At 62.0% G+C, this 110,849-nt stretch carries 111 protein-coding genes, 2 tRNA genes and 1 pseudogene (2 of these 114 running past the window's edge); 65 read left to right on the top strand and 49 right to left on the bottom strand.

Features of this window, described 5'->3' with window-relative positions:
• The 5 genes from SA496_RS20045 to map form a co-directional block, all read right to left on the bottom strand.
• Nucleotides 1-481: the 5' portion of a LysE family translocator gene (locus SA496_RS20045; protein WP_120654852.1), read on the bottom strand. It extends 143 nt beyond the left edge of the window; the window shows 481 of its 624 coding nt (coding positions 1-481); it begins with the start codon at nt 479-481; its stop codon lies off the left edge, out of view.
• A gap of 2 nt (nt 482-483) precedes the next feature.
• The gene (locus SA496_RS20040) at nt 484-831 is read right to left on the bottom strand and encodes an ArsC family reductase (protein ID WP_120654853.1); all 348 of its coding nucleotides are present in this window, start codon (nt 829-831) and stop codon (nt 484-486) included.
• 19 nt (nt 832-850) lie between these two features.
• The gene (gene dapC, locus SA496_RS20035; RefSeq protein ID WP_330114350.1) at nt 851-2,047 is read right to left on the bottom strand and encodes a succinyldiaminopimelate transaminase; all 1,197 of its coding nucleotides are present in this window, start codon (nt 2,045-2,047) and stop codon (nt 851-853) included.
• A 76-nt stretch (nt 2,048-2,123) separates the two neighbouring features.
• Complete coding sequence (locus SA496_RS20030; RefSeq protein ID WP_120654855.1) at nt 2,124-4,826, bottom strand: [protein-PII] uridylyltransferase; 2,703 nt, start codon at nt 4,824-4,826, stop codon at nt 2,124-2,126.
• Between the two features lie 29 nt (nt 4,827-4,855).
• Nucleotides 4,856-5,638, bottom strand: coding sequence for a type I methionyl aminopeptidase (map, locus tag SA496_RS20025; RefSeq protein ID WP_120654856.1), 783 nt, complete (start codon nt 5,636-5,638; stop codon nt 4,856-4,858).
• A 264-nt stretch (nt 5,639-5,902) separates the two neighbouring features.
• On the opposite strand from map, the gene rpsB reads away from it, so the two are divergent.
• From rpsB to ispD, 23 genes are all read left to right on the top strand, one after another.
• Nucleotides 5,903-6,643, top strand: coding sequence for a 30S ribosomal protein S2 (gene rpsB, locus SA496_RS20020; RefSeq protein WP_120654857.1), 741 nt, complete (start codon nt 5,903-5,905; stop codon nt 6,641-6,643).
• A 126-nt stretch (nt 6,644-6,769) separates the two neighbouring features.
• Nucleotides 6,770-7,639 carry a translation elongation factor Ts gene (gene tsf / locus SA496_RS20015; protein WP_120654858.1) on the top strand — a complete coding sequence of 290 codons (870 nt, stop codon included), beginning with the start codon at nt 6,770-6,772 and terminating at the stop codon, nt 7,637-7,639.
• Between the two features lie 198 nt (nt 7,640-7,837).
• Nucleotides 7,838-8,581, top strand: a complete 744-nt coding sequence (gene pyrH / locus SA496_RS20010) for a UMP kinase (RefSeq protein WP_077527672.1) — start codon at nt 7,838-7,840, stop codon at nt 8,579-8,581.
• On the top strand, nt 8,578-9,135 hold the full coding sequence (gene frr, locus SA496_RS20005) for a ribosome recycling factor (RefSeq protein WP_120654859.1): 558 nt from the start codon (nt 8,578-8,580) through the stop codon (nt 9,133-9,135). The genes pyrH and frr overlap by 4 nt, the downstream gene beginning before the upstream one ends.
• Nucleotides 9,136-9,149: 14 nt before the next feature.
• Nucleotides 9,150-9,911 carry a polyprenyl diphosphate synthase gene (uppS, locus tag SA496_RS20000; RefSeq protein ID WP_120654860.1) on the top strand — a complete coding sequence of 254 codons (762 nt, stop codon included), beginning with the start codon at nt 9,150-9,152 and terminating at the stop codon, nt 9,909-9,911.
• The gene (locus SA496_RS19995; RefSeq protein WP_330114349.1) at nt 9,905-10,720 is read left to right on the top strand and encodes a phosphatidate cytidylyltransferase; all 816 of its coding nucleotides are present in this window, start codon (nt 9,905-9,907) and stop codon (nt 10,718-10,720) included. The genes uppS and SA496_RS19995 overlap by 7 nt, the downstream gene beginning before the upstream one ends.
• On the top strand, nt 10,717-11,907 hold the full coding sequence (gene ispC / locus SA496_RS19990; protein ID WP_120654862.1) for a 1-deoxy-D-xylulose-5-phosphate reductoisomerase: 1,191 nt from the start codon (nt 10,717-10,719) through the stop codon (nt 11,905-11,907). The genes SA496_RS19995 and ispC overlap by 4 nt, the downstream gene beginning before the upstream one ends.
• Nucleotides 11,908-11,946: 39 nt before the next feature.
• Entirely contained in the window at nt 11,947-13,299 is a 1,353-nt protein-coding gene (gene rseP, locus SA496_RS19985; protein WP_330114348.1) for a sigma E protease regulator RseP, read from the top strand.
• 74 nt (nt 13,300-13,373) lie between these two features.
• Entirely contained in the window at nt 13,374-15,725 is a 2,352-nt protein-coding gene (gene bamA, locus SA496_RS19980) for an outer membrane protein assembly factor BamA (protein ID WP_120654864.1), read from the top strand.
• Nucleotides 15,726-15,767: 42 nt separating this feature from the next.
• Nucleotides 15,768-16,271, top strand: a complete 504-nt coding sequence (locus SA496_RS19975; protein ID WP_120654865.1) for an OmpH family outer membrane protein — start codon at nt 15,768-15,770, stop codon at nt 16,269-16,271.
• Entirely contained in the window at nt 16,271-17,332 is a 1,062-nt protein-coding gene (gene lpxD, locus SA496_RS19970; protein WP_120654866.1) for a UDP-3-O-(3-hydroxymyristoyl)glucosamine N-acyltransferase, read from the top strand. The genes SA496_RS19975 and lpxD overlap by 1 nt, the downstream gene beginning before the upstream one ends.
• A 48-nt stretch (nt 17,333-17,380) precedes the next feature.
• Nucleotides 17,381-17,821: a 3-hydroxyacyl-ACP dehydratase FabZ gene (gene fabZ / locus SA496_RS19965; RefSeq protein WP_077527680.1), complete on the top strand. Its 441-nt coding sequence runs from the start codon at nt 17,381-17,383 to the stop codon at nt 17,819-17,821.
• Nucleotides 17,818-18,594 (top strand): acyl-ACP--UDP-N-acetylglucosamine O-acyltransferase, encoded by a 777-nt coding sequence (gene lpxA / locus SA496_RS19960; RefSeq protein WP_120654867.1) that lies wholly within the window; start codon nt 17,818-17,820, stop codon nt 18,592-18,594. Before fabZ ends, lpxA begins: the two co-directional genes overlap by 4 nt.
• A 4-nt stretch (nt 18,595-18,598) precedes the next feature.
• On the top strand, nt 18,599-19,732 hold the full coding sequence (gene lpxB / locus SA496_RS19955) for a lipid-A-disaccharide synthase (RefSeq protein WP_120654868.1): 1,134 nt from the start codon (nt 18,599-18,601) through the stop codon (nt 19,730-19,732).
• Nucleotides 19,732-20,334, top strand: coding sequence for a ribonuclease HII (gene rnhB / locus SA496_RS19950; protein WP_120654869.1), 603 nt, complete (start codon nt 19,732-19,734; stop codon nt 20,332-20,334). Before lpxB ends, rnhB begins: the two co-directional genes overlap by 1 nt.
• A gap of 106 nt (nt 20,335-20,440) precedes the next feature.
• On the top strand, nt 20,441-23,965 hold the full coding sequence (dnaE, locus tag SA496_RS19945) for a DNA polymerase III subunit alpha (protein ID WP_120654870.1): 3,525 nt from the start codon (nt 20,441-20,443) through the stop codon (nt 23,963-23,965).
• A gap of 127 nt (nt 23,966-24,092) precedes the next feature.
• Nucleotides 24,093-25,043 carry an acetyl-CoA carboxylase carboxyl transferase subunit alpha gene (gene accA, locus SA496_RS19940; protein WP_120654871.1) on the top strand — a complete coding sequence of 317 codons (951 nt, stop codon included), beginning with the start codon at nt 24,093-24,095 and terminating at the stop codon, nt 25,041-25,043.
• 69 nt (nt 25,044-25,112) lie between these two features.
• Nucleotides 25,113-26,429: a tRNA lysidine(34) synthetase TilS gene (gene tilS / locus SA496_RS19935; RefSeq protein WP_330114347.1), complete on the top strand. Its 1,317-nt coding sequence runs from the start codon at nt 25,113-25,115 to the stop codon at nt 26,427-26,429.
• 173 nt (nt 26,430-26,602) lie between these two features.
• Entirely contained in the window at nt 26,603-28,234 is a 1,632-nt protein-coding gene (locus tag SA496_RS19930; RefSeq protein ID WP_120654873.1) for a CTP synthase, read from the top strand.
• A gap of 3 nt (nt 28,235-28,237) precedes the next feature.
• Nucleotides 28,238-29,083 carry a 3-deoxy-8-phosphooctulonate synthase gene (gene kdsA, locus SA496_RS19925; protein WP_120654874.1) on the top strand — a complete coding sequence of 282 codons (846 nt, stop codon included), beginning with the start codon at nt 28,238-28,240 and terminating at the stop codon, nt 29,081-29,083.
• 144 nt (nt 29,084-29,227) lie between these two features.
• Nucleotides 29,228-30,517, top strand: coding sequence for a phosphopyruvate hydratase (gene eno / locus SA496_RS19920; protein WP_120654875.1), 1,290 nt, complete (start codon nt 29,228-29,230; stop codon nt 30,515-30,517).
• Between the two features lie 163 nt (nt 30,518-30,680).
• The gene (gene ftsB / locus SA496_RS19915) at nt 30,681-30,965 is read left to right on the top strand and encodes a cell division protein FtsB (RefSeq protein WP_077527690.1); all 285 of its coding nucleotides are present in this window, start codon (nt 30,681-30,683) and stop codon (nt 30,963-30,965) included.
• On the top strand, nt 30,962-31,672 hold the full coding sequence (gene ispD, locus SA496_RS19910) for a 2-C-methyl-D-erythritol 4-phosphate cytidylyltransferase (protein WP_120654876.1): 711 nt from the start codon (nt 30,962-30,964) through the stop codon (nt 31,670-31,672). The genes ftsB and ispD overlap by 4 nt, the downstream gene beginning before the upstream one ends.
• Here ispD and SA496_RS19905 read toward each other — a convergent pair.
• Nucleotides 31,648-32,562: a LysR substrate-binding domain-containing protein gene (locus SA496_RS19905; protein WP_120654877.1), complete on the bottom strand. Its 915-nt coding sequence runs from the start codon at nt 32,560-32,562 to the stop codon at nt 31,648-31,650. The genes ispD and SA496_RS19905 overlap by 25 nt on opposite strands.
• A 102-nt stretch (nt 32,563-32,664) precedes the next feature.
• Here SA496_RS19905 and SA496_RS19900 point away from each other — a divergent pair, with 102 nt between their 5' ends.
• The 8 genes from SA496_RS19900 (at nt 32,665) to rpoS (ending at nt 39,834) form a co-directional block, all read left to right on the top strand.
• Nucleotides 32,665-33,777: an S-(hydroxymethyl)glutathione dehydrogenase/class III alcohol dehydrogenase gene (locus tag SA496_RS19900; RefSeq protein ID WP_120654878.1), complete on the top strand. Its 1,113-nt coding sequence runs from the start codon at nt 32,665-32,667 to the stop codon at nt 33,775-33,777.
• 68 nt (nt 33,778-33,845) lie between these two features.
• Nucleotides 33,846-34,691: an S-formylglutathione hydrolase gene (gene fghA / locus SA496_RS19895; protein WP_330114346.1), complete on the top strand. Its 846-nt coding sequence runs from the start codon at nt 33,846-33,848 to the stop codon at nt 34,689-34,691.
• Nucleotides 34,692-34,744: 53 nt separating this feature from the next.
• Complete coding sequence (gene ispF, locus SA496_RS19890; protein WP_120654880.1) at nt 34,745-35,218, top strand: 2-C-methyl-D-erythritol 2,4-cyclodiphosphate synthase; 474 nt, start codon at nt 34,745-34,747, stop codon at nt 35,216-35,218.
• Nucleotides 35,215-36,273, top strand: a complete 1,059-nt coding sequence (gene truD, locus SA496_RS19885) for a tRNA pseudouridine(13) synthase TruD (protein ID WP_153920837.1) — start codon at nt 35,215-35,217, stop codon at nt 36,271-36,273. The genes ispF and truD overlap by 4 nt, the downstream gene beginning before the upstream one ends.
• Complete coding sequence (gene surE / locus SA496_RS19880; RefSeq protein ID WP_120654882.1) at nt 36,261-37,010, top strand: 5'/3'-nucleotidase SurE; 750 nt, start codon at nt 36,261-36,263, stop codon at nt 37,008-37,010. Before truD ends, surE begins: the two co-directional genes overlap by 13 nt.
• Nucleotides 37,011-37,051: 41 nt before the next feature.
• A complete protein-coding gene (locus tag SA496_RS19875) occupies nt 37,052-37,687 on the top strand; it encodes a protein-L-isoaspartate(D-aspartate) O-methyltransferase (RefSeq protein WP_174235610.1) in 636 nt (211 codons plus the stop codon).
• A gap of 132 nt (nt 37,688-37,819) precedes the next feature.
• Entirely contained in the window at nt 37,820-38,722 is a 903-nt protein-coding gene (locus SA496_RS19870; protein ID WP_256661054.1) for a peptidoglycan DD-metalloendopeptidase family protein, read from the top strand.
• A 107-nt stretch (nt 38,723-38,829) separates the two neighbouring features.
• On the top strand, nt 38,830-39,834 hold the full coding sequence (rpoS, locus tag SA496_RS19865; RefSeq protein ID WP_120654884.1) for an RNA polymerase sigma factor RpoS: 1,005 nt from the start codon (nt 38,830-38,832) through the stop codon (nt 39,832-39,834).
• A 530-nt stretch (nt 39,835-40,364) separates the two neighbouring features.
• Here rpoS and fdxA read toward each other — a convergent pair.
• Nucleotides 40,365-40,688, bottom strand: coding sequence for a ferredoxin FdxA (gene fdxA / locus SA496_RS19860; protein WP_120654885.1), 324 nt, complete (start codon nt 40,686-40,688; stop codon nt 40,365-40,367).
• Between the two features lie 140 nt (nt 40,689-40,828).
• The gene (mutS, locus tag SA496_RS19855) at nt 40,829-43,402 is read right to left on the bottom strand and encodes a DNA mismatch repair protein MutS (protein WP_330114345.1); all 2,574 of its coding nucleotides are present in this window, start codon (nt 43,400-43,402) and stop codon (nt 40,829-40,831) included.
• A 70-nt stretch (nt 43,403-43,472) separates the two neighbouring features.
• Here mutS and SA496_RS19850 point away from each other — a divergent pair, with 70 nt between their 5' ends.
• The 3 genes from SA496_RS19850 to recX all read left to right on the top strand — a co-directional run bounded on the left by SA496_RS19850 (nt 43,473) and on the right by recX (nt 45,588).
• Nucleotides 43,473-43,985, top strand: coding sequence for a CinA family protein (locus SA496_RS19850; protein WP_120654887.1), 513 nt, complete (start codon nt 43,473-43,475; stop codon nt 43,983-43,985).
• An 87-nt stretch (nt 43,986-44,072) separates the two neighbouring features.
• Nucleotides 44,073-45,119, top strand: a complete 1,047-nt coding sequence (gene recA / locus SA496_RS19845; protein WP_120654888.1) for a recombinase RecA — start codon at nt 44,073-44,075, stop codon at nt 45,117-45,119.
• A 7-nt stretch (nt 45,120-45,126) separates the two neighbouring features.
• Nucleotides 45,127-45,588: a recombination regulator RecX gene (recX, locus tag SA496_RS19840; protein WP_120654889.1), complete on the top strand. Its 462-nt coding sequence runs from the start codon at nt 45,127-45,129 to the stop codon at nt 45,586-45,588.
• Between the two features lie 78 nt (nt 45,589-45,666).
• Here the strand turns inward: recX and SA496_RS19835 are convergent, their stop codons facing one another.
• Both SA496_RS19835 and SA496_RS19830 read right to left on the bottom strand, forming a co-directional pair.
• Complete coding sequence (locus SA496_RS19835; RefSeq protein WP_153920839.1) at nt 45,667-46,746, bottom strand: LOG family protein; 1,080 nt, start codon at nt 46,744-46,746, stop codon at nt 45,667-45,669.
• A 227-nt stretch (nt 46,747-46,973) separates the two neighbouring features.
• Nucleotides 46,974-47,387, bottom strand: a complete 414-nt coding sequence (locus SA496_RS19830; protein ID WP_120654891.1) for a quorum-sensing-regulated virulence factor family protein — start codon at nt 47,385-47,387, stop codon at nt 46,974-46,976.
• A gap of 210 nt (nt 47,388-47,597) precedes the next feature.
• On the opposite strand from SA496_RS19830, the gene SA496_RS19825 reads away from it, so the two are divergent.
• On the top strand, nt 47,598-48,308 hold the full coding sequence (locus tag SA496_RS19825) for a tRNA-uridine aminocarboxypropyltransferase (protein ID WP_120654892.1): 711 nt from the start codon (nt 47,598-47,600) through the stop codon (nt 48,306-48,308).
• Here SA496_RS19825 and SA496_RS19820 read toward each other — a convergent pair whose 3' ends face one another.
• A complete protein-coding gene (locus SA496_RS19820; protein WP_371924293.1) occupies nt 48,309-49,289 on the bottom strand; it encodes a DMT family transporter in 981 nt (326 codons plus the stop codon).
• 127 nt (nt 49,290-49,416) lie between these two features.
• Here SA496_RS19820 and erdR point away from each other — a divergent pair, with 127 nt between their 5' ends.
• Both erdR and SA496_RS19810 read left to right on the top strand, forming a co-directional pair.
• Entirely contained in the window at nt 49,417-50,067 is a 651-nt protein-coding gene (gene erdR, locus SA496_RS19815) for a response regulator transcription factor ErdR (RefSeq protein ID WP_330114344.1), read from the top strand.
• 71 nt (nt 50,068-50,138) lie between these two features.
• A complete protein-coding gene (locus tag SA496_RS19810) occupies nt 50,139-50,504 on the top strand; it encodes a diacylglycerol kinase (protein WP_077527711.1) in 366 nt (121 codons plus the stop codon).
• Nucleotides 50,505-50,507: 3 nt separating this feature from the next.
• Here the strand turns inward: SA496_RS19810 and SA496_RS19805 are convergent, their stop codons facing one another.
• Nucleotides 50,508-51,434, bottom strand: coding sequence for a LysR family transcriptional regulator (locus SA496_RS19805; RefSeq protein WP_120654895.1), 927 nt, complete (start codon nt 51,432-51,434; stop codon nt 50,508-50,510).
• A gap of 132 nt (nt 51,435-51,566) precedes the next feature.
• Here SA496_RS19805 and fpr point away from each other — a divergent pair, with 132 nt between their 5' ends.
• On the top strand, nt 51,567-52,346 hold the full coding sequence (fpr, locus tag SA496_RS19800; RefSeq protein ID WP_120654896.1) for a ferredoxin-NADP reductase: 780 nt from the start codon (nt 51,567-51,569) through the stop codon (nt 52,344-52,346).
• Nucleotides 52,347-52,404: 58 nt separating this feature from the next.
• Here fpr and SA496_RS19795 read toward each other — a convergent pair whose 3' ends face one another.
• Nucleotides 52,405-52,818, bottom strand: coding sequence for a VOC family protein (locus SA496_RS19795; RefSeq protein ID WP_120654897.1), 414 nt, complete (start codon nt 52,816-52,818; stop codon nt 52,405-52,407).
• Nucleotides 52,819-52,878: 60 nt separating this feature from the next.
• On the opposite strand from SA496_RS19795, the gene SA496_RS19790 reads away from it, so the two are divergent.
• Complete coding sequence (locus tag SA496_RS19790; RefSeq protein ID WP_120654898.1) at nt 52,879-53,181, top strand: putative quinol monooxygenase; 303 nt, start codon at nt 52,879-52,881, stop codon at nt 53,179-53,181.
• Between the two features lie 134 nt (nt 53,182-53,315).
• Here the strand turns inward: SA496_RS19790 and tsaA are convergent, their stop codons facing one another.
• From tsaA to rimO, 6 genes are all read right to left on the bottom strand, one after another.
• Nucleotides 53,316-54,008 (bottom strand): tRNA (N6-threonylcarbamoyladenosine(37)-N6)-methyltransferase TrmO, encoded by a 693-nt coding sequence (gene tsaA, locus SA496_RS19785; RefSeq protein ID WP_120654899.1) that lies wholly within the window; start codon nt 54,006-54,008, stop codon nt 53,316-53,318.
• A 1-nt stretch (nt 54,009) separates the two neighbouring features.
• Entirely contained in the window at nt 54,010-54,195 is a 186-nt protein-coding gene (locus SA496_RS19780) for a hypothetical protein (RefSeq protein ID WP_120654900.1), read from the bottom strand.
• Between the two features lie 64 nt (nt 54,196-54,259).
• Nucleotides 54,260-55,030 carry an SDR family oxidoreductase gene (locus SA496_RS19775; RefSeq protein WP_120654901.1) on the bottom strand — a complete coding sequence of 257 codons (771 nt, stop codon included), beginning with the start codon at nt 55,028-55,030 and terminating at the stop codon, nt 54,260-54,262.
• Between the two features lie 95 nt (nt 55,031-55,125).
• Nucleotides 55,126-55,767, bottom strand: coding sequence for a glutathione S-transferase family protein (locus SA496_RS19770; protein ID WP_120654902.1), 642 nt, complete (start codon nt 55,765-55,767; stop codon nt 55,126-55,128).
• A 49-nt stretch (nt 55,768-55,816) separates the two neighbouring features.
• Nucleotides 55,817-56,167, bottom strand: coding sequence for a thiol-disulfide oxidoreductase DCC family protein (locus SA496_RS19765; protein WP_120654903.1), 351 nt, complete (start codon nt 56,165-56,167; stop codon nt 55,817-55,819).
• 120 nt (nt 56,168-56,287) lie between these two features.
• Nucleotides 56,288-57,610, bottom strand: coding sequence for a 30S ribosomal protein S12 methylthiotransferase RimO (rimO, locus tag SA496_RS19760; protein WP_120654904.1), 1,323 nt, complete (start codon nt 57,608-57,610; stop codon nt 56,288-56,290).
• Nucleotides 57,611-57,818: 208 nt separating this feature from the next.
• Between rimO and SA496_RS19755 the strand changes: the two genes are divergently transcribed.
• Nucleotides 57,819-59,723 (top strand): potassium transporter Kup, encoded by a 1,905-nt coding sequence (locus tag SA496_RS19755; RefSeq protein ID WP_330114343.1) that lies wholly within the window; start codon nt 57,819-57,821, stop codon nt 59,721-59,723.
• Between the two features lie 86 nt (nt 59,724-59,809).
• Here SA496_RS19755 and SA496_RS19750 read toward each other — a convergent pair whose 3' ends face one another.
• From SA496_RS19750 to SA496_RS19725, 6 genes are all read right to left on the bottom strand, one after another.
• A complete protein-coding gene (locus SA496_RS19750; RefSeq protein ID WP_120654906.1) occupies nt 59,810-60,358 on the bottom strand; it encodes a cytochrome b in 549 nt (182 codons plus the stop codon).
• Nucleotides 60,359-60,433: 75 nt separating this feature from the next.
• Nucleotides 60,434-61,705 carry a virulence factor family protein gene (locus SA496_RS19745; RefSeq protein ID WP_330114342.1) on the bottom strand — a complete coding sequence of 424 codons (1,272 nt, stop codon included), beginning with the start codon at nt 61,703-61,705 and terminating at the stop codon, nt 60,434-60,436.
• A 7-nt stretch (nt 61,706-61,712) separates the two neighbouring features.
• Complete coding sequence (gene mprF, locus SA496_RS19740) at nt 61,713-64,358, bottom strand: bifunctional lysylphosphatidylglycerol flippase/synthetase MprF (RefSeq protein ID WP_153920849.1); 2,646 nt, start codon at nt 64,356-64,358, stop codon at nt 61,713-61,715.
• 219 nt (nt 64,359-64,577) lie between these two features.
• The gene (locus tag SA496_RS19735) at nt 64,578-66,983 is read right to left on the bottom strand and encodes a bifunctional diguanylate cyclase/phosphodiesterase (RefSeq protein WP_120654909.1); all 2,406 of its coding nucleotides are present in this window, start codon (nt 66,981-66,983) and stop codon (nt 64,578-64,580) included.
• A 144-nt stretch (nt 66,984-67,127) separates the two neighbouring features.
• Nucleotides 67,128-67,204 (bottom strand) — tRNA-Met (locus tag SA496_RS19730).
• 116 nt (nt 67,205-67,320) lie between these two features.
• A tRNA-Met gene (locus tag SA496_RS19725) sits at nt 67,321-67,397 on the bottom strand.
• A 186-nt stretch (nt 67,398-67,583) separates the two neighbouring features.
• On the opposite strand from SA496_RS19725, the gene dinB reads away from it, so the two are divergent.
• A complete protein-coding gene (dinB, locus tag SA496_RS19720; protein WP_120654910.1) occupies nt 67,584-68,639 on the top strand; it encodes a DNA polymerase IV in 1,056 nt (351 codons plus the stop codon).
• A 142-nt stretch (nt 68,640-68,781) separates the two neighbouring features.
• On the opposite strand, the gene SA496_RS19715 is transcribed toward dinB, so the two are convergent.
• From SA496_RS19715 to SA496_RS19700, 4 genes are read right to left on the bottom strand one after another with little or no spacing between them, the layout of a single operon-like run.
• Entirely contained in the window at nt 68,782-69,189 is a 408-nt protein-coding gene (locus tag SA496_RS19715; RefSeq protein ID WP_120654911.1) for an META domain-containing protein, read from the bottom strand.
• Nucleotides 69,186-69,626: a hypothetical protein gene (locus SA496_RS19710; RefSeq protein WP_120654912.1), complete on the bottom strand. Its 441-nt coding sequence runs from the start codon at nt 69,624-69,626 to the stop codon at nt 69,186-69,188. Before SA496_RS19710 ends, SA496_RS19715 begins: the two co-directional genes overlap by 4 nt.
• Before the next feature lie 35 nt (nt 69,627-69,661).
• Nucleotides 69,662-70,645 (bottom strand): 2-hydroxyacid dehydrogenase, encoded by a 984-nt coding sequence (locus tag SA496_RS19705; RefSeq protein WP_120655369.1) that lies wholly within the window; start codon nt 70,643-70,645, stop codon nt 69,662-69,664.
• A 60-nt stretch (nt 70,646-70,705) separates the two neighbouring features.
• Nucleotides 70,706-73,462 carry an ATP-binding protein gene (locus tag SA496_RS19700; protein WP_120655370.1) on the bottom strand — a complete coding sequence of 919 codons (2,757 nt, stop codon included), beginning with the start codon at nt 73,460-73,462 and terminating at the stop codon, nt 70,706-70,708.
• A gap of 120 nt (nt 73,463-73,582) precedes the next feature.
• Here SA496_RS19700 and SA496_RS19695 point away from each other — a divergent pair, with 120 nt between their 5' ends.
• A complete protein-coding gene (locus tag SA496_RS19695) occupies nt 73,583-73,744 on the top strand; it encodes a hypothetical protein (RefSeq protein ID WP_153920858.1) in 162 nt (53 codons plus the stop codon).
• A 127-nt stretch (nt 73,745-73,871) separates the two neighbouring features.
• Here SA496_RS19695 and SA496_RS19690 read toward each other — a convergent pair whose 3' ends face one another.
• The 3 genes from SA496_RS19690 to SA496_RS19680 all read right to left on the bottom strand — a co-directional run bounded on the left by SA496_RS19690 (nt 73,872) and on the right by SA496_RS19680 (nt 75,611).
• Nucleotides 73,872-74,051 carry a hypothetical protein gene (locus SA496_RS19690; protein WP_330114341.1) on the bottom strand — a complete coding sequence of 60 codons (180 nt, stop codon included), beginning with the start codon at nt 74,049-74,051 and terminating at the stop codon, nt 73,872-73,874.
• A gap of 76 nt (nt 74,052-74,127) precedes the next feature.
• Nucleotides 74,128-74,928, bottom strand: coding sequence for a tetratricopeptide repeat protein (locus tag SA496_RS19685; RefSeq protein WP_330114340.1), 801 nt, complete (start codon nt 74,926-74,928; stop codon nt 74,128-74,130).
• 2 nt (nt 74,929-74,930) lie between these two features.
• Nucleotides 74,931-75,611: a Fe2+-dependent dioxygenase gene (locus SA496_RS19680; protein ID WP_330114339.1), complete on the bottom strand. Its 681-nt coding sequence runs from the start codon at nt 75,609-75,611 to the stop codon at nt 74,931-74,933.
• 521 nt (nt 75,612-76,132) lie between these two features.
• Here SA496_RS19680 and cysM point away from each other — a divergent pair.
• The 5 genes from cysM to SA496_RS19655 all read left to right on the top strand — a co-directional run bounded on the left by cysM (nt 76,133) and on the right by SA496_RS19655 (nt 82,362).
• Nucleotides 76,133-77,041: a cysteine synthase CysM gene (gene cysM, locus SA496_RS19675; RefSeq protein ID WP_120654917.1), complete on the top strand. Its 909-nt coding sequence runs from the start codon at nt 76,133-76,135 to the stop codon at nt 77,039-77,041.
• Nucleotides 77,042-77,176: 135 nt separating this feature from the next.
• Entirely contained in the window at nt 77,177-78,529 is a 1,353-nt protein-coding gene (gene rlmD / locus SA496_RS19670; protein WP_330114338.1) for a 23S rRNA (uracil(1939)-C(5))-methyltransferase RlmD, read from the top strand.
• Between the two features lie 83 nt (nt 78,530-78,612).
• On the top strand, nt 78,613-80,859 hold the full coding sequence (gene relA, locus SA496_RS19665; RefSeq protein ID WP_120654919.1) for a GTP diphosphokinase: 2,247 nt from the start codon (nt 78,613-78,615) through the stop codon (nt 80,857-80,859).
• Nucleotides 80,860-80,970: 111 nt separating this feature from the next.
• On the top strand, nt 80,971-81,801 hold the full coding sequence (mazG, locus tag SA496_RS19660; protein WP_330114337.1) for a nucleoside triphosphate pyrophosphohydrolase: 831 nt from the start codon (nt 80,971-80,973) through the stop codon (nt 81,799-81,801).
• Between the two features lie 21 nt (nt 81,802-81,822).
• Nucleotides 81,823-82,362 (top strand): DUF2058 domain-containing protein, encoded by a 540-nt coding sequence (locus tag SA496_RS19655; protein WP_120654921.1) that lies wholly within the window; start codon nt 81,823-81,825, stop codon nt 82,360-82,362.
• A 123-nt stretch (nt 82,363-82,485) separates the two neighbouring features.
• On the opposite strand, the gene SA496_RS19650 is transcribed toward SA496_RS19655, so the two are convergent.
• The 4 genes from SA496_RS19650 to purM form a co-directional block, all read right to left on the bottom strand.
• The gene (locus SA496_RS19650; RefSeq protein WP_069086607.1) at nt 82,486-82,761 is read right to left on the bottom strand and encodes a Rho-binding antiterminator; all 276 of its coding nucleotides are present in this window, start codon (nt 82,759-82,761) and stop codon (nt 82,486-82,488) included.
• A 170-nt stretch (nt 82,762-82,931) separates the two neighbouring features.
• A complete protein-coding gene (locus SA496_RS19645) occupies nt 82,932-83,648 on the bottom strand; it encodes a DUF3108 domain-containing protein (protein WP_120654922.1) in 717 nt (238 codons plus the stop codon).
• An 11-nt stretch (nt 83,649-83,659) separates the two neighbouring features.
• Nucleotides 83,660-84,310, bottom strand: a complete 651-nt coding sequence (gene purN / locus SA496_RS19640) for a phosphoribosylglycinamide formyltransferase (RefSeq protein WP_120654923.1) — start codon at nt 84,308-84,310, stop codon at nt 83,660-83,662.
• Nucleotides 84,310-85,368 carry a phosphoribosylformylglycinamidine cyclo-ligase gene (purM, locus tag SA496_RS19635; RefSeq protein ID WP_120654924.1) on the bottom strand — a complete coding sequence of 353 codons (1,059 nt, stop codon included), beginning with the start codon at nt 85,366-85,368 and terminating at the stop codon, nt 84,310-84,312. The genes purN and purM overlap by 1 nt, the downstream gene beginning before the upstream one ends.
• Before the next feature lie 229 nt (nt 85,369-85,597).
• On the opposite strand from purM, the gene SA496_RS19630 reads away from it, so the two are divergent.
• The 4 genes from SA496_RS19630 to hda are packed head-to-tail and all read left to right on the top strand — an operon-like array spanning nt 85,598 to nt 89,022.
• Entirely contained in the window at nt 85,598-86,638 is a 1,041-nt protein-coding gene (locus tag SA496_RS19630) for a DUF2066 domain-containing protein (RefSeq protein ID WP_153920871.1), read from the top strand.
• A 38-nt stretch (nt 86,639-86,676) separates the two neighbouring features.
• Nucleotides 86,677-87,225, top strand: a complete 549-nt coding sequence (locus SA496_RS19625) for a CDP-alcohol phosphatidyltransferase family protein (RefSeq protein WP_153920873.1) — start codon at nt 86,677-86,679, stop codon at nt 87,223-87,225.
• Nucleotide 87,226: 1 nt separating this feature from the next.
• Entirely contained in the window at nt 87,227-88,321 is a 1,095-nt protein-coding gene (locus tag SA496_RS19620; RefSeq protein ID WP_153920875.1) for an AI-2E family transporter, read from the top strand.
• Entirely contained in the window at nt 88,318-89,022 is a 705-nt protein-coding gene (hda, locus tag SA496_RS19615; protein ID WP_044873840.1) for a DnaA regulatory inactivator Hda, read from the top strand. Before SA496_RS19620 ends, hda begins: the two co-directional genes overlap by 4 nt.
• A 71-nt stretch (nt 89,023-89,093) precedes the next feature.
• Here hda and SA496_RS19610 read toward each other — a convergent pair whose 3' ends face one another.
• The 3 genes from SA496_RS19610 to arsC are packed head-to-tail and all read right to left on the bottom strand — an operon-like array spanning nt 89,094 to nt 90,449.
• Nucleotides 89,094-89,501 carry a DUF2069 domain-containing protein gene (locus SA496_RS19610; RefSeq protein WP_120654927.1) on the bottom strand — a complete coding sequence of 136 codons (408 nt, stop codon included), beginning with the start codon at nt 89,499-89,501 and terminating at the stop codon, nt 89,094-89,096.
• Entirely contained in the window at nt 89,494-90,099 is a 606-nt protein-coding gene (gene wrbA, locus SA496_RS19605) for an NAD(P)H:quinone oxidoreductase (protein ID WP_120654928.1), read from the bottom strand. The genes SA496_RS19610 and wrbA overlap by 8 nt, the downstream gene beginning before the upstream one ends.
• Complete coding sequence (gene arsC / locus SA496_RS19600; protein ID WP_120654929.1) at nt 90,096-90,449, bottom strand: arsenate reductase (glutaredoxin); 354 nt, start codon at nt 90,447-90,449, stop codon at nt 90,096-90,098. The genes wrbA and arsC overlap by 4 nt, the downstream gene beginning before the upstream one ends.
• A gap of 124 nt (nt 90,450-90,573) precedes the next feature.
• On the opposite strand from arsC, the gene SA496_RS19595 reads away from it, so the two are divergent.
• Both SA496_RS19595 and SA496_RS19590 read left to right on the top strand, forming a co-directional pair.
• Nucleotides 90,574-91,794 carry a YihY family inner membrane protein gene (locus tag SA496_RS19595; protein ID WP_120654930.1) on the top strand — a complete coding sequence of 407 codons (1,221 nt, stop codon included), beginning with the start codon at nt 90,574-90,576 and terminating at the stop codon, nt 91,792-91,794.
• Between the two features lie 138 nt (nt 91,795-91,932).
• Nucleotides 91,933-92,124, top strand: coding sequence for a hypothetical protein (locus SA496_RS19590; protein ID WP_120655372.1), 192 nt, complete (start codon nt 91,933-91,935; stop codon nt 92,122-92,124).
• Nucleotides 92,125-92,132: 8 nt separating this feature from the next.
• Here the strand turns inward: SA496_RS19590 and SA496_RS19585 are convergent, their stop codons facing one another.
• Both SA496_RS19585 and SA496_RS19580 read right to left on the bottom strand, forming a co-directional pair.
• Entirely contained in the window at nt 92,133-92,522 is a 390-nt protein-coding gene (locus SA496_RS19585) for a hypothetical protein (RefSeq protein WP_120654931.1), read from the bottom strand.
• Between the two features lie 121 nt (nt 92,523-92,643).
• Complete coding sequence (locus SA496_RS19580; protein ID WP_330114336.1) at nt 92,644-94,050, bottom strand: PilZ domain-containing protein; 1,407 nt, start codon at nt 94,048-94,050, stop codon at nt 92,644-92,646.
• A 30-nt stretch (nt 94,051-94,080) separates the two neighbouring features.
• On the opposite strand from SA496_RS19580, the gene SA496_RS19575 reads away from it, so the two are divergent.
• Entirely contained in the window at nt 94,081-94,560 is a 480-nt protein-coding gene (locus SA496_RS19575) for a TlpA disulfide reductase family protein (RefSeq protein WP_120654933.1), read from the top strand.
• A 4-nt stretch (nt 94,561-94,564) separates the two neighbouring features.
• Nucleotides 94,565-94,840, top strand: a complete 276-nt coding sequence (locus SA496_RS19570; protein WP_120654934.1) for an acylphosphatase — start codon at nt 94,565-94,567, stop codon at nt 94,838-94,840.
• Between the two features lie 42 nt (nt 94,841-94,882).
• Here SA496_RS19570 and SA496_RS19565 read toward each other — a convergent pair whose 3' ends face one another.
• Both SA496_RS19565 and SA496_RS19560 read right to left on the bottom strand, forming a co-directional pair.
• Entirely contained in the window at nt 94,883-95,839 is a 957-nt protein-coding gene (locus tag SA496_RS19565; protein ID WP_153920885.1) for a hypothetical protein, read from the bottom strand.
• 8 nt (nt 95,840-95,847) lie between these two features.
• Nucleotides 95,848-97,563 carry a proline--tRNA ligase gene (locus tag SA496_RS19560; protein ID WP_120654936.1) on the bottom strand — a complete coding sequence of 572 codons (1,716 nt, stop codon included), beginning with the start codon at nt 97,561-97,563 and terminating at the stop codon, nt 95,848-95,850.
• Nucleotides 97,564-97,721: 158 nt separating this feature from the next.
• Here SA496_RS19560 and SA496_RS19555 point away from each other — a divergent pair, with 158 nt between their 5' ends.
• On the top strand, nt 97,722-98,096 hold the full coding sequence (locus tag SA496_RS19555) for a PaaI family thioesterase (protein WP_256673170.1): 375 nt from the start codon (nt 97,722-97,724) through the stop codon (nt 98,094-98,096).
• A 109-nt stretch (nt 98,097-98,205) separates the two neighbouring features.
• On the opposite strand, the gene SA496_RS19550 is transcribed toward SA496_RS19555, so the two are convergent.
• A complete protein-coding gene (locus SA496_RS19550; protein ID WP_330114335.1) occupies nt 98,206-99,561 on the bottom strand; it encodes an OprD family porin in 1,356 nt (451 codons plus the stop codon).
• A 707-nt stretch (nt 99,562-100,268) separates the two neighbouring features.
• On the opposite strand from SA496_RS19550, the gene SA496_RS19545 reads away from it, so the two are divergent.
• Complete coding sequence (locus SA496_RS19545; RefSeq protein WP_120654938.1) at nt 100,269-100,694, top strand: HIT family protein; 426 nt, start codon at nt 100,269-100,271, stop codon at nt 100,692-100,694.
• Nucleotides 100,695-100,697: 3 nt separating this feature from the next.
• On the top strand, nt 100,698-100,904 hold the full coding sequence (locus SA496_RS19540) for a SlyX family protein (RefSeq protein ID WP_120654939.1): 207 nt from the start codon (nt 100,698-100,700) through the stop codon (nt 100,902-100,904).
• 46 nt (nt 100,905-100,950) lie between these two features.
• On the opposite strand, the gene SA496_RS19535 is transcribed toward SA496_RS19540, so the two are convergent.
• From SA496_RS19535 to SA496_RS19515, 5 genes and pseudogenes are all read right to left on the bottom strand, one after another.
• Entirely contained in the window at nt 100,951-101,175 is a 225-nt protein-coding gene (locus SA496_RS19535; RefSeq protein WP_162945915.1) for a cold shock domain-containing protein, read from the bottom strand.
• Between the two features lie 57 nt (nt 101,176-101,232).
• A pseudogene (locus SA496_RS19530) lies at nt 101,233-101,568 on the bottom strand (cold shock domain-containing protein membrane protein); the annotation flags it as partial.
• Between the two features lie 136 nt (nt 101,569-101,704).
• On the bottom strand, nt 101,705-102,772 hold the full coding sequence (locus SA496_RS19525; RefSeq protein ID WP_120654940.1) for a GGDEF domain-containing protein: 1,068 nt from the start codon (nt 102,770-102,772) through the stop codon (nt 101,705-101,707).
• 105 nt (nt 102,773-102,877) lie between these two features.
• Nucleotides 102,878-103,348, bottom strand: a complete 471-nt coding sequence (locus tag SA496_RS19520) for a Dps family protein (RefSeq protein WP_077524023.1) — start codon at nt 103,346-103,348, stop codon at nt 102,878-102,880.
• Nucleotides 103,349-103,482: 134 nt separating this feature from the next.
• Nucleotides 103,483-104,301, bottom strand: a complete 819-nt coding sequence (locus tag SA496_RS19515) for an SDR family NAD(P)-dependent oxidoreductase (RefSeq protein ID WP_120654941.1) — start codon at nt 104,299-104,301, stop codon at nt 103,483-103,485.
• Between the two features lie 271 nt (nt 104,302-104,572).
• Here SA496_RS19515 and aspS point away from each other — a divergent pair, with 271 nt between their 5' ends.
• From aspS to tolQ, 7 genes are all read left to right on the top strand, one after another.
• On the top strand, nt 104,573-106,348 hold the full coding sequence (gene aspS / locus SA496_RS19510; RefSeq protein ID WP_330114334.1) for an aspartate--tRNA ligase: 1,776 nt from the start codon (nt 104,573-104,575) through the stop codon (nt 106,346-106,348).
• 61 nt (nt 106,349-106,409) lie between these two features.
• Nucleotides 106,410-107,159, top strand: a complete 750-nt coding sequence (locus tag SA496_RS19505) for a YebC/PmpR family DNA-binding transcriptional regulator (protein WP_120654943.1) — start codon at nt 106,410-106,412, stop codon at nt 107,157-107,159.
• A 275-nt stretch (nt 107,160-107,434) separates the two neighbouring features.
• Nucleotides 107,435-107,959, top strand: a complete 525-nt coding sequence (gene ruvC, locus SA496_RS19500; RefSeq protein ID WP_120654944.1) for a crossover junction endodeoxyribonuclease RuvC — start codon at nt 107,435-107,437, stop codon at nt 107,957-107,959.
• A 21-nt stretch (nt 107,960-107,980) separates the two neighbouring features.
• Nucleotides 107,981-108,586, top strand: coding sequence for a Holliday junction branch migration protein RuvA (ruvA, locus tag SA496_RS19495; protein ID WP_151136196.1), 606 nt, complete (start codon nt 107,981-107,983; stop codon nt 108,584-108,586).
• A 6-nt stretch (nt 108,587-108,592) separates the two neighbouring features.
• Nucleotides 108,593-109,645: a Holliday junction branch migration DNA helicase RuvB gene (gene ruvB, locus SA496_RS19490; RefSeq protein WP_330114333.1), complete on the top strand. Its 1,053-nt coding sequence runs from the start codon at nt 108,593-108,595 to the stop codon at nt 109,643-109,645.
• A gap of 90 nt (nt 109,646-109,735) precedes the next feature.
• Nucleotides 109,736-110,182 carry a tol-pal system-associated acyl-CoA thioesterase gene (gene ybgC / locus SA496_RS19485; RefSeq protein WP_120654947.1) on the top strand — a complete coding sequence of 149 codons (447 nt, stop codon included), beginning with the start codon at nt 109,736-109,738 and terminating at the stop codon, nt 110,180-110,182.
• Between the two features lie 2 nt (nt 110,183-110,184).
• Nucleotides 110,185-110,849 carry the 5' portion of a protein TolQ gene (tolQ, locus tag SA496_RS19480; RefSeq protein WP_120654948.1) on the top strand. It continues 31 nt past the right edge of the window, so 665 of the gene's 696 nt are visible here — the first part of the coding sequence; its start codon is at nt 110,185-110,187; the stop codon falls past the right edge of the window.

The following is a 110,849-nucleotide window of genomic DNA, read 5'->3' as shown; positions in this document are numbered from 1 at the left end:
CCAGCCATTCCAGGGCCAGGAAGGCCAGGCCTAGAGCCAGGAATTGCGGGCCGACCGCCTGCTGCGGATTGACGAACTGCGGCAGGAAGGCGGTGAAGATCAGGATCGCCTTGGGATTGCCCGCGGCTACCCAGAACTCTTGGCGCGACAGCTTCCACAGGGACAGGCGAACGACCTCGCCGGGTTCGGCGAAGTGGCCACCTGGTGCGCGCCAGAGCTGGTAGGCCAGCCAGAACAGGTAGCCGGCGCCCAGCAGCTTGATGGCCAGGAACAGCGTGGCCGAAGCCTGCAGGACCAGGGCCAGCCCTGAGGCGGCGAGGGCGATCATCCCGGCGAAGGCCAGCAATCGTCCGGCACCAGCGAGGCAGGCGGGGCGCAGACCCTGGCGCGCTGCGTTATGCAGCGACAGCAGGTTGTTCGGCCCCGGCGCCATGTTCAGCGCGAAGCAGGCCGGGATGAAGAGCGCCCAGGCGATTTCCATGGTTACTTGAAGGCGGCCGCGTAAAGGTCCGGCTTGAAGCCGACCAGGGTGCGATCACCCAGGTCCAGCACCGGACGCTTGATCATCGAGGGCTGGGCCAGCATCAGGGCGATTGCCTTTTCCTGGTCAAGGTCGGCCTTCTGCGCGTCGTCCAGTTTGCGGAATGTGGTTCCGGCGCGGTTCAGGACGGTTTCCCAGCCGTGTTCGGCGCACCATTTGTCGAGATTGGCGCGATCGATGGCCGATGCCTTGTAGTCATGGAAGCTGTAGGCGACGCCTTGCTCTTCGAGCCAGGTGCGGGCCTTCTTCATGGTGTCGCACGCTTTGATGCCGTAGAGGGTGATGCTCATCGTGTATTTCCTTTGAATCTCACAGGCCCCTGATGAAGTCGCGGATACGTTCACCGGCTTCGACACACTCGGCCAGCGGGGCCACCAGGGCCATGCGTACGCGGCCCGCACCGGGGTTGAAGCCATTCACAGCGCGCGACAGGTAGGAGCCGGGGACCACGGTGACGTGCTCGCGGGCGAACAGTTCGCGGGTGAAGGTCTCGTCGTCCACCGGCGTCTTCGGCCAGAGATAGAAGCCGCCGTCCGGGCGCTGCACATCGAGGACCGGACCAAGGATATCCAGCATTGCGTCGAATTTCTCTCGGTACAGGGCGCGGTTGGCGCGCACGTGCACTTCGTCATTCCAGGCTGCGACGCTGGCCAGCTGGGTCTGCACAGGCATCGCACAGCCGTGGTAGGTGCGGTACAGCAGGAAGGACTTGAGGATGCCTGCGTCGCCGGCGACGAAGCCCGAGCGCAGGCCAGGCAGGTTGGAGCGCTTGGACAGGCTGTGGAACACGACGCAGCGCTTGAAGTCGGAGCGGCCGAGTTCGGCGCAAGCGGTGAGCAGTCCAGCCGGCGGGTTCTGCTCGTCGAAGTAGAGCTCGCTGTAGCACTCGTCGGCCGCGATCACGAAGTCGTGCTCGTCGGCCAGGGCGATCAGCTTCTTCAGGGTATCTACCGGGATCAGCGCGCCGGTAGGGTTGCCCGGAGAGCAGAGGAAGAGGACCTGGCAACGCTGCCAGACGTCCGCTGGAACGGTGTCGAAGTCCGGGTTGAAGCCGTTCTCCGCCAGGCATGGCAGGTAATGGGGCTCGGCACCGGCCAGCAGGGCTGCACCTTCGTAGATCTGGTAGAAGGGGTTCGGGCTGACTACCAGTCCGTTATCTGCACGATTGACCACTGCCTGGGTGAAAGCGAACAGCGCCTCGCGGGTGCCATTCACCGGCAGTACGTGGCGGGCAGCATCGAGCCAGCCACCCGGTACCTTGAAGCGACGCTCGCACCATTGGGCAATGGCCTCGCGCAGCGCCGGAATGCCCAGGGTCGTGGGGTAGACCGCCAGTTGGTCGAGATTGGCCGACAGGGCTTCGGCGACGAAAGCCGGAGAGCGGTGCTTGGGTTCGCCGATGGACAGGGCGATGGCCTTCTTCTCCGCCGGTGACTGGGCGCCGGCCAGCAGGGCACGGAGTTTCTCGAAGGGGTAGGGCTGCAGATGATTCAGGGCGTCGTTCATGGTTGTAGGGCGTCAACAGGGAGGTCGTGGGTAAAACGGTGCAATCCGGCCTGCGGCCTTATTGCACCCTACGGGTTCAGATGCTTATTCGCGTGGGGTCCAGGCTCTGCCCATTGGCTTCGGACAACTGGGAGACGATCGCCTCCTGCAGCCGCAGGCAGAGCTCAGGGTCGGAGAGTGGCTGGTTGTCCGCATCGGTGACGAAGAAAACGTCTTCCACGCGCTCGCCCAGGGTGGCGATCTTGGCGTTCTGCAGCGACAGGTCGAACTCCAGGAAGATACGCCCGATGCGCGCCAGCAGGCCAGGGCGGTCGGGGGCGATCAGTTCGAGGATGGTCACCGGACGCTGCGCGTCATTGGAGATGGTCACTTGTGGCGGGAATGCAAAGTGCTTGAGCTGGCGCGGGACGCGGCGCTGGATGATGGCCGGGTACTCGTCCGGATTCTTCAGGGCGTCGATCAGGCCTTCACGGATTTCGCGGATACGCGCCGGGTTCTCGCCGATCCGCCCGCCGTCCGCGTCGAGCACGATGTAGGTGTCGAGGGTGAACTGGCTGGTGGACGTGATGATCCGTGCGTCATGAATGTTCAGATTCAACTGCGACATGGCCGCCACGGTCACGGCGAAGAAGTCGTGCTGGTCCGGCGCGTAGATGAATATCTGTGTAGCGCCTTCGAATTCGCGCTGGGCGGTTTCCTTGATCAGTACCAGCGGGTCGTTGCCGGCCGGATGCTGGAGTATCGCCTCGGTATGCCAAACCACGTCGCTGGCGGTATGGCGCAGGAAGTAGTCGTCGCCCAACTGGCTCCAGAGCTGTTCGGCCTCGTCCTGGTCGATGCCGTTGCGCACCAGGGTATCGATGGCGGCGGACTGGGTCTGGCGAATCTGCTCTTCGCGGTCCAGTGGATTTTCCAGGCCACGGCGCAATGCGCGCTTGGTCTCGGTGTAGAGCTGGCGCAGCAGGCTGGCGCGCCAGGAGTTCCAAAGGCTCGGGTTGGTGGCGTTGATATCGGCCACGGTGAGCACATAGAGGTAATCCAGACGGGTCTGGTCGCCTACCAGACGCGCGAAGTCGTAAATCACCTGCGGATCGGAAAGGTCCTTGCGCTGCGCTGTGGTGGACATCACCAGATGATGCTGCACCAGCCAGGCCACCAGTCGTGAGTCCCATACCGGCAACTGGTGTCGTGCGCAGAAGACCTCGGCATCCACGGCGCCCAGCTCGGAGTGGTCGCCGCCACGGCCCTTGCCGATGTCGTGGTAGAGCCCGGCGAGGTAGATCAGTTCGGGCTTGGGCAGCTTGTCCATCAGCTTGCTGGCCAGGGGGAATTTCTCCGCCAGCTCGGGCCACTTCAACTTGCGCAGGTGTTTGATCAGGTTGAGAGTGTGGGCATCCACCGTATAGATGTGGAACAGGTCGTGCTGCATCTGCCCGATGATCTGGCCGAACTCCGGTAGGTACAGGCCAAGGATGCCGTAGCGATTCATCCGGCGAAGATTGCGGTGGATGCCTTGGGCGGACTTGAACAGCTCGATGAACAGGCTGGTATTGCGGATGTCCTTGCGGAACTCGTCGTCGATCAGATGACGGCTTTCACGCAGCAGGCGAATGGTATCGGCGCGAACGCCCTTGATCTCTGGGTGCTGGGCCATCAGCACGAAGATTTCCAGCATTGCGAAGGGCGTGCGCTTGAAGACGTTCGGGTGGGTCACCTCGATGTAGCCGTCGCGCAGCTGGAAGCGGCTGTTGAGCGGCTGTGCCTGACCGGTTTCCCCTGCACGCAGGATGACTTCCTCGAAATGCTGGTTGATCAGGTCGCTGAGTTCGGAGACGCCCATCACCACCCGGTAGTACTTCTGCATGAAACGTTCGATGTTGAGCTTTCCGTCTCCGTCCCCGAAGCCGAGGAGGGCGGCGATCTTGCGTTGGTGGTCGAACAGCAGTCGGTCTTCGGCTCGACCGGCGAGCATGTGCAGCGCGTAGCGGACCTTCCAGAGAAACTCCTGGCTGGAGGCCAGCATGCTGCACTCGCTTTCTACAAGGAAGCCTTGCTGCACCAGGCCGTGCAGGTTGAGGCTGCCGAACTGCCGACGAGCGACCCAGAGAATGGTCTGGATGTCACGCAGGCCGCCGGGGGAACCCTTCACGTTGGGTTCCAGGTTGTATTCGGTGTCGTTGTATTTGGCGTGGCGTGCCTTCTGCTCGGTGCGCTTGGAGAGGAAGAAGTGCTTGCTCGGCCACATCTGCTCGGGGCTGGTGACGTCCAGCATGCGCTGACGCAGGTGCTCGGGACCAGCAATGGTACGGCTTTCCATCAGGTTGGTGATCACCGTCAGGTCGGCACGTGCTTCTTCGGCGCATTCGGCAACCGAGCGAACGCTCTGACCGACTTCCAGGCCGATGTCCCAGAGCAGGGTGAGGAAGCCTTCGATGGGCGCGCGGAAGACTTCGTGGTCGGCGCTGTCCAGCAGGATCAGCAGGTCGATGTCAGAGTAAGGATGCAGCTCGCCGCGACCATAGCCGCCCACTGCCAGCAGGGCGATGTCGGCATCTTCGCTCCAATCGAAGCGCTCCCAGGCCGCCCGCAGTATCTGGTCGACGAACCAGGCACGATCCTCCACCAGGCGACGGATGTCGCGACCGTTGGTGAAACGGTTGTCGAGCACGTCGCGGGCCTGGCGGATGGCTTTCTTGAAGGCAGCGATGGGGCTGGACTTCAAGGCCAGTTCCGCCTGGAACTGCCCGCGGTCGAACAACTCGGGATCCACCTGCGGCATGGGGCGGCATTCCTTATATAGGTTGTTGATCAGGACGAGGTGCGCGGCAGGGTATCGTCGCTGCGCAGGGTGAGGATCTCATAGCCGTCGGCGGTGACCAGTACGGTGTGCTCCCACTGTGCGGAGAGCTTGCGGTCCTTGGTGATGGCGGTCCAGCCGTCGCCGAGCAAGCGCGTTTCCGGGCGGCCCTGGTTGATCATCGGCTCGATGGTGAAGGTCATGCCTTCCTTGAGTTCCATGCCGGTGCCGGCGCGGCCGTAGTGCAGGACCTGGGGTTCTTCGTGGAACACGGCACCGATGCCGTGGCCGCAGTACTCACGGACCACGGAGTAGCCCTGCTTCTCGGCATACTTCTGGATCACCTCGCCGATGTCGCCCAGGCGAGCGCCAGGCTTGACCAGCTCGATGCCCTTGTACATGCATTCCTGGGTCACGCGGCAGAGCTTGTCCGCCCATTCCGGCGCCTTGCCCACCATGAACATCTTGCTGGTGTCGCCGTGGTAGCCGTCCTTGATGACGGTGACGTCGATATTAACGATGTCGCCATCCTTCAGCGGCTTCTCGTTGGGAATGCCGTGGCACACCACGTGGTTGATCGAGGTGCAGATCGACTTGGGGAAGCCCTTGTAATTGAGGGGCGCGGGGATGGCCTGCTGCACGTTGACGATGTAGTCATGGCAGATGCGGTCCAGTTCGTCGGTGGTCACGCCGGCTTTGACATGCTCGCCGATCATCTCCAGCACTTCGGCGGCCAGGCGGCCGGCAACGCGCATTTTCTCGATTTCTGCGGGCGTCTTGATGGTGACGGTCATATTGGCTCTCGGGCGCAAACGGAAAAGGCTTGATATTAACAGCTTCAAGCCGCAAGCCATAAGCGGCTGGCAGCAAGCGGCCTGTTTTGCTGGGCATTGTTCCAGTAGCTTGGGTCTGCTTTTTGTGCTATAAAACGCGCCGCTTTACGGACGACCTGTCTGCAAGGCACAAACCCACACACGTATCGACACGATTTCCTGGGTGCCCGCAAGGGTTGGAAATTGGGATGCGTGGAGGCCTAACCCGACTATCGAGGAATAGAAATGTCCCAAGTCAATATGCGCGATATGCTGAAGGCCGGTGTGCACTTCGGCCACCAGACCCGTTACTGGAACCCGAAAATGGGCAAGTACATTTTCGGCGCGCGTAACAAGATCCACATCATCAACCTTGAAAAAACCCTGCCGATGTTCAATGAAGCTCTGTCCTTCGTTGAGAAACTGGCTGCAGGCAAGAACAAGGTTCTGTTCGTCGGCACCAAGCGTTCCGCTGGCAAGATCGTTCGCGAAGAAGCTGCTCGTTGCGGCTCCCCGTACGTCGATCACCGCTGGCTGGGCGGCATGCTGACCAACTACAAGACCATCCGTCAGTCCATCAAGCGTCTGCGCGACCTGGAAACCCAGGCCCAGGACGGCACCTTCGCCAAACTGACCAAGAAAGAAGCCCTGATGCGTACCCGCGACCTCGAGAAGCTCGAGCGCAGCCTGGGTGGTATCAAGGATATGGGCGGCCTGCCGGACGCTCTGTTCGTGATCGACGTTGACCACGAGCGCATCGCCATCAGCGAAGCCAACAAGCTGGGTATCCCGGTAATCGGCGTAGTCGATACCAACAGCAGCCCTGAAGGCGTTGATTACGTCATTCCGGGTAACGACGACGCCATTCGCGCCGTTCAGCTGTACCTGGCCAGCGTTGCTGATGCTGTAATCCGCGGCCGTCAGAATGCCGTTGGTGGCCCTGACGAGTTCGTTGAAGAAGCTGCTTCCGAGGCCGCTGAAGGCTGATTTGACAGCCCTCTAGCGTTACCCGGTGCGCAAGAAGGGGGCTAGGCCCCCTTTTTGCCACCTCCGAATTGTGAATGCCCGGATTCCGGGCTGAATGGTTGAAAACCTATTCAAGAGGATTGCGACATGGCAGAGATTACTGCAGCCCTGGTTAAAGAACTGCGCGAGCGTACCGGCCTCGGCATGATGGATTGCAAGAAGGCCCTGACCGCCGCTGACGGCGACATCGAAAAGGCCATCGACGACATGCGTGCCGCTGGTGCCATCAAGGCTGCCAAGAAGGCTGGCAACATCGCCGCCGAAGGTGCCATCGCTGTCAAGGTTGCTGACGACAATAAGGTTGCCGTCATCATCGAAGTCAACTCCCAGACCGACTTCCTGGCCCTGCAGGACGACTTCAAATCCTTCGTTGCCGCTTCCCTGGAACAGGCTTTCAACGAGAAGCTGACCGACGCTGCTCCGCTGGTTGAGTCCCGCGAAGAGGCTCGCCTGGCCCTGGTTTCCAAGACCGGTGAGAACGTCAACATCCGTCGTCTGAGCCGCGTTGAAGGTGACGTGGTTGGCGCCTACCTGCACGGCCACCGCATCGGCGTAGTCGTGAACCTGAAGGGTGGCAACCCGGAGCTGGCCAAGGACATCGCCATGCACGTGGCAGCCAGCAATCCGCAGTTCCTGAGCTCGTCCCAGGTTTCCGAAGAAGCCATCGCCAAGGAAAAGGAAATCTTCCTGGCCCTGAACGCCGACAAGATCGCCGGCAAGCCGGAAAACATCGTCGAGAACATGGTCAAGGGCCGTATCGCCAAGTTCCTGGCCGAGGCCAGCCTGGTCGAGCAGCCTTTCGTCAAGGATCCGGAAGTCAAGGTAGGTGATCTGGCCAAGAAAGCCGGCGCCGAGATCGTTTCCTTCGTTCGTTATGAAGTAGGTGAAGGCATCGAGAAAGTCGAAGTCGACTTCGCTGCCGAAGTAGCTGCTCAAGTCGCTGCTACCAAGCAATAAGACGGCTCCGGCTGTCGCCCCAAGAGGCTGCCCGCTCACGCGCGCGGCCTCTTCGTCAAACTGGGGAGCCATTTTGGGGTGGCTTCCACGGCGGGCCCGGTTGTCGGGCACCAACCGCCGTTTGCGCAGTCTCAGGACTCGCCAGTACATCGGGCCTTTAGGCCCAAGAATTCAATAGCGCCGCAGGAGAGATACGCAATGGCTCAGCAGGTGAGTGGTCGCCAACCTCGCTATAAACGCATTCTGCTCAAACTCAGCGGTGAGGCCCTGATGGGGTCCGAGGAGTTCGGTATCGATCCGAAGGTCCTCGATCGCATGGCGCTGGAGATCGGCCAACTGGTCGGTATCGGCGTGCAGGTCGGCCTGGTAATCGGCGGCGGCAATCTTTTCCGCGGTGCGGCCCTCAGCGCCGCTGGCATGGACCGCGTGACCGGCGACCACATGGGCATGCTGGCTACCGTGATGAATGCCCTTGCCATGCGCGATGCGCTGGAACGTTCCAATATCCCGGCCATCGTGATGTCGGCGATATCCATGGTCGGCGTGACCGATCACTACGACCGCCGCAAGGCCATGCGCCACCTGGCTTCCGGCGAAGTGGTGATCTTCTCTGCCGGTACCGGCAACCCCTTCTTCACCACTGACTCGGCCGCGTGCCTGCGTGCCATCGAGGTGGATGCGGACGTGGTACTGAAAGCCACCAAGGTCGATGGCGTGTACACTGCCGACCCGTTCAAGGACCCCAATGCCGAGAAATTCGAGCGCCTGACCTACGACGAGGTGCTGGATCGCAAGCTGGGTGTCATGGATCTCACGGCCATCTGTCTGTGCCGTGACCAGAAGATGCCGCTGCGGGTCTTCAATATGAATAAACCGGGTGCCTTGCTGAACATCGTGGTTGGCGGCGCCGAAGGAACCCTGATCGAGGAGGGCGAACAGTGATCAACGAGATCAAGCAAGAAGCGCAGGAGCGCATGAAGAAAACCCTGGAATCGCTGGATCATGCTTTCGCCAAGATCCGCACCGGGCGCGCGCATCCGAGCATCCTGGATAGCGTGATGGTGTCCTACTACGGTACTGACACTCCGCTGCGCCAGGTTGCCAACGTGATTGCCGAGGACTCCCGTACCCTGGCCCTGACCGTGTTCGACAAGAGCATGATCCAGGCTGTGGAAAAGGCCATCATGACCTCCGACCTGGGCCTGAACCCGGCCACTGCCGGCACCACCATTCGCGTACCGATGCCCGCGCTGACCGAGGAAACCCGCAAGGGTTTCACCAAGCAGGCGCGAGCTGAAGCCGAGAACGCCCGTGTTGCCGTGCGCAACATCCGTCGCGATGCCCTGGCGCAGCTGAAGGACCTGGTCAAGGAAAAGGAAATCAGCGAAGACGACGAGCGTCGTGGCGCTGATGACGTCCAGAAGCTGACCGACAAGTTCGTCGGCGAAGTCGACAAGGCTCTGGAAAACAAAGAAAAAGACCTGATGGCCGTCTGACGTCCGGAATCGTCATGGACAAGAACCAGCAAGGCGCGAACCCCGCGGTGCCACGGCATGTGGCGATTATCATGGACGGTAACAACCGTTGGGCGAAGAAGCGTCTGCTGCCTGGCGTAGCCGGCCACAAGGCCGGCGTGGATGCGGTCCGGGCTGTGATCGAGGTGTGCGCCGAGGCAGGCGTCGAAGTGCTCACCCTGTTCGCCTTCTCCAGTGAGAACTGGCAGCGCCCGGCTGACGAGGTGAGCGCCCTGATGGAGCTGTTCCTGGGGGCGCTGCGCCGTGAGGCACGGCGCCTGAACCAGAATGACATCCGGCTGCGCATCATCGGCGATCGCTCGCGCTTCCATCCGGAGTTGCAGGCCGCCATGCGCGAAGCCGAACAGTTGACCGCCAGCCATCAGAAGTTCGTCCTCCAGGTCGCCGCCAACTATGGCGGTCAGTGGGACATCACCCAGGCCGCACAGCGCCTGGCGCGAGAGGTCCAGGCTGGTCACCTGCAAGTGGACGATATTTCCCCGCAGTTGCTGCAAAGTTGCCTGGTTACCGGCGACCTGCCGCTGCCCGACCTGTGCATCCGCACCGGTGGCGAGCACCGCATCAGCAACTTCCTGCTTTGGCAGCTCGCTTATGCAGAGCTGTATTTCTCCGATCTCTACTGGCCCGACTTCAAGCACGAAGCCATGCGTAAGGCGCTGACCGACTACGCAAAGCGCCAGCGTCGCTTCGGCAAGACGAGCGAGCAGCTAGAAGCCGAGGCCCGAGCCAAATGCTGAAACAACGCGTCATCACCGCGCTGGTGTTGCTGCCCATTGCCCTTGCGGGTTTCTTCTGGCTGGACGGTGGCGCCTTCGCGCTGTTCATCGGTGCCGTTGTGAGCCTCGGTGCCTGGGAATGGGCGCGCCTGGCGGGCTTCTCTTCCCAGCCCTTGCGCGTCGCTTACGGACTTCTCGTGGCGGCGCTGCTCTATGGGCTTTATCTCGTGCCGGCCATGGCGCCCCTGGTACTGGTGCTTGGTGTGCTCTGGTGGGGGGCTGCCACGGTTTTCGTGTTGGGATACCCCGAAACCAGCCGCTACTGGGGTGGAACACCTGGCAAGCTGGTCATCGGTTTGTTGATCCTGCTTCCCGCCTGGCAGGGCCTGATCCTGTTCAAGCAGTGGCCGCTGGCCAACTGGCTGATCCTGGCAGTGATGGTGCTGGTCTGGGCAGCCGATGTCGGCGCCTATTTCTCCGGCAAGGCTTTCGGTAAACGCAAGCTTGCGCCTCAGGTGAGTCCCGGTAAGAGCTGGGAAGGCCTGGTGGGTGGATTGCTGGCCAGTCTCCTGATTACCGCAGGTGTCGGTTTCTATCGTGGATGGGTCGGTTCCGAGCTGTTGCTGGCCTTGGTGGGTGCAGCCCTGGTTGTGCTGATCTCGGTGGTAGGGGACCTGACCGAAAGCATGTTCAAGCGTCAGTCCGGCATCAAGGACAGCAGCAATCTGCTGCCGGGCCACGGTGGCGTACTGGACCGAATCGATAGCCTGACCGCGGCCATCCCGCTGTTCGCCGCGCTGCTCTGGGCCGCTGGCTGGGGAGCCCTGTGACTCAGCCGCAACGCATTACCGTTCTGGGTGCGACTGGCTCGATAGGTCTCAGCACCCTCGACGTCATAGGTCGTCATCCTGATCGCTATCAGGCTTTCGCGCTCAGTGGCTTCAGTCGCCTGAGCGAGCTGGAGGCGCTGTGTCTGCGCTATCGGCCCGAGTTCGCTGTGGTGCCGGACGCCGATTCCGCCCGTCACTTGCAAGGCGGCCTGCTGGCGGCCGGATTGCACACTCGCGTCCTGGTTGGCGAGCAGGGTCTTTGCGAAGTCGCTGCGCATCCGCAGGTCGACGCAGTAATGGCCGCTATTGTCGGTGCCGCCGGCCTCAAGCCTACCCTGGCAGCCGTGGAGGCTGGCAAACGCGTGCTGCTGGCCAACAAGGAAGCGCTGGTAATGTCCGGCGCCCTATTCATGCAGGCCGTACGCAAGAGCGGTTCCGTGCTGCTGCCCATCGACAGCGAGCACAACGCGATCTTTCAGTGCCTGCCTCGGGATTACGCTCAGGGTTTGGCTCCCGTAGGCGTTCGGCGCATCCTGCTGACCGCCTCAGGCGGCCCGTTCCGTGAGATGCCGCTGGCACAACTGCCGGATGTTTCGCCCGAGCAAGCCTGCGCCCACCCGAATTGGTCCATGGGGCGAAAGATCTCCGTTGATTCGGCCAGCATGATGAACAAAGGTCTCGAACTGATCGAAGCCTGCTGGCTTTTCGATGCGCGGCCGGCCCAGGTTGAAGTGGTGATACACCCGCAGAGCGTTATCCACTCCCTGGTGGACTACGTGGATGGCTCGGTACTGGCGCAGCTCGGCAATCCGGACATGCGCACCCCCATCGCCCACGCAATGGCTTGGCCGGAGCGCATCGATTCCGGTGTGTCGCCGCTGGACTTGTTCGCGGTGGCTCGTCTGGACTTCCAGGCGCCGGACGAAGAGCGCTTCCCATGCCTGCGTCTTGCGCGGCAGGCGGCAGAGGAGGGGGGCAGCGCCCCGGCGATGCTCAATGCCGCCAACGAGGTGGCTGTGGCGGCATTCCTGGATAGGCGCATCCGCTTCACAGAGATCGCGAGTATCATCGACGAAGTGCTGAACCGCGAAGCGGCGAATGCGGTCGAAACGCTGGATTCCGTACTGCTGGCGGATGCCCGTGCTCGGGCGGCGGCGCAGCAGTGGTTAGTCCGTCAAGGGCGGTAACAGGTGGCCTAGACAGCCCGCCTGTTCCGGAGGAAACCGATGAACGCTCTATACATGATTGTTGGCACCCTGATCGCCCTCGGGGTGCTGGTGACCTTTCACGAGTTTGGTCACTTCTGGGTTGCACGGCGCTGCGGGGTCAAGGTCCTGCGCTTTTCCGTGGGCTTCGGCAAGGCCCTGTTCCGCTGGCATGATCGCCACGGCACCGAGTTCGTAGTCGCTGCCATCCCCCTCGGTGGGTACGTGAAGATGTTGGACGAGCGCGAGGCTGAAGTGCCCGAAGAGCTGCTTGGTCAGTCCTTCAATCGCAAGCCGGTTGGGCAGCGCATCGCCATTGTGGCTGCCGGTCCCATCGCCAACTTCCTACTCGCACTGCTGTTCTTCTGGGTACTGGCCATGCTCGGCAGTCAGCAGGTGAAGCCGGTGATAGGCAGCATTGCGCCGGACAGCATTGCTGCCCGTGCCGGTCTTGAAGCTGGCGAAGAAATCATTTCTGTAGATGGTGAGGTCGTCACTGGCTGGTCGCAGGTCAACCTTCAGCTGGTGCGCCGTCTGGGTGAAAGCGGCACGCTGCGGGTGAGTGTGCGCGAGTCCGGTGCTTCGACCGAGCAAAGCCATGAGCTGCAGTTGAACAACTGGCTCAAAGGCGTCGACGAGCCCGATCCTATCGGCGCCCTTGGTATCACGCCCTGGCGCCCGGCGATTCCGCCGATTCTCGCTGAACTCGATCCGAAAGGCCCTGCCCAGGCTGCTGGTCTCAAGCTCGGCGACCGCCTGTTGGCACTTGATGGGCAGCCTCTGGACGATTGGCAGCAGGTGGTGGAGCGGGTCCGCAAGCGTCCTGCTGAGCGCGTTACCTTGCGTGTCGAGAGCGATGGGCAGGTGCGCGATGTTCAATTGAGCCTGGCTGCTCGGGGCGAAGGCGAAGCTCGCAGTGGCTACCTGGGCGCTGGGGTGAAAGGTGTGGATTGGCCCGCTGAAATGCTACGGGAGGTCAGTTTCGGACCGCTGGATGCTGTTACCGAAGCGATGGCCAGAACCTGGTCCATGAGCCTGCTAACTCTGGATTCCTTAAAGAAAATGTTGCTTGGCGAGCTCTCGGTAAAAAACTTGAGCGGGCCGATAACCATTGCTAAAGTGGCGGGCGCTTCGGCCCAGTCCGGGGTGGGGGATTTTCTGAACTTCCTCGCCTATCTGAGCATAAGCCTGGGGGTTCTCAATCTGTTGCCAATTCCTGTCCTGGACGGGGGGCACCTGCTGTTCTACTTGATCGAACTGGTGCGGCGTCGCCCAGTATCGGAGCGGGTGCAGGCTTGGGGGGTGCAGATCGGTATCAGTCTGGTCGTGGGGGTGATGTTGCTCGCCCTGGTAAACGATCTGAGCCGTCTGTAACGAGTCACTGAATTTCGAGTCTGCCGCCTTGTGCGGCAGATTCTTTATTACCGGTTGGAATAAAAAAGGACTTCATGAAACGCCTGCTGCTACCTGCGGTGCTTGCCGCACTCATGATCGCCGAGGTTCACGCCGAGTCCTTCAACATCTCCGACATTCGCGTCAACGGCCTGCAGCGGGTTTCCGCTGGCAGCGTGTTCGGCGCACTTCCGCTCAACGTCGGTGACACCGCGGACGACCGTCGTCTGGTCGAAGCTACCCGCGCACTGTTCAAGACCGGCTTCTTCCAGGATATCCAACTGGGTCGCGATGGCGATGTGCTGGTCATTACCGTAGTCGAGCGCCCGTCGATTTCCAGCATCGAGATCGAAGGCAACAAGGCCATCAGCACCGAAGACCTGCTCAAAGGGCTAAAACAGTCGGGCCTTGCCGAAGGTGAAATCTTCCAGCGCGCGACCCTTGAAGGTGTGCGTAACGAACTGCAGCGCCAGTACGTGGCCCAAGGCCGATACTCCGCCGAGATCGAGGCTGATGTGAATCCGCAGCCGCGTAACCGCGTAGCGCTGAAGATCAAGATCAACGAAGGCTCCGTTGCGGCCATCCAGCACATCAACATCGTCGGCAATACTGTCTTCTCTGATGAAGACCTGATCGACCTGTTCGAACTGAAGACCACCAACTGGCTGTCCTTCTTCAAGAACGACGACAAGTACGCCCGCGAGAAACTCTCCGGTGACTTGGAGCGTCTGCGCTCCTACTACCTGGACCGCGGCTACATCAACATGGATATCTCCTCCACCCAGGTATCCATCACTCCGGACAAGAAGCACGTCTACGTCACCGTGAACGTGGACGAGGGCGAGAAGTACACCGTCAGCGACGTCAAGCTCTCCGGTGACCTGAAGGTTCCCGAAGACGAAGTGAAGAAGCTGCTGCTGGTGCAGAAGGGGCAGGTCTTCTCGCGCAAGGTAATGACTACCACTTCCGAGCTGATAACCCGTCGCCTGGGTAACGAGGGCTATACCTTCGCCAACGTGAACGGCGTCCCGGAGGCCCATGACGAGGACAACACCGTTTCCATCACCTTCGTGGTCGATCCGGGTAAACGTGCCTACGTCAACCGTATCAACTTCCGCGGCAACACCAAGACCGAAGACGAAGTACTGCGCCGCGAAATGCGTCAGATGGAAGGTGGCTGGGCCTCGACCTACCTCATCGACCAGTCCAAGACTCGTCTTGAGCGTCTCGGCTTCTTCAAGGAAGTCAACGTCGAGACCCCGCAGGTGCCTGGCACCGACGACCAGGTCGACGTGAACTACACCGTGGAAGAGCAGCCGTCCGGCTCCATCACCGCCAGCGTGGGCTTCGCCCAGAGTGCGGGCCTGATCCTGGGCGGCTCCATCAGCCAGAACAACTTCCTGGGCACCGGTAACAAGGTCAGCATTGGCTTGACGCGTTCCGAGTACCAGACCCGCTACAACTTCGGTTTCGTTGACCCCTACTGGACACCGGACGGCGTGAGCCTGGGCTACAACGCCTTCTATCGCAGCACCGACTACGACGACCTCGACGTGGACGTATCCAGCTATGCGGTGGACAGCTACGGCGCGGGCGTCAGCATCGGCTACCCGATCAGTGAGACCGGGCGCCTTACCTACGGCCTGACCGTGCAGCAGGACAAGATCAACACCGGCATCTATACCGTCGACGAGATCTTTGACTTCATCGATCAGGAAGGCGACAGCTACCTGAACTTCAAGGGCTCCATCGGCTGGTCCGAATCGACCCTGAACAAAGGCGTGCTGGCCACTCGTGGTCATTCCCAGAGCCTGGTGCTGGAAAGCACCATTCCGGGTAGCGACCTGTCGTTCTACAAGCTCGACTACCGCGGCCAGTTGTTCACTCCGCTGAGCCAGAACACTGCCCTGCGCTGGCACACCGAGTTGGGCTACGGCGACAGCTACGGCTCCACTTCCGAGCTGCCGTTCTACGAGCATTACTTCGCGGGTGGCTTCAACTCCGTGCGTGGCTTCGAAGACAGCAGCCTGGGCCCACGCAGCACACCGAGCAAAGGTACCAAGCCGGGCACTGCTTTCGACCCGGACCAGGATCCGCTGCCTTTCGGTGGCAACGTTCTGATCCAGGGTGGTGTCGAGTTGCTGTTCCCGATGCCATTCGTCAAGGACCAGCGCCAGTTGCGTACTGTGCTGTTCTGGGATGTGGGTAACGTATTCGATACCAGTTGCTCGTCTACTGCGACCAACTGCAGCAGCATCAACGCCGGTGACCTGGCCAGTTCCGTGGGTGTCGGCCTGACCTGGATCACTGCATTGGGTCCGCTGAGCTTCAGTCTGGGCATGCCTGTCAAGAAACCGGACAATGCCGATACCCAGGTGTTCCAGTTCTCTCTGGGCCAGACCTTCTAAGTGTTATTTCAAGACAACAGTAAGTGTTGCAGGAGTTGCATCGTGCGTAAGTTGACTCAATTCGTTCTGGTTGCCGCTGCCATGATGGCGACTCCGGCCTTCGCGGAAATGAAGATTGCGGTACTGAACTATCAAATGGCCCTGCTCGAGTCCGACGCCGCCAAGAAGTACGCGGTCGATGCCGAGAAGAAATTCGGTCCCCAGCTGAACAAACTGAAGACCCTGGAGAGCGACGCCAAACGTATCCAGGACCGTCTGGTGAAAGACGGCGAGAAGATGCAACAAGCCGAACGTGAGCGCTTGGAGCTTGAATTCAAGCAGAAGGCCCGCGATTTCCAGTTCCAGTCCAAGGAACTGAACGAAGCCAAGGCCGTTGCTGACCGCGACATGCTCAAGCAGCTCAAGCCGAAGCTGGACAAGGCTGTTGAAGAAGTCCTGAAGCAAGGCAGCTATGACCTGGTGCTGGAGCGTGGTGCTGTGGTTGATGTCAAGCCGCAGTACGACATCACCCGCCAAGTCATTGAGCGCATGAACCAGCAGCGCTGATGATGGCAACTCCGGTCTTCACTCTGGGCCAACTGGCTGAGCGTCTCGGAGCCACCGTGCGTGGTTCCGAGGAAAAAGCGATCACCGGCCTGGCCACCCTGCAGGAGGCCGGCCCTGGCCACCTCAGCTTCCTGGCTAATCCGCAGTACCGCAAGTTCCTTGCCGACTGCAAGGCGGGAGCGGTGTTGCTGACTCAGGCTGATGCCGAGGGCTTTGCCGGCGACGCGCTGGTGGTACCCAATCCCTATCTGGCCTACGCCGAGCTATCCCACTTGTTCGACCCGAAGCCGAAGGCTCAGCCCGGCATTCATCCGACCGCTGTGGTGGCGGTTGATGCCAAGGTTGACCCGAGTGCCAGCGTTGGAGCTTATGCGGTGATCGAGTCCGGTGCGCAGATCGGGGCCGGAGTGACCTTGGGCGCCCACTGCGTCGTAGGTGCCCGTACCGTGATTGGTGAGGGCGGCTGGCTCGCGCCGCGCGTGACCCTTTATCACGACGTGAAGATCGGCAAGCGTGTCGTGATCCAGTCCGGTGCCGTGATAGGCGGTGAGGGCTTCGGCTTCGCCAACGAAAAGGGCGTTTGGCAGAAAATCGCACAGATCGGCGGCGTTACCCTGGGCGACGACGTGGAAGTGGGGGCCAATACCACCATCGACCGTGGTGCCCTCTCCGATACGCTGATCGGCAATGGCGTGAAGCTGGATAACCAGATCATGATCGCCCACAACGTGCAGGTCGGTGACAACACCGCCATGGCTGGCTGTGTGGGCATTTCCGGCAGCACCAAGATTGGCCGCAACTGCATGATCGCCGGTGGCGTGGGCATGGTTGGCCATATCGAGGTCTGCGACAACGTGTTTGTCACCGGCATGACCATGGTGACTCGCAATATCACCGAGCCGGGTGCTTATTCCTCCGGTACCGCGATGCAGACTGCCGCGGATTGGAAGAAGAGCGCTGCCCGGATCCGCCAGTTGGACGACATGGCGCGTCGTCTGCAGCAACTGGAAAAACGCCTGGCGGCAGTGACCCCGGGCGGGGATGCTTCATCAGAAGCGTGATTCACGCCGCGCCGTGCATCCCCAATCCTCTGAAAAGGCTCCAGGAACATGATGGACATCAACGAGATTCGCGAATATCTGCCGCACCGCTACCCTTTCCTCCTGGTAGATCGGGTGGTGGAGCTGGATGTTGAAGGCAAGCGCATTCGCGCCTACAAGAATGTCAGCATCAACGAGCCCTTCTTCAATGGCCACTTCCCGCAGCATCCCATCATGCCGGGCGTACTGATCATCGAGGCCATGGCCCAGGCGGCGGGCATCCTTGGCTTCAAGATGCTCGACGTCAAGCCTGCGGACGGCACCCTTTATTACTTCGTGGGTTCCGATAAGTTGCGCTTCCGCCAGCCGGTGCTACCGGGCGATCAGTTGATCCTCAGTGCGCAGTTCCTCAGCGTCAAACGCGGCATCTGGAAGTTCGACTGCCATGCCAGCGTCGATGGCAAGGAAGTATGCTCGGCCGAGATTATCTGTGCGGAACGCAAACTATGAGTTTGATTGACCCTCGCGCCATTATCGATCCGGCAGCCAAGCTGGCGGATGGAGTTCAGGTCGGCCCCTGGTCGATCATTGGACCCGATGTGGAAGTCGGCGAGGGGACCGTGGTCGGACCGCATGTGGTCATCAAGGGACCGACCCGTATTGGCAAGCACAATCGCATCTACCAGTTCTCTTCGGTGGGTGAAGACACGCCTGACCTCAAGTACAAGGGTGAACCCACGCGCCTGGTGATCGGTGACCACAATGTGATCCGCGAAGGCGTGACCATCCATCGTGGCACCGTGCAGGACCGCTCCGAGACCACTATCGGCGACCACAATCTGCTGATGGCCTACGTGCATATCGGTCACGACAGCGTGATCGCCAACAATTGCATCCTGGTCAACAACACTGCACTGGCCGGCCACGTACATGTGGATGACTGGGCGATCCTGTCCGGCTATACCCTGGTCCACCAGTTCTGCCGCATCGGCGCCCACAGCTTCTCCGGTATGGGCACGGCAATCGGCAAGGATGTTCCGGCATACGTCACGGTTTTCGGCAACCCAGCCGAGGCCCGCAGCATGAACTTCGAAGGCATGCGACGTCGTGGCTTCAGTGCCGAGGCCATCGCCGCTCTGCGTCGTGCCTACAAGGTGGTCTATCGCCAGGGGTTGACCGTGGAGCAGGCGCTGGCCGAACTGGCCGAGTCCGCTGCGCAGTTCCCGGAAGTGGCAGTTTTCCGCGACTCCATCCAGTCCTCGACCCGCGGCATTACCCGCTGAGCACATGAATCGTCCATTGCGCATCGCGCTGGTTGCCGGCGAGGCGTCCGGCGATATTCTCGGCTCCACCCTGATGCACGCGCTAAAGGCGCGCCATCCTGACGCCCAGTTCATTGGCGTTGGCGGCCCGCTTATGCAGGCAGAAGGGTTGGAATCCTATTTCCCCATGGAACGCCTGGCAGTCATGGGACTGGTGGAAGTCCTTGGGCGCCTCCCGGAGCTGCTGGCACGCCGCAAACAGCTCATCCGGACCCTGATCGACGAGCGCCCTGACGTTTTTATTGGAATCGATGCACCTGACTTCACCCTCGGCGTCGAACTCAAGCTTCGTCGTGCCGGTATCAAGACAGTGCATTACGTCAGCCCTTCGGTCTGGGCCTGGCGGCAGAAACGTGTACTGAAGATCCGCGAAGGCTGCGATCTGATGCTCACGCTCTTCCCCTTCGAAGCACGTTTCTACGAAGAGAAAGGCGTTCCGGTCCGATTTGTCGGGCATCCGCTGGCCGATGCCATCCCGCTGGAGGCCGATCGCTCAGCCGCTCGCAGGGCGCTGGACTTGCCGGAAGACTCTGCCGTTGTAGCGCTACTACCCGGTAGCCGCGGTGGTGAAGTGGGCAGGCTGGGGGAGTTGTTCCTCGATGCTGCCGAGCGTCTGCGTTCGATTCGCCCCGGTATCCGTTTCGTTCTGCCGTGTGCGAGCCCGGAGCGGAGGGTGCAGATCGAGGCGATGCTAGCCAGTCGAAACTTGCCGTTGAAGTTGCTCGACGGCCGCTCCCATGACGCTCTGGCCGCTTGCGACGCGGTACTGATCGCCTCTGGGACTGCCACCCTGGAGGCACTGTTGTACAAGCGCCCGATGGTGGTGGCCTACAAGGTGGCACCGCTGACCTATCGGATTCTCAAGCGCCTGGTGAAAAGCCCGTACGTGTCCTTGCCCAACCTGCTGGCCCAGCGCTTGCTGGTGCCCGAGCTGCTGCAGGATGCCGCTACGCCGGAGGCGCTTGCCCAGGCCGTTTCGCCCCTGCTCGACGACGGCGAGGTGCAGACGCACGGTTTCGACGTCATTCATCGCGCTCTGCGCCGAGACGCCTCGCGCGAGGCGGCCGATGCCATCCTGAAATTGATTGGAGTGTCCTGATGCAACTCGGTCTGGATTTCAGTCTGGTAGAAGAGTTGGTGGCTGGTGTCGACGAAGTTGGCCGTGGCCCCCTCTGTGGTCCGGTGGTGACGGCCGCGGTGATCCTCGACCCGGCACGGCCGATCCTCGGCCTTAACGATTCGAAGAAGCTCTCCGAAGCCCGTCGTGATGCGCTGTTCGACGAAATACGCGAAAAGGCTCTGGCCTGGTGCATCGCGCGCGCCGAAGTGGAAGAGATCGATCAGCTGAACATCCTTCACGCGACCATGCTGGCCATGCAGCGCGCAGTGGAGGGCCTCAGTGTGACGCCGAAGCTGGCCCTTATCGACGGCAACCGTTGTCCCAAGCTCAAGGTGCCCAGCGCTCCTGTGGTCAAAGGCGACAGCCAGGTTCCCGCGATCGCCGCCGCGTCCATCCTGGCCAAGGTCAGCCGTGACCGTGAAATGGCCGAACTGGACGCGCTTTACCCGGGTTACGGCATCGCCGGACACAAGGGTTACCCCACGGCCGTCCATCTGGAAGCCTTGCGCCGACTGGGCCCCACCTCAATCCATCGCCGTTCTTTCGGCCCGGTCCGGGATCTCATCGAAGGCGGTTATTGAGGCGCAATGTCGCGCCTATCCGCGACCTTGCCCCAAGCCTGTAGCTTTGTCCGAGGGCCCGGTACAATCCGGGCCCTGTCGTTTTCGCGTTTTGCATAGGACTTCCATGACCGCTTCTTTCGTCCATCTGCGTCTGCATTCCGAATACTCCCTGGTAGACGGCCTGGTACGGGTCAAGCCACTGGTCAAGGCCGTGGCGGGAGCGGGCATGCCGGCGGTGGCGATCACCGACCAGAGCAACATGTGCTCGCTGGTGAAGTTCTACAAGACCGCCATGGGCGGCGGCATCAAGCCCATCTGCGGCGCGGACATCTGGCTGGCCAGTCCCTTCGAGGACGGCCCGCTCAGCCGCATGACGCTCCTGGCGATGAACGCCAAGGGTTACCGCAATCTGACTGAGCTAGTTTCCCGCGGCTGGTCCGACGGTCAGAGCAATGGCCTGGTGATTATCCAGCGCGAATGGGTGAAGGAGGCGGCCGAAGGCCTGATCGCCCTGTCCGGTGCCAAGGAGGGCGAGATCGGCATGGCCCTCCTCAACAATGACCCGGCGAGCGCCGAGGCCATGCTGGCTGAGTGGCAGAGTGTGTTCCCCGACCGCTTCTATCTGGAGCTGCAGCGTACCTCTCGCATCAACGACGAGGAGCACGTCCACGCTGCCGTCGCCCTGGCCAGCCGCTGTGGTGCGCCGCTCGTGGCCACTAACGACGTGCGTTTCATCAAGCCCGGCGACTTCGAGGCCCACGAGACCCGCGTTTGCATCGGCGAGGGCCGTGTCCTCGATGACCCGCGCCGTCCTCGCAACTACTCCGATCAGCAGTACCTCAAGTCTCCTGAGGAAATGGCCGAGCTGTTCGCCGATATTCCGGAAGCGCTGGAGAACACCGTCGAGATTGCCAAGCGTTGCAACATCGAGGTGCAACTGGGCAAGCACTTCCTGCCCGATTTCCCCACACCCAACGGCATGAGCATCGATGACTACCTCCGTCATGCCTCCTTCGAGGGCCTGGAAGAGCGCCTGGCCGTGCTCTTGCCGAAGGAAACCACGCCCGATTACGAAGAGAAACGCCAGCTCTACATCGATCGCCTGGAGTTCGAACTCGGCACGATCATCCAGATGGGCTTCCCCGGCTACTTCCTGATCGTTGCGGACTTCATCCAGTGGGCCAAGAACAATGGCGTGCCGGTAGGGCCGGGCCGGGGCTCGGGTGCCGGCAGCCTGGTTGCCTACGTACTGAAGATCACCGACCTCGACCCATTGGCCTACGACCTGCTGTTCGAGCGCTTCCTCAACCCTGAGCGGGTATCCATGCCCGACTTCGACGTCGACTTTTGCATGGATGGCCGCGACCGGGTGATCGACTACGTGGCCGACAAGTACGGACGCAATGCGGTGAGCCAGATCATCACCTTCGGCTCCATGGCGGCCAAGGCGGTGGTGCGCGACGTGGCGCGCGTGCAGGGCAAGTCCTACGGATTGGCGGATCGTCTGTCGAAGATGATCCCGTTCGAAGTGGGTATGACCCTGGAGGCCGCGTTCAACCAGGAAGAAGCGCTGCGGGACTTCCTCAAGGTGGACGAAGAGGCCCAGGAAATCTGGGACATGGCCCTGAAGCTGGAAGGCATCACCCGGGGCACCGGCAAGCACGCCGGTGGTGTAGTGATCGCGCCGACCAAACTTACCGATTTTTCTCCGATCGCCTGTGACGAAGAGGGCACCGGCCTGGTGACCCAGTTCGACAAGGACGATGTGGAGGCCGCCGGCCTGGTGAAGTTCGACTTCCTCGGCCTGCGTACCCTGACGATCATCAAGTGGGCCATGGAGATGATCAATCGGGAGCAGGAGAAGCTGGGCAAGCCCCTGGTCGACATCGACCGCATCCCGCTGGACGACAAGAAAACCTACGACATGCTGCAGAAGGCGGAGACCACCGCGGTCTTCCAGCTCGAATCGCGCGGCATGAAGGAACTGATCAAGAAGCTCAAGCCCGACTGCCTGGAGGACATGATCGCCCTGGTGGCGCTGTTCCGCCCGGGTCCGCTTCAGTCCGGCATGGTGGATGACTTCATCAACCGCAAGCACGGCCGTGCCGAGCTTTCCTACCCGCACCCCGACTACCAGTACGCCGGCCTCGAGCCGGTGCTCAAGCCCACCTACGGCATCATCCTGTACCAGGAACAGGTGATGCAGATCGCTCAGGTGATGGCCGGCTACACCCTTGGTGGCGCGGATATGCTGCGACGTGCCATGGGTAAGAAGAAACCCGAGGAAATGGCCAAGCAGCGCGGCGGCTTCATTGAAGGCTGCTCCAACAACGGCATCGACCCGAACCTCTCGGGCAACATCTTCGACCTGGTGGAAAAGTTCGCCGGCTACGGCTTCAACAAGTCCCACTCCGCCGCCTACGGCTGGGTCTCGTACCAGACCGCGTGGCTCAAGGCGCACTTCCCGGCACCCTTCATGGCCGCGGTGCTCACTGCGGATATGCACAACACCGACAAGGTGGTGACGCTGATCGAAGAATGCCGGCACATGAAGCTGCGCATCGTCGCCCCAGACGTGAACAATTCCGAATACCGCTTCACCGTCGACAATGACGGCCAGATCGTCTACGGCCTGGGCGCCATCAAGGGCGTGGGTGAGGGACCGGTGGAGGCCATTACCGAATGCCGCGCCGAAGGTGGTCCGTTCAAGGACCTGTTTGACTTCTGCAACCGTGTCGACCTCAAGCGCATCAACAAGCGCACCCTGGAGGCCCTGATTCGGGGTGGAGCGCTCGATCGCCTAGGACCGTTCTTCAGCAACGAGCCCAAGGCTTATCAGGCTGGCATTGACCGCAACCGAGCGGTGCTGCTGGCCGCCATGGAAGAGGCCATCCAGGCGGCGGAGCAGACCGCTCGCAGTCATGACAGCGGGCACATGGACCTCTTCGGCGGCCTGTTCGCCGAGCCTGAGGCCGACATGTACGCCAATCACCGCAACGCCAAGGAGCTATCCCTCAAGGAGCGCCTGAAGGGCGAGAAGGAAACCCTGGGCCTGTACCTCACCGGTCACCCGATCGACGAGTACGAAGGCGAGATCCGCCGCTTCGCCCGCCAGCGCATCGTCGAGCTCAAGCCAGCGCGCGACACCCAGATCATTGCCGGCCTGATCGTCAACTTGCGGGTAATGAAGAACAAGAAAGGCGACAAGATGGGCTTCATCACCCTTGACGACCGCTCCGGCCGCATCGAAGCCTCGCTCTTCGCCGAGGCCTTCAACACTGCCCAGGGGCTGCTGCAGACCGACGCCCTGGTGGTTGTCGAAGGGGAGGTCAGCCATGACGATTTCTCCGGCGGCCTGCGCTTGCGCGCCAAGCGCGTGCTTAGCCTGGAAGAGGCGCGCACCGGCCTCGCCGAGAGCCTGCGCATGAAAGTGGATTTCAGCGCCCTGCAAGGCGATCGCTTGCGCTGGTTGGCTGAACTTTGCGGCCGCCATCGCGGCTCCTGCCCGCTGACGCTGGACTACAGCGGTAATGACGCGAAGGCTGTGCTGCAGTTCGGCGACAACTGGCGAATCGCACCGGCCGACGCTTTGATTCAGGCATTGCGTGACCAGTTCGGGCGCGACAACGTCTTCCTGCACTACCGCTGATGCGAACGTGATTGCACGCTCGCAGCGGCCCGATTTCGATTTGATCTCGACCCGAACGCGCCCGATCCCTTAAGGTAGGGCGCCAAATGGAACCAGCCGCCTGGCCCCAAGCGCACGACGGAAGCCTATGAACCCGAACTTTCTGGATTTCGAACAGCCCATCGCCGATCTGCAAGCCAAGATCGAGGAGCTGCGTCTGGTCGGTAACGACAACGCCCTGAATATCACCGACGAGATTTCGCGCCTGCAGGAGAAGAGCAGTGCGCTCACCGAAAGCATCTTCGGCAATCTCAGCAGCTGGCAGATCGCCCAGCTGGCGCGCCATCCGCGCCGGCCCTACACCCTTGACTACATCGAGCACATCTTCGCCGAGTTCGACGAGCTGCACGGGGATCGTCATTTCTCCGACGACGCCGCGATCGTTGGCGGTATCGCCCGTCTGAACGATGAGCCGGTCATGGTCATCGGCCATCAGAAGGGCCGTGAAGTGCGCGAGAAGGTTCGCCGCAACTTCGGCATGCCGCGCCCGGAGGGCTACCGCAAGGCTTGCCGCCTGATGGAAATGGCCGAGCGCTTCAAGATGCCGATCCTCACCTTCATCGATACCCCCGGTGCCTACCCGGGTATCGATGCCGAGGAGCGCGGCCAGAGCGAAGCCATCGCCTGGAACCTGCGTGTCATGGCCCGCCTGAAGACCCCGATCATCGCCACCGTGATTGGCGAGGGTGGTTCCGGCGGCGCGCTGGCCATTGGTGTCTGCGACCGCTTGAACATGCTGCAGTACTCCACCTACTCGGTGATTTCGCCGGAAGGTTGCGCATCCATTCTGTGGAAAACGGCCGAGAAAGCGCCGGACGCAGCTGAAGCCATGGGCATCACTGCCGAACGCCTGAAAGGCTTGGGTATCGTCGACAAGGTGATCGCCGAGCCCCTGGGCGGCGCGCACCGCGATCCGGCCGCTGCGGCCGAGTCGATCCGCAAGGAGCTCTCCGAGCAACTGAAGACCCTGCAGAAGCTCAGTAACGAGGATCTGCTGGCTCGTCGTTATGATCGACTGATGAGCTACGGCGTAGCCTGATCCCGCTTCAGGCTGTAAAGATCGGGCCCCGGCTTTATGCTTGGGGCCCGATTTCTTTTTGAGCCGTCCATGTCCCTCGAGTCCCGCCTTCTGACGAACCTGGCGTCCTGGCGCCACGCGCCGGCCTGGCGCGTCGCCTTTTCCGGCGGGCTCGATTCCACTGTCCTGCTGCATATGTTGGCGCGCCTCGCCATTCGCGAATCCTTGCCGCCGCTATCCGCCATCCATGTGCATCACGGCCTGCAGGCCGCGGCCGATGCCTGGCCAAACCACTGCCAACGGGCCTGCGACGCATTGGGCGTGCCGCTCACGGTGCTGCGGGTAACCGTTGATACCGGGCCGAGCCTGGAGCGCGCTGCGCGGGACGCACGCTACGCCGCTTTCATCGGGCAAATGGGCGCCGGGGACGTGCTGCTCAGCGCACAGCATCGGGACGACCAAGCCGAAACGCTTCTTTTCCGTCTGTTCCGAGGTGCTGGCGTGCGCGGACTGGCCGGTATGCCGCAATGCCGACCTCTGGGCCTGGGTAGCCTGGTCAGGCCATTGCTGCAAGCGTCCCGTGCCGAGCTGGAAGCCTATGCCCGCGCTGAAGGACTTGAGTGGGTGGAGGACCCGAGCAATTCAGACACTTCGCTCGCTCGCAACTTTCTCCGTCGCGATGTGTTCCCGCTGCTGCAGTCTCGCTGGCCTAGGGTGACGGAAAGCCTGTTCCGTAGCGCGGAGCACATGGCTGAGGCAGAGGGCTTGCTGGGTGAGTTGGCCGAGGCTGATCTGGAACGTGCCCAAGTTGGCAGCGATTTCCCATGGCTGCCACTGCCGTCCCTGGAGCTGGGCGCGCTGGCGTCGTTATCGCCGCCACGACAGCGCAATGCCTTGCGTTACTGGCTCGCACAGTTGACGACGCTTCCGGACAGCAACCACTGGGCAGGATGGGAAGACCTCCGCGATGCCGCCGTCGATACAACTCCGATCTGGCGCCTTGCGATGGGGGAGCTGCATCGTGCCGACGGACGGTTGTGGTGGCTGTCCGGGGAGTGGCTGGCGGCGCCGGAGTGCGATTTTTCGTGGGCCGACCCTGCTCTGCCGCTCGAACTGCCTGGCAACGGCAGGTTGAGCCTGCTGGGTGAGCCGCCGGCCGGCAGGCTCGAAGTCCGCTATCGCCGGGGAGGTGAGGTGCTGGAACTGCCGGGGCGAGGGCGTCGCGATCTCAAACGGCTGCTTAACGAAGCTCGTCTGCCTGCTTTTGTCCGCGGCCGATTGCCGCTGTTGTTTGTCGACGGCGAGTTGCTGGCCGTCGCCAACCTTTCGGGGCTGGACCGTCCGGGAGCGGGCGACGGGCAACTGCGCTGGATGCCACCGACGAATGACCAAGGTTTGAGCTGGTAGGGTCTTTCCGGTAGACTACGCTCCCGTCTTACATAGCTTCCGCTGATTCCTTCGGAATCGGCGGTTGTTGCTTTTGAAGCAGCGCCCCAGCGGCGCTCCATGGTTGAAGGCCATAGCCCTTCATCGCTTTCCCCGGCGGCTTTCCGCCTAAACGCAGACTTCTAGGGTTTTTCATGACGCGCTACATCTTCGTCACGGGCGGTGTTGTTTCTTCTTTGGGGAAAGGCATCGCCTCGGCATCCTTGGCCGCCATTCTGGAAGCGCGGGGACTGAAGGTCACCATGCTCAAGCTCGATCCGTACATCAACGTCGATCCGGGTACCATGAGCCCCTTCCAGCACGGCGAAGTCTTCGTGACCGAGGACGGCGCCGAGACCGACCTCGATCTGGGCCACTACGAGCGCTTCGTGCGCACCACCATGACCCAGAACAACAACTTCACCACCGGCCGCGTCTATGCCGACGTGCTGCGCAAGGAGCGTCGTGGTGACTACCTGGGTGCGACCATCCAGGTGATTCCGCACATCACCGACGAGATCAAGCACCGCATCATCAAGGGAGCCGCCGGCGCGGACGTGGCCCTTGTGGAAATCGGCGGCACCGTTGGTGACATCGAATCCCAGCCGTTCCTTGAAGCCATCCGTCAGCTGCGTGTGGAAGTGGGCGCCAAGCGCGCCATGCTGATGCACCTGACCCTGGTTCCGTATATCGCCACCGCTGGCGAGACCAAGACCAAGCCGACCCAGCACTCGGTTAAGGAGCTGCGCTCCATTGGCCTGCAGCCTGATGTTCTGGTCTGCCGTTCCGACCATGACGTCGACCTGTCCTCCCGTCGCAAGATCGCCCTGTTCACCAACGTTGAAGAGCGCGCGGTGATCTCCCTGCAGGACGTCGACACCATCTACAAGATCCCGTCTGTGCTGCACGCCCAGGGCCTGGACGATTTCGTCGTCGAGCGTTTTGGCCTGCAATGCGGCAGTGCCGACCTTTCCGAATGGGATCGCGTGGTGGATGCCAAGCTGAATCCCGAGAAGGAAGTCACCATCGCCATGGTCGGCAAGTACATGGAGTTGCTGGACGCGTACAAGTCGCTGATCGAAGCGATGAGCCACGCCGGCATCCAGAGTCGCACCAAGGTGAACCTGCGCTACATCGACTCCGAAGACATCGAAACCCAGGGCACCAGCTTGCTGGAAGGTGTTGACGCCATCCTGGTTCCGGGTGGATTCGGCTTGCGCGGCGTGGAAGGCAAGATCTCCACCGTGCGCTTTGCCCGCGAGAACAAGATTCCCTACCTCGGCATCTGCCTCGGCATGCAGGTGGCGGTAATCGAGTACGCCCGTAACGTGCTGGGCTGGACCGATGCCAACTCCACCGAATTCGACAAGTCCAGCGGCCACCCGGTCGTGGGCCTGATCACCGAGTGGGAAGACGCCACTGGTGCCACCGAAATCCGTACTGAAGCCTCTGACCTCGGTGGCACCATGCGCCTTGGCGCCCAGGCGTGCCAGCTGGAAAATGGCTCGCTGGTACACGATTGCTATGGCAAGGACGAGATCGTCGAGCGCCATCGCCACCGCTACGAAGTGAACAACAATCTGCTGCCACAATTGCAGGAAGCCGGCCTGAAGGTCACTGGCCGCTCTGGCGACGGTGCCTTGGTAGAAGTGGTCGAAGCTCCGGATCATCCGTGGTTCGTGGCTTGCCAGTTCCACCCGGAGTTCACCTCCACGCCGCGTTATGGCCACCCGCTGTTCAGCGGCTTCGTCAACGCCGCCTTGGCGCAGAAAGCGAAGAAGGCCTGAGCCATGGCGCAGAAGATCGTCCGCGTCGGTAACATCGAGATTGCCAACGACAAGCCCTTCGTGCTGTTCGGCGGTATGAACGTGCTGGAGTCCCGCGACCTCGCCCTGAAGGTCTGCGAGGAGTACGTCAAGGTGACCGAGAAGCTCGGTATCCCTTACGTGTTCAAGGCCAGTTTCGACAAGGCCAACCGCTCCTCGATCAACTCCTTCCGCGGCCCGGGCCTGGAAGAGGGCATGAAGATCTTCGAGGAAGTGAAGAAGACCTTCGGCGTGCCGGTGATCACCGACGTCCATGAGCCCTATCAGGCAGCTCCGGTGGCTGAAGTTTGCGACATCATCCAACTGCCGGCCTTCCTGTCTCGCCAAACCGACCTTGTGGTCGCGATGGCGAAGACCGGTGCGGTGATCAACATCAAGAAGGCCCAGTTCCTTGCACCCCACGAGATGAAGCACATCCTCACCAAGTGCGAGGAAGCCGGTAATGATCGTCTGATCCTCTGCGAGCGTGGTTCCTCCTTCGGCTACAACAACCTGGTCGTGGACATGCTCGGCTTCGGCATCATGAAGCAGTTCGAGTACCCGGTTTTCTTCGACGTCACTCACGCCCTGCAAATGCCGGGTGGCCGTGCCGACTCCGCTGGCGGCCGCCGTGCCCAGGTCACCGACCTGGCCAAGGCCGGCATGAGCCAGGGGCTGGCGGGCCTCTTCCTTGAAGCCCATCCGGACCCGGACAACGCCAAGTGCGATGGTCCCTGCGCTTTGCGCCTGAACAAACTCGAACCCTTCCTGTCCCAGCTCAAGCAGCTGGACGACCTGGTCAAGAGTTTTCCGCCGATCGAGACTGCCTGAACGGGCCGATCTCCGGTAAAGTGCCGCGTGGGCACAATCTGACCGATCGGTCAGGACGTTCGCCGGGTCAGCCGACCCCGAGGCCCGGCGAATTGCCTCACTTTCTGCTGAGCGTTTTCGTCAACTTTTGGAGTGCTAACAACAATGGCAAAGATCGTCGACATCAAGGGCCGCGAGGTTCTGGACTCCCGTGGCAACCCCACCGTGGAAGCCGATGTGATCCTCGAGAACGGCATCATCGGCAGCGCTTGCGCGCCGTCCGGTGCTTCCACCGGTTCCCGCGAGGCACTGGAACTGCGTGATGGCGACAAGAGCCGTTACCTGGGCAAGGGCGTACTGAAAGCTGTGGGCAACATCAATGGCCCGATCCGCGACCTGCTGCTGGGCAAGGACGCTGCTGACCAGAAAGCCCTCGACCGCGCCATGATCGAGCTGGACGGTACCGAGAACAAGGCCAAGCTGGGCGCCAACGCCATCCTCGCCGTGTCCCTGGCCGCCGCCAAGGCCGCTGCCCAGGCCAAGGGTGTACCGCTCTACGCCCACATTGCCGACCTGAACGGCACTCCCGGTCAGTACTCCATGCCGGTACCGATGATGAACATCATCAACGGTGGCGAGCATGCCGATAACAACGTCGACATCCAGGAATTCATGGTGCAGCCGGTTGGCGCCAAGAACTTCGCCGACGCCCTGCGCATGGGCGCCGAGATCTTCCACCACCTGAAAGCCGTGCTGAAGGCCCGTGGCCTGAACACCGCCGTCGGTGACGAAGGCGGCTTCGCTCCGAACCTGGCTTCCAACGAAGACGCCCTGGCCGCGATCGCCGAAGCTGTCGCCAATGCAGGCTACAAGCTGGGCACTGACGTGACCCTGGCTCTGGACTGCGCCTCCAGCGAATTCTTCAAGGAAGGCAAGTACGACCTCGCCGGTGAAGGCAAAGTGTTCGACGCTGCAGGCTTCGCCGACTACCTGGCTGGCCTGACCCAGCGTTATCCGATCATCTCCATCGAAGACGGCATGGACGAGTCCGACTGGGCCGGCTGGAAAGACCTGACCGACAAGATCGGCACCAAGGTTCAGCTGGTAGGTGATGACCTGTTCGTGACCAACACCAAGATCCTCAAGGAAGGCATCGAGAAGAACATTGCCAACTCGATCCTGATCAAGTTCAACCAGATCGGCTCCCTGACCGAAACCCTGGAAGCCATCCAGATGGCCAAGGCTGCCGGCTACACCGCGGTGATCTCCCACCGTTCCGGTGAGACCGAGGACAGCACCATCGCCGACCTGGCCGTAGGCACCGCCGCCGGTCAGATCAAGACTGGCTCCCTGTGCCGTTCCGACCGCGTTTCCAAGTACAACCAGCTGCTGCGTATCGAAGAGCAACTGGGCGAGAAAGCGCCGTACCGTGGCCGTGCCGAGTTCCGCGGCTAAGTCCGCAGCTGCAATCGGTCAGGCCGGGTTGAAATCAGCCGCTGAATGCCTCTTTACTTCATGTAAACTGCGCGTTATCACCTGATTTCAACCTGCCCAGCCGGCAGGGACTGGTAGAAGGGCAGCGCAAGCTGCCCTTTTCGCATGGATACTCCCTGGCAAAATGACTCGCCCTAACACTTACTGGTTGTTCGTTGTCCTGATCCTGATGCTGGCGGGCCTGCAGTATCGCCTCTGGGTGGGCGACGGTAGCCTGGCGCAGGTCCAGGATCTACAACACCAGATTGCCGAACAGAAAGGCGAGAACGAACGCCTGCTGGAGCGAAACCGCATTCTGGAAGCGGAAGTGATGGAGCTGAAAAAGGGTATGGAGACCGTCGAAGAGCGTGCCCGGCACGAGCTGGGTATGGTCAAGGAAGGCGAAACCCTCTACCAGATTTCCGAATGAACCAGGCCGATATCCCCTTTTTCTGGGCGGTGATTCCTGCCGCCGGTGTCGGTGCCCGCATGCGCGCCGACCGTCCCAAGCAGTATCTCGAACTCGCCGGGCGAACCATTCTCGAGCACAGCCTCGACTGCTTCCTGGATCATCCACAGCTCAAGGGACTGGTAGTCAGCCTTTCGGTCGACGATCCCTACTGGCCAACGCTGCCCTGCGCCACCGACGAGCGCATCATCCGTGCCGATGGCGGCAAGGAGCGCTCGGATTCGGTGCTCAGCGCTTTGTTGCGGCTGGCCGAGCACGGCGCCCGAGCCAACGACTGGGTGCTGGTGCATGATGCGGCGCGACCGAACCTGTCGCGCTACGATCTTGACCTGCTGCTGGCAGAGTTGGCTGATGACCCGGTGGGTGGCCTGCTGGCCGTGCCGGCCCGGGACACCTTGAAGCGTGCAAGCGCCGATGGCCGGGTAGCGGAAACCGTAGACCGCAGCCTGATCTGGCAGGCATACACGCCACAGATGTTTCGCTTCGGTGCCCTGCACCGGGCGCTGGCTGATGCCTTGGTAGCAGGTGTTGCCATCACCGACGAAGCCTCTGCCATGGAGTGGGCCGGCAACGCGCCCAGGCTGGTAGAGGGTCGCGCCGACAACCTCAAGATCACCCGTCCCGAAGATCTCGACTGGCTGCGTCAGCGTTGGTCGACACGCGTCTGATCCGTCGCATATTCCGGCCGTTCGGCCAGCCCAGCCTTCAGTAGGTCCACTAGTTGCCGCACCTTTGGCGAGAGGTGCCGCTGCTGTGGATAAAGTGCCCAGACCGCCGTGTTCGGCGGGCGGTGTTGTTCCAACAGCGACACCAACGCACCGCTACGCAGATGCTCCAGCACGTAATAGTCGGGCAACTGGCATAGGCCGAACCCCCGCAGCGCCGCATTTAGCACGGCCTGGCCACTGTTGCAGCGCCAGTTGCCCTGGACCCTGATCGCATGCTCGCGCCCTTGCTGGAGGAAATCCCAATGGTCCGCGCTGCCAATCAGGCAGTTGTGCCGCGCCAACTCCGAGAGGCTGTGCGGGCGACCATAACGCTCCAGATAGGAAGGCGCTGCGCAGAGGTACATGACCCTCGGCGCAAGGCGCGTCGCCACCAGCCGCGAATCCTGCAAACGGCCCAGGCGTATCGCCAGGTCGAGTCCTTCATGCACCAGGTCCAGGGTGCGATTGCTCAATTCGATGTCCACGCGCAACTGTGGATGGCGTGCCATGAACTCGTTGACCAGTGGCACGATGAACCGTTCGCCATAGGCCACCGCGCAGGTCATGCGCAGCAAGCCCTTGGGTTCGCTGGCGAGGTCGCTCACTGCTCGAAGCGCTTCCTCGCGTGCATCCATCAGGCGTTGGCAGTGCTGCAGGAAGGTCTGTCCGGCCTCGGTAAGGGCTACCTTCCGGGTACTTCGATAGAACAGGCGTGTCTGCAGGCGTTCTTCGAGTCGGGCGATCTGCCTGCTGACATGGGATGACGAAATACCCAGGCGATCCGCCGCAGCGGTGAACTGGCCGGTTTCGGCAACGGCGACGAATTCGTCCAGGCCTTCCCAACGACTCATCATTATCCCTCCACAGCAATAAAGTTTTGCTTTGTGGTCGATTATTTCCCATTGGCGCCTCAACTACACTCCTTGGCCATTTCAATCAGCAGGAGAATGACCATGATCAAGTCCCGTGCCGCTGTGGCCTTTGCGCCCAACCAGCCGCTGCAGATCGTCGAAGTCGACGTCGCGCCGCCCAAGGCCGGCGAAGTCCTGGTTCGGATCGTGGCAACGGGCGTTTGCCATACCGATGCCTATACCCTGTCCGGCGCCGACTCCGAAGGCGTGTTCCCCTGCATCCTTGGCCATGAAGGTGGCGGCATCGTCGAAGCGGTGGGCGAGGGCGTTACCTCGCTGGCGGTGGGTGATCACGTCATCCCGCTCTACACAGCCGAATGCCGCGAGTGCAAGTTCTGCAAATCCGGCAAGACCAACCTGTGCCAGAAAGTACGTGCCACTCAGGGAAAGGGTCTGATGCCGGACGGCACTTCCCGTTTCAGCTACAACGGTCAGCCGATCTACCACTACATGGGCTGCTCCACCTTCTCCGAGTACACCGTGCTGCCGGAAATCTCCCTGGCGAAGATCCCGAAGGAAGCTCCGCTGGAGAAGGTCTGCCTGCTGGGTTGCGGCGTGACCACCGGCATCGGCGCTGTGCTCAACACCGCCAAGGTAGAAGAGGGCGCCACAGTGGCCATCTTCGGTCTGGGCGGCATCGGTCTGGCGGCGATCATTGGCGCCAAGATGGCGAAGGCATCGCGCATCATCGCCATCGACATCAACCCGGAGAAGTTCGATGTGGCCCGAGAACTGGGTGCCACCGATTTCGTCAATCCGAAGGACCATGCCAAGCCGATCCAGGACGTCATCGTCGAAATGACTGATGGCGGCGTCGACTACAGCTTCGAGTGCGTCGGTAACGTCAACCTGATGCGCGCGGCGCTCGAGTGTTGCCACAAGGGTTGGGGCGAGTCCGTCATCATCGGCGTAGCGCCGGCTGGTGCGGAGATCAGCACCCGTCCGTTCCAGTTAGTGACCGGTCGTGTGTGGCGCGGTTCGGCCTTTGGCGGCGTGAAGGGGCGTACCGAGTTGCCGAGTTATGTGGACAAGGCACAGAAGGGTGAAATCCCGCTGGATACCTTCATCACCCACACCATGGGGCTGGACGACATCAACAAGGCCTTCGACCTGATGCACGAAGGCAAGAGCATCCGCTCGGTCGTCCACTACTAATCAGGCGGGCAGCCCGAGGCAGGCAAGGCCTTCAGCTTCGGGCGCCCGGCTTTGACGGAGATCGCTCCATGACTCTTGAGATCGTTTCCAGCAACAAGAGCTTCGGCGGCTGGCACAAGCGCTACCGTCACCGCTCGACCAGTCTCAACTGCGAGATGGTGTTCGCGGTCTACCTGCCGCCCCAGGCGGAACAAGGTGGAAAGTTGCCAGTGCTCTACTGGCTGTCGGGGCTGACCTGCACCGATGAGAACTTCATGCAGAAGGCCGGCGCGCAGCGCCTGGCCTCGGAGCTGGGGCTGATCATCGTTGCGCCGGACACCAGTCCACGTGGCGCAGATGTACCTGCTGATCCAGACAATGCCTGGGATTTCGGTCTTGGCGCCGGCTTCTACCTGAATGCCAGCCAGGAGCCCTATGCACGTCACTACCGCATGCATGACTACGTGGTGCACGAGTTGCCCGCGCTTATCGAGGCCAACTTCCCTGTGTCTGGGAAGCGCGGTATCAGCGGCCACTCGATGGGAGGCCACGGCGCATTGGTTTGCGCGCTGCGCAATCCGGGGCGCTATCAGTCGCTGTCGGCGTTCGCCCCTATCAGCAATCCTATGGCCTGCCCTTGGGGCGAAAAGGCATTCAGTCGCTATCTGGGTGACGACCGAGCCCGCTGGCGCGAGTGGGATGCCAGCGTGTTGCTGGCCGAGGCTAACGAGCGCTTACCGATCCTGGTGGACCAGGGCGACCGTGATGACTTCCTTGCCAATCAGCTCAAGCCCGAAGCCCTGCAGGCAGCAGCCAATGCAGCCGGGCACCCGCTGATTCTGCGCCTGCAACCTGGCTACGACCACAGCTACTACTTCATTGCCAGTTTCATTGGCGACCACCTGAAGCATCACGCCGAGGCCCTCAAGGGCTAAGCGTCTGCAAAATGGGTAGAATCACGCCCTGACTTTTCAGGGCGTTCTTCTCTATGCGAATTGGCCACGGCTACGATGTACACCGCTTCGGTGAAGGCGACTTCATCACCCTCGGCGGCGTGCGCATACCCCACAAGTTCGGGCTCATTGCCCATTCCGACGGCGACGTGCTGCTGCATGCATTGGCCGATGCCCTTCTTGGCGCAGCCGCGCTGGGCGACATCGGCAAGCACTTCCCTGATACCGACCCACAGTTCAAGGGTGCTGACAGCCGTGCGCTGCTGCGTCATGTGCTCTCCCTGGTGAAAGCCAAGGGCTGGAAAGTCGGCAATGTCGACGGAACCATCGTTGCACAGGCGCCGAAGATGGCACCACATATCGAGGCCATGCGCGCCAATATTGCAGCCGATCTGGAGGTCGACCTGGACCACGTCAACGTCAAGGCCACCACTACCGAGAAGCTCGGTTTCACAGGGCGTGAGGAGGGCATCGCCGTACACGCGGTTGCCCTGCTGCTACCGGTATGAACGAGCTCGAACTGCTGGGCCCGCGCGCCCATGGTGAGCCCCTCGGGCAGGCACAACTGAAGGCCGTGGCAGAGGATTTCCAGGTCGACGAAGTGCTGGACATTCCGCTGGAGGGTGAGGGCGAGCACCTCTGGCTCTGGGTGGAGAAGCGTGAGCTGAACACCGAGGAAGCCGCGCGGCGCATTGCCCGGGCTGCCGGCGTGCCGTTGAAAGTGGTGAGCTATGCCGGGCTGAAGGACCGTCAGGCGTTGACCCGCCAATGGTTCAGCCTGCACTTGCCGGGCAAGGCTGATCCGGACCTGTCTGCCGCTGAGAACGCCAATCTGCGGATACTCAAGATCGTCCGTCACAAGCGCAAGCTGCAACGCGGGGCCCATTCGGCCAATGGCTTCACCCTGCGCCTGACCCACCTGGTTGCTGATCGAGAAGCACTGGACGCGCGACTCAAGCAACTGGCCGAGGCCGGGGTGCCCAACTATTTCGGCCTGCAGCGCTTTGGTCATGGCGGTGGAAACGTGGTTGACGCCCGCGCCTTTGCTGAGCGCAAGGAACTGCCGGTGCAGCGCAATCTTCGTTCGCGGCTGCTCTCGGCAGGTCGCAGCTTTCTCTTCAATCGGGTGTTGGCCGAGCGTATTGCTGCCGGTACCTGGAACCGGGCTCAAGTTGGTGATCTGCTCGCTTTCACCACCAGTCGCAGCTTCTTCCCTGCAGGCGAGGCCGAGTGCAGCGACCCCCGTCTGGCCGAGCTGGATCTGCATCCGACCGGGCCGCTGTGGGGAGAGGGCGCATCGCCTGCTCAAGGTCAGCCTCAGATGCTGGAAGCGGCGATTGCCGCGGCGGAGCCGGCACTTTGCCACTGGTTGGCCGAAGCGGGAATGGCGCACGAACGGCGCATCCTCCGCCTCCCCATCGGCGGCCTGACGTGGCATTATCCCGAGCCTGACGTTCTGCAACTGGAATTCGTCCTGCCGGCTGGATGCTTCGCCACCGCAGTGGTGCGTGAGCTCGTCGATCTGCTGCCGACAGGGCAGACGGAAAACCCATGCGCATTCTGATTTCCAACGACGACGGGGTGAATGCACCCGGTCTGGCCGCTTTGCATGGTGCGCTCAAGGATTACGCCGACTGCGTGGTCATCGCACCGGACCAGGACAAGAGCGGCGCCAGCAGTTCCCTGACCCTGGACCGCCCGCTTCACCCCAGTACGCTGGACAACGGTTTCATCTGCCTCAACGGCACGCCGACCGACTGCGTCCACCTCGGGCTCAACGGCATGCTCGAGCAATTGCCTGACATGGTGGTTTCGGGGATCAACCTCGGCGCCAACCTGGGCGATGACGTGCTCTATTCGGGGACCGTGGCCGCGGCTCTGGAAGGGCGCTTCCTCGCCTTGCCCGCGTTCGCCTTCTCGCTGCTGTCGCGCCAGGCCGACAACCTGCCCACCGCCGCGCACATCGCGCGCCGGCTTGTGGCTGCGCATGATCAGCTCGACCTGCCGCCGCGCACCGTGCTCAATGTGAACATTCCCAATCTGCCGCTCGAGCGCATCCGGGGTATCCAACTGACCCGCCTGGGCCATCGCGCACGTGCTGCCGCACCGGTAAAGGTGGTCAACCCCAGGGGCAAGGAGGGATATTGGATCTCAGCGGCCGGTGACGCTGAAGACGGCGGGCCCGGTACGGATTTCCATGCAGTGATGCAGGGCTATGTGTCCATCACACCCCTGCAGCTCGATCGGACTTTCAATGAGGCCTTCCAGGGCCTCGATAGCTGGTTGGAGGGCCTGCTCTGATGTCCCGGGAACAGGATGACCTGATGCGCCGTGGGATTGGCATGACCTCCCAGCGCACTCGCGAACGCCTTATCCAGCGTCTGTACGAGGAAGGGCTGTCCAACGCCCGTGTGCTCGAAACCATTCGCCGGACACCGCGTCACCTGTTCGTCGATGAGGCCCTGGCCCATCGCGCCTACGAGGACACTGCGCTGCCGATCGGCCACAACCAGACCATCTCGCAACCCTATATGGTCGCTCGGATGACCGAGCTCCTGCTGGCTGCGGGACCGCTGGACAAGGTGCTGGAGATTGGTACCGGCTCGGGCTATCAGACCGCAATCCTCGCGCAGCTGGTCGAGCGCGTGTTTTCCGTTGAACGCATTCAGGTCCTGCAGGACAAGGCCAAGGAACGTCTGGCGGTTCTCAACCTGCGCAATGTGGTGTTCCGCTGGGGCGATGGATGGGAAGGCTGGCCAGCGCTGGCGCCTTACAACGGCATCATCGTGACGGCGGCGGCGGCGGATGTTCCCCAGGCGCTGCTGGATCAACTGGCTCCCGGTGGGCGTCTGGTGATTCCGGTGGGTGCGGGCGATGTCCAGCAATTGATGCTGATCGTTCGCGAGGAGCAGGGATTCACTCGCCATGTGCTCGACGCCGTACGCTTCGTGCCGCTGCTCAGTGGCCCGCTCGCCTGAGGCCGATTTCAGGGAACCTGCGTCTAGGGCAACTTTCTGATGCACCGCCAAGCGGCCTTCCTGCAGTACTTTGTGCGGCAGGCGACTGGCTCGTCCGGATATTTCCGGCACAATGATCAAGACCTTCGAATGTTGGGAAAGGGGACAAGAGTGAGCCTGAAGGCCATTCGGCAGTGGATTCGCGTGGGGAATGGGCTCACCTGGTTGCCCGTTTTGGCCGTCGGCATTCTGCTTGCCGGCTGCTCCAGTACCCAGAAAGATGGTGTCAGCATCGTCGATCGCAATCATTCGGGGGCGACTTCCGCGCCACAGCGACAACCCGTCACCAGCGGCCAGTACCGCGTCCAGCGCGGCGACACCCTCTATTCCATAGCGTTTCGCTTTGGCTGGGACTGGAAAGCCCTGGCAGCGCGCAACAGCATTCCTGCACCCTACGTGATTCGTCCCGGCCAGATCATCCGTTTCGATGGCCAACCTAGCCAGGCTCGTCCGACAACGGTCGCTACCGCGCCCGTGGTGACCAATTCAAGAACGGGTAGTAGCGCTACTTCGACCCGCCCGCCCGTGCAGCCCCAGCAACCGGCTGTCCGCCCCCAATCGCAAGCACCGCAACCGGTCGCGACTGCACCTGTATCTACCCAGAACGCGTCTATTACGCGCTCTGCAGCCGGTTGGGTATGGCCCGCGAGTGGGCCTTTGATCGGCCGTTTTTCGTCAAACGGCAGTTTGAATAAAGGGATTGATATCGCTGGGGAATTAGGCCAGCCTGTCTTGGCTGCGTCAGATGGATCAGTTGTTTATGCCGGAAGTGGATTACGGGGCTACGGCGAATTGGTCATCATCAAGCACAGCGATACCTACGTAAGCGCCTACGGTCATAACCGCAGGCTGCTGGTGCGGGAGGGACAGCAGGTCAAGGTCGGGCAGACAATTGCCGAGATGGGCTCAACGGGAACTGACCGGGTGAAGCTTCATTTTGAAATTCGCCGTCAGGGTAAGCCTGTAGATCCGCTGCAATACCTGCCACGTCGTTGACCCGTTATTCAGCCCGTTCCACCACGTGGTAAGGACGGGCTCGGGCGGCGCCAGGGATATAAGGCTTCGCCAGGGCTTGTTGTCGAACTCAGCAAGGGACAACAACAATGGCACTCAATAAAGAAGCGCCGGAGTTTGACGTCGATGACGAACTGCTCCTTCTGGAGCCGGGCGTCATATTGGATGATGCGTTGAGCGAGGAGAACGACGCGCCTCTGCCTACCGCAAAATCCCGGCATTCAACCTCACCAAAGCAACACAAGTATATCGACTACACCCGCGCGCTAGACGCGACTCAGCTGTACCTCAACGAAATCGGTTTTTCCCCCCTGCTAACCCCGGAAGAAGAAGTGCACTTCGCGCGCCTTGCGCAGCGTGGTGATCCTGCCGGGCGCAAGCGCATGATCGAAAGTAACCTCCGCCTTGTAGTGAAGATCGCACGACGTTACGTCAACCGCGGTTTGTCGCTGCTCGACTTGATCGAAGAGGGCAACCTCGGTTTGATCCGGGCTGTGGAGAAGTTTGATCCGGAGAGAGGCTTCCGCTTCTCTACCTATGCGACCTGGTGGATCCGTCAGACCATTGAACGGGCCATCATGAACCAGACCCGGACCATCCGCCTGCCGATCCATGTGGTCAAGGAGCTCAATGTCTATCTGCGAGCCGCACGTGAGTTGACCCACAAACTGGATCACGAGCCTTCGCCTGAAGAAATCGCCAATCTGCTGGAAAAGCCTGTTGACGAGGTCAAGCGCATGCTCGGTCTCAACGAGCGGGTGACTTCCGTGGACGTTTCCCTCGGTCCGGATTCCGACAAGACTCTGTTGGACACACTGACCGATGATCGACCCACCGACCCCTGCGAGCTGTTGCAGGACGATGATCTCTCGCAGAGCATCGACCAGTGGCTGTCCGAACTTACCGACAAGCAACGAGAAGTGGTTGTTCGCCGCTTCGGATTGCGCGGTCATGAAAGCTGCACGCTCGAGGAAGTGGGCCAGGAGATCGGCCTGACCCGTGAGCGGGTGCGGCAAATCCAGGTCGAAGCACTGAAACGGCTTCGGGAGATCCTGGAGAAGAACGGTTTGTCTAGCGATGCCCTGTTCCAGTAAACCTGGAGCAAAGCGAAAGAGCCCGGCTTAGGCCGGGCTTTTTCATGGTCGGAGTGGAGGAATAGAACGGCCTGATGCTGTGACTGGAGTCGGGCTTGAAGGCGTGTTTCACGGATCAACGAAGTCCTCTTTTGTGCGTTGCGGTGTAAGTCATTGCTTACACGCTATGTGCGTGATTAGAGGAGGTTGCTGCTCGTGATTGGTGAGAATCTGATAGGAGAATTTTTAACTTATTGATTAATAAGAAATTTATTTTTTTACATTGAACTGGCTTGGTCGTCTGTGCGGCAACCTGCCAACTTGCTCTGTGCTCCCGGATCACTAATATCACTCTTGCGTACAGGATGTACGCGGGTTGATAAGGACGTCGACCAGGGACATCGCGGGATGCGATTCATCAGGATGATGAGCAAGGAATACAGGGAATAGGGACAAAAGAGTGGGCGGGTATCCCCCGCCCCTTTTTTCGCCCGCAGGAAAGCAAAAGGCCCGCAGATGCGGGCCTTTTTGCGTTTGGATGCGCAGACGAATCAGCGCTCCAGATGCTCCAGCTTGCCTTTGACACCATCCCACTCTTCGGCGTCGGCCAAGGCTTCTTTCTTCTCGGTGATGTTTGGCCACACTTCGGCCAGATCACGGTTCAGTTCGATGAACTCCTGCATGTCCTCAGGCACTTCATCCTCGGAGAAGATGGCTTGCGCCGGGCATTCGGGCTCGCACAGTGCGCAGTCGATGCACTCGTCCGGGTGAATGACCAGGAAGTTCGGGCCTTCGTAGAAGCAGTCCACCGGACAGACTTCCACACAGTCGGTGTATTTGCATTTGATGCAGTTGTCGGTGACGACGAAGGTCATTTCTATTCTTCTCCTCAAGCGGCGGCTCGGAAGCCTTCTATATCCGGCTTCTCGGCTCGGGAACTCACGGTACCGGGTAGGCTGATTCCCGGGTGCACTCCAGAGCGCGCGGGATTCTAGCAGCTTGTGCGGTTAAGGGGTTAGATGCGTGACTTCAGTGTATATAACAGCTCCAGCGCCTGCCGAGGCGTCAGATCATCCGGCTTGATCTTCGCCAATTCGTCCAGCACCGGGTGCGGCAGGCTTGCGAACAGGTCGCTCTGCATTGGCGCGCTTGGCTGGCCGGGGGCCTGCCGCGGAGCTTCATGAGGCAGGCTGGTGGTTTCCAGCCGCGCCAGATGCTCGCGGGCGCGCTGGATCACTCCGCCGGGGACGCCTGCCAATTGCGCTACCGCCAGGCCATAGCTCTGGCTTGCCGGGCCCGGCAGCACATGGTGCAGGAATACGATGCGCTCTTTGTGCTCGGTGGCATTCAGATGGACGTTCGCTACCACCGGTTCAGCTTCAGGCAGAACGGTCAGCTCGAAGTAGTGGGTGGCGAACAGGGTGAAGGCACGCAGTTGGGCCAGATGCTCGGCTGCCGCCCATGCCAGCGAGAGACCGTCGAACGTACTGGTGCCGCGACCCACTTCGTCCATCAGCACCAGGCTGCTTGCGCTGGCGTTGTGCAGGATGTTGGCGGTTTCGCTCATCTCCACCATGAAGGTGGAACGGCCGCCAGCCAGGTCGTCGCTGGAACCGATGCGGGTGAAGATGCGGTCCACCAGCGACAGCTCGCAACTGGCCGCCGGCACGAAGCAACCGATGTGGGCGAGCAGCACGATCAGTGCGGTCTGGCGCATGTAGGTCGATTTACCGCCCATGTTCGGGCCGGTGATGATCAGCATGCGGGTGGCGTCATCCAGGGCCAGGTCGTTAGCCACGAAGGGGGTGTCCAGTACCTGTTCCACCACCGGGTGACGGCCTTGGTTGATGCGCATGCAGGGTTCGTCGACGAAGCGTGGTCGGTTCAGGTCGAGGTTCAGCGCCCGCTCGGAGAAGTTGCTCAGCACATCCAGCTCAGCCAGGGCGGCGGCAGTATCCTGCAGCGGTGCCAGCTGTTCGATCAGCAGTTCCAGAAGCTCGTCGTAGAGCATCTTCTCCCGTGCCAGGGCGCGGCTCTTGGCCGATAGCGCCTTGTCTTCGAAGGCTTTCAGTTCTGGCGTGATGAAACGCTCGGCGCCCTTCAGGGTCTGGCGGCGAATGTAGTCCGCAGGTGCCTGTTCGGCTTGCACGCGCGGCAGCTCGATGAAGTAACCGTGGATGCGGTTGTAGCCGACTTTGAGGTTGGGTAGGCCGGTACGGGCCTTTTCCCGCGCTTCCAGATCCATCAAGTACTGGCCGGCGTTCTCGCTAAGTGCCTGCAGTTCGTCCAGTTCAGCGTCGTAGCCGGTCTTGATCACGCCACCGTCACGAATGACAGCTGGCGGGTTTTCTATGATGGCGCGAGCCAGCAGGTCGGCCAGTTCCGGATAGGTGCGGATACTGCCTGCCAGCTCCTGCAGGTGCGGAGCTTCCAGTTCAGTCATCGCGCCTTGCAGTTGCGGCAGGGCGGCGAGGGCGTCGCGTAGGCGGGCCAGGTCACGGGGGCGCGCATTGCGCAGGCCGATTCGGGCGAGGATACGTTCGACGTCGCCGATCTCCTTCAGCTGCGGCTGCAGGCTTTCGAAACGATAGCGATCCAACAGACAGTCGATGGCGTCCTGCCGGGCAACCAAGACGGCACGGTCGCGCAGTGGGCGGTTCAGCCAGCGACTCAGGAGGCGGCTGCCCATTGCGGTCTGGCAGCGGTCGATCACTGATTGCAGGGTGTTGTCTCGGCCCCCGGCCAGGTTCACGTCCAGCTCCAGATTGCGGCGACTGGCAGCATCGAGGATGACGGTGTCGTCGATGCGCTCGTGGCGCAGGCTGCGTAGGTGGGGCAGGGCGGTGCGCTGCGTCTCCTTCGCATAGCCCAGGAGGCAGCCGGCCGAGCCAATTGCAAGGGTCAGCGTTTCGCAACCGAAGCCCTTGAGATCCTGAACTCCGAACTGCTGGCAGAGGCTCTTCTTTGCCGAATCGCGGTCGAAGTCCCAGGGGGCACGACGGCGTACGCCGCGGCGCTTTTCGGCCGGCAGGCCCTGGGGCCAGTCGTCCGGTATCAGCAGCTCGGCAGGGTTGAGACGCTCCAGTTCAGCCAGCAGGTTCTCCCAGCCTTTGATTTCCTGCACGGTGAAGCGCCCGCTGGTGATGTCCAGAGCTGCGAGGCCGAACAGACGCTCATCGCCGAGCACGGCAGCGAGCAGGTTGTCGCGGCGTTCATCCAATAGCGCTTCGTCACTGATGGTGCCTGGCGTAATGATACGAACCACCTGGCGTTCCACCGGGCCTTTGCTGGTGGCGGGGTCGCCAATCTGTTCGCAAATGACTACGGACTCACCAAGCTTCACCAGTTTGGCCAGGTAACCTTCCACCGAGTGGAAAGGGATGCCGGCCATGGGAATCGACTTGCCTGCCGATTGGCCGCGTGCGGTCAGGGTGATGTCGAGCAGCTTGGCGGCTTTCTTGGCGTCCTCATAGAAGATCTCGTAGAAGTCGCCCATGCGATAGAACATCAGCTGGTCCGGGTGCTGATTTTTCAGCTTCCAGTACTGCTGCATCATCGGGGTGTGTTCGCTGAGATCGCTCTGACTCATTGGCTGGCCTTGCGTGCAAAAGGCGCTAGTGTACGGTATCCCGCTGGCCCGCTTTAACCCCGGAGTGCACATGTCCGTTACCGATGAAGAGCTGACTTCCCTGGCCGCCAGGCTGGGAGAGGAGCTAAAGGCGCGTGGTGAGTCGGTAACCACCGCAGAGTCCTGTACCGGCGGTGGCATCGCCGAAGCGATCACCCGTATTCCGGGTAGCTCCGCCTGGTTCGAGGCGGGCTATGTCACCTACTCGAATACGCAGAAAACCGAGCAGCTCGCGGTGCCGATGGAGTTGTTTCCGCAGGTGGGAGCGGTCAGCCGAGAGGTGGTCGAGGCAATGGTGCATGGCGCCCAGCAGCGTAGCGGCGCACGTTTCGCCATAGCGGTCAGCGGTGTGGCCGGACCGGATGGTGGCTCGCCGGATAAACCGGTCGGTACGGTCTGGTTGGCGTGGGGGAATGGAAGGGATGTCGAGGCTGTACGCCGCCACTTTCCGGGCGATCGCCTGGCCGTGCGCCGACAAACTGTTGCGGAAGCGCTCAAGGGACTGATCCGACTAGCTGCAGGAGAAAAAGCCGTTCAGGGGTAGGCGAGCGACTTGCCCTATGGAATAATACTGTCTACTTATACAGTTGTTGGTGGCCGCCAGGCCCTCTTGATTTTAGTGAGGACTTCAATGGACGAGAACAAGAAGCGCGCCTTGGCTGCTGCCCTGGGCCAGATCGAGAAACAGTTCGGCAAGGGCGCGGTCATGCGCATGGGCGACCATGACCGCCAGGCTATCCCGGCTATTTCTACCGGTTCCCTGGGCCTGGACATCGCGCTTGGTATTGGCGGCCTGCCGAAGGGACGTATCGTAGAAATCTACGGTCCCGAATCTTCCGGTAAGACCACCCTGACCCTCTCCGTCATCGCCGAAGCCCAGAAAATGGGCGCTACCTGCGCCTTCGTCGACGCCGAACATGCCCTGGATCCGGACTACGCCGGCAAGCTCGGCGTGAATGTCGACGATCTGCTGGTTTCCCAACCGGATACTGGCGAACAAGCCCTGGAAATCACCGACATGCTGGTGCGCTCCAACGCCGTTGACGTGATCATCGTCGACTCCGTGGCCGCTCTGGTACCCAAGGCCGAAATCGAAGGCGAAATGGGTGACTCCCACGTTGGTCTGCAAGCGCGCCTGATGTCCCAGGCACTGCGCAAGATTACCGGCAACATCAAGAACGCCAACTGCCTGGTCATCTTCATCAACCAGATTCGTATGAAGATTGGTGTGATGTTCGGCAACCCGGAAACCACCACTGGCGGTAACGCCCTGAAGTTCTACGCCTCCGTGCGCCTCGACATTCGCCGCACCGGCGCGGTGAAAGAGGGTGAGGAAGTCGTGGGCAGTGAAACCCGCGTCAAGGTTGTGAAGAACAAGGTGGCTCCGCCCTTCCGCCAGGCCGAATTCCAGATCATGTACGGCAAAGGCATCTACCGCACCGGCGAGATCATCGACCTGGGTGTGCAGCAGGGCCTGGTGGAGAAGTCCGGTGCCTGGTACAGCTACCAGGGCAACAAGATCGGCCAAGGCAAGGCGAATGCCGCCAAGTACCTGGAAGACAACCCGGAAGTTGCTAGCGCCATCGAGAAGATCATCCGCGAGAAGCTGCTGGTCGACTCGTCCGCCAACACCAAGTCGGCTGCCACAGTTGACGATCTGGCCGACGTAGACCTCTGATCCTCCTATGCCTGTAGTGCTCGACAACTCCGCCGCAGTGCGGCGGGCCGCCATGGACCTACTGGCGCAGCGCGAGCATGGGCGATTCGAGCTGACGCGTAAGCTGCGTCAGCGCGGCGCCCCTCCTGAGTTGATCGACAGTGCCCTCGACCGTTTGACGGAAGAGGGCCTGCTCTCCGAATCCCGCTATCTCGAAAGCTTCATCGCCAGCCGCGCCCGCGGCGGCTATGGGCCGCAACGCATTCGCGAAGAGCTGGCCCAGCGCGGTCTTCCACGAAGCGATATCGACCTGGCCCTGCGCGAGGCTGATATCGACTGGAACGAACAGCTGCGCGAGGTCTGGCGTCGTAAGTTCAATCGGCAGCCCCAGGACGCCCGCGAGCGTGCTCAGCAGGGCCGCTTTCTCACCTACCGTGGCTATTCCATGGAGATGATCAGCCGTCTCCTGCGCGGTAGTTCCGACGACTGACGTTCCATAAGGGCAGCCTTGAGCCATGCGCGGTCGCGCATGGCTGGTCGCTGGATGGGATTGGTTGTGCTTGGCGGATCAGACTTTGCTGGCCCAGTGTTGCGGCAGGTTGATGAAGTCGATCAGCTCGCGCAGGCGACCGTGGTCACGGCCATTGAAGCGAAATGCCAGGCGAATGAGCTCACTGAACTCCGGCTCATCCTTCTCCGGCTCTAGATACGCTTGCTGACTGAAATCGCCCTCCAGGCATAGGTCTGCGAACTGCTCCCGAATCTGGTCGAGGGCCCGTCCGCTGAGCGTATGATTCATGCGAATCACAAAGCTGTTCTTCAGCCAGCGGCTGGAGTGGTAGTTGCGGTAGAACTGCGCGATTTCTGCTGCGGCTTCGTCGGCATTGCGCACTAGACGCATCAGGTTCATGTCGCTGGGCAGGATGTAGCGGTTGCGTTCCAGTTGCTCGTGGAGGAATCCGATGGCGTCTTCCCAATAGCTACCATCCGGCTCGTCCAGCAACACCACTGGCACGACCGGGCTCTTGCCAGTCTGGATCAGGGTAAGCACTTCCAGCGCTTCATCCAGCGTGCCGAAACCACCTGGGCATAGCACCAGCGCATCGGCTTCCTTGACGAAGAACAGCTTGCGTACAAAGAAGAAGTGGAACGACAGCAAATGTTCGGTGCCATCGACCGTAGTGTTGGCATGTTGTTCGAAAGGGAGGGTGATATTCAGTCCAAGGCTGTTTTCCAGCCCAGCACCTTCATGGGCTGCGGCCATGATGCCGCCGCCTGCACCGGTGATAACCATCAGGTCGCGCTTGGCCAGTTCAGCGCCCAACTGGCGGGCCAGAGTGTAGACGGGGTGCCCCTCAGGGGTTCGCGCTGAGCCAAACACGGTGACTTTGCGACGCCGCTTGAACTGCTCTAGTACGCTGAAGGCGTGCTCCATTTCGCGCAGAGTCTGCAGCATGATCTTGGCGTCCCAACGGTTGCGGTCGGCCTGCGCCATGCGCACCACGGTAATCAGCATTTCGCGGTAGAGCGCGAGGTTGGGGCTGCCGCTGGGAACGGTAAGGTTGATCAGCTCATCGACTTTCTGGGTCAGGTCGATTCCACTGGTCTGGAAGTGCCGGGAGAGATAATCGTCCGGATCATAGGGCATAGCATTCTCCTTGCTCATCGACTTCTCTGAGCCGCTCTGCTGGCTGTGTCCGGAATCCGGGCGACCCAGTCGAGCCGCTCAACTACAGCTTGCGGCAGGGAACGAATCTTTTCCAGCCGACCTCCGCCTGAATGTAGGGAGGCCAAGCTCTGGAGCATGGCGCAGCGCGTCGGCTGCACATAGGGGAAGGAGAAGGCGCTCCGAACTGGGGAGCGCCGCAGAAACGATTAGTTGGTCTTGGCCTTGAGGCCGCAGTCCTTGGCGGTGAAGCGCTCGGAAGTCACCGGGCGATTGGTCTTGTACTCGCTGAACTCATAGCGCAGGCCTGCGCCACGTGCCAGCAATTGACGGTAGCCGGTGTTGCGGCAAACGCTCGCACCTAGTTGTGCGCGCACGGCATCGGGATTTGCGCGCATCTGGGCGGCATGGGCCTCACGCACGCTGAGGTGATTCACCAGTTCGTTGCCATCCACCGTGTAGCCCTGGTCGAGGATGTCCTCGTTGATCGCGCGCGGCGTACCGGCGCTGCTCTCCTTGGCCACTTTATCGAGCATCTTGCTGAGCTCGTAGTCCTTCAGTGAGGCGGCCTGGGCGAACAATGGCAGGGTCGCGCAAAGGGCGAGGGCAGTGAGGCGCAGCATGGAAATCTCCTAACGAAAAGTAGCTGTTTGACCAGCGCGGCAATTGTGCGTTCGCAGGCGGGGCTTGTCGCGTGAAAAATCTGCGTCGTCCGGTCGACGGTGCGTTACGACGCCTCTGGTAGAATCGCTCGATTCTTTCCGATCAATCTGATTTCACCTGCCACCATTCGGTATGCGGGCTGATCAGCTGCCGTACTGGAATCCGCTTCGATGAGTCACGCTGTTTTCCGCCTGCGCGCCGAGTGTCTTGCGCGCAGCACCCGTCCCTTCGTGGCCCGTGGATCGCGTTCGCCCCGCTGCCCGGGGTGCCGGGTCGCTTTCGAGTATTGCTTCTGCGCCTGGCGCCCCAAGGTCCCTGTGCGCTCCGGCGTGTGCCTGATGATGTATCACTCCGAGCCAATGAAACCGAGCAACACCGGTTGGCTGATTGCGGATCTGGTGCCCGATACCTGGGCTTTTGGCTGGTCGCGCACCGAGGTGGATGAGGCACTGCTGGCGCTGCTGGAAGACTCGCAGTGGCAGCCGTACCTGGTGTTTCCAGGCGAGTATGCGGAGCCGGAGCGTGTGGTGGATCACGTCGAGACGGGGGCGGGCAAGCGGCCACTGTTTATCCTGCTCGATGCCACCTGGACCGAGGCGCGCAAGATGTTCCGCAAGAGCCCCTATCTGGATCGCTTCCCAGTGCTGAGCCTGACCCCGGAGCAGATTTCCCGCTATCGCTTGCGCCGCTCCACTCGCGAGGAGCACCTATGCACCGCCGAAGTCGGTGCGCTTTGCCTGGAGCTGGCCGGTGACGAACAGGCCGGTGGCGCGCTGAACGCCTATCTGGATGTGTTCACTGAACGCTACCTGGGCGCCAAGCGGAAGTTGCCCCTGGACGAGGCAAGTCCGGCGCATCAGGCGCTCAGTGTTTTCCTCTGATCAGGCTTCGGCGCTGGTCGGGCTCGCCTGCACTTCACGCTTCTGCGGCCAGAGCTGGGCCACCAGCATGCCGGCGAACATCAGGGCACAGCCGAAGTAGCCGCGTGTGTGCAGGGACTCATCCAGCAGCAGGGCACCTGCGATAGCGGCGAACACCGCTTCCAGGGAGAGGATGATGGCGGCGTGGGAGGCGATGGCGTGGCGCTGCGCTACCACCTGTAGGGTGTAACCGATGGCGACGGCGATAACGCCGCCATAGAGAATGGCCGGGCCGGCCTGGAGGATGGCGTCTATCCGGATCTCTTCGAACACGACGGCCAGCACCAGGCTCACCAACGCGCATACCGCGAATTGCAGGATCGCAAGGCGGATCGGGTCATAGCGGCTGGCAAAGAAACCCACCAGCAGCACATGCACGCCCCAGACGCAGGCGCCAGCCAGCTGCAGCCAGTCACCGGATGCAACCTGGAAACCTTCACCGACGCTGAGCAGGAACATACCGATGACCGCCAGGCTGGCCCCCAGCCAGGTCCCCATGCCAGTGCGATGGCCGAGGAAGAGTCCCAGCAGCGGCACGATGATGACGTAGAGACCGGTGATGAAGCCGGAATTGGTGACGCTGGTAAACAGCAGGCCCACCTGCTGCAGATTGATTCCCAGCGACAGGGCCAGGCCCATCAGCAAGCCGCCGAGCAGCATGCCGCGATTGAGTGGTTGCTTGACCGCTGGCTTGGGCAGCACCAGCAGCAGGGGCAATAGGATCAGGGCGCCAAGGGCGAAGCGCAGGCCGGTATAAAGGAAGGGGCCGACCGCATCCATGCCCAGGCGCTGGGCGACGAAAGCTGCGCCCCAGATGGCGGCAGTGATCAGCATCAGGATATCGGCGCGCAGTGCTTGGCTTCGCATGGTGTTTCTCGACGGGAAAAGCCGGAAACTTTGCCGTAAAGCGTTCGACTTGACCACCCCGTCCCGGCTCGGCATGCTGAGCGCCGCTTTACGGCCTGCCCGTATCAAGCTCCGGGTCCTGGCTAGCGTATCCCGTCGTGCCGAAATGCCTCTCCACACCCCAGAGAGGCGTGTCTGGGCCCATTACAAAAAGGACATGCCCATGGCCTCATACGAAATTCTCATCGCCGATGACCACCCGCTGTTTCGCAGCGCCTTGCAGCAAGCCCTGACCCTGGGCCTCGGGCCTGATGTACGGCTGGTGGAAGCGGCGAGCATTGCCGAACTCGAGACCCGTCTGGGCGAGCGCGCCGACTGGGACCTGGTCCTGCTCGATCTGAACATGCCAGGCGCCTATGGCTTTTCCGGACTGGTGTTATTGCGTGGCCAGTACCCACAGATTCCCGTCGTAATGATCTCTGCACAGGAAGAGGCCGCGGTAGTCGCACGTTCGCGTGAGTTCGGTGCGAGCGGCTTCATTCCCAAGTCCAGTCCACTGGAAGTGATCCAGAGCGCGGTGCGCGCGGTGCTCGATGGCGACGCCTGGTGGCCGCCTCAGCTCCAGGAGGCCCAGACCCTGTCCGATGAGGCCAAGGCGGCCAGTGAAGGCCTCGCCAGCCTGACGCCTCAGCAGTTCCGCGTACTGACCATGGTCTGCGAAGGGCTGTTGAACAAGCAGATCGCATTCGAGCTGCATGTCTCCGAAGCTACGGTGAAGGCCCACGTAACGGCCATCTTCCGCAAGCTCAATGTACGTACGCGAACCCAGGCTGCACTGCTGCTGCAACAGATGGAATCGATTCCTTCGGCCTGAGTTCGGCATTTCACGCAAATTTGAAGCGCGTTGCGTTAGGCTGCGCGCTCCTTTCTAAAGCCCCTTCTCCTATGTCGCCATTCAAAGGCCAGACTGGCCTCAAACGCATCCTCAATGCCGCCGGCTATTCCTTCGACGGCCTGCGTGCCGCCTTCACTGGCGAAGCTGCCTTCCGCCAGCTGGTATTGCTCAATGTGGTACTGATCCCGCTGTCCTTCTTTCTCGATGTCAGTCGTGGCGAACGCGCCCTGATGATTGGCGCGTGCCTGTTGGCGCTGATTGTCGAACTGCTGAACTCGGCGGTGGAAGCGGCCATCGACCGCATCTCGCTCGAGCGCCATCCGCTGTCGAAGAACGCCAAGGATATGGGCAGTGCGGCTCAGTTCACGGCGTTGACCCTGATCACCGCCGTCTGGGCCACGATCCTCCTCGGGTAATCCTCAGGCTATCGGTGGTAGCACGATCTCGTCGCTTCGGTTCACGCCAGCGGTCAATGCCCTGCACTGGTCGAGAAACTCGCGCATGGCCGCTGTCTGGTACTTCTGCCGGTGCCAGATGAAGTAGAACTGCCGGCGCAAATCGATGCCCGGGGTTTCCAGCGGCACCAGGCTGCCACGGCGGAAGGCATCGCGCAGGGCCAGCCGCGAGATGCAGCTTATGCCCAGCCCAGACTCCACCGCGCGCTTGATCGCCTCGGTGTGCTCAAGCTCAAGCCGTATGTTCAGCGGGGTAGGGTGATGACGCATGGCCTGGTCGAAGGTCAGCCGTGTGCCTGAGCCCCGTTCTCGAAGGATCCAGGCCTCGCGGCTGAGTTCTTCCATGCTCGCCTGGCCCTTGGCTGCCAGTGGATGCCGCGGTGCGCAGAACACCACCAACTCATCCTCCACCCAGGGTACGACTTCGATATCCGGGTGCTGACAGTCACCTTCGATTAGACCCAGATCAAGTTCGTACAAGGCAATCTGCTGGACGATATTCGCCGTGTTCTGCACGTGCAGGCTCACGCGACATTCCGGGTGGCGTTGCATGAAGGCGCCTATCAACAGTGTGGCGAGATAGTTACCCACGGTGAGTGTGGCGCCGACATCAAGGGAGCCGAAGCCAGTCTTGCCATTGAGTAGATCCTCGATCTCTCGTGCCTGGTCCAGCAGGGCGACGGCCTGGGGCAACAACTGGCGACCGAGGGCACTGAGGCTGAGGCGCTTGCCGGCCCGATCGAACAGCTGGCAGCCGGATTGGCGCTCCAGTTCAGTTAGTGAGGTACTGGTTGCCGACTGGGAGAGCGACAACTGCTCCGCAGCACGGGAGACGCTTTCCTGTTGGGCGACGGCGACATAGACCTGGATCTGTCTGAGAGTAAATCGCATATCTATATAACCGATAACCTATATCTTGATAATTCAGTTAACAGATATTGTGGCGGTCATTACAATGTCGCGCAATTGCGCCCCCTGACCAGTGCGGCGCTGGCGACTTCCCAAACTTTCGGAGCCCCGTAAATGAGCAACATGAACTCCGAACGCATCCTCAGCGTTCATCACTGGAACGACACGCTGTTCAGCTTCAAGTGCACCCGCGACCCGGGCCTGCGCTTCGAGAACGGGCAGTTCGTCATGATCGGCCTGCAACAGCCCAGCGGCCGTCCGCTGATGCGCGCCTATTCCATCGCCAGCCCGAACTGGGAAGAGCACCTTGAGTTCTTCAGCATCAAGGTGCCGGATGGTCCGCTGACCTCCCAGCTGCAGCACCTCAAGGAAGGCGACGAGATCATTATCAGCAAGAAGCCCACCGGCACCCTGGTCCTCGATGACCTGAACCCCGGTAAGCACCTCTACCTGCTGAGCACTGGCACCGGCCTCGCCCCCTTCATGAGCGTGATCCAGGACCCGGAAACCTACGAGCGTTTCGAGAAGGTCATCCTGGTGCACGGCGTGCGCTACGTGAACGAAGTTGCCTACCGCGAGTTCATCACCGAGCACCTGCCGAAGAACGAGTTCTTCGGTGAGGCGGTGAAAGACAAGCTGATCTACTACCCCACCGTGACCCGCGAGCCGTTCGAGAACCAGGGCCGCCTGACCGACCTGATGCGCAGCGGCAAGCTGTTCGAGGACATCGGCCTGCCGCCGATCAACCCGCAGGACGACCGCGCGATGATCTGCGGCAGCCCGAGCATGCTCGACGAGACCAGCGAAGTGCTCGACAGCTTCGGCCTGAAGATCTCCGCACGCATGCGTGAGCCGGGTGACTACCTGATCGAGCGCGCCTTCGTAGAGAAGTAAGCCTCGACAGCTCCAGAACAAAGCCCGCCAATTGGCGGGCTTTGTCGTTTCCGGAGAATCAGACCGGGGAACTGAAGCGCTGCCCGGAGATAGCCGGGTGGTAGATCGGCTGGATCTTGTTCCCCGCCGGGTCCAGCACATGGAAGCTGTAGGCGCCGTCGCCATGGGCGAAGGGACGGTCAAGCATGGTCACGCCATGAGCCTTGAGGTACTGGAACCAGGCCTCCAGCTCGTCAAGGCTGTCCACCACGAAGCCGTAGTGATCCACCGCCTGCATGCCGCTACTGGGAGCAAAGGCTCGGCCGAGGGAGAGATTGTCGTTACCGCAGGTTAGGTAAACCAGGTCCTCGTTGGCGCGGTTGAGGACTTCCATGCCCAGTACGTCCACGTAGAAGCGTTCGCACTCTTCCAGATTGGGCACGACGATGGCGATATGGCGCAGGCCATTGAGGCGACTTGGACGGCTGGGCATTTCTTTGACTCCGTTTTTGTATACAATTTTTTGTAAATATAAGACAAAACGGAGTTCAACGTGTACTGCCTTCTTCTCAAGACCCGCCTGCGTCCCGGTAGCCTGGACGCCTTCATGGATGCCATGCGCATCAACGCCGCTGCGTCGGTACGAGTCGAGCCCGGTTGTCTGGTGTTCGATGTGCTGCAGGATCGCAGCGACCCCGACCTGATCTGGCTCTACGAGGTCTATACCGACGAAGCCGCCTTCGAGGCGCATATGCTGACCCCGCACTTCCTCGCCAGCCGGCCGCTGGTGGAGCCTCTGATACTCGAACAGGATTGCATCGAAGCGGATTCCCTGGCGTTCAACGCCGCTCGCTGATTCCTGCGTCTGAAGGGTGGCAATCGCCCTTCATTCCCACCACCGTTGCTGTCGAGCGTCATTGGTGGATCGAAGAAGTGATTCACGAAACTGTGGGAGCGAGTTCATTCGCGATCCAAATCGCTCCCACAGTTTCAACCTTGCGCGATTTCCAGCACGCGAATCCGTCCGGGTTCCGGGTAGTGCCAGCGCACATCCACGTCCCACAGCCGGGTGCCGTAACGGCGTTCGGGCTCAGGCTTCTGATAGGCCGGGCGTGGGTCCTGGGCGAGGCACTGTTCGATCAATTCGGTCAGGGGCTCACCCAGGCGCTGGCCGTGCTCATGGGCCTGGAGCAGGGCGGTTGGCTCCCATTCCACTGGAATGAGTTCAGGTGCAGCGTCGGCGATGGCATTCAGCGCGCCATCCTGGCAATCGGCGTAGGGCACATAGGGTTTGATGTCGATTACCGGAGTGCCGTCCAGCAGGTCGATCCCGGATAGCCAGAGTCGGCCGGCCTCTACCTTTTCCAGCTTCACCACCGACTGACCAATGCCGTTGGGCCGGTAGGTGGAGCGACTGGCAAAGACGCCGATGGACTGGTTGCCGCCAAGCCGTGGCGGACGCACCTTCAGGCGCGGCTTGTCTTCCAGTGCCTGGTGGAAGAGGAACAGCAGCCAGACATGGCTGACCTGCTCCAGGCCGGCCACGGCATCGCCAGTGTCGAAAGGCGGCGTAAGCTCCAGCACGCCCCGGGCCGCAGGGGCCAGATGCGGCTGGCGGGGGATGGCGAATTTTTCCTTGAAGCAGGAACGGACGTAGCCGACCGGCGAAATGTTGTGCTGCATATCAGTAAGGAACGCGGCAGCCGGCGTCGCGGAAGGCTCCGCCGAGGCGCTGCCAGCCTTCGCCCGGACTGGTCTGGGCGCAGGTCAGGGCACCATCGAGCTTGCTTTGCCAGATGAAGAAGGGAGACGGCGCGGCGAAACTCGGGGTGGCCAGAGTGAGCAGCAAGGTGAGGAGCGTGAGGCGCATGGGGTAATTCCGGTGACGTGCGCGGCTACCCTAGCGCCGCTCCGGGCACCGCGCAATAGACCGGTTACAGGTGGAAACCGCCGTCGATGGGGATGATGGCACCGGTCATGTAGGCCCCGGCGGTGCTGGCCAGGCTGATAGCCAATGCCGCCATCTCTTCACCCCGGCCCCAGCGCTTCATCGGAATCAGCGCGGTATCGCGCGCCATGGCTTCCGGGTCGTTGGCGATGAAACGGGTCATCTTGCTGGGGAAGCGACCAGGGGCGATCACATTGACGTTGATGTGTTCCGCCACCAGTTCCCGCGCCAGCATTCGCGACAGCTGATGCAGAGCAGCCTTGCTCGGACCATAGGCGTAGGCTTCCTCGCCATGGGAGGTGATGCCCGCGACCGACCCGATATTGATCACCCGGGCCGGGCTCGCTTCGCTGCCAGCCTTGCGCAGCAAGGGCAGTAGCTGCTGGATACAACTGAACACGGAGGTGACGTTGAGCTGCATGACCTTCTCCCAGCCTTTTGCCGGATAACTTTCCAAGGGCGCGCCCCAGGTTGTGCCGGCGTTGTTCACCAGGATGTCCAGTTGTTCCGTGCGTTGCGCCAGCGCAGCAGCCAGGTCCCTGGCCCCTTCCTCGCTAGAGAGGTCCGCGGCAAGGCCTTGGCATTCGCCGTAGACGGAGAGTTCGGCTGCAGTTTCACGACAGGCTTCGGCATCACGGGCGCAAATGAAGACGCGGGCACCTGCCTCGAGAAAGCCCTGGGCGATCATCCGCCCGATGCCACGGGTACCACCGGTGACCAGGGCGGTGCGGCCCTGAAGACTGAAATAGGGGGGCATAGCGAACCTCGCGAGTGAGCCGGGAAAGGCCCATACCCTAGCCCCGGCATGGCCGGGGCGGGGGCATTATCGAGGTGCGGAATGAAGCGGCATTGTCACGCCGGAGCCGCCTGGGAAGCAGCCAATTCGGCATCCTTGGCCAAGGCTCGCTTGTAGGCCGGACGTTCGATGAAGCGTGCGATGTAGTCCTTGATCGCCGGCACTTCCGGGATCAGGCCGAACTGGGTCGTCCAGTTCAACGCGCTGCCCCAGAGCACATCGGCGGCGGTGAACTGTTCACCCAGTAGCCAGGGGCCGTCCTTCAACTGGCCGAGCAAGGTCTTCATGACGCTGTCGAAATCGCCGTATGGCGAGCGCGATTCTGGAATCGGCTCGCGCTTCTGCACACGATCCACCACAGCCGGTTCGAAGCACGAGCCGTAGAACACCATCCAGCGCAGATAAGGCCCGCGCAATGGATCGCCCAGCGTTGGCGCCAGCTTGGCTTCTGGATATATATCGGCGAGATAGAGGTAGACCGAAACCTGCTCGGTGACTACCGCATCGCCATGGGTGATGGTGGGCACCTTGCCCATGGGGTTGATGGCGAGAAACTCGGGCTTGCGCTGTTCGCCTGTCTTCATATTCATCACATGGAGGTTGTACTCCACGCCCAGTTCTTCCAGCAGGGTCAGCGCACCCGTGGATCGGGTGTAGGGGCAGTGGTAGAGGGTTACCTGGCGGTTCTCGGTAGTCATTGTTCTGGTTCCGCGTGGTCCATGGATGAAGCGAGTCTAGACGGTGCCCCTAGAGCCTGCCGTCCCGGCGCAGACGGCGCAGTACCCAGTGGCGGTAAGCCAGTGACAGAAGTGGTTTGATGAGCGGCAGGCCGATCAGCCAGGCCAGCGGCGCCAGTCTGGGAACACGGGCGAGCAGGAGGATGTAGGCGTCCAGTTCGCGGTGAACTCGGCCGGCTTCATCCTGGACATGGAGTTCGGTGAGCGCGAGGTAGGGGTCGATACCAAGGGTGCGCAGTTCTGCGTCGCGGCCGGTGATGTCGATCCATTCCACACCTTCGGCAGCCCTTGGAAGGGATTCGTACCAGTGGCGATCGGCATTACAGCGAGGACAGGCGCCGTCGTAGAAGACCTTGAGCATGGTCAGGCTCCGGTGATGGGTGTCGCTGCGCTCAACCACATCCTACGACTAATAGGGCGCGTGAGTTTGCCCAAAAGGAAAAGCCCCGCATCAGCGGGGCCCTTTCATTCATCTATCGACTCAGACCAGCTCGGCCCACATGTCGTACTCGTCGGCGTCGACGATGCGTACGCGGACCTTGTCGCCCGGCTTCACGCTGGTGGATTCGATGAACACGCTGCCATCGATTTCCGGCGCGTCCGCCCAGGAACGGGCCACGGCGCCTTCGTCGTCCACCTCGTCGATCAGCACGTCCATTTCCCGGCCAATCTTCAGCTGCAGGCGAGCGGTGGAAATAGCCTGCTGGTGCGCCATGAAACGCTCCCAGCGGTCCTGCTTCACGTCGTCCGGTACCGGCTCCAGGCCGAGGTCGTTGGCCGGTGCGCCGTCCACGGGGGAGTACTGGAAGCAGCCGACGCGATCCAGCTGGGCTTCGGTCAGCCAGTCCAGAAGGTACTGGAAGTCTTCCTCGGTTTCGCCGGGGAAGCCGACGATGAAGGTGGAGCGGATGGTCAGGTCCGGGCAGATCTCGCGCCACTTCTTGATGCGGGCCAGGGTCTTGTCCTCGAAGGCCGGACGCTTCATCGACTTGAGCACTTTCGGGCTGGCGTGCTGGAAGGGGATGTCCAGGTAGGGCAGCAGTTTTCCCTCAGCCATCAGCGGGATCACGTCATCCACGTTGGGGTACGGATAGACGTAGTGCAGGCGGACCCAGACGCCCATTGCGGACAGGGCTTCGCACAGCTCCAGCATGCGGGTCTTCACCGGCTGACCGTTCCAGAAGTCCAGTTTGTACTTGAGGTCGACGCCGTAGGCGCTGGTGTCCTGGGAGATCACCAGCAGTTCCTTCACGCCGGCCTTGACCAGGCGCTCGGCCTCGGAGAGCACGTCGCCTACAGGGCGGCTGACCAAGCGGCCGCGCATGGAGGGGATGATGCAGAAGCTGCAGCTGTGGTTGCAGCCTTCGGAAATCTTCAGGTAGGCGTAGTGACGCGGGGTCAGCTTGATGCCCTGGGGCGGTACCAGGTCGACGAAGGGGTCGTGGTCGGCCTTTGGCGGAATCACCTCGTGCACGGCACTGACCACTTGCTCGTACTGCTGAGGACCGGTCACGGCCAGTACGCTCGGGTGCACGTCACGAATGGAGTCTTCGGAAACACCCATGCAACCGGTGACGATCACCTTGCCGTTCTCTGCGATGGCTTCACCGATGGCGTCCAGGGATTCGGCCTTGGCGCTGTCGATGAAACCGCAGGTGTTTACCACTACTACGTCGGCATCCTGGTAGGTCGGCACGATCTCGTAGCCTTCCATGCGCAGCTGGGTGAGGATGCGTTCGGAGTCGACAGTGGCCTTTGGGCAACCCAGGCTGACGAATCCGACTTTTGGAGTAGCGGTGGACATTGCGGCTAACCTCGATGGGCGCTCGGGAGGGCGCCTCTGATCAAAAAGTGCGCAATTCTAGCGGCAGGCGCGGACCATTTCCACCCTCATCTGTTGTCATTTCGCGGCTAGCCTTTAGGAAACTGGTGAGGGATGAGTGGGATGCTTCTCATTGCCGGGAAGGCTTCTCAAATGATGCGCGGCAACAGTCATCAACAGGAAGGTTCAGATGAGCGAGAGCATCACGCAACCTGCCGAGCAGCAAGCCGGACATACGGCTTCCGGCCTCGGCATGCTGGTCGCCGCAGCGGGAGTGGTCTACGGCGATATCGGCACCAGCCCGCTGTACACCCTCAAGGAAGTGTTTTCCGAACAGTATGGAGTCCAGGTCAACCATGACGGGGTTCTGGGGGTACTTTCACTGATCTTCTGGTCGCTGATCTGGGTGGTCTCGATCAAGTACATGCTGTTCGTGCTGCGCGCCGATAACGACGGGGAAGGCGGCGCCATGGCGTTGACCGCCCTGGCCCAGCGTGCCGCCAGGTCATACCCCAGGCTGAAACTGGCGGTGTTGCTGCTCGGCCTGTTTGGCACGGCGCTGTTCTATGGCGACAGCATGATCACCCCGGCAATCTCGGTTCTCTCGGCTATCGAGGGCCTCGATCTGGCGTTCGATGGCATCAGCCACTGGGTGGTGCCGCTATCGTTGATCGTGCTGGTAGGGCTGTTTCTGATCCAGAAACACGGCACCGCGCGGATCGGGATTTTCTTCGGGCCGATCATGGTGCTCTGGTTCAGCGTGCTGGGTGCCCTCGGGCTCTACGGGATACTCCAGCAGCCCGAAGTGCTCAAGGCGATAAACCCATACTGGTGCTTACATTTCTTCATTACCCATCCGGCCGTCGGCGTGGCCATTCTCGGGGCGGTGGTGTTGGCCCTGACCGGGGCCGAGGCGCTCTACGCCGATATGGGTCACTTTGGCCGCAAACCTATCGCCCGCGCCTGGTTCTTCCTGGTGCTACCGGGGCTGGTGCTGAATTACTTCGGCCAGGGTGCGGCGATCCTTGGTGATGCCAACGCGGCGCGAAACCCTTTCTACTTATTGGCACCGGGCTGGGCGCTGCTGCCCATGGTGCTGCTGTCTACCCTGGCCACCGTGATCGCGTCCCAGGCGGTGATATCCGGAGCATTCTCCCTGACTCATCAGGCCATGCAGCTGGGGTACATACCACGCATGTTCGTGCAGCACACGTCGCAGCAGGAGCAGGGACAGATCTATATCGGCGCCGTGAACTGGGCGTTGATGGTGGGCGTTGTGCTGCTGGTGCTGGGCTTCGAGTCGTCTGGGGCGCTGGCCTCGGCGTACGGCGTGGCGGTGACGGGGACCATGCTGATCACCACCCTGTTGGTGTCCGTGGTGATGCTGCTGCTGTGGAAAACGCCCTGGTGGCTGGCGGTTCCGGTGCTGCTCGGCTTTCTCTTCGTCGATAGCCTGTTCTTCGCCGCCAACGTGCCGAAGATCCTCCAGGGTGGTGCCTTCCCGGTTGTTGCCGGTACTGCCTTGTTCATCCTGATGACCACCTGGAAGCGTGGCAAGCAGATCGTGGTCGAGCGCCTGGACGAAACCGCGTTGCCATTGCCGCTGTTCATCGCCAGCATCCGTTCGCAGCCGCCCCATCGGGTGCAGGGTACTGCCGTGTTCCTCACCGCGCGGACGGACGCCGTGCCCCACGCGCTGTTGCACAACCTGCTGCACAACCAGGTGCTGCATGGGCAGGTAGTGCTACTGACGGTTATCAGCGAGGACACGCCGCGGGTGGCGCCAGATCGGCGTTTCGAGGTGGACGCCTACGGCGATGGTTTCTTCCGGGTGATCCTGCACTTCGGTTTCATCGAAGAACCGGACGTGCCGGCGGCGCTGAAGCTCTGTCACCTCAATGAGCTGGATTTCAGCCCGATGAGCACCACCTACTTCCTCAGTCGCGAGACGGTGATTCCCACTAAGCGCATTGGCATGGCGCGTTGGCGGGAGGCGCTTTTCGCCTTCCTGCTGAAGAACGCCAACAGCAACCTGAAGTACTTCAACCTGCCGCTGAACCGGGTGATCGAGCTGGGGACGCAGGTGGAAATTTGAAACCTTGCAAGTAGGGTGCGTCATGCGCACCGGAACATCGCGCGATGCTTCCGGTGCGCGCGGCGCACCCTGCTGGGAGCCTGGTATCAGCTCTTGCCTGGCAACATACGCGCCAGGGTGTTGTCCCGGCTCACATAGTGGTGGAACAGCGCGGCCACGGCGTGTAGGCCGATCAGCCAGTAGCCGGCGGTGCCCGCCAACTCGTGGAGCTCCTTGATCTGGCCGGCCAGTTCCTTGTTCGGGCCAATCAGTGCCGGCAGTTCCAGGCCGAAGAAGGGGATGGGCTTGCCTGCGGCGCTGAGGATCAGCCAACCGGCCAGGGGGGCACCGATCATCAGGGCGTAGAGCGCCAGGTGCATCAGCTTGGAGAGGGCGTTCTGCCAGCTTGCCGGTGCGGGTTCGATGGCCGGGGTTGGGGAAGTCATTCGTCCGATCAGGCGCAGCCCGACCAGGAAGAGCACTGCCAGGCCGAGCATGAAGTGCCAGTGCTTGAGAAGTTCGCGGGCTTCGCTGCCTTTGGGAAAGTTGCCCTTCAGCTCGATGCAGGCATACACGGCGGCGATCAGTACCAGCATCAGCCAGTGCAGGGCGATGGACAGGCTCCCATAGCGGGCGGGTGTGTTCTTGAGACTCATCACGGTTCCTCTTTCTCGTTATGCGAAACAGCCGAAGAGAATAGTCGCCTTGCCTTAAGCGAATCTGAACCCAGATCAATCCCTGGCCAGGGAATCCTGCCGTTTCTCTACTGCTGCCAGCAGTTTCTCCGCCAATGCCGGATATTTCTCGTCGTAATGGTGGCCACCCGGAAGCTCCAGATTTTCCCCGACGGCGCCCGGTTGGGTGCATCCGCTTTCATTGGCTTCGTCCTTGCCGAACACGCACAGCACCTTGGCTGCAGGCAACCTGGCCAGTTCCGGAGCGGTGGCGGCTTCCTGGCCGGCTTTGCCGAGCCAGCCTTGTACTTCGATTTCGAAGCTGCCGCTGCGCGCCAGGGCCAGCAGCAGGATGGCGTCCACCTGGTCCTGGTCGGCCTTGGGCAGACGGTTGTAGAAGGCCGGTAGCACGTCGGCGCCAAACGAGTAGCCCGCCAACACGAAGCGCTTGGCGCCCCACTTTTCGCGGTATTGCTTCATCAGTCGGCTGAGATCGGCGGCGCCCTGTTCCGGGCTCTTGTGCTGCCAGAAGTAGCGCAGCGAATCGATGCCGACCACTGAATGGCTACGCTTGGCCATTTCGTCCGCCACGGCGCGATCCAGGTCGCGCCAGCCGCCGTCACCGGAATAGAACAGGGTGACGGTTTCGACGGGTTTGGCCGCTGGCACTTCCACGACCGGCAACGGCTCGCCCTGGCCTTGCAGCAGGCTGGCGAGGCGCTGCTGGAGCAATTGCACGAGGCTGGTGTCGTAGTCGCTGATCAGGGTTTCGGCGTTGGCCTGGTTGCGTGCGAATGCGGCGCTAGGGTCGTCCGGGTTGTCGTTCCATGCAGCCAGCCAGTGGCCGTGGGGAGCCTGGTTGGGCAGGGCGGCGGGGCAGTCCGGGGTGTCCAGGCTGAAGTCGATGGACACGGCCTGGGCGTTGTCATCGCCCTGGCCGGCCAGCCAACGCCAGGCGAAGGAGGCCCCCGGGCCGATCCCTGCCACCAGATCAGGTTCGCCGCCGAGGGTGTTACGGGCCTGCTGCAGACGCTGCTGCTGCGCCGCGCAATTTTTCTCCGGCAAGTCCACTTGCAGCAGGCGGGCATTACCGCCGCGGGCCAGGGCCAGCAGGTCGGTGTCGGCCAGGCGCTGGTCGCCGCTGGCCAGCAACAGGACGCGGTGCTGTAGGGCGCCAGCCGGGCTGGCCAGGGTTATGGCACTGCCGTCCGGCGATTTCAGGTGATCCAGCCGGGCTTGGGGCGCTGGGCGGCTCCAGATCAACAGGGCGGTACCGACCAGGGCGAGAACCAGGATCAGCAGCAGGCGCCGCCAATTGCGCTTGAGCATGAGCACCTCAGCGTTTTACCAAACCTGTGAAACCGCCCGCGATCAGGGCTGCGGTATCGGCCAGTGCCACCAGCGGGTCGAGGCCAGCGGGCACCGCCATGTAGCGCGGTTCCCAGTCGGGCTGGAATTTTTCCTTGAAGCGACGCAGGCCCTGGAAGTTATAGAACTGCTCGCCACGGCGGAAAATGAGGGCGCCGAGGCGCTGGGTCAGAGGTGCACCGCGGCGCGGTTGCAGGCCGGCCAGCGGGACCATGCCCAGGCTGAATCGGGCATGGCCGCGCTCCTTGTAGTGCAACAACAGGCTGAGCATGAGGAACTCCATGGTCAGCTTGGGTGCGTGAGGGTGAACGCGCATCAGGTCGATGCTGGAGAGAATGTTGCCTTCGGTCTCCAGCAGGTTGGCGAAGGCCACCGGCTTGCCCTCGAACTGAATGGTAGCGATGCGGAAGTGGTTCAGGTAGTCCGGGTCGAAGCGACCGAGCGAGAAGCCTTTCTCTCGTGCCTGTTTGCCTTGCATCCAGGCTTCGGAAATGGACTGGAGCTGGTCGAGCGGCGCGGTTCCGACTTCGTAGATCTGCAGGCTGAGGCCGTCGCGCTGGCCACGGCTCAGGGTGTAGCGCAGGTCCTTCATGGCCTTGTTCTTGGCTTCCAGGTCGAAGCGGGGCAAGTCGACGCGCGCTTCCTCGCCCAGCTTCAGCGCCGACAGGCCAATGTCCATGTAGTAGGGCAGGTTTTCTGCGCGAACCTGGTAGAACACCGGCCTCGCATGATGGTGGTCGCACAGGTCGCGGAACTGCCAGATCAACTCGGCGCGCCGGTGCGCCGGGCCGATGGGGTCGAACAGGGCGACCAGGCTACGGCCACGGCGGGCGTACATGAGGAACGCGTCGCCTTGCGGATGGAACAGCAGGGCCTTGTCGCCGGTCAGCACCAGACCGCCGTCGGGCTGGTCGGAGGCACGGATCACGTCTGCGGCGCGCCGCAGTTCGTCGTCAGTGGGCTCGTGGATGGTCGGCGGCACTGGGCGCAACAGCCAGGCCAGGGCGATACCGGCCAGCAGCACGCCACTGGCCAGGGAGGCGCGAAGTGCGCGGGGCGCATCGCCATCCACTTCGAACTGCCACCAGAGTTCATGGCTGTAGGGCACGTCCTGGAAGGCGAAGAACATCACCCAGATCGCCGCCAGAAGTACGCAGGCACTGGCTGCCAGGTTGAGCGGCGAGAAGGGCATCTCCAGCAGGCGGCTGGGGCGGTAGAAGGCGGTACGGAAGATGGCCAGCAGCACGGCCGTCATGGTCAGCAGGCTGGCTTCTTCCCAGTCGAAGCCCTTGAGCAGTGACATCCCGGCACCCGTCAGCAGCAGCACCACGGTCAACGCCCAGGCCGCCGACAGGCGGTGCCTCAGGCCGTGGGCCAGCAACAGGCAGAGCACGCCGACAAGGCTGGCGACCAGGTGCGAGGCATCGATCAAGCGATGGGGAATGAGGAAGCTAAGGTGCTCCAGGCGGACGTCGGCTGCCGGGGTGACGCCGGAGAACAGCAGCACCACGCCGCTCAGAAACACCAGTAGCGAAAGTACCGGCGCTGCAAGGCCTGAAGCGGCGCGAAGGGCCTGGCGACTAGCGGGGAACAGGCGTTGGGCCTCATTGGCGAGCAACAACAGGCAAGCCAGCACCAGTGGCAGGCCGACATAGATCAAACGGTAGAGGAGCAGTGCGGCTGCCAGTGGTGCGGCGCCCAACTGGCCAGCGAAGGCTGCCAGCAGCACAGCCTCGAATACACCGACTCCGCCGGGTACATGGCTGAGCACGCCAGCGGCCAGGGCGAGCATGTACACCAGCAGGAATGCACCGAGGGGCGGCGCTTCCGGCAGCAGGACATAGAGCACGCAGGCTGCGGCACAGACGTCCACCACCGTGATCAGCAACTGCAGTGCCGATAGACGCAGACCCGGCAGGCGCACGCTGCGATTGCCCAGAGGCAGGTCGATACAGCCGGGCACTGGCGGCTCTGCTGCACGGTGTCGCGAAATCCAGAGGATGAGTCCGCCACTGGCCAGCAATACACCCATCGCAAGGATGATCACCAGGTTTTTCGGCAGGCCCAGGGCAAGGGAGGCGGCAGCCGGGGCGCTCAGTGCGGCAAGGGCGGCCAGGGGGGGGAGTGCAGAACCCAGGGCCAGGCTGGCGAACAGGGTGATGCGGGCGATGTCGCCTGCGCCGAGATCGTTGCGCCCGTAGAGGCGAAAGCGCACCGAGCCGCCGGTGAGCATGGACAAGCCAACGGCATTGCCGACCCCTGACGCACAGAAGCTGCCGAGTGCCATGCGCTGCAAGGGCAGGTGCACTCCGGCGAAGCGGCAGCCGGACCACTCGTAGCCGATGTAGGCGATGAAACTGACTGCGGTGGCACCCAGGGCCAACAGCAGGCTGGTGCCAGGGACGTCATGGATGGCACCACGCAATGCATCGGGGTCCAGTTCTCGCAGCAGGTGCCAGCACGCCAGCAGGCCGAGGACGAAGACCAGCAGGGTGAACGCGACGACGATCCACTGCCGATAAGCCGTGAGGCCATCCAGCCAGCGTAGCGGGGCGGGTTCTTCGTTGAGTGGGCCGTTGGCCGGGTTTTCCGCTGGCGGAGTGTTGGCGCGCATCAAGCACCTCTAGGCAATGTGCGCCACTGTGTGTGGGCGCCGACAGCAAGTTCCAAGTGTCTGGCAGAACTTTTTTCATGGCCGGCAGGGCCGCACGGAAACACGTGGGACAGCCGGGTGTAGCGCCAAGTCTAGGCGAGCGCGGGAGGGCGGCTGTAGCGGGGATTCGGGGAGGACAGGAGGCGAGCGGCAATTTGTCGCGGCCGGAGGCCCCGCCGGTCAATGCCAGACCGAGCGGGTCTCCCAATCGCGGAACTGATCGGCAGGGATCGGCTGGCTGATCTTGTAGCCCTGGGCGATATCGCAGCCGTACTGGCCGAGCTGGTTGAAGGTCAGCTGGTCTTCGACCCCTTCGGCGACGACCGTCAAATCCAGGTTATGCGCTAGCTCGATGATGGAGCGAACGATCTTCGCCGAACCGTCGTTGCTGGTCATGGCGGTCACGAAGGACTGGTCGATCTTCAGCGAATCCACCGGCAGTCTCTGCAGATAGGCAAGGGACGAGTAACCGGTGCCGAAGTCGTCAATGGTCAGGTGGGCGTCCAGTTCCTTGAGTGCGCTGAGGGTTTGCATCGAGGCAACCGGGTCTTCCATCAGTGCGCTTTCGGTCAGCTCGAACTCGATCCAGTGGGGCTTGGCGCCCCAGGTGGCGAAGGAGCCCTTGATGCGCTCCAGCAGGCGAGGGTCTCGCAGGTCGTGGGCGGAGAGATTGACCGATATCGGTCGTTCATCGCCCTCCTCATGCCAGGCATATCGTTGGCCCAGGGCGGTATCCAGCACCCAGAGGGTCAGCGGGGTGATCAGGCCGGTGTTCTCCGCAAGGCGGACGAATTCGTCCGGAGGCAGCATGCCGTGTTGCGGATGGCGCCAGCGCACCAGGGCCTCAGTGCCACAAACGCGATTGCTGGCGATATCCACTTTGGGTTGGTAGTAGAGCAGCAGTTCGTTGCGATCGATGGCGCGGCGCAGGTCGCCCATCAGCGTCAGGTGCTGGGCGCATTCCTGATCGAGTCCGCCCTGGAACACCGCGAAGCCCGCATTGGAGCGCTTGGCCTGTTCCATGGCACTGCCAGAGCGGCGGATCAGCGCTTCTGGCGCCGTGCCGTGGCCGGGGTAGAGAGCAATGCCGATGCTGGCGCGGGCTTCCAGATAGAGGCCGGAAAGCTCCACCGGGTCGTACAGCGCGGTGAGAATCTGCTTGGCCAATTGCGAGGCGTGCTCGGCACCGCTATTAGGCATTAGCACAGCGAATTCACACTCACCCATTCTTGCCACGGTTCGTTCCGGCCCCACCACCTGCTTCAGGCGGGACGCGATCTCGATCTGCAGGCGGTCGCCTTCGCGATAGCCGAGGGTCTCGTTGATCTCCTGGTTGCGCGCGATTTCCAGGTGCAGCAGGCCAAAGGGGCGGCGTTCCTGGCGGGCAGTGGCGATGGCGGTGTCCAGCAGCTCGTGCAGGCGTACCCTGTTGGGCAGGCCGGTCAGCGCGTCTTCATAGGCCATCCTGCGGATGGTCGCTTCGGCTTCCAGGGCGCGGGATCGGGTGCGCAGCGTGGCGATGCCGAAACCCAGATCGTTGGCCATGGCCAGGAGCAGTTCCACTTCCTTTTCATCGAAGGCATCGGCGCTGGCGGCCATGATCACCAGCATGCCGATGGGTTTTTCTTCCACGTGAAGGGGGAGTGCCAGTGCGCCGGAGAAACCAAGCTCCAGGGCTTCCTCATGCAGTGCCGCGGCGGAATCATTGAGCAGGTCACGCATTACCAACGGACTGCCGGCGAGCAGCGCCTGCTCCAGTTCGCCATGGAAGTTTCGGTCATGGCTGCCGGCGCCCCATCCCTGGCAGATGCCATTAGCGGCGTGGCATGCCATCACCTTATATGGATGCGCCGGATCGTCTTGGCGATAGTCGACCCAGGCCTGGCAATAACCGCATTCATCCACCAGGACCCGGCAGATATCTGCCAGCAGCGGGGTTTCGCTAGCAGCGTGGATCACCGCATGGTTGACCGCCACGCGAGTCGTCAGGGCGCGATTGAGGGCTTCCACCTGGAGTTCGGCCTGTCGGCGGTGGGCCTTGCTGCGCAGTGCCTGGAGGCCGAAGGCCAAGTCATCGGCGGCTTCGCTGAGCAGTTCCAGTTCGCGTTCGCCAAAGGCGTCGGGTTCTTTGGCACAGATGGCGAGGGCGCCAAAGATTTGGCCTTCCACCCGCAGGGGTAGAGACAGGACCGAGGCGATACCGTGGGTTACCGCGCTTTCCCGCCAAGGGCTGAGCCTGGGGTCGGTGAGGATATTGCGCGTAATAGTTGGGGTGCCGGTGCGGATGGCCGTACCCGTGGTGCCCTGTCCCCGCTCGCGGTCGGCCCAGGTGATGTTTAGCGAGTCGACATATTCTTTATCCAGTCCCACATGCGCCAGGGGAGTCACCGACTGCGCTTCGTCATGCTCGGCGCGACCGACCCAGGCCATGCGGTAGCCACCTTCTTCTACGACTACGCGGCAGATTTCCTTGAACAGGAAACACGGGTCTTCGGCGCGTAGAAGGGCGCGATTGCAGCCGCTCAGCGTACGCAGGGCGCGGTTGAGGTATTCGACTTCCTCGCTGGAGGCGCAGTAGGCGGCCATGGCCAACCTCCATCTGGTAGACGGGTGCGCTTGAAGTATAGAGGTCGGGACTTGTCCGGTCGGGTGACTGACGAACAGCCTGGACAGACGGAGGGACGGTGGAAACGAAAAAGGCCACTCCGAAGAGTGGCCTTTTCCTAATGTTGGTTGCGGGAGCTGGATTTGAACCAACGACCTTCGGGTTATGAGCCCGACGAGCTACCAGACTGCTCCATCCCGCGACGGCAATTCTACAGATCGGCGGGGGGCTGTCAAATGATTTCTGCTTTTTAAATCAAATACTTAATTCGAGCCCAAACGAAAAAGGCCACTCCGAAGAGTGGCCTTTTCCTAATGTTGGTTGCGGGAGCTGGATTTGAACCAACGACCTTCGGGTTATGAGCCCGACGAGCTACCAGACTGCTCCATCCCGCGGCGGCAATTCTACAGTTCTGCGAGGGGCTGTCAAACGATTTCTCAGAAAAAATCTTTTTCCCTCAAATATTTAGCAATCCGCGGAGAGGGCAAGGCTGGCTTACTACTACGCTAGAGCGGCCGGCGGGAGCGACGGCTGCTGTATCATCGCCGGTTACCCGAACCGCCCCTGCGCCACCTACCGCCATGCCGCAACGAAAAATCATCCACATTGACTGCGACTGCTTCTACGCCGCTATCGAAATGCGCGATGACCCTGCTTTGGCGGGTAAGCCCCTGGCCGTGGGTGGTTCCCCGGACAAGCGCGGGGTCGTGGCTACCTGCAACTACGACGCACGGGCCTACGGAATACGCTCGGCCATGCCGATGCGCACGGCCGTCAAGTTGTGCCCGGACCTGAACATCGTCCGTCCGCGGATGGATGTCTATAAATCCGTGTCGCGGCAAATCCACCAGATTTTTCGCGACTACACCGAGATCATCGAGCCGTTGTCGTTGGACGAGGCTTACCTGGATGTATCCGACAGCCCGCATTTCAATGGCAGCGCAACGCGCATTGCCCAGGAAATTCGCCGGCGAGTGGCGGCGGAGTTGCATATCACGGTGTCCGCTGGTGTTGCGCCCAACAAGTTCATCGCCAAGATCGCCAGTGACTGGCGCAAGCCGGATGGCCTGTTCGTGGTCACGCCGGACCAGGTGGACGAATTCGTCGCCGCGCTTCCGGTGGGCAAGCTGCATGGGGTCGGCAAGGTGACTGCAGAGAAGCTTGCGCGCCTGGGGGTACGCACCTGTGCGGACCTTCGCGACTGGAGCAAGCTGGCACTGGCACGAGAGTTCGGCAGCTTCGGCGAGCGCCTCTACAACCTGGCCCGTGGTCAGGACGACCGCATCGTGCAGGTGGACAGCCGCCGACAGTCCATCAGCGTGGAAAACACCTATGACCAGGATTTGCCGAATCTGGACGCCTGCCTTGAGCAACTACCGGCCCTGCTGGATGAACTACGCGGGCGAATGGCGCGGCTGGATGCCAGCTACAAACCGGATAAACCCTTCGTGAAGCTGAAGTTCCACGACTTCACCCAGACCACTCTGGAACAGGCCGGTGCCCGTCGTGACCTGGACAGCTATCGGCAACTGCTGAGCACGGCATTCGCCCGTGGCGACAAACCGGTGCGCCTGATTGGCGTGGGGGTGAGGTTGCAGGACCTGCGTGGCTCGCTCGAGCAACTATCCCTGTTCTGACGCACGCCCCGCCTTTTTGTAGGGGCGAACTCATTCGCCAAGCAGGTCGAAGGCCTGCCCTTCGACGCCGCGAGGGGCAGCGTTGCTGCTCTTGGCGAGTGAGTTTACCCCTACATTGAAAGGATGGCGCGGGAGGAGGAGATCAACCTTCCGCCGGCCAAAGCCGGATCGGCTTGCCTTCGGCGGGCCACAGGCGCAGTTGGTCGATGGGGGAAATGTCCCAGCGTTGCACCTTGCCCAGGGAGTCGAGGAAGCGCTGTTCCTGCTCCATCAGTGCAGGGGCGCACATCTTGCGGGTGCTGCCGGCGGCGCCGAAGGTGAGCTTGTCGCCTTCCAGGGTGTAGGACGCGAACCAGTGGTTGCAGCCGGCGTTGCCGTAGGCGCGGTTGTCGTCGCCCAGGGTGATGGTCAGGTGGCTACGGTCGATCAGCGGGCGTTCGCCGATCCACTCCACCTGATAGGTCGTGCCGGTTTCCAGTTGCGGACGGTCAGTGGCGCAGCCTGTGAGAGCGGCAGCCACGGCAGTCAGCAGCAGGGTTTTTGGGATCATTGGGCGTCCTCCTGACGACAGTTCGGGCAGTAATGCTTGCCAGCCTGACTGCGCCAGCCCAGCTCCGCGATACGCGCTTCGGCGGCGGGGGCCTGGGCCTGCTTGCCGAGGCCGCCGTCGACGGCGAACTCGAAGTCCAGGTGCGCGCCGCAGGCGTCACAGTCAACTTGCCAGTTGTGAATCGAGAGCTCCTTGAAAACCGGGCCCTTGGCCACCGCCAGCCACTGGCCGGGCGGGTTGATCAGGTGGCGCACCTTGTCCACGGTCAGGCGCATGCTGAGGTCGCGGCTGCCTTTGAGGGTTACCAGCAGGGTGTCGCCAGTCTTGATCGAGCCGCCGGTACCCGTTACCTGGTAGAGGCCCGGGGAGAGGGCGCGGCATTCGTTCAAGGTGTGGGCGGGATTGAGCAGGTTGTAACGGAAATCGTGTTCGGCCATAGGTCCTCCGGAAGCGCCGCGCATGCTAACACGGCCTAGGCGTCCACCTGATTGCACGGCCGTCCGGCGGCCCAGGCGAGGATGTTATCCAGGGTGGTGCGGGCTATGGCGGATAAGGCTTCGTGGGTGAGGAAGGCCTGGTGGGCGGTGATGATCACGTTGGGAAAGGTGAGCAGTCGCGCCAGCACATCGTCCTGCAGGGGCAGGTCGGAACGGTCCTCGAAGAACAGGTTGGCTTCTTCTTCATAGACATCCAGGCCCAGGTAGCCGAGCTGGCCGGATTTCAGCGCATCGATCAGCGCTGGCGTATCCACCAGGGCACCGCGCCCGGTGTTGATCAACATGGCACCGGGTTTCATCTGTTCCAGGCTACTGGAGTTGATCAGATGCCGGGTGGCCTCATTGAGCGGGCAATGGAGGCTGATGACGTCGCTATCGGCCAGCAATTCCGGCAGCTCGACATAGACCGCGCCCATCGCTTCGACACTCGGATTGCGCTGCGGATCGAAGGCCAGCAGGCCGCAGCCGAAGCCGGCCATGATGCGAGCGAAGGTGGCGCCGATCTGGCCGGTGCCGACCACGCCGACGGTCTTGCCTACCAGATCGAAACCAGTCAGGCCGTGGAGGGTGAAGTCGCCTTCGCGGGTGCGGTTATAGGCACGATGCAGGCGTCGGTTGAGCGCCAGGATCAGCGCTACCGCGTGCTCGGCTACGGCATGGGGGGAGTAGGCCGGTACTCGCACCACGGTCAGGCCGAGGCGCTTGGCGGCCGCCAGGTCGACATGGTTGTAGCCGGCCGAACGCAGGGCGATGAGTCGTGTACCGCCGCTGGCCAGGCGCTCCAGTACGGGGGCGCACAGGTCGTCATTGATGAATGCGCAGACCACATCGAAACCATTGGCCAGGGCCGTGGTGTCGAGGGTCAGCCGCGTCTGCTGGAAGTGCAGCTCGAAGTTTGGGCCGGCCCCGAGGAAGCTCTCGCGATCATAGGCCTGACTGCTGAACAGAATGGTGCGCATGGATTCTCCTTGGTTGCCCAGCAGCATAGCTGGCGTCTGGCCACTGCACGTTGTTCCGGGTCAGGCCTCCATTCGCGCCACTTCGGCGAGGCGAGCGATGGCCGCATCCAGTTCAGCCAGTGCCTGCGGGGCGCCGGGATCGTTCTGTTTGAGCAGGGTTTCGCTGCGCTGGCAGGCTGCGCGCAGTTGTGGAACGCCGCAGTAGCGAGTGGCGCCGTGCAGGCGGTGAACGCGTTCCAGCAGGGTGGTGCGGTCGCCACTGCGGGCGGCGAGCTGGATGGCTTCGCGGTCTGCGTCGAGAGAGGCCAGCAACATCGAAAGCATGTCCGCGGCAAGGTCCGCCTTGCCCGCGGCCAGGCGCAACCCTTCCTCCGGGTCGAGCACTTCCAGGCCATCATCCAACCGGCCTTCACGCCCCTGGCGTTGCACGGGCTGGCTACCGAGGCTGAGGCCGGTCCATTTGAGGACGACCTGGGCCAGCTGGCGTTCGCCAATGGGCTTGGTCAGGTAGTCGTCCATTCCGCCCTGGAGCAGGGCGCGCTTTTCGTTCGCCAGAGCGTGGGCGGTGAGGGCGACGATGGGCACCGGATCGATGCGCTGGTCGCTTTCCCAGCGGCGGATCGCCTCGGTGGCCTGGGTGCCATCCATGCCGGGCATCTGCACATCCATCAGGATCAGGTCGAAGCGCTCGCGTTGCACGGCTTCTATGGCGTCGAAGCCGCTGTCGACGGCTCGCACTTCGGCGCCCATGTCCGTCAGCAGGGTCTGCACCAGAAGTAGGTTGGCCGGGTTGTCGTCGACGCAGAGCAGACGTGGCGCACGGCTGTTGTTCGGTTGCTGCGGCTCGACGCGCATTTGGCGGGGGCTGACCAGGCCGCTCAGGGCCTGCTGCAGCTTGATTGTGCAGGTGGGCTTGGCCTGCAATTGGCTATGCGCTTCGGGCAGGGCGCGATGGTAGAGCGCCTGTTCGGTCGTGGGGCAGAGCACCAGGCTTTTGCAGCCGAGCTGTTCGAGATCCCAGACCCTTTGGCTGAGCTGCTCTGGTGAAAGTGCCTGGACGTCGGCGCCGATCACGGCGAGGCCGATTGGGCGCTTGCTCAGGCGGCGTGCGGCGACGTCGTCCACCAGAGCGCTGATGCTCGGGTAGTCCAACACTTCCAGGCCGCAGTCTTCCAGTTGGTGATGCAGCGACTGCCGTGTCAGTTCCTGTGGCTCCAGCACGGCTATGCGACGGCCTTCCAGTTGGGGTTGTACACCGCTCTCCATCTCGTCCAGCGACTTGGGCAGGCTGAGCGTGATCCAGAACTCCGAGCCGACCCCCGGTGTGCTGCTGACGCCAATCTCACCGCCCATCTGTTCGATAAGGCGCTTGGATATCACCAGGCCGAGACCGGTGCCACCGGCCTGGCGGGAGAGGGAGTTGTCGGCCTGGGTGAAGGCCTGGAACAAGGCGCGCAAGTCTGCGTCGGTCAGGCCGATGCCGGTGTCCTGAACGCTGATGCGCAACTGCGCCAGCTCGTCGTCGCTGTCGTCTTCGAGCATGGCGCGCACGGCGATGCTGCCTTCGCGGGTGAACTTGATGGCATTGCTCACCAGGTTGGTCAGGACCTGCTTGAGACGCATCGGATCGCCCATCAGGTGCAGGGGGGTGTCGCGATAGACCAGGCTGACCAGCTCCAGGTGTTTCTCGTGGGCAGCCGGGGCAAGGATGGTGAGGGTGTCCTGGACCAGGTCGCGGAGATTGAAGGGGATGCTCTCCAGGACCAGTTTGCCGGCCTCGATCTTCGAGAAGTCGAGCACCTCGTTGATGATTCCCAGCAGGCTGTCGGCGGATTTTTCGATGGTGGCGAGGTAGTCCTGCTGGCGTGAGGTGAGGTCGCTTTTCTTCAGCAGGTTGGTGAAACCGAGAATGCCGTTGAGCGGAGTGCGGATCTCGTGGCTCATGTTGGCGAGGAACTCTGACTTGATGCGGCTTGCCTCCAGGGCTTCCTTGCGCGCCAGGTCCAGCTCGATGTTCTGGATCTCGATGGTCTCGAGGTTCTGGCGGACGTCCTCGGTGGCCTGGTCGATGTTGTGCTGCAGTTCTTCCTGGGCGGTCTGCAGGGCCTCTGCCATGCGATTGATGCCTGACGCCAGTTCGTCCAGTTCATGGCTACCCAGCGGGGGCAGGCGGGTTTCCAGGCGACCCTCCTTGAGCAGCGCGACACCCTGCTTGATGCGGCGTAAGGGGTCGTTGATCGCGCGGCTCATGCGCAGGGCCAGCAAAGCGGTGACACCCAGGCCCGTGGAGATCAGCAACAGACTGGCGAGCAGGCTGCGATAGCCGCGCAGCAAGGTGCCCTGGTGGGACATTTCCAGTTCAACCCAACCCAGCAGGTTGTCGTTGGGTAGTGGTGTCTTGTCGCCGGAAAGCACCCGATGGCGCTCGAACACTGGCTGCAGGAAGCGAGTGGCCTCCGTGTTGCTCGTCAGCGAGAGATTGTTGCCTTCGCCATCAGGGCTTTCATTGAGCATGCGGGGCCCGGCATGGGCGAGGCGCTTGTGATCAGCACCGATGAAACTCACTGCGCGCACATCGGCCTGGTCCAGCGCGTGGTCGGCGATGCGCTCCAGCAACACAGCGTCCCCGCGAATCAATGCGGGAGCAGCGAGAGGCGCCAGGTGCTCGGCGATCATCTGGCCGCGTTGCAGCAGCTGGGCCTGCATGTCGGCCTGCTGCACCCAGGTGAAATAGCCGCCCAATACCAGTGCCAGCAGGCTGGTGGGCAGCAACGTCAGCATGAGCACGCGGCCCTTGATACCCAGATCCTTGTACACGCCCATCCTCTCCCCATGCGCTTTCCGCGCAGTGTAGCGACTCATTGGGTGGGAATCTGCTGGCCGTCTTGTAGAATTGCCGGCGCTCTACGTAATCATTCCTGTTTGCAGGTGATCTCCGTGCTAGGTATCCATCGCGCTCCCGCTCGAATCCTGGCTATCAAGGACGATCTCCGCGACGAAGGCTCAGGTGTACTCGAAGAACAACTGGAACTGATGCTCGAACCCTTCGCCCGGCTCAACCAGGCACGTCAGGGGATGGCGGCTTCGGTTTGGGTTTGAGCATCGCCGCAGCGCGATCGTCCTGCAGGGTGGGGCGGTCTGGGCGCGTAACCTCGATCCGGGCTGTGCATGTACCTTCGTCTGCCGGTCTGGCAGGGCAGCCCGAGCTGAGCCGCCCCGTCACAGGTCAGAACCTGACGTTGGTGGTCAGTTCGGCGAACGGCCTGCAGGTGGCCCACAGGCTGAGGCTTTCCGGGGCGATGTACTTCATCTCCTTGCCGGAATAGTCCGCACCACCGCGTTTCTTCGCGGCCAGGCTAAGGTTTGCCGAAGGCAGAATGGCGCCCTCGGACCTGTTTGTGCTCATCGCAAGTTTCTCCCCGGTGAAAAAATGGAGGGGATCAGATGAGAGGGTTTCTCAAAAGAAAGTTTTTACGTTTGGTTTACCGGTGCGCTATCAACAGGTATTCCTGTAGCGCCTCGCGATCGCTGTCGTCGCCCAGTTCGGCCGCGCGCTGGTAGTAGGGCAGGGCCAGCGCCTGGATGCGTGATTCTGCCGCTTCAGCCAGGCTGGCGCGGCTGGCTCGCAGGAAATTGAGGTTCCCTCCCGCCAGGGCCTGTTCCAGCCAGTGGACGGCTTCATCCACCTCGCCTTTGGCCGCCAGCACCGCAGCAAGGCTGAACTGGCCGCGGAAGTCGCCAGCTTCGGCGGAGCGGCGATACCAGGCGAAGGCAACCTTGGAATCAGGCTCAACAGTGATGCCTTCCTCGTAATAGCGCCCCACCAGGTTCATCGACTTGGCATGTCCCAATTGTGCCGCGCGCAGGTAGAGCGCCATGGCCTGGTGCTGATCGCGCTGGACGCCGCGTCCGGTGGCCAGCAGACCCGCGAAGTTGTACATCCCCCAATCGAGTCCCGCTGCCGCGGCCATGCGAAAGTGAGACGCGGCGCCAGGCAGGTCGATCAGGCCTCCCCAGCCCTGCTCCAGGCAACGGCCGAGCATGTTCCGCGCCATGGCGTCGCCGCGCTCGGCGGCGATCTGGAACCAGGTGCGCGCCAGCGCGGCGTCCTGCTCGATGCCCTGGCCGTCCAGGAGAATCTGGCCCAGCAGCGTCTGTGCTTCAGTCACCCCGTCCCGCGCGGCGCTAAGAATGGTTCGGGCTGCCTGGCGCGGATCGCTGGCCAGACGTTCGCGAAGTTCTTCGCTGCTGAGGGTTTCAGTGCGTGTCAGGGTGAGGTGCATGCCTAGACCTCGACCCAGCGACGCAGAAGGTTGTGGTAATTGCCTGTGAGCTGGACCAATGCGGGATGGTCCGGAACGTCACGCGCAAGACTCTGGATGGCCTGGTCCATCTCGAACAGCAGCGTCCGCTGACTGTCCTCGCGGACCATGCTCTGGATCCAGAAAAACGAGGCGAGGCGTTCACCACGGGTAACCGGTTCCACTTGGTGCAGGCTGCTGGAGGGGTAGATCACCAGGTCGCCGGCTGCCAGTTTCACGCGATGGGCGCCATAGGTGTCCTGGATAACCAGGTCTCCGCCGTCGTAGGCATCCGGCTCGCTGAAGAACAGCGTGGCGGACACATCGGTGCGGACGTGCTCGGAGCTGCCCTTGATTGGGCGCACGGCGTTGTCGATGTGGTAGCCGAAGGTGCCGCCGCACCGGTAGCGATTGAACAGCGGCGGATAGACCTTGTTCGGCAGGACCGCGGATACGAACAGGGGGTTGTTCCGCAGCCGTTGCAGCATGGCACTGCTGATTTCGCGAGCCAGCGGGTCGCCTTCTGCCAATTGCTCGTTGTGCTTGGCCTTGGCTGACTGGTATCCCGCAGTAGCCTTGCCGTCCAACCAGTCGGCCTGCTCCAGGGCCTCGCGGATGCGCGTTGCCTCTTCTGAAGTGAAGATGCCGGGAATGTGCAGAAGCATGGCGGTGCACCGGGGAAAACTGAGATGGAGGCGAATAGTATTTATTTTCATTCAGCCTGTAAAACCGAAGCGCTCGGGGCCTTTTTGCGCTCACGGATTACTTTGGAAATGTTGTAAAAAAGATGCGAATAAGACATGTCAATTAATTTCGACAACCATTGGCTCACCTGCCAGCGGCAGGCTGACCGACAAGTGGCAGGTATTCGCCGGCTACAGCTACCTGGATAGCGAGGTGGTGGACCCGGGCGCGGTGGGTGATCGTGCCGGCGTGGTGACCAGCATCGTCAACCATGCGGCTGGCCGTATCGCGCAGTTCACCGCCAGCGTGCACTTCTAAGCGCAGCAAGCGGAAGCCCCGGCCGGGAAACCCGCCGGGGCTTTCGTTATTCGGGGGCGCGAGAAATGCCTTTCCGCTACATATATATAGCTCCACGCCATAAGCCGAAACGCTAGCGCGATATGGCGTAGCGCGGTTTGCCGCTATCATATGCACCCCCTGCGTCTGGATTGCGAAACCCGCCATGACCCTGCAGTACCCCACAATCGCCGATTGCATCGGCCATACCCCGCTGGTGCGTTTGCAGCGGCTGGCCGGCGAAACCAGCAATACCCTCCTGGTCAAGCTCGAAGGCAACAACCCCGCCGGCTCCGTCAAGGATCGCCCAGCCCTGTCGATGATTACGCGCGCCGAACTGCGTGGTGACATCAAACCCGGTGACACCCTGATCGAAGCCACCTCCGGCAACACTGGCATCGCTCTGGCCATGGCTGCGGCCATCAAGGGCTACAAGATGATGCTGATCATGCCGGACAACATGAGCGCCGAGCGCAAGGCCGCCATGACAGCCTACGGTGCCGAGCTGATCCTGGTGAGCCGCGAAGAGGGCATGGAAGGTGCCCGCGACCTGGCAGAAAGCCTGCAGCGTGGTGGACGTGGCAAGGTGCTGGACCAGTTCGCCAACGGCGACAACCCGGAAGCCCACTACGTCGGCACCGGCCCGGAAATCTGGCAGCAGACCCAGGGCACCATCACCCATTTCGTCAGCTCCATGGGTACCACCGGCACCATCATGGGCGTGTCGCGCTACCTCAAGGAGCAGAACCCGAATATCCAGATCGTCGGCCTGCAGCCGCAGGAAGGCTCGGCCATCCCCGGCATCCGCCGCTGGCCGCAGGAATACCTGCCGAAGATCTACCAGGCCGACCGTGTCGATCGCGTGGTCGACATGGCCCAGATCGAAGCCGAAGAAACCATGCGCCGCCTGGCCCGCGAAGAAGGCATCTTCTGCGGTGTCTCCTCCGGCGGTGCGGTGGCCGCGATGCTGCGCCTGTCCCGCGAAGTGGAGAATGCCGTGATGGTGGCGATCATCTGCGACCGTGGCGATCGTTACCTCTCCACCGGCATCTACGAAGACCCAGAACGGCTGTGAAGATATCTACTGCGCGTCCCGATAGCTGCGTTGGGCGGTGCTCGCTCCTTGCCTGTCCAAACGATATGTCTCGTCGCTGCGCTCCGGCCGCTTTGCTCTCGGGCCGCTCTTCACGATCTCTTCAGAGCGTTCATCATGTCCCGGCGTAACACAGGCCTGCGCTTCCAGCCCAGCGGCGGAGCGCGGTCCCAGCAAGTCCCAGTGGGCAAGAAGCAGCGGCTCTCCATCGAGCGGCTGGCCCATGACGGGCGTGGCATAGCCTTCGTCGAAGGGCGCACCTGGTTCGTTGCCGGTGCGCTACCGGGTGAAGAAGTGGAAGCCCGTGTCCTTGCGGCTCGCAGCCAGATTGTGGAGGCCCGTGCCGAGCGTGTGCTCAGCGCCAACGCTATGCGCCTGGTACCGCCCTGCGCCCATGCCGGCCAGTGTGGTGGCTGCACCCTGCAGCACCTGCCCCATGTCGAACAGCTCGCCCTGAAACAGCGCACGCTTGCTGAGCAGCTGGCGCGTTTCGCCGACCTCCAGCCGCAGGAGTGGGTGGCCCCACTTGTGGGGACCGAATTCGGTTATCGGCGCCGCGCTCGCATCGCCGTGCGCTGGGATGTCAAGGCCCGCCATCTGGAAGTCGGATTCCGCGCGGCCGCCAGCCAGGCGATAGTCGGGATCAAGGATTGCCAGGTGCTGGTACAGCCCTTGCAAACGTTGATGCGGGCACTGCCCGACCTGCTTAGGGGCCTGGACAAGCCCCAGGTAGTCGGGCATGTGGAGCTATTCCATGGCACCGCATCGGCGTTGCTGTTGCGTCACACGCAGCCACTTGGCAAGGCCGACCTGCAGCGCCTTCGCGAGTTCTGCGCGGCGCATCAGGCCCAACTCTGGCTGCACGGCGAGGGCGAACCCCAACCGGATCAGCCTGCTGCTCGCCTGGGCTACCGTCTGGAACGTTGGAACCTGGAGCTTGAATATCGCCCCGGCGATTTCGTCCAGGTAAATGAAACGGTCAACGAAGCAATGGTGGCGCAGGCGCTAGACTGGATGAATCCGCAGCCGGGCGAGCGGGTGCTGGACTTGTTCTGCGGCCTCGGCAACTTCGCCCTGCCATTGGCGCGCCAGGTGCGCGAGGTGGTTGCGGTGGAAGGTGTGGAGGCGATGGTGCAACGGGCACGCGGCAATGCCACGGCCAACGGCCTGGAGAATGTGCACTTCTTCCAGGCCGACCTGTCGAACCCCTTGGCCAAGGCGCCCTGGGCCAGACAGGGGTTCGACGCTGTGCTGCTCGATCCGCCACGAGACGGTGCTTTCGAAGCCGTTCGGCAGATCGCTGCAACCGGTGCGCAACGAGTGGTCTATGTATCCTGCAACCCGTCGACCCTGGCGCGTGACAGTGCTGAACTGGTCAAGCAGGGATACCAGCTGAAGAAGGCCGGGATTCTCGACATGTTTCCTCAAACGGCCCATGTCGAGGCCATGGCGTTATTCGAGGCGGGCTAGGAAGCCCGCGTAATCCGACCGGCACGACAGAGGCTGGCGACAATTCGGCGTGAGGGGTTCACGTCGTAGGGAAGGTAGGCAAGATGGTACAGGTGAGAGCGCAACAGCCGGTCAATACGGACGGCAGCATCAACCTCGAGGCGTGGCTGGACCATGTCATCAGCCTCGATCCGGTGCTCGACCGCGCGGTACTCAAGGAGGCGTGCGAGTTCGCCCGCGACGCCGAACAACAGGCCATCGCCGCGCAGAACAGTTGGGCGGAGGGCAACTCGAGCTTCCAGACCGGTCTGGAAATCGCCGAGATCCTGGCTGACCTGAAGCTGGACCAGGAATCCCTGGTGGCTGCAGTGATCTACCGCGGCGTGCGTGAAGGCAAGATCCAGTTGCAGGCTGTGCAACAGCGATTCGGTCCGGTGGTCGCCAAGCTGATCGAGGGCGTGTTGCGCATGGCTGCGATCAGCGCCAGCCTCAACCCCCGGCAATCGATGGTCCTCGGCACCCAGGCGCAGGTGGAGAACCTGCGCAAGATGCTGGTCGCCATGGTCGACGACGTACGAGTCGCGCTGATCAAGCTGGCCGAGCGTACCTGTGCCATTCGTGAAGTGAAGAACACCGACGAGGAGAAGCGGCACCGCGTTGCCCGCGAGGTGTTCGACATCTACGCGCCTCTCGCCCACCGCCTCGGCATCGGCCACATCAAGTGGGAGCTGGAAGACCTGTCCTTCCGCTACCTGGAGCCGGAGCAGTACAAGCAGATCGCCAAGCTGCTCCATGAGCGCCGTCTCGATCGCGAGCAGTACATCGCCGACGTGATGAAGCAGCTTCGCGAGGAGCTGGCCGCCACCGGCATCAAGGCCGACATCAGCGGCCGCGCCAAACACATCTATTCCATCTGGCGGAAGATGCAGCGCAAGGGCCTGCAATTCAGCCAGATCTACGACGTACGTGCAGTACGCGTGCTGGTGCCCGAGGTACGTGATTGCTACACCGCACTCGGCATCGTCCACACCCTATGGCGGCACATTCCCAAGGAATTCGACGACTACATCGCCAACCCCAAGGAGAACGGCTACCGCTCCCTGCACACCGCGGTGATCGGCCCGGACGGCAAGGTGCTGGAAGTGCAGATCCGCACCCACGCCATGCACGAGGAAGCCGAGCTAGGGGTCTGCGCCCATTGGCGCTACAAGGGCACTGACGTCAAGTCCAGCTCTGACCACTACGAAGAGAAGATCGCCTGGCTGCGCCAGGTGCTCGAATGGCACGAGGAACTGGGCGACATCGGTGGCCTGGCCGAGCAACTGCGGGTGGATATCGAGCCCGACCGCGTCTATGTCTTCACCCCCGATGGCCACGCCATCGATCTGCCCAAGGGCGCCACGCCGCTAGACTTCGCCTACCGCGTCCACACCGAAATCGGCCACAACTGCCGCGGTGCCAAGGTCAACGGTCGTATCGTGCCGCTGAACTACGGACTGCAGACTGGCGAGCAGGTGGAAATCATCACCGGCAAGCACGGTGCGCCCAGCCGCGACTGGCTGAACCCGAACCTCGGCTACATCACCACCTCGCGCGCACGGGCGAAGATCGTCCACTGGTTCAAGCTGCAGGCCCGCGACCAGAACGTCGCAGCGGGCAAGGCGATGCTCGAACGCGAACTGTCGCGCCTGGCATTGCCGCCGGTGGACTTCGAGAAGCTGGCCGAGAAGTGCAATCTGCGTACAGCCGAAGACATGTACGCGGCCCTCGGCGCCGGCGATCTGCGTTTGGCCCATGTGGTCAACGCCGCTCAGGCGCTGGTAGAGCCGGAGCGTGGCCATAGCGAGCAGTTGGAGCTGATCCCTCGGAGGCCGTCTCACAACAAGCCTGGCAAGCGCGGAGACGTGCAGATCCAGGGCGTGGGCAACCTGCTCACGCAGATGGCTGGCTGCTGCCAACCGCTGCCGGGCGATCCCATCGTGGGCTACATCACCCTTGGTCGCGGTGTCAGCATTCACCGCCAGGACTGCCCATCGGTGTTGCAACTGGGTGGTCGTGAGCCCGAGCGGATGATCCAGGTGAGCTGGGGACCGGTACCGGTACAGACCTACCCGGTGGACATCATCATCCGCGCCTACGACCGTTCCGGTTTGCTGCGTGACGTCTCCCAGGTACTGCTCAACGAGCGCATCAACGTGCTGGCGGTGAATACCCGCTCCAACAAGGAAGACAACACCGCCGCCATGCTGCTGACCATCGAGATCCCCGGCCTGGACGCGCTGGGCCGGTTGCTGGCGCGCATCTCGCAGCTGCCGAATATCATCGAAGCCCGTCGCAACCGGGCTGCCTGATCTGTAGGTTGGTCCGAGCCTGCGAGGCCCAACGGCGAGCGTTGGGTTTCGCTTCGCTCTAACCAGCGTGGCCCGCACCGACCTACAGGCGTTTATAACGGGACCCCCACCATGTACCAACTCGATGACCTGCTGCACCTCATGGCCCGGCTGCGCGATCCGCAGTGCGGCTGCCCCTGGGACCTCAAGCAGGACTACGCCAGCATCGTCCCGCACACGATCGAGGAAGCCTACGAGGTGGCCGATGCCATCGAGCGCGGTGACTTCGACCATCTGCCGGGCGAGCTCGGCGACCTGCTGTTCCAGGTGGTCTATTACAGCCAGTTGGCCAAGGAGGAGGGGCGCTTTGAGTTCGCTGGTGTGGTGGATGCAATCACCCGCAAGCTGGTCCGCCGTCACCCCCATGTCTTCCCCGACGGCGATCTCTATGGCGCGCCGGACATGGCCCGGCTGGAAGAGGCTGCGATCAAGCAGCGCTGGGAAGAGATCAAGGCCGAGGAGCGCGCGGAGAAGGCTGATGCCCCTGAGCAGCTTTCACTTCTGGATGACGTACCTACCGCGTTGCCTGCCCTGAGCCGCGCCGCCAAATTGCAGAAACGCGCGGCCCAGGTGGGTTTCGACTGGCCTGAGGCACTGCCGGTGATCGACAAGCTCCGTGAGGAGCTGGACGAGGTCCTGGAGGCCATGAGCGACAACGACCCGCAGGCCATCGCCGATGAGCTGGGTGATTTGCTGTTCGTGGTGGTCAACCTGACCCGTCACCTCAAGGTCGATCCGGAAACCGCCCTGCGTGGCGCCAATGCAAAATTCGACCGTCGCTTCCGCTTTATCGAACAGGCATTGCGCGAGGCGGGTCGTCCCATTGAAGATTGCACCCTGGAAGAACTGGATGCCCTCTGGGGCGAAGCCAAGAAACAGGAAAAACTCAGCCTTGGCTGTTAACTCGAGAGACTGAACCCCGTCATGAGCCTTTCCCTCCGCGACCAGCTGCTGAAAGCCGGGCTGGTGAACGAAAAGCAGGTCAAACAGGCCGGCAAACAGCAACAGAAACAACAGCGCCTGGAGAAGAAGAACCAGGTCGAGAAGGACGATAGCCTGCGTCAGGCTGCCTTGCAGGCCCAGGCCGAGAAGGCCGCCCGTGACCAGGAGCTGAACCGCCAGCAACAGGAAAAGGCCGACCAGAAGGCCAAGGCGGCGCAGATCAAGCAACTGATCGAAAGCTCACGCCTGCCGAAGCTGACTACCGACGACTACTACAACTTTGTCGACGAGAAGAAGGTCAAGCGCATCGCGGTCAACGCCATGCTGCGTGACAAGCTGAGCCGCGGCTCGCTGGCTGTCGTCCGCCATGGCGGCGGCTACGAGATCATTCCCCGTGATGCTGCCCTGCGTATTCAGGAGCGCGATCCGCGCCGGGTGGTGCTGCTCAACACCCAGACCGAAGAGCCGGATGCCGATGATCCGTACGCGGCCTACAAGGTGCCGGATGACCTGATGTGGTAATGCGGTGACGAAACCGGGCCTTGTGCCCGGTTTTTCATTGTGGGAGCGCAGCTCCTGTAGCCTGGACGCAATCCGGGGCGGGCGGAGCGGGGCTATCCAGCGTGTCTGGGCTGGCGACGCGCTTCAGCAGATCTGATTCCCCAGCAACACCCGCCCGAAGCTCGCACCCTCGGTCAACGGTGTGATCGCCGTTATCTGGTCCAGCCGCAGGCGCTCCTGGCCACCCTCGTTCTGCACGATCAGGAACTCTTCCTTGTCGGGGGTCGTCAGGGTGGTCATGGCACGCGCGTCCAGGCGCGCACCGCCAGCCAGCTCGATATGCAACTGGTAGCGATGCAGGCAGGCGATCTCGATGTAGTCATAGAGGTCGCAGGAGAGCGGCAGATATTCCTCGGTCATGGCAGTGTCCTCTGCGGCATGTCGGATGGACAGCATAGGCGCTGCGGGCGCGCCTTGGCTTACCTTCAAGTATCCGCCTGTTTCGCCCATCCAGGTCCCGACCAAGGTTCGGCGGGTTTCCCCCAGGCACAAAAAACCGGGCACTGGGCCCGGTTCTTCGTGAGGGGGTGTTACTCCTGCAGGCCTTTTACCGACTTGCCGTTGACTGTGCCCTCCTTGAGCATGATCTGGTATTCCTTGCCGTCCTTTTCCACCTGGTGCAGGCGGACCAGCAGGTAGTCCCAGTCCTTGGCGAACCAGAGCACGGTCTTACGGCTGCTCTGGGTGGGGTCACGCACACGCTCGACCTTGATCGCGTCTACAAGGCCGGCCTTGGTGCGTACGCGCTCCTCGCCCAATACGCGGAAGTCGTAGGTTTCGATCTCGTCGCCATCGATCACCTGGTAGCTCATGCTCTTCTTGCCGTCGGCGACGTCGTGCTGGAGCACCAGCTGGTAGGTGGATTTATCTTGCAGGCCACGGTTCAAGGGCAGGCGAACCTGATTGCCGCGGTCGTTGCCGATGATCTGTTTCTGGGCCCAGTCGAAATCGAACTCCACCTGTTTGCTCTTGCCCAGGCCGCTGCGATTGAAGCGGTAGGTCAGGGGCATGAAAGCGTTGTTCTCGAGGCGGAAGGTGCTCACTTCGCTGAGGCTGGCGACCAGCATGGATGCTTCGAAGTCCAGCTCCCAGCGGCCATTATCGAGCTGCTTCAGGCTCCGTCCGGCGGTGCCGCTGACAGGCAGCTGTTTCCAGTCGGCGGTGTAGCTGGCCTCGAAGGGTTTCAACTCGACTGCCACGGCGGGCAGGGCCACGAGGGCGAGGAGCAACAGCAAGGCACGACGCATTGGCGAATCTCCTAGTTACGCAGTTGTTGCCCCGAGGGAGGCAACGCTTGTCCATCCATTTCGGCGCCGTTCGGGCCCAGGCGCAGTCTGCCTTCGGCAAACCAGCGCATGGCCAGCGGATAGATGCGGTGTTCCTGTGCATGGACCCGCTGGGCCAGACTATCCGGCGAGTCGTTCGACTCTACCGGGATCAGGGCCTGCACTACCAGAGGGCCACCATCAAGTTCTTCGGTGACGAAGTGCACGCTGCAGCCATGCTCGGAATCACCGGCTTCCAGCGCGCGCTGGTGGGTGTGCAATCCCTTGTACTTGGGCAACAGCGACGGATGAATGTTCAGCAGGCGCCCGTGGTAGTGGCGCACGAAACCGGGCGTGAGAATCCGCATGAAACCAGCCAGCACCACCAGTTGTGGGGAATAGGCATCGATGGCTTCGATCAGGGCGGCATCGAAGGCTTCGCGGTCGGCATAGGCCTTGTGATCGAGTATCCCGGTTTCGATGCCGGCCTTTTTCGCCCGTTCCAGGCCGAAGGCATCGGCGCGGTTGGATATCACCGCGCGAATGCGGGCCGGATGGTCATCGCCGGTGATGCTGTCGATCAGCGCCTGCAGGTTGCTGCCAGAGCCAGAGATCAGCACCACCACATCACAGCGTGCAACCATCAGTGACTCTTCAGGTTGTTCAGTACGACGCGTTGGGCACCTTCGGCGGCCGCAGCGATTTCACCGATGACCCAGGGCTGCTCGCCGGCTGCACGCAGGACCTTGAGCGAGGCTTCGACCTGCTCCGGTGCAACGCAAATGACCATGCCCACGCCGCAGTTCAGCACGCGGTGCATTTCGGTCTCGTCGACGTTGCCTTGTTCCTGCAGCCAGTCGAATACCGCCGGACGCTGCCAGCTGGCTACGTCGATCACTGCCTGGGCGTTGTCCGGCAGAACGCGCGGAATGTTGTCCAGCAGGCCGCCGCCAGTGATGTGGGCCATGGCCTTGACCGCGCCGGTTTCCTTGATCAGCTGCAGCAGCGGCTTCACATAGATGCGGGTCGGGGCCATCAGCAGGTCGGCCAGGGGCTTGCCGTCGAGCTGGACCTGTTCGATATCGACGCCGCTGACTTCGATGATCTTGCGGATCAGCGAGTAGCCGTTGGAGTGCGGACCGGAGGAGGGCAGGGCGATCAGGGTGTCACCGGTGCGGACCTTGGAGCCGTCGATGATTTCGGCTTTTTCCACCACGCCGACACAGAAGCCGGCCAGGTCGTAGTCTTCGCCTTCGTACATGCCGGGCATTTCGGCGGTCTCGCCGCCAACCAGGGAGCAGCCAGCCAGTTCGCAGCCGGCGCCGATGCCGGTGACCACGGTAGCAGCCACGTCGACGTTGAGCTTGCCGGTGGCGTAGTAGTCCAGGAAGAACAGCGGCTCGGCGCCGCAGACCACCAGGTCGTTCACGCACATGGCCACGAGGTCCTGGCCGATGCTGTCGTGTTTGTTCAGGTTCAGCGCCAGGCGCAGCTTGGTGCCGACGCCGTCAGTGCCGGACACCAGGACCGGCTGCTTGTAGCCGGCCGGGATTTCGCAGAGGGCGCCGAAGCCGCCCAGGCCGCCCATCACTTCCGGGCGCGCGGTGCGCTTGGCGACGCCTTTGATGCGTTCGACCAGGGCTTCACCAGCGTCGATGTCTACACCGGCGTCCTTGTAGCTCAGGGAGGGTTGCTTGCTCATAAATCCAGGCCTATAGGGGGAAATTCGAGGATCGACCGGCAAGTCTGGCTGCCGGTTTGCGAAGGCGCGCGATTTTATCAGGCTTGCCCGGTAGCGGCCATCCGCAGTGGTCGGCCCAAGGAGAAAACAATGTGAAAACGCCTGCGTTGCCCCGGGGCAAGCGGCTGATTAAGGTATAGCCCTTCGATTGCGGCCTATGCTGCATCTGTTCGCCTCCAGAGAATCCGCCATGCGCCTGATCGCTTCCGCTGTCCTGCTTTGCCTCACGCTGCTGGGCTTGCCCGCCCATGCTGAAACGGCCGAGAACCTCTACCAGGTTCGCGAACCGGTCGCATCTCAGCAGCCGGAGGAGCGTACCCAGGCCTTGGTGCGCGCTCTGGAAACCCTGGTAATGCGCCTGTCTGGCGATCCCAAGGCCGCCCAGAGTCCCGCGCTGGAGGCCGTGCGCAAGGATCCGCAGCAGCTCGTCAGCCAATACGGGTATGAAGGCCAGACACTGGTGGTCGACTTCGATCCGGTTACCACCGAACGGACCTTGCGCCAGGCTGGCATTCCTCTGTGGAGTGCCAATCGCCCAGCCATCCTGGCCTGGTGGCTGAATCGCTCCGGCGAAGGCAGCAACAACCTGGTAGGCGACGGCCAGGACGCCGCAACTCCATTGCGCCAGGCGGCACAGAACCGCGGCCTGCCGTTGCGCCTGCCGATCGCCGACCTCAACGAGCAACTGCTGGCGACGCCCGAACAGCTGACATCCGCCAAGCCCGGCGCGCTGACCCAGGCGTCCGAGCGCTATGGCGCGGACGCACTGCTGGCGGTGGATGCCAGTGAGGCCGATGGCAAATGGCAGGCCCAGTGGCGCCTGTGGCTGGGTGACAGTCGTGAGCAGGGCACCGCCGAAGGGGCTGACAGCGCCGCGTTGGCCGATGCCGTGATGTCCGCAGTGAGCCAGCGTCTGGCGCCGCGCTTTGTGGTGGCTCCCGGCTCCGGGCAGAACCTGGAGCTGGAAGTACAGGGTGCCAACCTCGCCCGTTACGCCGAGCTGTCTCGCCTGCTGGAACCCTTCGGAGCACGCTTGCTGAAGGTTGACGGCGACCGCCTTGAGTACCGGGTCAACGCCAGCCCCGAACAGCTGCGTGCACAGCTTTCCCTGGTCGGACTCCAGGAGTCAGCAGCCGAACCGCCGGCCGCACCGGCCCCTTCCGCTGATCCGCAGGCTGCGCCAGCGCCCCAGGTGATACCGCGTAACAACCTGCTGCGCTTCCACTGGTAGCGGGCGTAAACTGCTGGCCTACCCGTGACGGGGATGCCATGCACCAGTTGCCCAATCTGTTGACTCTGCTGCGCCTGGCACTGGTTCTTCCCATTGCCGGGCTTCTGTTGTCCGATCGATATGGGCAGGCGCTGGTGCTTTTTGCCGTGGCGGGTTGTTCCGATGCCCTGGATGGTTTCCTTGCCCGGCGCTACGGCTGGACCAGTCGGTTCGGTTCGCTGTTCGACCCCGTGGCCGACAAGCTACTGCTGGTGACCAGCTTCGTCTGCCTGACCATGACCCAGGTGCTGCCGTTCTGGCTGACGCTCGTGGTGGTCCTGCGGGACCTGCTGATCCTGCTCGGTGCCGGGCTATTCCGGGTACTGGCGGGACCGGCGGAGTTCTTGCCACGCTGGCTGGGCAAGCTGAGTACATTGCTGCAGATGCTGCTGGTGCTGTGCCTGTTGCTGGAGCTCAGCCTGGCTCCGGCACTCGCTTCATTGCGCTGGCCCTTTAGCTGGCTGGTACTGGTGGTGACGCTATGCAGCGGAGCCCAGTACATCTGGGATTGGGGACGGAAATATCGCTACGCAAGGATGAGGGCCTGACATGACCGATTCACGCCGCTGGCTATGGCTGGGTGGCTTCCTGCTTTTGGGGTGGCTGCTTTATCAGCTGCACCCGGTTCTCTCGCCGTTCCTGATAGGCATGCTGCTGGCTTACCTCGGAGACCCACTGGTGGATCGCCTGGAGCGCCTGGGACTTTCGCGTACCTGGGGCGTCGTGCTGGTGTTCGGCCTGTTCGGATTGGTCCTGCTGGCGCTGCTGCTGGTCCTGTTGCCCATGCTCGGTCGTCAACTTTTCCGCCTCTATGAGGTGGCGCCGCAGATGATCGACTGGCTGCAGCAAACGGCATTGCCCTGGGGCCAGGCCAAGCTCGGCCTACCCGGTGAATTCTGGCGCTTCGACCGCTTCAAGGCGGTGATCAGCGGCCATCTCGGCCAGACCACGGATTTCGCCGGTACTCTGCTTGCCAGCGTCACTGCCTCGGGGCTGGCGCTGCTGGGTTGGCTGGGCAACCTGTTGCTGATCCCCGTAGTGGGCTTCTATCTGTTGCGCGACTGGGATCTGATGGTGGCCAAGCTCCGTGGCTTGCTGCCGCGCAATCGTGAGTCCCTGGTTGTCGGGCTTGTAGGTGAATGTCACGAAGTGCTGGGGGCCTTCCTGCGCGGCCAATTGCTGGTGATGCTGGCGCTGGGCCTCATCTATGCCGTCGGTCTGATGTTGGTAGGGCTCGATCTGGGATTGCTGATCGGTTTGCTGGCAGGCCTGGCCAGCATCGTGCCCTACATGGGGTTCGTCGTCGGCTTCGGTGCCGCATTGATTGCCGCTCTCTTCCAGTACGGCGGTTTCGAACTCTATCCGCTGGTCGGCGTCGTAGCGGTCTTCACAGTGGGACAATTGCTCGAAGGTATGCTGCTGACGCCGCTGTTGGTGGGTGATCGTATCGGCCTTCACCCAGTGGCAGTTATCTTTGCGATACTTGCCGGCGGCCAGCTGTTTGGCTTCACTGGTGTGCTCCTGGCTCTGCCAGTTGCAGCGATCATCATGGTTTTGCTGCGCCATGCGCATGATTTCTATAAACTTTCCGACCTTTACGGACAGTCGAGTAGCGGTCCAGACGACCCTTCCAGTACGGCATGACACCGATCCAGCTTCCCCTGAGTGTGCGTCTGCGTGACGACGCCACCTTCGCCAACTTCTATCCCGGCGCCAACGCCGCGGCACTCGGCTATGTCGAGCGCCTGTGCGAGCCTGATGCGGGCTGGACCGAAAGCCTGATTTATCTCTGGGGGGGCGAGGGCGCCGGGCGCAGTCACCTGCTGCAGGCCGCCTGCCTGCGTTTCGAGCAGCGCGACGAACAGGCGATCTACCTGCCCATGGACGAACTGGTGCACTACGGTCCGGAAGTCTTCGACAACCTGGAACAGTGTGAACTGGTCTGCCTGGACGACCTGCATGCCCTGGCCGGTCGGCCGGAATGGGAAGAAGGCCTGTTCCACCTGTTCAACCGCCTGCGCGATGCCGGTCGAAAGCTACTGCTGTCTGCCAGCAAATCGCCGCGCGAATTGGGGGTGAAGCTGCCTGACTTGAAGTCGCGCCTGACCCTGGCGCTGGTGTTCCAGCTGCATGCGCTGTCCGACGAGGACAAGCTGCGAGCGTTGCAGCTGCGGGCCTCGCGCCGTGGCCTGCACCTGACCGACGAAGTCGGGCGTTTCATCCTGACCCGCGGCCCGCGCAGCATGAACCTCCTGTTCGATCTGCTGGACATCCTCGATCAGGCTTCGCTCCAGGCCCAGCGCAAGCTGACCATTCCTTTCCTCAAGGAAATCTTCGGCTGGTAGCCAACGCTTCGTGGGGTCGCTGAAGAAAAAGCCCGGATCTGAATCCGGGCTTTTTCGTTTCCGTGCAGGAATCACTCTCCCGCCAGCTTGCGATTGTACTGGAACCGCCATCGGGTATAGAGCAGGGCGGCGCAGAACAACAGCAGGCTGAGACCGGCTTCCAGCCAGCCGAACAGGCTGCGCGCCGGATCGATAGCGGCGAGTACGCCCTGGATGAAATAGAGGTTAACCACGAAGCAGGCCCAGGCATGAGCACGAGCGTTGCCGAGGATCATGCCGGGTGCCAGCAGCGCCAGCGGAACCAGCAGGATGGCCAGGACCACCCAGGTCCGGGCGCCGTGCAGGTCGGCGAAGAACAGTGTGTTGACCGTAAGCAGTGCAGCCAGGGCGATGAAACTCACCAGGCTGACTACGCGGCTGGCCGTCATGCGCGGGGTCAGCCACGTCAGTTCCGGCAGTGTCTTGGGTTTCTTAGCCACGCGGAGCCTCCAGGCGTTGGGCGGTCTGCGCCAGGCGTTGACCCAGGGCGCGGCAGAGGGCGATTTCGTGCACGTCCAGTGGGCGCTTGCCATCGGCACCGGCGTGGTGGCTCGCGCCGTAGGGGGTGCCGCCGCCACGGGTTTCCAGCAGCGCCGACTCGCTATAGGGCAAGCCGGTGACCAGCATGCCGTGGTGCATCAGTGGCAGCAGCATGGACAGCAGCGTGGTTTCCTGGCCGCCGTGCAAGCTGGCGGTCGAGGTGAACACTGCCGCCGGTTTGCCAACCAGTTCGCCGGTGAGCCAGAGGCTGCTGGTGCCGTCGAGGAAATACTTGAGAGGGGCCGCCATGTTGCCGAAGCGGGTGGGGCTGCCCAAGGCCAGGCCAGCGCAATGGCGCAGGTCGTCCAGTGTGGCGTAGAGCGCGCCGTCGGCAGGAATGTCCGGGGCAACCGCTTCGCACTCGGTGGACACTGCCGGTACGGTGCGCAGACGTGCCTCCAGACCGCTCAGCTCGATACCTCGGGCGATATGCCTGGCCATTTCGGCGGTGGCACCGTGGCGGCTGTAGTACAGGACCAGGATGTAGGGCGCGCTCAAGGAAGGATCTCCAGGACCTTCTCCGGCGGTCGGCCGACAACAGCCTTGTCACCTGCGATCAGGATGGGGCGCTCGATCAACTTGGGGTGCGTGGCCATGGCGGCGATCAGCTGCGCTTCGGAGAGGCTGGCATCGTCCAGTCCGAGGGCCTTGTACTCGTCCTCGCCGGTGCGCAGTAGCTGGCGGGCGGATAGCCCCAGCTTGGCCAGCAGATCACGCAGTTCGGCGGCGTTGGGAGGGGTTTCCAGGTACCGCACAATGGTGGGTGCCAGGCCACGGGCTTCCAGCAGCTCCAGGGCTCCGCGGGATTTGGAGCAGCGCGGGTTGTGGTAGAGGGTCAATTCGGTCATGTCGGGGGTCGCATGGGCTTGGTCGAGGCGGCTATTCTAACCGCGTCGTGGCGCCGGTCTGAACCGTGAGCTGCGCTTGCGGTCTGCTTAGCCTGGCCGGATCGATCTGAATCAAGGAGATGGAATGCGCCAACGCCTCACCGACGTCGTCGAATTCTGGCGCTTCCTGCTGCAGAGGTTCATTGCCGATCATGGCACCAACAGCGCAGCGGCCCTGACCTATACGAGCCTGTTCGCCGTAGTGCCGATGATGACGGTGACCTTCACCATGCTCTCGGCCATCCCGGCTTTCGAGGGGACGGGCGAGCAGATCCAGAGCTTCATTTTCCGCAACTTCGTCCCTTCCACCGGTGAAACCCTGCAGGAATACCTGCGTGGCTTCACGGTACAGGCCCGGCACCTGACATGGGTCGGGGTTGGCCTGCTGGTGGTAACGGCATTCATGATGCTGGTGACCATCGAAAAAGCCTTCAACACCATCTGGCGCGTGCGCCAGCCACGTCGAGGCGTATCCAGCTTCCTGCTCTATTGGGCGATCCTCAGCCTGGGCCCGTTGCTGCTGGGGGCGGGCTTTGCCGTCAGCACCTACATCACATCGCTGTCGCTGATTTCCGGTCCGGATGCACTGATCGGCGCCAAGACGCTGCTGGGCTTCATGCCGCTGCTCTCCAGCATTGCCGCTTTCACGCTGATCTACGCTGCGGTACCCAATGCCCGGGTACCCGTGCGCCATGCGCTGGTGGGCGGTGCCTTCACGGCATTGTTGTTCGAAGCCGCCAAGGCATTGTTCGGGCTCTATGTCAGCTTCTTTCCCGGATACCAGTTGATTTATGGCGCCTTCGCAACGGTGCCACTGTTCCTGCTGTGGATTTATCTGTCGTGGGTGATCGTGCTGTTCGGTGCCGAGCTGGTCTGCAACCTTTCGACTCCCTGGCACTGGCGACGCCGCGCATTGCCGCGCCTGCTGGTATTGCTGGGCATCCTGCGAGTGTTCCACGACCGACAATTGCGTGGCATGCCGGTTCGTCATCTCGACGTGCAGCGGGCCGGCTGGCATTTGCCGGAAGACGAATGGCTGGAAATGCTGGAGCTGCTGGAAAGCCAGCATCTGGTCTGCCGCGCCAGCGGCGGTAACTGGGTGCTCTGTCGCGATCTGGGAGGCTACAGTTTCTATCAATTGCTCGTTCATTTGCCTTGGCCGCTTCCACGGTTGAACCAATTGCCCGAGCATCTGGACGAGGAATGGTATCCGCCGCTGCGCACGGCCCTTGAGCTGCTTCAGGAAGAGCAGCAGGCCTTGTTCGGTGGCAGCCTGGCGCAGTGGCTCAAGCCGGGGAACGACTGACGAAATTTGTCAGTTACAAACGACGGAGCGTTTGCTGGACGCAACAGCGGCCCGTGCGATAGCGGGTCCGAGCGATTGGCATGCTTATGGCACTGACAGGGAAGAGGCCATCGAGTCGATGGCCAGGGGATGAGAGCGATGGGTAGCAAGAAAGACAAACTGGTCCGTCTGCACGAGCGCGCACCGCAACGGGCGCTGGAGGGACTCAATCGGGTGACCGGGCTGAGTTTCCGCCACTGGCCAGAGTCGCTGACACCTGTGGTCGTGCAGGAGGAATGGGAGAGTGCGGAGCTGTCGCTCCAGGAGAACAATCGGGCGCTGCCCGGCTGAGTTGCAGGTCAGGCGCGAGCCTGGCTCTTTGCTGGCTCGGCCAGTTCCACGGCCTGCACGAAGAGTTCTTCCACCAGCAAACCCTTGATTGGTACCGCCGAGCGCAGGCGCACCTGCATCAGCTCGATTTTCTGCTTGAACGGCACGCGGGCGATGCCCGCCAGTAGAATCTTGCCCTTGGTATTCAGCCTGCCGTGATCCACCGCGACCTCGCGGCGTTGTCCGCCGTCCATATAGCTCACCAGCAGCGAGACCGGCAGATCGGTCATTCCGGGCAGGTGCAACCAGGCCGCGACATTGAAATCAGCCACCCTTCCCTCGAATGGGGTGAGAGTGGAGCGGGCGACTTCGATGATTCGGACAGGGACAGGGCCGATCAGGCTGTCTTGCTGTGGCATGGGGCATCCAGGCTGGGAAAGGTACGCTCGTACCGATAGGGCAGGATTATAAGCAGCCATTCCCTTGCGTACTGTGCGCCTTGGCCCCCGCTGGGCGTGACCCGTCTCGCAGTTTGACTACTCAGGCAAGTTGCAGGGGATAGCGCGCCACCATCGACGAGGCGAGATTGGGCTCCGGTAGCGTCACGATGGCCTGGTTGTTCACGCTGGCCAGTTGAAGCCAGAGATTCTCCCCTTCGACGAATTGTTTGCAAGGCAGCCACAGGCCGTGGTGCCAGCCGTTACCGGGCTCCGGCGTGCTTTGCAGGACGCCTGGGTGGGTCTGGGCGCTGGGCGCGCGGCGCAGCCAGACAGGACGTGGCAAGCCTTTGAGGTAGCGCAGGCCGAGGTGCAGGCCTTCGCTGTTCTGGTAGCGCCAACGTACCAATGCGAGAACCGGCGTGCTTTGGTTCCGCACCAGGACCAGTTGCCCCACCGGAAGTTGGCTGCCCAGGTCACCGTGACAGAGCAGGCGGGTGCCGCCAGGGCTGGCGTCCAATAGTTGTGCATCGCAACGACCAGGATGCTGTGCCAGCAAATCGGCATGAATGGCAGCCAGGCTCACGACCAACTGGCAACTTCCTGATTGCTCCGTGCGTGGGTGACGGCGCTGCTGGCGCCCCAGCCAGTGCTGGCGAACCCTCTCCAGAAGCTGGTGTTCGGTTTCACTGCGCAGGGGGGCGGGTTCGTGCACGGCGATCAACAAGGCGCCCAGCTCGAAGCGGCGCAGATAGCCGTTGGCGCCATCCGGGCGCTGGTCCAGTGGCAGGCAGGGTTGGGACTCGGTCAGGTCTACTGTCGGACCGCCGTTGTCGTCTTCTTCATCCCAGGGCAGGAGTCGCGCCAGGTTGGCAAGCGGCGCCAGGGCGCCGAACAACAGAGGGCATTCGCCTTCACTCAAATGGAATGGGTTGCTCAGCGCCAACAGCAGCATCTGCTGGTAGAGCCCGCGCAAGGTATTGGCAGGCGTGGGGCGGAAAGCGGCTGCGACTGGCTCATCCAGGCAGTTCTGGTGCTCACCTATCCAATAGAGCAGATGGCTGTCACGCCACAGTCGTGGGTTGGGTTCCTGATAGAGCTGGTAGTGACGCAGTTGGGTCTGGGCGAGGAAGTGCTGGGCCATGTACAGGCACCAGGCCAGATGTGGGCGCGATGGCTGATGGCCCTGGAGGATCTGTAGCAGCAGGCGTTTGAATCCGCAGGCCAGCTCGTTGCAGAGCTTGACGAATAGCGTGGGGGGCACCTTGCGGTCGTGATAGGCCTGAGCGTAGTGGCGAAACTCCTCGCTGAAGCTTTGCAGCACGCGTTGCCTTTCGAGTAAGGTCATTGCGCTGCGGTTGAGCCTGAACAAATGCCCCAGGAGCTGCTGCAGGGCACTATCCTGAGGAAGCTGGCGCGCTTTCGCGAGGAGGGTCGGCACACTTGCCAAAGAAGTGCTGTTTTCCTCAAGGATGTCTGGCACTTCCAAGCGCAGGGCATCCAGCGTCATATCAACCCCGCGTAAACGAGGACCGAATGCATGGGATCGCGACTCCAGGCTGTTTTGGGGGTATTCGCACTGATGGGCGCCGGCCTGCTCCTGGCCAGCTGCTCGGACGACGTAGGTGTCGATCAGCATGGGCAGAAGGTAGCGGTTGAGCGCCTCGAAGGCCAGTGGCTGGTCATCAATTACTGGGCGGAATGGTGTGCGCCGTGCCGCACGGAGATTCCCGAGCTGAACGCATTCGCTGAACAACAGCGGGACAAGGGCGTGAAGGTGTTGGGCGTCAACTTCGATGGGCTTCAGGGCGACGAACTCGGCCAGGCCGCGCAGAAAATGGGCATCCAGTTCACTGTGCTTTCGGAGGACCCCGCCAAGCGATACGACCTGCCGCGCAGTGAAGCATTGCCTGTCACCTACATCATCGATGCTCAGGGCAAGATGCGGGAGCGTTTGCTGGGTGAGCAGAGCGCTGCAGGCCTGACTGCACGCTTGGACGAGCTGCGCAAGGGAGGCTAGGACGATGGCTCGAATCTGTTTGCACGGCTACGTGAGCGGCACGGTGCAAGGCGTCTATTACCGTCAGTCTACCCAGGAGCAGGCTGACCAGCTGGAGCTGGATGGCTGGGTGCGAAACCTGGCGGATGGCCGGGTCGAGGTGTTGCTGGAGGGAGAGGAGGACGCCGTGCGTGCGTTGGCTGCCTGGTTGGAGCAAGGGCCTGCAGAAGCAAGGGTGACGGGCGTCGAGCTTCAGGAACAGCCGGTACAGGGCGTTACCGGCTTCATCGTGCGACGCTGAAGTCACGAGGTGGGAGCGAGCCAGGCTCGCTCCTCGCGCAAGTCAATCCGAATCGCCGGGATCGGCAGCCAGTCGGCCGGCATCTTTCATCAGCGAGTGAAGAAACTCCTGCTGCAGTTCCGGATCGTTGCGGGTCAGTTCGATCAGGCTCTGCTCCAACTCGCTGGCTTCTTCTTCGAGGCCCAGTTCCGACAGACGCTTGACCCGGTGGACCCACTGCGGGACTTCATCGTCTTCGAGGTCTTCGAAGATCAGCGCATGGGCCTCCATCAGCTTGCCGCGCAGAGCGTGGCTAATGCCGAGGTTGGCGTCGGCGCGGGCGTTGTCCATCGGGTCCTCGACGCTCAACTGGAGCTTTCCGATGCGGCTGATGTCCTGGTCGGCGAAGGGGCCGTCCAGCAGGTTCAGGCGCAGGATTCCGTTGCGGTCGGTAGCCAGTTCATGGGTGTGGTTGCCCAACTTGACCAGTACCGGGCGCTCGGCCCAGGGCAGGCTCGAATACTCCATGCGCTTGTCCAGCTGCTTCTCGTCGATGCTGGCAAGGTTCTGCTCGGAGCGACCATTGGATTCGACGTTCATCGCCGGGTTGAGGCCGGCGAAGCCGTAGCTGATCCAGTCTTTGGTGGCGGTATCCGGCAGGCTGCCGAGTAGTACCACGTTGAGCACGTTCGCGCCGACGCCTGCGACCACCGCAACCGCACCCAGCGGGACCTCGTAGAGCTCCCGCCAGGGCTGGTAGGGCGTATAGCGGTCGTAGTGACGGCTGACCTCGAACTCGGTGACTTCGAAAGTCTTCTGCTCGTTGATGCGGATGCGTCGCTGCGGTAGTTCCAATACCTGTGGATCACCAACGTCGATCTGCAGGCTGTGGTTGAGCAGTTTGCGCTCGACACGCTCCTCGTGCTCGCTGCGCTGTGGCAAATGATTGGCACAGCCGCTGAGGAAGAGGGCGCCGCACAGGGCGGCGCCGACGAGGTAATGGGAACTACGCTTGGACATTTTTTAGATCAGCGATTCACGCGGGCGGTGATGAAGGACAGAACCTCAGCAACCGGCACATTATGATTGTCGGTCTCGCGGCGGTTCTTGTATTCCAGGTTGCCTTCGGCCAGGCCACGCTCGCTCACGACGATGCGGTGCGGAATGCCGATCAGCTCCATGTCGGCGAATTTGACGCCGGGGCTGGTCTTCTTGTCACGGTCATCCAGCAGTACGTCGACGCCCGCTGCGCGCAGCTCGGCGTAGAGCTTGTCGGTGGCTTCCTTGACGGCCGGAGTCTCGTACTTGAGCGGAACCAGTGCGACTTGGAACGGCGCCAGAGCCTCGGGCCAGAGGATGCCGCGCTCGTCGTAGTTCTGCTCGATGGCTGCGGCCACAACGCGAGATACGCCAATGCCGTAGCAGCCCATGATCAGGGTCACCGGCTTGCCTTGCTCGCTCAGTACGTTCAGCTTCATGGCTTCGCTGTACTTGGTGCCCAGCTGGAAGATATGGCCGACTTCGATGCCGCGCTTGATTACCAGGGTTCCCTTGCCGTCCGGACTCGGGTCGCCAGGAATCACGTTACGCAGGTCAGCGACTTCCGGCAGCGGCAGATCGCGCTCCCAGTTCACGCCGAAGTAATGCTTGTCGTCGATGTTGGCACCGATGCTGAAGTCACTCATCAGGGCCACGGAACGGTCCACGATGCAGGGCAGCGGCAGATTCATCGGGCCAAGCGAGCCTGCGCCGGCGCCGATGGCCTGGCGCAGTTCGGCTTCGCTGGCGAACACCAGCGGGCTGGCAACCTGTGCCAGGTTGGCTGCCTTGATTTCGTTCAGTTCGTGGTCACCACGGACGATCAGGGCGACCAGCTTGCCTTCTTCGGCACCGTGGACGACCAGCGTCTTGATGGTTTTTTCGATCGGCAGGCCGAAGTTTTCCACCAGATCGGCAATGGTCTTGGTATTCGGCGTATCGACCAGCTTAAGTTCCTGGCTGGGCGCAGGACGTTCGGTCTCACGCGGCAGGGCTTCGGCTTTCTCGACGTTGGCCGCGTAGTCGGAGCTGTCGCTGAAGGCGATATCGTCTTCACCGGACTCGGCCAGTACATGGAATTCGTGGGAACCGGTGCCGCCGATGGAGCCGGTGTCGGCCAGTACGGGGCGGAAATCCAGGCCCAGGCGGCTGAACACGTTGCAGTACGCCTGGTGCATGCGGTCGTAGGTTTCCTGCAGCGACTCCTGGTTCATGTGGAAGGAGTAGGCATCCTTCATGATGAATTCGCGGCCGCGCATCAGGCCGAAGCGCGGACGGATCTCGTCACGGAACTTGGTCTGGATCTGGTAGAAGTTGAGCGGCAGCTGCTTGTAGCTGTTCAGCTCGTTGCGTGCCAGGTCGGTGATGACTTCTTCGTGGGTCGGGCCAACGCAGAAGTCGCGCTCATGGCGGTCCTTCAGGCGCAGGAGTTCAGGCCCGTATTGCTGCCAACGGCCGGACTCCTGCCACAGCTCTGCAGGCTGCACGGCAGGCATCAATACTTCCAGCGCACCAGCGGCATTCATCTCTTCGCGGACCACCGTCTCGACCTTGCGCAGCACTCGCAGGCCCATTGGCAGCCAGGTGTAGAGGCCGGAGGCAAGCTTGCGGATCATGCCAGCGCGCAGCAGCAGCTGATGGCTGATCACCACGGCATCGGTGGGGGTTTCCTTGAGGGTAGACAGCAGGTACTGACTGGTACGCATGTTTGGCCGTTTTGTCGGTTGCGATGGGTTTGAATGGCTCGGCATTGTACGGCGCAGATCAAGTGGCGTACAGGATTGCGGTCCGGTTGAGGGAGGAGGGCGACGTAGTGAGTCTTACAGCGACAGAGGTCCAGGCACTGATTCGCAATGGGGTACCCATGGCGGAGGAAATCGATCTGCGGATCGAGCGGATGGACGATCGGGGTACGTTGGCCAGGGTGCCGTTCCAGTCCAGATTGGTGCGTCCGGGTGGAACTCTGTCCGGTCCCACGATCATGGCGCTGGCTGATGCCGCCATGTATGCAGTAGTGCTGGGCAGGTTGGGGAAAGTTGAAATGGCGGTGACGTCTAACTTGAACATCAACTTCCTGGCCAGGCCCAAGCCGGTGGATCTATTTGCAGAGGCGCGGATACTTAAACTTGGTCGGCGTCAAGCGGTATGCGAAGTATCACTTTATTCATTGGGCGCGGAAGATGACCTTGTGGCGCATGTAACAGGCACTTATGCCTTGCCGTTCCTGGTTAAAGTTTGAGCAGTTGATTGGTGGCGATTTGATCAACTCGAGAGTCAAGTTCTTCCGCCCAAAAAGAAACCCGGCCTAGGCCGGGTTTCTTCTATCACTTACGTGTACACAAAGGATATTACAGGATATCCAGCGGGTACTCGGTGATTACGCGAACTTCATCCAGGGCAGTGGAGTTGCCGGAGGTGAAGAAGGCTGCGTCAGTATTGGAGCGCCAGGAAGCGTGACGAACGCGGACGGAAAGATCCTTTGCCGGACCTTCCTGAACAACGTACTTGACTTCGATGTCGCGTTCCCATTCCTTACCGCCGTCACCGATGTTAGCAGCGACGAGGGGGTTATCGCTCTTGCTGCCGTCGATGTCATCGCCGGTGATGTAGCGAACCATGAAGCTCAGGCCCGGTACACCGTACTCGGCCATGTTCAGGTCGTAACGAGCCTGCATGGATTTCTCGTTCGGACCGTTGAAGTCAGAGTACTGAACGGAGTTGGCCAGGTAGATGGAGTCGCCGGAGTTCTTGCCATCCATCGAGATGTAGTCGAAGGGCTCGTCGCCACTCACCTTCTGGTAGGCCAGAGTGAATTTGTGGGCACCGATGGAGTAGGCAGCAGCAGCGGACCAGGCGGTGGTGTCGATTTCGCCAGCGGAAGCGTCGCCTTTGTCGGTGGTGCGATAGGCGTTGAAGTCCAGGTTCAGCGCTTGGCTATCGGTGAACGGGATGTTCCAGTTCAGGTTGCCGTAGTACTGGCGCCAAGTGTCTTCCAGTTCCGAGCCGTACAGGCTGGCAGTGACGTTGTCGGTGAACGCGTAGGAACCGCCTACGTAATCGGCGCTATTGGCTTGGCCGCCCAGGTAGGTGGTGGTGATTTCGCCGTTTCGGGCGGTGGAGGCGCTTCCGTCACGGATGGAGGTGAAGTGGCCGGCGTCGATGTTCAGGCCTTCGATTTCGCTGCTCAGCAGCTGGAAGCCTTCAGCGGAACCCGGGAACAGGCGAGCGGTGCCGGTGGCGAACACCGGAGCGGTCGGGAACAGGTTGCCGTACTTCAGCTGGGTGTTGGACACCTGCATCTTCACGGCGCCACCGGCGTAGGAGTAATCGTCCTGAGAGCGGCCGTCGGAGCCGGTCGGCAGCAGGCCGGTGTTGTCGGTGCCTTTGCCGCTGTTCAGCTTCAGGCCCAGCATGGCATGGGCGTCAACGCCGAAGCCAACGGTGCCTTGGGTAAAGCCGGACTGGTACATGGCGCTGATGCCATGAGCCCACTCGTTGCGATAGTTCTGATCGTTGGCGTTGCCGAGGCGGCTATTTGCACCGTTGTTACGGAAGTCACGGTAGAAGGCGTAGTTCTTGTTCAGCAACTTCAGGTCGCTGTCTTCTACGAAGCCCTTGGACTCTTCCTGGGCGCTGGCAAAAGCCAACTGCATGCTACCGGCGGTCACGGCCAGAGCCAGTGCGCTCCACTTCATCACTTGCATTGTGATTGCTCCTTTGGTTTTGAAGATTCTCGCCGCTTTCTTATTAATGGAAGGCGGTTCTTTCTTTTTGTGTCGGCGCTAACTTATAGCACGGCGACAATATTGGCGATAGTTGAAACCGGGTCCTTACGATTTCTTCACAGTGCTGTCGCAAATCGAGAAGACCTGTGTCGCATATCTATAGGTTTGGCCTTGCATCCCTTCACCCCCTATGTATCCAAGGCACTTTGCGAGCGGGCGCCCAATGACGTAGTTCCCGGCGTCGCGTGTGACCTGGCACCTGCCAAGCAACAAACGTGCACAAAACGTAAGGGGTGGAGATAAAACTCGCTACGTCTACGTGGTGCGCTCGTTCCAGCTCCTCTAACCCCTGATCCATGTGTGGTTGCTGCAGAATAATGTGCCCTGAAATGAGGCATTCTGCATGCCGGCTGGCTCTTGACAGGCAAGAGTGCAGGAGTTGAAGAGACCACCGCCCCCAGTCTTCAGTAGGCGGGCGTAACCAGGGGTGTGGCGAGAAGTAACGCGGTGTTGGGTTTGAGCAGTTTTGGTGCGTGTGGCGACAATCCTTCCTTTATATAGCCAGGATGTCATGGTGAGTTCCGCTGGGCGTTAGCCTTGGCTATGCTGCGCGACCCCGTGGCGGTCGCCTGGTCGTGATGGGGTGTTAATCTCGAATTCCCTACAGTCGAACAGGAGAGGCCAGTATGTTCGCCCTGGACCCAAGACTTCAGCAGGATACCCTGCCCATCGGTGATTTTCCCCTGTGCCGGCTGCTGTTGATGAACGATGCTCAATACCCCTGGTTCATCCTAGTGCCGCGTCGTGAGGAAATCAGTGAGCTGTTCCAGCTCGGCGTCGATGAGCAGCGCCAGCTTTGGCAGGAAACGACATTCCTGGCGGAGACCCTCAAGGACACCTTCGGCGCTGACAAGATGAACGTTGCTACGTTGGGCAATGTAGTTAGCCAATTGCACATGCATGTGATCGTGCGTCGTCGTGAGGATGCTGCCTGGCCGGCGCCTGTCTGGGGGCGTCATCCAGCTGTGGCTTATTCGTCCGAACAGGTGGCTGCCATTCGCTCAAAGCTTCGCTTGGTGCTGGCGGATGATTTCCATTTCGTGGGGGAGTGAGTCATGAGCCTTGAAATGCGGATTGCCGACCTGGAGAGCCGACTCGCTTTCCAGGACGACACCATTCAGACCCTCAACGACGTACTGGTTGAGCAACAGCGGCTGGTGGATCGCCTGCAGCTACAGGTGGCGGTACTGGCCAAGCGCCAGGAGGAGCTGCTCAGCCAGTTCGGGCCGAGTGAGGATGAGGCACCGCCACCGCACTATTGAGTGACCATGAAAAAGCCCGCCATTCGACGGGCTTTTTCGTTCTGCTTTAGCGTCGGCTGGGTAATGCAGCGATTACGTCTTCGGCCTGCAGACCTTTGTCGCGCTGGATGACCGAGAACTCCACGCGCTGGCCCTCGATCAGTACACGGTGACCTTCGCCGCGAATGGCACGGAAGTGGACAAAGATGTCATCGCCGGAGTCCCGGGAGATGAAACCGAAACCCTTGGAGGTGTTGAACCACTTCACCGTACCGGTTTCACGGTTGGACATGTCCTGGGGCAGCAGTGGAGCCTGGGTGACCTTGTGCAGGTTGATACAGAGGTGCAGCACAACGGCTACGATCACAGCCAGGAGGCTGACGAGGATTGCTGGCTGCTCACCGATCATCGGTAGCGGGGCCAGGAGGATCAGAGTTTGCAGGACGACCGCCAGAGCCAGAAGGGCGGAAACCAGGCTTTGCAGCTGATTGCGCAGCCCCTTTGCCCAGACTGGAACCACGGGTGCCAACAGAAGATTGAGCAGGCCGGAGAAGGCCAGATACAGCGCATCAGGTTGTTGCAGGTAGGGCAGGGCGTCGGCGCGCAGGCTGGGAATGAAGGACAGCAGCAAAGCGGCAGCGCCCGTCAACAGATGGACGATTTTCAGGATGTTCAATGGATTCACCTTGGAAACGGAATCTCTAACGAAAGAGCCGGGCCACGCGAGATGAAAAAGGCATGGGCATCGGCCTATGCCGCAAGTCTTTGGATCGACTTGCGGCACCGGCTGTATTTAACAGCAAAGGAGAGGGCTACTCAAATCAAGCGGTTAGCGCTGCTTCAGGTGCTGGTGGATGCACTTGATTACGGCCATTGCGCTTGGCCTGGTAGAGCGCATCGTCAGCTCGTGTGATGAAACTTTCCAGGGTATCGCCCGGTTCCGCCAGTGCCAGGCCGAAGCTGGCGGTGATGGTGTCGAGCACCTGGTCGGTGCGGCGGACCTTTACACGTAGCGCCTGCATCTTGCTGCGTAGTTGCTCTGCGAAGACGCGTGCTGCCTCCAGCCCCTGGCAGTCGCGCAGCACAACGCAGAACTCCTCGCCGCCGTAACGACCGGCCATGGCGCGCGGAGGCAGCAGTTCACGCAACAGCTGGCCCACATGCTGGAGCACGCGATCTCCCAGCGGGTGGCCGAACTGGTCGTTGAATTGCTTGAAGTGGTCGATATCCAGCATCACCAGCGCCAGTCCTTCCTGGTCGCTTTTCAGTGATTGTTCCAGCAGGCGAGTGAACGCCTGGCGGTTGAATACCTGGGTCAGGCCATCCAGAGTGGCGGCCAGTTGCGCGCGCTCCAGCTGATTGCGCAGATGCTGAATTTCCGCCTGGGCGGCACGCAGGCGATAGAGGAACTGTTCCTGCTGCTCCTGCATCAGTTGGGTGCTCTCCTGAAGGTGGTTCAGGACGCTGGGGAGGTCGTCGATTATGGGTTCGTGCAGGGCTGCCAGGCCCGCTGTCAGGCTGCTCTGGTAAGCGTGGCTGCCGTTGACGCTGCGGCTGACATCACCCTCGATATCGTCGACAAGGTCGATGACTTGTTGCTGGCCATGGCGTGCTTCTTCGAGTTCGCCACGAATGATGTACTCGCGGAACAGCTTGAGGGCTGATTCCGGCGGGAAGGCGTCGAAGTCGTTGGTAATCTTGTCCAGGCGGCGATTGAGGTCCGGCTGCGCACCCTGGCTGTAGCTGTACCAGAGCGCGTAATGCACTGGGTTCGGCGGAATCGCATGGCGCACCATGTGGGGGACCGCCTGCTTCAGCAGATCGGCCGCCTCACGCGTTTCTTCGGGGAAAAGCTCAAGCAGCGACGGATGTTTCGGAGGCTGGCTCATGCACTTCACTGTGGCGAGATATCGAATTGCCAGAGCATAGAACAGGCAGTCTTTCGCGCATAGCGAAAGGCCCGGTTTCCCGGGCCTTTTTGATTTGCCTCGACGTCAGGCGGCGAGCAGGCTGCGGAGCATCCACGCAGTCTTTTCGTGAACTTGCATGCGCTGGGTGAGCAAGTCGGCGGTGGGTTCATCGCTAACCTTGTCCAGCAGCGGGAAGATGCCACGGGCGGTGCGCACCACGGCCTCTTGGCCCTGCACGAGCTGCTTGATCATGTCCTCGGCAGACGGCACGCCTTCTTCTTCCTTAATGGAAGACAGCCGGGCGTAGGCCGCGTAGGTGCCGGGTGCTGGGAAGCCCAGGGCGCGGATTCGCTCGGCGACGGCGTCCACTGCCAGGGCGAGTTCGTTGTACTGGCCTTCGAACATGAGGTGCAGGGTGTTGAACATCGGCCCGGTAACGTTCCAGTGGAAGTTGTGGGTCTTGAGATAGAGGGTGTAGGTGTCGGCCAGCAGGCGGGACAGGCCCTCGGCGATGGCTGCACGATCCTGCTCGGCGATTCCGATGTTGATTTCCATACCAGTTCTCCTCTCGGTAGCTTGTGGCCCGCACCGGGCGTGTGATGGGCAAAGCCTAACACGGGGTGGTCGCGGGACAGTCTTGTCTTCCATCAATGAAAGCCATGCTTAGAAGTCATTGGCTACTTCAGGGTTCACGTCTTCTTCAGCAATTTGGCCAGCAGGCGGGGGTAGCTGGCGGGCATCAGGCGCTGAATTTGGTCGAGCAAGCGTGCGTCGGCGCCTATGAGGATGCGTGGCTGCCCGGCCCTTATACCCTTGATGATGCTCTGGGCCGCCTGTTCTGCTGAGGTGCGTGCCAGCTTGTCGAAGCGGGCCGCCGCCTTGGTGGCGTCTGTCTTGCCGTCGATTCCCTGATAGAAGCGTGCCGAGCGAGCGATGTTCGTGCGAATGCCACCGGGATGCACGCAGCTGACTTTGATGGCGGTGCCGCAAAGTTCCTGGCGCAGTGCCTCGGTAAAGCCCCTCACTGCGAACTTGCTGGCGTTATAGGCGCCCTGGGTGGGCATGCTGACGATGCCGAAGATGCTCGACACATTGACGATATGGCCCTCGCCCCGTGCCAGCAGGTGAGGGAGGAAGGCCTTGGTGCCGTGGACCACGCCCCAGAAGTTGATGCCCATAAGCCATTCGAAGTCGTCGTAGCGGAGTTCCGCGATGGTTTGCGATACGGCCACGCCGGCGTTGTTGATTACCAGGTGTGCCTGGCCGTGTTGGGTCAGGACGCTATCGGCGAAGGCGTGGACCGCTTCGCGGTTGGAGACATCCAGGTTGTGGGTGGAGAGTTGAAGGCCGTCGCGGCGTAGGGTGGAAGCCGTGGCCTCCAGGCCGTCGGTGTCCACATCGGCGAGGGCAAGGTGGCAACCCAGTGCGGCGAACTCATTGGCCAGCGCACGGCCGATGCCGGAGCTTGCGCCCGTGATGACTGCGACTTTCCCAGCAAGCGATTGCATCTCCACTCCTTCCTTGTGTGCTTCGCGTCCGTCCGTCGGGCGAGTGCTGGCGAGCTTAGACACTGCCCGATGGCCCAGCAAGAGAACCCGCTCCCGATCAGGGGTTGCGGGGTGGCGGGGAGGGCGGCTGCGCGGTGGCAATTTACGCTATATAATCCCGCTCTTTGCCGCGAACCCCGGCCTGTCCGGCAGGGGTTGCACCTCCGCCGGATGCTCCGCAGCCCTTGGGCGGGCGGACGAATTCACGACTCAAGAGAAGCGAAACACGACCATGATGCGCAGCCACTATTGCGGCCAACTGAACGAGAGCCTGGACGGCCAGGAAATCACCCTCTGCGGTTGGGTACACCGCCGCCGCGACCACGGCGGGGTCATTTTCCTCGATATCCGTGACCGCGAAGGCCTGGCCCAGGTGGTGTTCGACCCGGATCGCGAAGAGACCTTCGCCCGCGCCGACCGCGTCCGCAGCGAGTTCGTGGTCAAGATCACCGGCAAGGTCCGCCTGCGTCCAGAAGGCGCGCGCAACGCCAACATGGCGTCCGGCGCCATCGAAGTGCTGGGCTACGAGCTCGAAGTGCTGAACCAGGCCGAGACGCCCCCCTTCCCGCTGGATGAATACTCCGACGTCGGCGAAGAAACCCGCCTGCGCTATCGCTTCATCGACCTGCGTCGTCCGGAAATGGCCGCCAAGCTGAAGCTGCGTGCGCGTATTACCAGCAGCATCCGTCGTTATCTGGACGAGAACGGCTTCCTCGACGTGGAAACCCCGATCCTGGGTCGTCCGACTCCGGAAGGCGCCCGCGACTACCTGGTACCGAGCCGCACCTACCCGGGCCACTTCTTTGCCCTGCCGCAGTCGCCCCAGCTGTTCAAGCAACTGCTGATGGTGGCCGGCTTCGACCGCTACTACCAGATCGCCAAGTGTTTCCGCGACGAAGACCTGCGTGCCGACCGTCAGCCGGAATTCACCCAGATCGACATCGAAACCAGCTTCCTCGACGAGAGCGACATCATCGGCATTACCGAAAAAATGGTTCGCCAGCTGTTCAAGGAAGTGCTGGATGTCGAGTTCGACGAGTTCCCGCACATGCCTTTCGAAGAAGCCATGCGCCGCTACGGCTCCGACAAACCTGACCTGCGTATCCCGCTGGAACTGGTTGATGTCGCCGACCAGCTGAAGGGAGTGGAGTTCAAGGTGTTCTCCGGTCCGGCCAATGATCCGAAGGGCCGAGTCGCTGCCCTGCGCGTGCCGGGTGCCGCTTCCATGCCGCGCAGCCAGATCGATGACTACACCAAGTTCGTCGGTATCTACGGTGCCAAGGGCCTGGCTTACATCAAGGTCAACGAGCGCGCCAAGGGTGTCGAGGGGCTGCAGTCGCCCATCGTCAAGTTCATTCCCGAAGAGAACCTCAATGTGATCCTCGACCGCGTGGGTGCGGTTGATGGCGACATCGTGTTCTTCGGCGCCGACAAGGCCAAGATCGTCTGCGACGCCCTGGGCGCGCTGCGTATCAAGGTCGGTCATGACCTCAAGCTGCTCACCAAGGAGTGGGCGCCGATGTGGGTCGTGGACTTCCCGATGTTCGAAGAGAACGACGACGGCAGCCTGACCTCGCTGCACCACCCGTTCACCTCGCCCAAGTGCAGCCCGCAAGAGCTGGAAACCAACCCGGCTGCCGCTCTGTCCCGTGCTTATGACATGGTGCTGAACGGCACCGAGCTGGGCGGCGGTTCCATCCGTATCCACGACAAGTCCATGCAGCAGGCGGTGTTCCGCGTGCTCGGCATCGACGATGCGGAGCAGGAAGAGAAGTTCGGCTTCCTCCTCGATGCCCTCAAGTACGGCGCGCCGCCGCATGGTGGCCTGGCCTTCGGTTTGGACCGTCTGGTGATGCTGATGACTGGCGCGGCGTCGATCCGCGAAGTTATCGCCTTCCCGAAAACCCAGAGTGCCGGCGACGTCATGACCCAGGCACCGGGCACCGTGGATGCCAAGGCTCTGCGCGAGCTGAACATCCGCCTGCGCGAGCAGGCCAAGGCCGAGTAATCAGAACCAACCCGGGGCGGCGCCAGATGGCGCCGTCCGTTCAGAAAGTACGGAGTGAGTTATGGCTGGTCATTCCAAATGGGCCAACATCAAACACCGCAAAGAACGCCAGGACGCCAAGCGCGGCAAGATCTTCACCAAGCTCATCCGTGAGCTGACTGTCGCCGCCAAGCATGGCGGTGGCAACCCTGCGGACAATCCGCGTCTGCGTCTGGCTGTGGACAAGGCGCTGACCGCGAACATGACCCGCGACACCATCGATCGTGCGATTGCGCGTGGCGCCGGCTCGAACGAAGCCGACAACATGGTCGAGCTCAGTTACGAAGGTTATGCGCCGAGCGGCGTGGCCATCATCATCGAAGCCATGACCGACAACCGCAACCGCACTGCGGCGGAAGTGCGTCATGCCTTCAGCAAGTGTGGCGGCAACCTGGGTACCGATGGCTCGGTCGCCTACATGTTCGACCGCAAGGGCCAGATCAGCTACGCGCCCGGTGTGAACGAAGAATCCCTGATGGAGGCTGCCCTGGAAGCGGGCGCCGACGACGTCGTGGCTGACGAAGACGGTTCCGTCGAGGTCTACACCACCTTCGCCGACTTCCTCTCTGTGAACGAAGCGCTGACCGCAGCCGGCTTCAAGGGCGATGAGGCCGAAGTGGCGATGATCCCGTCGATCACTGCGCCCATCTCCGACCTGGAAACCGCGCAGAAGGTGATGAAGCTGATCGATATGCTGGAAGACCTGGATGACGTCCAGAACGTCTACCACAACGCTGAAATCCCTGACGAGATCATGGAGCAGCTCGGCTGAGAACCTGATCACGATAAGCTGCGCCTCGGCCCTGCGGCGTTAAAAACCGGCTCGGAATGCTCATTTACGGCTCGTAAACTCCGCTCCCTTTCCTGTTTTTGCCCATGGCTTTAGCCCGCACGATCGTGACTAGGTTCGAGTGCTGGCGTGATCCGAAAGCCGGAAGTCGCCCCGTGCGCTTCCGGCTTTTTTGTTTGCGGGCCGCTCCGTATACTCGCGGCTGGATAAATAGACAGTGTGCCGGCTTCAGGTCGGCCCGTGGAGCTTGCGGCGGCATGACCCTGATTCTTGGTATCGACCCTGGTTCGCGTATCACCGGTTATGGTGTGGTTCGCGATACTGGGCGCGGCTGCGAATACGTCGCCTCGGGTTGCATCCGTACTGGCGCTGGCGCATTGCACGAGCGCTTGCAGATCGTTTTCCGGGGGGTAAGTGAAGTCATCCGTTCCTACGAGCCGGTGACCATGGGTATCGAGCAGGTATTCATGGCGCGGAACGCGGATTCCGCGCTCAAGCTCGGCCAGGCTCGTGGTGCAGCCATAGTCGCGGCTGCCGAGGCGGGTCTGGAAATCGCCGAATACACCGCCAGTCAGGTCAAGCAGGCTATTGCCGGAACCGGTGGTGCTGACAAGCAGCAGGTGCAGATGATGGTCATGCACCTGCTCAAGCTGGTGCAGAAACCCCAGATCGACGCATCCGATGCCCTGGCAATCGCCCTGTGCCATGCCCATCACCGGCAGAGTCTGATTCCCCATGGTCTGGCCACCGCCAAACGGCGGGGTGGCCGCCTTCGTCTGTAATCAATTCAAAGGACGCAATTCGTGATTGGACGCCTGCGTGGCAACTTGGCGGAGAAGCAACCGCCGCATCTGATCCTTGACGTCAATGGCGTGGGCTATGAGCTGGAAGTGCCCATGACCACCCTCTATCGCCTGCCTTCAGTGGGCGAGCCGGTGACATTGCACACCCATCTGGTGGTGCGAGAGGACGCCCACCTGCTCTACGGCTTCTTCGAGAAGCGGGAGCGAGAGCTGTTTCGCGAGCTGATCCGCTTGAATGGCGTCGGGCCGAAATTGGCCCTGGCACTGATGTCCGGCCTGGAGGTGGATGAGCTGGTGCGCTGCGTACAGGCCCAGGACACTTCCACGCTGGTGAAGATTCCTGGCGTCGGCAAGAAGACCGCCGAGCGCTTGCTGGTCGAGCTCAAGGATCGATTCAAGGCTTGGGAAAGCATGCCGGCCATCGCCACCCTGGTGGTCGAACCTCGGGTTGGCGTGGCAGTCTCTAGCGCGGAGAATGATGCGCTGGCTGCGCTGATCGCCCTCGGATTCAAGCCTCAAGAGGCCAGCCGCGCTGTGTCCGCGATCAAGGAAGACGGGCTGTCCAGCGAAGAAATGATCCGTCGCGCCCTTAAAGGAATGGTGTAAGTCCGAATGATCGAAGCCGACCGCCTCATCACTGCCAGCAGTCGCGACCGCGACGAGCAGCTGGACCGTGCCATCCGCCCACTGAAACTTGCCGACTACATCGGGCAGCCGGTGGTGCGTGAGCAGATGGAACTCTTCATCCAGGCTGCCAAGGGACGGAGCGAGGCTCTCGACCATACCCTGATCTTCGGCCCGCCCGGCCTTGGCAAGACTACCCTGGCGAACATCATTGCCAGCGAGATGGGGGTTGCCATCAAGAGCACATCCGGCCCAGTTCTGGAGCGCCCGGGAGACTTGGCGGCGCTGCTGACCAATCTGGAGGCGGGCGACGTGCTCTTCGTCGACGAGATCCATCGCCTTTCACCCATCGTTGAAGAGGTGCTTTACCCCGCGATGGAGGATTTTCAGCTGGATATCATGATCGGCGAAGGCCCTGCGGCTCGTTCGATCAAGCTGGACTTGCCCCCGTTCACCCTCGTCGGCGCCACCACGCGGGCTGGCATGCTGACAAACCCTCTGCGCGATCGCTTCGGTATCGTCCAGCGCCTGGAGTTCTACAGCACTCCGGACCTGGCCATCATCGTTGCGCGCTCCGCCGGTATCCTCGGCCTGCATATCGAACCGGAGGGCGCGTTCGAGATCGCGCGCCGTGCCCGTGGTACGCCGCGTATCGCCAACCGCCTGCTGCGCCGGGTACGGGACTTCGCTGAAGTGCGTGGTCAGGGTGAGATCACCCGCGTCATTGCCGACAAGGCTCTGAATCTGCTGGATGTCGACGAGCGTGGCTTTGACCACCAGGACCGGCGTCTACTGCTGACCATGATCGACAAGTTCGATGGCGGCCCGGTAGGGATCGACAACCTGGCAGCGGCCATCAGTGAAGAACGCCACACGATCGAAGACGTTCTCGAGCCCTATCTGATCCAGCAGGGCTACATCATGCGTACGCCGAGGGGGAGGGTGGTGACCCGTCACGCCTACTTACACTTCGGTCTCAACCTGCCCAAGCGCATGGCGGAGAATCCGACCGCCGATCTTTTCAGCTCGGGTGACGAATAGGCGCTTTCGTGGTCGAAGCGCTCGGCAGGGCTAGCCATGAAAAAACAGTTGCCTGGCCGGATTGGCAACCTTAGGAGTAAGCACTAGAGTATGCGCGCGCAAAATGGGGCCCAGCCGTTTCAGCATCGTTGTCGTGTGTATTACGAAGACACCGATGCCGGCGGCATCGTCTACTACGTCAATTACCTCAAGTTCATGGAGCGGGCTCGAACCGAGCGCCTGCGCAGTCTGGGCTTTGCCCAGTCCGAGCTGGCCGGGGAGAACCTGCTGTTCGTCGTTCATTCGGCCCAGGCGCGCTACGTGGCGCCTGCGAAGCTGGACGATGAGCTGGAGATCAGTGCCGAGGTGATGGAGTTGAACCGTGCCAGCCTGCGTTTTCGTCAACAGGTCAGGCGAGCCACCGATAACGCATTGTTGTGCGAAGGGCAGTTCCTGATTGCCTGTGTACGTGCCGACAGTTTGAAACCCCGGGCGATCCCCGAAGCGCTGCGTGAAGCCTTCGCCGCCGACCCGGGTCTATTCCCAGCAGGAGATTAAGCGTGGAAGCCAACGTCGTCGACCATACCTCCATGTGGAGCCTGATCAGCAACGCCAGTATCGTGGTGCAGCTGGTCATGCTGACCCTGGTGGCCGCATCGGTCACCTCCTGGATCATGATTTTCCAGCGCAGCAACATGCTGCGCGCCGCCAAGAAGTCCCTGGAAACCTTCGAAGAGCGTTTCTGGTCCGGTATCGACCTGTCCAAGCTGTACCGCCAGGCAGGCAGCAACCCGGATCCGGACTGCGGCGTCGAGCAGATCTTCCGCGCCGGCTTCAAGGAATTCTCCCGTCTGCGCCAGCAAGCCGGCGTTGATCCGGATGCGGTGATGGAAGGTGTGGCCCGCGCAATGCGCGTAGCCATTTCCCGTGAGGAAGAGAAGATCGAACAGAGCCTGCCGTTCCTCGCTACTGTGGGCTCTACGAGTCCGTACATCGGCCTGTTCGGTACCGTCTGGGGCATCATGAACTCCTTCCGTGGCCTGGCCCAGGTGCAGCAGGCGACCCTGGCCACTGTGGCGCCCGGCATCGCCGAGGCTCTGATCGCCACCGCGATCGGCCTGTTCGCCGCGATCCCGGCGGTAATCGCCTACAACCGCTTCTCCGCTCGCGGCGAGACCCTGATCGGTCGCTACTACACCTTCGCCGATGAGTTCCAGGCCATCCT

It is taken from the genome of Pseudomonas sp. JS3066 (genome assembly GCF_036328175.1).
Classification (GTDB): Bacteria; Pseudomonadota; Gammaproteobacteria; order Pseudomonadales; family Pseudomonadaceae; genus Metapseudomonas.
Note: the sequence above shows the minus strand (reverse complement) of the source record. Positions and strands in the feature narration are given on the sequence as shown.

What these genes read in the sequence shown, in the direction of transcription:
- SA496_RS20040 (WP_120654853.1), bottom strand. Translation starts at nt 831, where the DNA reads ATGAGCATCACCCTCTACGGCATCAAAGCGTGCGACACCATGAAGAAG.
- dapC (WP_330114350.1), bottom strand. Translation starts at nt 2,047, where the DNA reads ATGAACGACGCCCTGAATCATCTGCAGCCCTACCCCTTCGAGAAACTC.
- SA496_RS20030 (WP_120654855.1), bottom strand. Translation starts at nt 4,826, where the DNA reads ATGCCGCAGGTGGATCCCGAGTTGTTCGACCGCGGGCAGTTCCAGGCG.
- map (WP_120654856.1), bottom strand. Translation starts at nt 5,638, where the DNA reads ATGACCGTCACCATCAAGACGCCCGCAGAAATCGAGAAAATGCGCGTT.
- rpsB (WP_120654857.1), top strand. Translation starts at nt 5,903, where the DNA reads ATGTCCCAAGTCAATATGCGCGATATGCTGAAGGCCGGTGTGCACTTC.
- tsf (WP_120654858.1), top strand. Translation starts at nt 6,770, where the DNA reads ATGGCAGAGATTACTGCAGCCCTGGTTAAAGAACTGCGCGAGCGTACC.
- pyrH (WP_077527672.1), top strand. Translation starts at nt 7,838, where the DNA reads ATGGCTCAGCAGGTGAGTGGTCGCCAACCTCGCTATAAACGCATTCTG.
- uppS (WP_120654860.1), top strand. Translation starts at nt 9,150, where the DNA reads ATGGACAAGAACCAGCAAGGCGCGAACCCCGCGGTGCCACGGCATGTG.
- SA496_RS19995 (WP_330114349.1), top strand. Translation starts at nt 9,905, where the DNA reads ATGCTGAAACAACGCGTCATCACCGCGCTGGTGTTGCTGCCCATTGCC.
- rseP (WP_330114348.1), top strand. Translation starts at nt 11,947, where the DNA reads ATGAACGCTCTATACATGATTGTTGGCACCCTGATCGCCCTCGGGGTG.
- bamA (WP_120654864.1), top strand. Translation starts at nt 13,374, where the DNA reads ATGAAACGCCTGCTGCTACCTGCGGTGCTTGCCGCACTCATGATCGCC.
- lpxD (WP_120654866.1), top strand. Translation starts at nt 16,271, where the DNA reads ATGATGGCAACTCCGGTCTTCACTCTGGGCCAACTGGCTGAGCGTCTC.
- fabZ (WP_077527680.1), top strand. Translation starts at nt 17,381, where the DNA reads ATGATGGACATCAACGAGATTCGCGAATATCTGCCGCACCGCTACCCT.
- lpxA (WP_120654867.1), top strand. Translation starts at nt 17,818, where the DNA reads ATGAGTTTGATTGACCCTCGCGCCATTATCGATCCGGCAGCCAAGCTG.
- lpxB (WP_120654868.1), top strand. Translation starts at nt 18,599, where the DNA reads ATGAATCGTCCATTGCGCATCGCGCTGGTTGCCGGCGAGGCGTCCGGC.
- rnhB (WP_120654869.1), top strand. Translation starts at nt 19,732, where the DNA reads ATGCAACTCGGTCTGGATTTCAGTCTGGTAGAAGAGTTGGTGGCTGGT.
- dnaE (WP_120654870.1), top strand. Translation starts at nt 20,441, where the DNA reads ATGACCGCTTCTTTCGTCCATCTGCGTCTGCATTCCGAATACTCCCTG.
- accA (WP_120654871.1), top strand. Translation starts at nt 24,093, where the DNA reads ATGAACCCGAACTTTCTGGATTTCGAACAGCCCATCGCCGATCTGCAA.
- tilS (WP_330114347.1), top strand. Translation starts at nt 25,113, where the DNA reads ATGTCCCTCGAGTCCCGCCTTCTGACGAACCTGGCGTCCTGGCGCCAC.
- SA496_RS19930 (WP_120654873.1), top strand. Translation starts at nt 26,603, where the DNA reads ATGACGCGCTACATCTTCGTCACGGGCGGTGTTGTTTCTTCTTTGGGG.
- kdsA (WP_120654874.1), top strand. Translation starts at nt 28,238, where the DNA reads ATGGCGCAGAAGATCGTCCGCGTCGGTAACATCGAGATTGCCAACGAC.
- eno (WP_120654875.1), top strand. Translation starts at nt 29,228, where the DNA reads ATGGCAAAGATCGTCGACATCAAGGGCCGCGAGGTTCTGGACTCCCGT.
- ftsB (WP_077527690.1), top strand. Translation starts at nt 30,681, where the DNA reads ATGACTCGCCCTAACACTTACTGGTTGTTCGTTGTCCTGATCCTGATG.
- ispD (WP_120654876.1), top strand. Translation starts at nt 30,962, where the DNA reads ATGAACCAGGCCGATATCCCCTTTTTCTGGGCGGTGATTCCTGCCGCC.
- SA496_RS19905 (WP_120654877.1), bottom strand. Translation starts at nt 32,562, where the DNA reads ATGAGTCGTTGGGAAGGCCTGGACGAATTCGTCGCCGTTGCCGAAACC.
- SA496_RS19900 (WP_120654878.1), top strand. Translation starts at nt 32,665, where the DNA reads ATGATCAAGTCCCGTGCCGCTGTGGCCTTTGCGCCCAACCAGCCGCTG.
- fghA (WP_330114346.1), top strand. Translation starts at nt 33,846, where the DNA reads ATGACTCTTGAGATCGTTTCCAGCAACAAGAGCTTCGGCGGCTGGCAC.
- ispF (WP_120654880.1), top strand. Translation starts at nt 34,745, where the DNA reads ATGCGAATTGGCCACGGCTACGATGTACACCGCTTCGGTGAAGGCGAC.
- truD (WP_153920837.1), top strand. Translation starts at nt 35,215, where the DNA reads ATGAACGAGCTCGAACTGCTGGGCCCGCGCGCCCATGGTGAGCCCCTC.
- surE (WP_120654882.1), top strand. Translation starts at nt 36,261, where the DNA reads ATGCGCATTCTGATTTCCAACGACGACGGGGTGAATGCACCCGGTCTG.
- SA496_RS19875 (WP_174235610.1), top strand. Translation starts at nt 37,052, where the DNA reads ATGACCTCCCAGCGCACTCGCGAACGCCTTATCCAGCGTCTGTACGAG.
- rpoS (WP_120654884.1), top strand. Translation starts at nt 38,830, where the DNA reads ATGGCACTCAATAAAGAAGCGCCGGAGTTTGACGTCGATGACGAACTG.
- fdxA (WP_120654885.1), bottom strand. Translation starts at nt 40,688, where the DNA reads ATGACCTTCGTCGTCACCGACAACTGCATCAAATGCAAATACACCGAC.
- mutS (WP_330114345.1), bottom strand. Translation starts at nt 43,402, where the DNA reads ATGAGTCAGAGCGATCTCAGCGAACACACCCCGATGATGCAGCAGTAC.
- SA496_RS19850 (WP_120654887.1), top strand. Translation starts at nt 43,473, where the DNA reads ATGTCCGTTACCGATGAAGAGCTGACTTCCCTGGCCGCCAGGCTGGGA.
- recA (WP_120654888.1), top strand. Translation starts at nt 44,073, where the DNA reads ATGGACGAGAACAAGAAGCGCGCCTTGGCTGCTGCCCTGGGCCAGATC.
- recX (WP_120654889.1), top strand. Translation starts at nt 45,127, where the DNA reads ATGCCTGTAGTGCTCGACAACTCCGCCGCAGTGCGGCGGGCCGCCATG.
- SA496_RS19835 (WP_153920839.1), bottom strand. Translation starts at nt 46,746, where the DNA reads ATGCCCTATGATCCGGACGATTATCTCTCCCGGCACTTCCAGACCAGT.
- SA496_RS19830 (WP_120654891.1), bottom strand. Translation starts at nt 47,387, where the DNA reads ATGCTGCGCCTCACTGCCCTCGCCCTTTGCGCGACCCTGCCATTGTTC.
- SA496_RS19825 (WP_120654892.1), top strand. Translation starts at nt 47,598, where the DNA reads ATGAGTCACGCTGTTTTCCGCCTGCGCGCCGAGTGTCTTGCGCGCAGC.
- SA496_RS19820 (WP_371924293.1), bottom strand. Translation starts at nt 49,289, where the DNA reads ATGCCGAGCCGGGACGGGGTGGTCAAGTCGAACGCTTTACGGCAAAGT.
- erdR (WP_330114344.1), top strand. Translation starts at nt 49,417, where the DNA reads ATGGCCTCATACGAAATTCTCATCGCCGATGACCACCCGCTGTTTCGC.
- SA496_RS19810 (WP_077527711.1), top strand. Translation starts at nt 50,139, where the DNA reads ATGTCGCCATTCAAAGGCCAGACTGGCCTCAAACGCATCCTCAATGCC.
- SA496_RS19805 (WP_120654895.1), bottom strand. Translation starts at nt 51,434, where the DNA reads ATGCGATTTACTCTCAGACAGATCCAGGTCTATGTCGCCGTCGCCCAA.
- fpr (WP_120654896.1), top strand. Translation starts at nt 51,567, where the DNA reads ATGAGCAACATGAACTCCGAACGCATCCTCAGCGTTCATCACTGGAAC.
- SA496_RS19795 (WP_120654897.1), bottom strand. Translation starts at nt 52,818, where the DNA reads ATGCCCAGCCGTCCAAGTCGCCTCAATGGCCTGCGCCATATCGCCATC.
- tsaA (WP_120654899.1), bottom strand. Translation starts at nt 54,008, where the DNA reads ATGCAGCACAACATTTCGCCGGTCGGCTACGTCCGTTCCTGCTTCAAG.
- SA496_RS19780 (WP_120654900.1), bottom strand. Translation starts at nt 54,195, where the DNA reads ATGCGCCTCACGCTCCTCACCTTGCTGCTCACTCTGGCCACCCCGAGT.
- SA496_RS19775 (WP_120654901.1), bottom strand. Translation starts at nt 55,030, where the DNA reads ATGCCCCCCTATTTCAGTCTTCAGGGCCGCACCGCCCTGGTCACCGGT.
- SA496_RS19770 (WP_120654902.1), bottom strand. Translation starts at nt 55,767, where the DNA reads ATGACTACCGAGAACCGCCAGGTAACCCTCTACCACTGCCCCTACACC.
- SA496_RS19765 (WP_120654903.1), bottom strand. Translation starts at nt 56,167, where the DNA reads ATGCTCAAGGTCTTCTACGACGGCGCCTGTCCTCGCTGTAATGCCGAT.
- rimO (WP_120654904.1), bottom strand. Translation starts at nt 57,610, where the DNA reads ATGTCCACCGCTACTCCAAAAGTCGGATTCGTCAGCCTGGGTTGCCCA.
- SA496_RS19755 (WP_330114343.1), top strand. Translation starts at nt 57,819, where the DNA reads ATGAGCGAGAGCATCACGCAACCTGCCGAGCAGCAAGCCGGACATACG.
- SA496_RS19750 (WP_120654906.1), bottom strand. Translation starts at nt 60,358, where the DNA reads ATGAGTCTCAAGAACACACCCGCCCGCTATGGGAGCCTGTCCATCGCC.
- SA496_RS19745 (WP_330114342.1), bottom strand. Translation starts at nt 61,705, where the DNA reads ATGCTCAAGCGCAATTGGCGGCGCCTGCTGCTGATCCTGGTTCTCGCC.
- mprF (WP_153920849.1), bottom strand. Translation starts at nt 64,358, where the DNA reads ATGCGCGCCAACACTCCGCCAGCGGAAAACCCGGCCAACGGCCCACTC.
- SA496_RS19735 (WP_120654909.1), bottom strand. Translation starts at nt 66,983, where the DNA reads ATGGCCGCCTACTGCGCCTCCAGCGAGGAAGTCGAATACCTCAACCGC.
- dinB (WP_120654910.1), top strand. Translation starts at nt 67,584, where the DNA reads ATGCCGCAACGAAAAATCATCCACATTGACTGCGACTGCTTCTACGCC.
- SA496_RS19715 (WP_120654911.1), bottom strand. Translation starts at nt 69,189, where the DNA reads ATGATCCCAAAAACCCTGCTGCTGACTGCCGTGGCTGCCGCTCTCACA.
- SA496_RS19710 (WP_120654912.1), bottom strand. Translation starts at nt 69,626, where the DNA reads ATGGCCGAACACGATTTCCGTTACAACCTGCTCAATCCCGCCCACACC.
- SA496_RS19705 (WP_120655369.1), bottom strand. Translation starts at nt 70,645, where the DNA reads ATGCGCACCATTCTGTTCAGCAGTCAGGCCTATGATCGCGAGAGCTTC.
- SA496_RS19690 (WP_330114341.1), bottom strand. Translation starts at nt 74,051, where the DNA reads ATGAGCACAAACAGGTCCGAGGGCGCCATTCTGCCTTCGGCAAACCTT.
- SA496_RS19685 (WP_330114340.1), bottom strand. Translation starts at nt 74,928, where the DNA reads ATGCACCTCACCCTGACACGCACTGAAACCCTCAGCAGCGAAGAACTT.
- SA496_RS19680 (WP_330114339.1), bottom strand. Translation starts at nt 75,611, where the DNA reads ATGCTTCTGCACATTCCCGGCATCTTCACTTCAGAAGAGGCAACGCGC.
- cysM (WP_120654917.1), top strand. Translation starts at nt 76,133, where the DNA reads ATGACCCTGCAGTACCCCACAATCGCCGATTGCATCGGCCATACCCCG.
- rlmD (WP_330114338.1), top strand. Translation starts at nt 77,177, where the DNA reads ATGTCCCGGCGTAACACAGGCCTGCGCTTCCAGCCCAGCGGCGGAGCG.
- relA (WP_120654919.1), top strand. Translation starts at nt 78,613, where the DNA reads ATGGTACAGGTGAGAGCGCAACAGCCGGTCAATACGGACGGCAGCATC.
- mazG (WP_330114337.1), top strand. Translation starts at nt 80,971, where the DNA reads ATGTACCAACTCGATGACCTGCTGCACCTCATGGCCCGGCTGCGCGAT.
- SA496_RS19655 (WP_120654921.1), top strand. Translation starts at nt 81,823, where the DNA reads ATGAGCCTTTCCCTCCGCGACCAGCTGCTGAAAGCCGGGCTGGTGAAC.
- SA496_RS19650 (WP_069086607.1), bottom strand. Translation starts at nt 82,761, where the DNA reads ATGACCGAGGAATATCTGCCGCTCTCCTGCGACCTCTATGACTACATC.
- SA496_RS19645 (WP_120654922.1), bottom strand. Translation starts at nt 83,648, where the DNA reads ATGCGTCGTGCCTTGCTGTTGCTCCTCGCCCTCGTGGCCCTGCCCGCC.
- purN (WP_120654923.1), bottom strand. Translation starts at nt 84,310, where the DNA reads ATGGTTGCACGCTGTGATGTGGTGGTGCTGATCTCTGGCTCTGGCAGC.
- purM (WP_120654924.1), bottom strand. Translation starts at nt 85,368, where the DNA reads ATGAGCAAGCAACCCTCCCTGAGCTACAAGGACGCCGGTGTAGACATC.
- SA496_RS19630 (WP_153920871.1), top strand. Translation starts at nt 85,598, where the DNA reads ATGCGCCTGATCGCTTCCGCTGTCCTGCTTTGCCTCACGCTGCTGGGC.
- SA496_RS19625 (WP_153920873.1), top strand. Translation starts at nt 86,677, where the DNA reads ATGCACCAGTTGCCCAATCTGTTGACTCTGCTGCGCCTGGCACTGGTT.
- SA496_RS19620 (WP_153920875.1), top strand. Translation starts at nt 87,227, where the DNA reads ATGACCGATTCACGCCGCTGGCTATGGCTGGGTGGCTTCCTGCTTTTG.
- hda (WP_044873840.1), top strand. Translation starts at nt 88,318, where the DNA reads ATGACACCGATCCAGCTTCCCCTGAGTGTGCGTCTGCGTGACGACGCC.
- arsC (WP_120654929.1), bottom strand. Translation starts at nt 90,449, where the DNA reads ATGACCGAATTGACCCTCTACCACAACCCGCGCTGCTCCAAATCCCGC.
- SA496_RS19595 (WP_120654930.1), top strand. Translation starts at nt 90,574, where the DNA reads ATGCGCCAACGCCTCACCGACGTCGTCGAATTCTGGCGCTTCCTGCTG.
- SA496_RS19590 (WP_120655372.1), top strand. Translation starts at nt 91,933, where the DNA reads ATGGGTAGCAAGAAAGACAAACTGGTCCGTCTGCACGAGCGCGCACCG.
- SA496_RS19585 (WP_120654931.1), bottom strand. Translation starts at nt 92,522, where the DNA reads ATGCCACAGCAAGACAGCCTGATCGGCCCTGTCCCTGTCCGAATCATC.
- SA496_RS19580 (WP_330114336.1), bottom strand. Translation starts at nt 94,050, where the DNA reads ATGACGCTGGATGCCCTGCGCTTGGAAGTGCCAGACATCCTTGAGGAA.
- SA496_RS19575 (WP_120654933.1), top strand. Translation starts at nt 94,081, where the DNA reads ATGGGATCGCGACTCCAGGCTGTTTTGGGGGTATTCGCACTGATGGGC.
- SA496_RS19570 (WP_120654934.1), top strand. Translation starts at nt 94,565, where the DNA reads ATGGCTCGAATCTGTTTGCACGGCTACGTGAGCGGCACGGTGCAAGGC.
- SA496_RS19565 (WP_153920885.1), bottom strand. Translation starts at nt 95,839, where the DNA reads ATGTCCAAGCGTAGTTCCCATTACCTCGTCGGCGCCGCCCTGTGCGGC.
- SA496_RS19560 (WP_120654936.1), bottom strand. Translation starts at nt 97,563, where the DNA reads ATGCGTACCAGTCAGTACCTGCTGTCTACCCTCAAGGAAACCCCCACC.
- SA496_RS19555 (WP_256673170.1), top strand. Translation starts at nt 97,722, where the DNA reads ATGGCGGAGGAAATCGATCTGCGGATCGAGCGGATGGACGATCGGGGT.
- SA496_RS19550 (WP_330114335.1), bottom strand. Translation starts at nt 99,561, where the DNA reads ATGCAAGTGATGAAGTGGAGCGCACTGGCTCTGGCCGTGACCGCCGGT.
- SA496_RS19545 (WP_120654938.1), top strand. Translation starts at nt 100,269, where the DNA reads ATGTTCGCCCTGGACCCAAGACTTCAGCAGGATACCCTGCCCATCGGT.
- SA496_RS19540 (WP_120654939.1), top strand. Translation starts at nt 100,698, where the DNA reads ATGAGCCTTGAAATGCGGATTGCCGACCTGGAGAGCCGACTCGCTTTC.
- SA496_RS19535 (WP_162945915.1), bottom strand. Translation starts at nt 101,175, where the DNA reads ATGTCCAACCGTGAAACCGGTACGGTGAAGTGGTTCAACACCTCCAAG.
- SA496_RS19525 (WP_120654940.1), bottom strand. Translation starts at nt 102,772, where the DNA reads ATGAGCCAGCCTCCGAAACATCCGTCGCTGCTTGAGCTTTTCCCCGAA.
- SA496_RS19520 (WP_077524023.1), bottom strand. Translation starts at nt 103,348, where the DNA reads ATGGAAATCAACATCGGAATCGCCGAGCAGGATCGTGCAGCCATCGCC.
- SA496_RS19515 (WP_120654941.1), bottom strand. Translation starts at nt 104,301, where the DNA reads ATGCAATCGCTTGCTGGGAAAGTCGCAGTCATCACGGGCGCAAGCTCC.
- aspS (WP_330114334.1), top strand. Translation starts at nt 104,573, where the DNA reads ATGATGCGCAGCCACTATTGCGGCCAACTGAACGAGAGCCTGGACGGC.
- SA496_RS19505 (WP_120654943.1), top strand. Translation starts at nt 106,410, where the DNA reads ATGGCTGGTCATTCCAAATGGGCCAACATCAAACACCGCAAAGAACGC.
- ruvC (WP_120654944.1), top strand. Translation starts at nt 107,435, where the DNA reads ATGACCCTGATTCTTGGTATCGACCCTGGTTCGCGTATCACCGGTTAT.
- ruvB (WP_330114333.1), top strand. Translation starts at nt 108,593, where the DNA reads ATGATCGAAGCCGACCGCCTCATCACTGCCAGCAGTCGCGACCGCGAC.
- ybgC (WP_120654947.1), top strand. Translation starts at nt 109,736, where the DNA reads ATGCGCGCGCAAAATGGGGCCCAGCCGTTTCAGCATCGTTGTCGTGTG.